This is a genomic window from Imperialibacter sp. (assembly GCF_048007035.1).
Lineage (GTDB): Bacteria > Bacteroidota > Bacteroidia > Cytophagales > Cyclobacteriaceae > Imperialibacter.
Genome location: NZ_CP180355.1, coordinates 2,277,401 through 2,392,743, shown reverse-complemented (window position 1 = coordinate 2,392,743; position 115,343 = coordinate 2,277,401). Strand labels below are relative to the sequence as shown.

Annotated in this window: 74 protein-coding genes (2 of these 74 running past the window's edge); 42 read left to right on the top strand and 32 right to left on the bottom strand. The window is 47.0% G+C overall.

Translation table 11 applies throughout. The annotated features are described in order from the left end of the window. The 6 genes from ACMVP2_RS10395 to ACMVP2_RS10370 form a co-directional block, all read left to right on the top strand. On the top strand, positions 1 to 777 hold the 3' end of the coding sequence (locus ACMVP2_RS10395; protein ID WP_416867651.1) for an ATP-binding protein. Its footprint begins 3,210 nt before the window's first position; 777 of the gene's 3,987 nt are visible here — the last part of the coding sequence; its start codon lies off the left edge, out of view; its stop codon occupies positions 775 to 777. A gap of 152 nt (positions 778 to 929) precedes the next feature. After that, positions 930 to 2,060 (top strand): right-handed parallel beta-helix repeat-containing protein, encoded by a 1,131-nt coding sequence (locus tag ACMVP2_RS10390; RefSeq protein WP_339785753.1) that lies wholly within the window; start codon positions 930 to 932, stop codon positions 2,058 to 2,060. A gap of 20 nt (positions 2,061 to 2,080) precedes the next feature. After that, on the top strand, positions 2,081 to 7,519 hold the full coding sequence (locus ACMVP2_RS10385; protein ID WP_416867650.1) for a T9SS type A sorting domain-containing protein: 5,439 nt from the start codon (positions 2,081 to 2,083) through the stop codon (positions 7,517 to 7,519). A 170-nt stretch (positions 7,520 to 7,689) separates the two neighbouring features. Continuing rightward, a complete protein-coding gene (locus ACMVP2_RS10380; RefSeq protein WP_416867649.1) occupies positions 7,690 to 12,477 on the top strand; it encodes a beta strand repeat-containing protein in 4,788 nt (1,595 codons plus the stop codon). 11 nt (positions 12,478 to 12,488) lie between these two features. Continuing rightward, on the top strand, positions 12,489 to 14,999 hold the full coding sequence (locus ACMVP2_RS10375) for a T9SS type A sorting domain-containing protein (RefSeq protein ID WP_416867648.1): 2,511 nt from the start codon (positions 12,489 to 12,491) through the stop codon (positions 14,997 to 14,999). 37 nt (positions 15,000 to 15,036) lie between these two features. Continuing rightward, complete coding sequence (locus ACMVP2_RS10370; RefSeq protein WP_416867647.1) at positions 15,037 to 15,621, top strand: nitroreductase; 585 nt, start codon at positions 15,037 to 15,039, stop codon at positions 15,619 to 15,621. Between the two features lie 5 nt (positions 15,622 to 15,626). Here the strand turns inward: ACMVP2_RS10370 and ACMVP2_RS10365 are convergent, their stop codons facing one another. From ACMVP2_RS10365 to ACMVP2_RS10355, 3 genes are read right to left on the bottom strand one after another with little or no spacing between them, the layout of a single operon-like run. Beyond that, positions 15,627 to 16,535 carry a cation diffusion facilitator family transporter gene (locus tag ACMVP2_RS10365; protein ID WP_416867646.1) on the bottom strand — a complete coding sequence of 303 codons (909 nt, stop codon included), beginning with the start codon at positions 16,533 to 16,535 and terminating at the stop codon, positions 15,627 to 15,629. Between the two features lie 9 nt (positions 16,536 to 16,544). Next, the gene (locus tag ACMVP2_RS10360) at positions 16,545 to 17,270 is read right to left on the bottom strand and encodes a methyltransferase domain-containing protein (RefSeq protein WP_416867645.1); all 726 of its coding nucleotides are present in this window, start codon (positions 17,268 to 17,270) and stop codon (positions 16,545 to 16,547) included. Next, positions 17,251 to 18,375 (bottom strand): type III polyketide synthase, encoded by a 1,125-nt coding sequence (locus ACMVP2_RS10355; protein WP_416867644.1) that lies wholly within the window; start codon positions 18,373 to 18,375, stop codon positions 17,251 to 17,253. The genes ACMVP2_RS10360 and ACMVP2_RS10355 overlap by 20 nt, the downstream gene beginning before the upstream one ends. Before the next feature lie 54 nt (positions 18,376 to 18,429). Between ACMVP2_RS10355 and ACMVP2_RS10350 the strand changes: the two genes are divergently transcribed. Next, positions 18,430 to 19,296, top strand: coding sequence for a UbiA family prenyltransferase (locus tag ACMVP2_RS10350; protein ID WP_416867643.1), 867 nt, complete (start codon positions 18,430 to 18,432; stop codon positions 19,294 to 19,296). On the opposite strand, the gene ACMVP2_RS10345 is transcribed toward ACMVP2_RS10350, so the two are convergent. Next, positions 19,293 to 20,408 carry an NAD(P)/FAD-dependent oxidoreductase gene (locus ACMVP2_RS10345; protein WP_416867642.1) on the bottom strand — a complete coding sequence of 372 codons (1,116 nt, stop codon included), beginning with the start codon at positions 20,406 to 20,408 and terminating at the stop codon, positions 19,293 to 19,295. The two genes, ACMVP2_RS10350 and ACMVP2_RS10345, sit on opposite strands and share 4 nt — an antisense overlap. A gap of 131 nt (positions 20,409 to 20,539) precedes the next feature. On the opposite strand from ACMVP2_RS10345, the gene ACMVP2_RS10340 reads away from it, so the two are divergent. The 3 genes from ACMVP2_RS10340 (at position 20,540) to ACMVP2_RS10330 (ending at position 25,137) form a co-directional block, all read left to right on the top strand. Continuing rightward, the gene (locus ACMVP2_RS10340) at positions 20,540 to 22,966 is read left to right on the top strand and encodes a heavy metal translocating P-type ATPase (RefSeq protein ID WP_416867641.1); all 2,427 of its coding nucleotides are present in this window, start codon (positions 20,540 to 20,542) and stop codon (positions 22,964 to 22,966) included. Positions 22,967 to 22,969: 3 nt separating this feature from the next. Then, positions 22,970 to 23,140, top strand: a complete 171-nt coding sequence (gene ccoS, locus ACMVP2_RS10335) for a cbb3-type cytochrome oxidase assembly protein CcoS (RefSeq protein WP_339785728.1) — start codon at positions 22,970 to 22,972, stop codon at positions 23,138 to 23,140. 77 nt (positions 23,141 to 23,217) lie between these two features. Then, complete coding sequence (locus ACMVP2_RS10330; RefSeq protein WP_416867640.1) at positions 23,218 to 25,137, top strand: LTA synthase family protein; 1,920 nt, start codon at positions 23,218 to 23,220, stop codon at positions 25,135 to 25,137. On the opposite strand, the gene ACMVP2_RS10325 is transcribed toward ACMVP2_RS10330, so the two are convergent. Then, complete coding sequence (locus tag ACMVP2_RS10325) at positions 25,134 to 26,285, bottom strand: aspartyl protease family protein (protein ID WP_416867639.1); 1,152 nt, start codon at positions 26,283 to 26,285, stop codon at positions 25,134 to 25,136. The two genes, ACMVP2_RS10330 and ACMVP2_RS10325, sit on opposite strands and share 4 nt — an antisense overlap. A gap of 293 nt (positions 26,286 to 26,578) precedes the next feature. On the opposite strand from ACMVP2_RS10325, the gene ccoN reads away from it, so the two are divergent. The 7 genes from ccoN to ACMVP2_RS10290 are packed head-to-tail and all read left to right on the top strand — an operon-like array spanning position 26,579 to position 33,076. Next, on the top strand, positions 26,579 to 28,729 hold the full coding sequence (gene ccoN, locus ACMVP2_RS10320; protein WP_416867638.1) for a cytochrome-c oxidase, cbb3-type subunit I: 2,151 nt from the start codon (positions 26,579 to 26,581) through the stop codon (positions 28,727 to 28,729). 2 nt (positions 28,730 to 28,731) lie between these two features. Further along, complete coding sequence (locus tag ACMVP2_RS10315) at positions 28,732 to 28,935, top strand: hypothetical protein (protein WP_152001526.1); 204 nt, start codon at positions 28,732 to 28,734, stop codon at positions 28,933 to 28,935. Then, on the top strand, positions 28,919 to 29,848 hold the full coding sequence (locus tag ACMVP2_RS10310) for a cbb3-type cytochrome c oxidase N-terminal domain-containing protein (RefSeq protein WP_416867637.1): 930 nt from the start codon (positions 28,919 to 28,921) through the stop codon (positions 29,846 to 29,848). Before ACMVP2_RS10315 ends, ACMVP2_RS10310 begins: the two co-directional genes overlap by 17 nt. Before the next feature lie 29 nt (positions 29,849 to 29,877). Then, positions 29,878 to 31,308, top strand: coding sequence for a cytochrome c oxidase accessory protein CcoG (gene ccoG, locus ACMVP2_RS10305; RefSeq protein ID WP_416867636.1), 1,431 nt, complete (start codon positions 29,878 to 29,880; stop codon positions 31,306 to 31,308). Further along, the gene (locus ACMVP2_RS10300; protein ID WP_416867635.1) at positions 31,305 to 31,739 is read left to right on the top strand and encodes a FixH family protein; all 435 of its coding nucleotides are present in this window, start codon (positions 31,305 to 31,307) and stop codon (positions 31,737 to 31,739) included. Before ccoG ends, ACMVP2_RS10300 begins: the two co-directional genes overlap by 4 nt. A gap of 1 nt (position 31,740) precedes the next feature. Then, positions 31,741 to 32,445, top strand: a complete 705-nt coding sequence (locus ACMVP2_RS10295) for a sulfite exporter TauE/SafE family protein (protein ID WP_416867634.1) — start codon at positions 31,741 to 31,743, stop codon at positions 32,443 to 32,445. A gap of 52 nt (positions 32,446 to 32,497) precedes the next feature. After that, on the top strand, positions 32,498 to 33,076 hold the full coding sequence (locus ACMVP2_RS10290) for a Uma2 family endonuclease (RefSeq protein WP_416867633.1): 579 nt from the start codon (positions 32,498 to 32,500) through the stop codon (positions 33,074 to 33,076). A 6-nt stretch (positions 33,077 to 33,082) separates the two neighbouring features. Here the strand turns inward: ACMVP2_RS10290 and ACMVP2_RS10285 are convergent, their stop codons facing one another. Then, positions 33,083 to 35,476 (bottom strand): ABC transporter permease, encoded by a 2,394-nt coding sequence (locus ACMVP2_RS10285; protein WP_416867632.1) that lies wholly within the window; start codon positions 35,474 to 35,476, stop codon positions 33,083 to 33,085. A gap of 237 nt (positions 35,477 to 35,713) precedes the next feature. On the opposite strand from ACMVP2_RS10285, the gene ACMVP2_RS10280 reads away from it, so the two are divergent. Continuing rightward, positions 35,714 to 44,773 carry an FG-GAP-like repeat-containing protein gene (locus tag ACMVP2_RS10280; protein WP_416867631.1) on the top strand — a complete coding sequence of 3,020 codons (9,060 nt, stop codon included), beginning with the start codon at positions 35,714 to 35,716 and terminating at the stop codon, positions 44,771 to 44,773. A 95-nt stretch (positions 44,774 to 44,868) separates the two neighbouring features. Here the strand turns inward: ACMVP2_RS10280 and ACMVP2_RS10275 are convergent, their stop codons facing one another. Then, a complete protein-coding gene (locus ACMVP2_RS10275) occupies positions 44,869 to 47,724 on the bottom strand; it encodes a PAS domain S-box protein (protein ID WP_416867630.1) in 2,856 nt (951 codons plus the stop codon). Positions 47,725 to 47,997: 273 nt separating this feature from the next. Here ACMVP2_RS10275 and ACMVP2_RS10270 point away from each other — a divergent pair, with 273 nt between their 5' ends. Further along, entirely contained in the window at positions 47,998 to 48,714 is a 717-nt protein-coding gene (locus ACMVP2_RS10270; RefSeq protein WP_416867629.1) for a hypothetical protein, read from the top strand. A 10-nt stretch (positions 48,715 to 48,724) separates the two neighbouring features. After that, a complete protein-coding gene (locus tag ACMVP2_RS10265; protein ID WP_339785699.1) occupies positions 48,725 to 49,651 on the top strand; it encodes a carbon-nitrogen hydrolase family protein in 927 nt (308 codons plus the stop codon). Between the two features lie 3 nt (positions 49,652 to 49,654). Here the strand turns inward: ACMVP2_RS10265 and ACMVP2_RS10260 are convergent, their stop codons facing one another. Then, positions 49,655 to 49,981, bottom strand: coding sequence for a DUF6249 domain-containing protein (locus tag ACMVP2_RS10260; RefSeq protein WP_317488822.1), 327 nt, complete (start codon positions 49,979 to 49,981; stop codon positions 49,655 to 49,657). A 115-nt stretch (positions 49,982 to 50,096) separates the two neighbouring features. On the opposite strand from ACMVP2_RS10260, the gene ACMVP2_RS10255 reads away from it, so the two are divergent. Further along, a complete protein-coding gene (locus ACMVP2_RS10255; RefSeq protein ID WP_339785694.1) occupies positions 50,097 to 50,672 on the top strand; it encodes an RNA polymerase sigma factor in 576 nt (191 codons plus the stop codon). 21 nt (positions 50,673 to 50,693) lie between these two features. After that, positions 50,694 to 51,197 carry a hypothetical protein gene (locus ACMVP2_RS10250; protein WP_416867628.1) on the top strand — a complete coding sequence of 168 codons (504 nt, stop codon included), beginning with the start codon at positions 50,694 to 50,696 and terminating at the stop codon, positions 51,195 to 51,197. A gap of 55 nt (positions 51,198 to 51,252) precedes the next feature. Here the strand turns inward: ACMVP2_RS10250 and ACMVP2_RS10245 are convergent, their stop codons facing one another. The 4 genes from ACMVP2_RS10245 to rbfA all read right to left on the bottom strand — a co-directional run bounded on the left by ACMVP2_RS10245 (position 51,253) and on the right by rbfA (position 56,201). Continuing rightward, positions 51,253 to 51,429 (bottom strand): hypothetical protein, encoded by a 177-nt coding sequence (locus tag ACMVP2_RS10245; RefSeq protein WP_193218038.1) that lies wholly within the window; start codon positions 51,427 to 51,429, stop codon positions 51,253 to 51,255. 12 nt (positions 51,430 to 51,441) lie between these two features. Then, positions 51,442 to 54,387 carry a DEAD/DEAH box helicase gene (locus ACMVP2_RS10240; protein WP_416867627.1) on the bottom strand — a complete coding sequence of 982 codons (2,946 nt, stop codon included), beginning with the start codon at positions 54,385 to 54,387 and terminating at the stop codon, positions 51,442 to 51,444. A gap of 197 nt (positions 54,388 to 54,584) precedes the next feature. Further along, complete coding sequence (locus tag ACMVP2_RS10235; protein WP_416867626.1) at positions 54,585 to 55,808, bottom strand: FtsX-like permease family protein; 1,224 nt, start codon at positions 55,806 to 55,808, stop codon at positions 54,585 to 54,587. Between the two features lie 12 nt (positions 55,809 to 55,820). Continuing rightward, on the bottom strand, positions 55,821 to 56,201 hold the full coding sequence (gene rbfA / locus ACMVP2_RS10230) for a 30S ribosome-binding factor RbfA (protein ID WP_339785684.1): 381 nt from the start codon (positions 56,199 to 56,201) through the stop codon (positions 55,821 to 55,823). Between the two features lie 85 nt (positions 56,202 to 56,286). Between rbfA and ACMVP2_RS10225 the strand changes: the two genes are divergently transcribed. After that, complete coding sequence (locus ACMVP2_RS10225) at positions 56,287 to 57,696, top strand: hypothetical protein (RefSeq protein ID WP_416867625.1); 1,410 nt, start codon at positions 56,287 to 56,289, stop codon at positions 57,694 to 57,696. Here the strand turns inward: ACMVP2_RS10225 and rpiB are convergent, their stop codons facing one another. Genes rpiB through glyA form a run of 3 tightly spaced genes read right to left on the bottom strand, consistent with a single transcriptional unit; the run spans position 57,697 to position 60,258 of the window. Beyond that, positions 57,697 to 58,131, bottom strand: a complete 435-nt coding sequence (rpiB, locus tag ACMVP2_RS10220; protein WP_339785680.1) for a ribose 5-phosphate isomerase B — start codon at positions 58,129 to 58,131, stop codon at positions 57,697 to 57,699. Further along, positions 58,128 to 58,946, bottom strand: coding sequence for a twin-arginine translocase subunit TatC (tatC, locus tag ACMVP2_RS10215; protein WP_152001782.1), 819 nt, complete (start codon positions 58,944 to 58,946; stop codon positions 58,128 to 58,130). Before tatC ends, rpiB begins: the two co-directional genes overlap by 4 nt. 40 nt (positions 58,947 to 58,986) lie before the next feature. Beyond that, positions 58,987 to 60,258 carry a serine hydroxymethyltransferase gene (gene glyA, locus ACMVP2_RS10210; protein WP_416867624.1) on the bottom strand — a complete coding sequence of 424 codons (1,272 nt, stop codon included), beginning with the start codon at positions 60,256 to 60,258 and terminating at the stop codon, positions 58,987 to 58,989. Between the two features lie 263 nt (positions 60,259 to 60,521). On the opposite strand from glyA, the gene pheA reads away from it, so the two are divergent. Both pheA and ACMVP2_RS10200 read left to right on the top strand, forming a co-directional pair. Continuing rightward, the gene (gene pheA / locus ACMVP2_RS10205; RefSeq protein ID WP_152001544.1) at positions 60,522 to 61,586 is read left to right on the top strand and encodes a prephenate dehydratase; all 1,065 of its coding nucleotides are present in this window, start codon (positions 60,522 to 60,524) and stop codon (positions 61,584 to 61,586) included. Positions 61,587 to 61,729: 143 nt separating this feature from the next. After that, the gene (locus ACMVP2_RS10200) at positions 61,730 to 62,245 is read left to right on the top strand and encodes a hypothetical protein (RefSeq protein ID WP_416867623.1); all 516 of its coding nucleotides are present in this window, start codon (positions 61,730 to 61,732) and stop codon (positions 62,243 to 62,245) included. A 48-nt stretch (positions 62,246 to 62,293) separates the two neighbouring features. Here ACMVP2_RS10200 and ACMVP2_RS10195 read toward each other — a convergent pair whose 3' ends face one another. The 6 genes from ACMVP2_RS10195 to ACMVP2_RS10170 form a co-directional block, all read right to left on the bottom strand. Beyond that, the gene (locus tag ACMVP2_RS10195) at positions 62,294 to 63,787 is read right to left on the bottom strand and encodes a GH3 auxin-responsive promoter family protein (protein WP_416867622.1); all 1,494 of its coding nucleotides are present in this window, start codon (positions 63,785 to 63,787) and stop codon (positions 62,294 to 62,296) included. A gap of 45 nt (positions 63,788 to 63,832) precedes the next feature. Further along, positions 63,833 to 64,564, bottom strand: coding sequence for an LPS export ABC transporter ATP-binding protein (gene lptB, locus ACMVP2_RS10190; RefSeq protein WP_416867621.1), 732 nt, complete (start codon positions 64,562 to 64,564; stop codon positions 63,833 to 63,835). A 15-nt stretch (positions 64,565 to 64,579) separates the two neighbouring features. After that, positions 64,580 to 66,280, bottom strand: coding sequence for a single-stranded-DNA-specific exonuclease RecJ (gene recJ, locus ACMVP2_RS10185; RefSeq protein WP_416867620.1), 1,701 nt, complete (start codon positions 66,278 to 66,280; stop codon positions 64,580 to 64,582). A 161-nt stretch (positions 66,281 to 66,441) separates the two neighbouring features. Continuing rightward, entirely contained in the window at positions 66,442 to 66,663 is a 222-nt protein-coding gene (locus ACMVP2_RS10180) for a hypothetical protein (RefSeq protein ID WP_152001549.1), read from the bottom strand. A gap of 142 nt (positions 66,664 to 66,805) precedes the next feature. Further along, entirely contained in the window at positions 66,806 to 67,921 is a 1,116-nt protein-coding gene (locus ACMVP2_RS10175) for an SO2930 family diheme c-type cytochrome (RefSeq protein WP_416867619.1), read from the bottom strand. After that, positions 67,918 to 69,201 carry a parallel beta-helix domain-containing protein gene (locus ACMVP2_RS10170; protein ID WP_416867618.1) on the bottom strand — a complete coding sequence of 428 codons (1,284 nt, stop codon included), beginning with the start codon at positions 69,199 to 69,201 and terminating at the stop codon, positions 67,918 to 67,920. Before ACMVP2_RS10170 ends, ACMVP2_RS10175 begins: the two co-directional genes overlap by 4 nt. 132 nt (positions 69,202 to 69,333) lie before the next feature. Between ACMVP2_RS10170 and ACMVP2_RS10165 the strand changes: the two genes are divergently transcribed. Continuing rightward, entirely contained in the window at positions 69,334 to 70,014 is a 681-nt protein-coding gene (locus ACMVP2_RS10165) for a hypothetical protein (protein WP_416867617.1), read from the top strand. Here the strand turns inward: ACMVP2_RS10165 and ACMVP2_RS10160 are convergent. After that, positions 69,966 to 70,454, bottom strand: a complete 489-nt coding sequence (locus ACMVP2_RS10160; protein ID WP_416867616.1) for an MOSC domain-containing protein — start codon at positions 70,452 to 70,454, stop codon at positions 69,966 to 69,968. The two genes, ACMVP2_RS10165 and ACMVP2_RS10160, sit on opposite strands and share 49 nt — an antisense overlap. Positions 70,455 to 70,639: 185 nt before the next feature. Between ACMVP2_RS10160 and ACMVP2_RS10155 the strand changes: the two genes are divergently transcribed. Both ACMVP2_RS10155 and ACMVP2_RS10150 read left to right on the top strand, forming a co-directional pair. Further along, positions 70,640 to 71,113: a hypothetical protein gene (locus tag ACMVP2_RS10155; protein WP_339785651.1), complete on the top strand. Its 474-nt coding sequence runs from the start codon at positions 70,640 to 70,642 to the stop codon at positions 71,111 to 71,113. Further along, on the top strand, positions 71,113 to 71,892 hold the full coding sequence (locus ACMVP2_RS10150) for an alpha/beta fold hydrolase (protein WP_416867615.1): 780 nt from the start codon (positions 71,113 to 71,115) through the stop codon (positions 71,890 to 71,892). Before ACMVP2_RS10155 ends, ACMVP2_RS10150 begins: the two co-directional genes overlap by 1 nt. Here the strand turns inward: ACMVP2_RS10150 and ACMVP2_RS10145 are convergent. Together ACMVP2_RS10145 and ACMVP2_RS10140 are read right to left on the bottom strand one after the other, a co-directional pair. Further along, positions 71,876 to 74,998, bottom strand: coding sequence for an ATP-binding protein (locus ACMVP2_RS10145; protein WP_416867614.1), 3,123 nt, complete (start codon positions 74,996 to 74,998; stop codon positions 71,876 to 71,878). The two genes, ACMVP2_RS10150 and ACMVP2_RS10145, sit on opposite strands and share 17 nt — an antisense overlap. Beyond that, complete coding sequence (locus tag ACMVP2_RS10140; RefSeq protein ID WP_339785644.1) at positions 74,991 to 76,199, bottom strand: hybrid sensor histidine kinase/response regulator; 1,209 nt, start codon at positions 76,197 to 76,199, stop codon at positions 74,991 to 74,993. Before ACMVP2_RS10140 ends, ACMVP2_RS10145 begins: the two co-directional genes overlap by 8 nt. Positions 76,200 to 76,409: 210 nt before the next feature. Between ACMVP2_RS10140 and ACMVP2_RS10135 the strand changes: the two genes are divergently transcribed. Then, complete coding sequence (locus tag ACMVP2_RS10135) at positions 76,410 to 76,973, top strand: YqaA family protein (RefSeq protein ID WP_339785641.1); 564 nt, start codon at positions 76,410 to 76,412, stop codon at positions 76,971 to 76,973. A gap of 169 nt (positions 76,974 to 77,142) precedes the next feature. Here ACMVP2_RS10135 and ACMVP2_RS10130 read toward each other — a convergent pair whose 3' ends face one another. Continuing rightward, complete coding sequence (locus ACMVP2_RS10130; protein ID WP_416867613.1) at positions 77,143 to 77,913, bottom strand: hypothetical protein; 771 nt, start codon at positions 77,911 to 77,913, stop codon at positions 77,143 to 77,145. Between the two features lie 82 nt (positions 77,914 to 77,995). On the opposite strand from ACMVP2_RS10130, the gene hemH reads away from it, so the two are divergent. Next, a complete protein-coding gene (hemH, locus tag ACMVP2_RS10125) occupies positions 77,996 to 79,027 on the top strand; it encodes a ferrochelatase (protein WP_339785635.1) in 1,032 nt (343 codons plus the stop codon). A 1-nt stretch (position 79,028) separates the two neighbouring features. Here hemH and ACMVP2_RS10120 read toward each other — a convergent pair whose 3' ends face one another. From ACMVP2_RS10120 to ACMVP2_RS10110, 3 genes are all read right to left on the bottom strand, one after another. Further along, entirely contained in the window at positions 79,029 to 80,171 is a 1,143-nt protein-coding gene (locus tag ACMVP2_RS10120) for a cysteine desulfurase family protein (RefSeq protein WP_416867612.1), read from the bottom strand. A 4-nt stretch (positions 80,172 to 80,175) separates the two neighbouring features. Beyond that, positions 80,176 to 81,567, bottom strand: coding sequence for a phosphoglucosamine mutase (gene glmM, locus ACMVP2_RS10115; protein WP_416867611.1), 1,392 nt, complete (start codon positions 81,565 to 81,567; stop codon positions 80,176 to 80,178). A 119-nt stretch (positions 81,568 to 81,686) separates the two neighbouring features. Continuing rightward, on the bottom strand, positions 81,687 to 81,929 hold the full coding sequence (locus tag ACMVP2_RS10110; RefSeq protein WP_152001563.1) for a hypothetical protein: 243 nt from the start codon (positions 81,927 to 81,929) through the stop codon (positions 81,687 to 81,689). A gap of 99 nt (positions 81,930 to 82,028) precedes the next feature. On the opposite strand from ACMVP2_RS10110, the gene mazG reads away from it, so the two are divergent. The 4 genes from mazG to ACMVP2_RS10090 all read left to right on the top strand — a co-directional run bounded on the left by mazG (position 82,029) and on the right by ACMVP2_RS10090 (position 84,558). Continuing rightward, the gene (mazG, locus tag ACMVP2_RS10105) at positions 82,029 to 82,841 is read left to right on the top strand and encodes a nucleoside triphosphate pyrophosphohydrolase (protein ID WP_416867610.1); all 813 of its coding nucleotides are present in this window, start codon (positions 82,029 to 82,031) and stop codon (positions 82,839 to 82,841) included. Between the two features lie 52 nt (positions 82,842 to 82,893). Continuing rightward, positions 82,894 to 83,307: a DUF1761 domain-containing protein gene (locus ACMVP2_RS10100; RefSeq protein WP_317488793.1), complete on the top strand. Its 414-nt coding sequence runs from the start codon at positions 82,894 to 82,896 to the stop codon at positions 83,305 to 83,307. A gap of 9 nt (positions 83,308 to 83,316) precedes the next feature. Further along, positions 83,317 to 84,084, top strand: a complete 768-nt coding sequence (locus ACMVP2_RS10095; protein WP_416867609.1) for an AraC family transcriptional regulator — start codon at positions 83,317 to 83,319, stop codon at positions 84,082 to 84,084. Between the two features lie 78 nt (positions 84,085 to 84,162). After that, positions 84,163 to 84,558, top strand: a complete 396-nt coding sequence (locus ACMVP2_RS10090) for a VOC family protein (protein ID WP_416867608.1) — start codon at positions 84,163 to 84,165, stop codon at positions 84,556 to 84,558. Positions 84,559 to 84,561: 3 nt separating this feature from the next. On the opposite strand, the gene ACMVP2_RS10085 is transcribed toward ACMVP2_RS10090, so the two are convergent. Continuing rightward, entirely contained in the window at positions 84,562 to 86,829 is a 2,268-nt protein-coding gene (locus tag ACMVP2_RS10085) for a molybdopterin cofactor-binding domain-containing protein (RefSeq protein ID WP_416867607.1), read from the bottom strand. A 344-nt stretch (positions 86,830 to 87,173) separates the two neighbouring features. Here ACMVP2_RS10085 and ACMVP2_RS10080 point away from each other — a divergent pair, with 344 nt between their 5' ends. The 7 genes from ACMVP2_RS10080 (at position 87,174) to ACMVP2_RS10050 (ending at position 101,063) form a co-directional block, all read left to right on the top strand. Then, entirely contained in the window at positions 87,174 to 87,758 is a 585-nt protein-coding gene (locus tag ACMVP2_RS10080; RefSeq protein ID WP_416867606.1) for an RNA polymerase sigma factor, read from the top strand. Between the two features lie 174 nt (positions 87,759 to 87,932). Next, a complete protein-coding gene (locus ACMVP2_RS10075) occupies positions 87,933 to 88,976 on the top strand; it encodes a FecR family protein (protein WP_416867605.1) in 1,044 nt (347 codons plus the stop codon). A 147-nt stretch (positions 88,977 to 89,123) separates the two neighbouring features. Continuing rightward, on the top strand, positions 89,124 to 92,678 hold the full coding sequence (locus ACMVP2_RS10070; protein ID WP_416867604.1) for a TonB-dependent receptor: 3,555 nt from the start codon (positions 89,124 to 89,126) through the stop codon (positions 92,676 to 92,678). Between the two features lie 12 nt (positions 92,679 to 92,690). Next, the gene (locus ACMVP2_RS10065; RefSeq protein ID WP_416868198.1) at positions 92,691 to 94,553 is read left to right on the top strand and encodes a RagB/SusD family nutrient uptake outer membrane protein; all 1,863 of its coding nucleotides are present in this window, start codon (positions 92,691 to 92,693) and stop codon (positions 94,551 to 94,553) included. Positions 94,554 to 94,640: 87 nt separating this feature from the next. Next, positions 94,641 to 97,997 carry a VCBS repeat-containing protein gene (locus ACMVP2_RS10060; RefSeq protein ID WP_416867603.1) on the top strand — a complete coding sequence of 1,119 codons (3,357 nt, stop codon included), beginning with the start codon at positions 94,641 to 94,643 and terminating at the stop codon, positions 97,995 to 97,997. A 16-nt stretch (positions 97,998 to 98,013) separates the two neighbouring features. Beyond that, positions 98,014 to 99,363, top strand: coding sequence for a vanadium-dependent haloperoxidase (locus ACMVP2_RS10055; protein WP_416867602.1), 1,350 nt, complete (start codon positions 98,014 to 98,016; stop codon positions 99,361 to 99,363). 20 nt (positions 99,364 to 99,383) lie between these two features. Further along, positions 99,384 to 101,063, top strand: a complete 1,680-nt coding sequence (locus tag ACMVP2_RS10050; protein WP_416867601.1) for a CRTAC1 family protein — start codon at positions 99,384 to 99,386, stop codon at positions 101,061 to 101,063. A 180-nt stretch (positions 101,064 to 101,243) separates the two neighbouring features. Here the strand turns inward: ACMVP2_RS10050 and ACMVP2_RS10045 are convergent, their stop codons facing one another. The 3 genes from ACMVP2_RS10045 to ACMVP2_RS10035 all read right to left on the bottom strand — a co-directional run bounded on the left by ACMVP2_RS10045 (position 101,244) and on the right by ACMVP2_RS10035 (position 114,912). Then, positions 101,244 to 105,752 (bottom strand): T9SS type A sorting domain-containing protein, encoded by a 4,509-nt coding sequence (locus ACMVP2_RS10045; RefSeq protein WP_416867600.1) that lies wholly within the window; start codon positions 105,750 to 105,752, stop codon positions 101,244 to 101,246. Further along, complete coding sequence (locus ACMVP2_RS10040) at positions 105,712 to 113,862, bottom strand: T9SS type A sorting domain-containing protein (RefSeq protein WP_416867599.1); 8,151 nt, start codon at positions 113,860 to 113,862, stop codon at positions 105,712 to 105,714. The genes ACMVP2_RS10045 and ACMVP2_RS10040 overlap by 41 nt, the downstream gene beginning before the upstream one ends. 771 nt (positions 113,863 to 114,633) lie before the next feature. Beyond that, positions 114,634 to 114,912 (bottom strand): T9SS type A sorting domain-containing protein, encoded by a 279-nt coding sequence (locus ACMVP2_RS10035; RefSeq protein ID WP_416867598.1) that lies wholly within the window; start codon positions 114,910 to 114,912, stop codon positions 114,634 to 114,636. Between the two features lie 191 nt (positions 114,913 to 115,103). Here ACMVP2_RS10035 and ACMVP2_RS10030 point away from each other — a divergent pair, with 191 nt between their 5' ends. After that, positions 115,104 to 115,343: the beginning of an aminopeptidase P N-terminal domain-containing protein gene (locus ACMVP2_RS10030; RefSeq protein WP_416867597.1), read on the top strand. 1,377 nt of this gene lie beyond the right edge of the window; 240 of the gene's 1,617 nt are visible here — the first part of the coding sequence; the start codon lies at positions 115,104 to 115,106; its stop codon lies beyond the right edge, outside the window.

The following is a 115,343-nucleotide window of genomic DNA, read 5'->3' as shown; positions in this document are numbered from 1 at the left end:
ATAGTGGCTGACGATGGCCGCCTTGTCGTGCTGGTAGTTGAAGACAATCCGGATGTGAGAGCCTATATCAAAAGCCAACTGGAGGGACAATTTAGAATTCTTGAAGCAGGCGATGGAGAAGAAGGGTTGGCTATGTCGAAAGAAAAGGTACCCGATTTGATCATCAGCGATGTAATGATGCCGGTCATGGATGGGTATACGTTGACGAAGAAATTGAAGGAACATGTTGGCACTTCCCATATTCCTGTTGTGCTTCTGACCGCCCGGGCCGACAGTGAAGATAAAATTGAAGGGCTTGTAACAGGAGCTGATGACTATTTAACCAAGCCATTTGACGGGAAGGAGCTGGCCGTGCGGATTGACAACCTGATTAATATCAGACAAAAGTTGAGGGAAAGAATCCGCCAGCAGGTCTTGTTGGAGCCGAGTTCAGTAGAAGCCATGTCAATGGACGAAACTTTTATCAGAAAAGCGGTGGCGCTAGTGGAGAAGCATCTGGCAGATTCGGAATTAAATGTAGAATGGCTGAGTGATGAAATGTCCATGAGTCGGATGCACCTCCACCGTAAGCTGAAGGCACTTACTGACCAATCACCCAGCGAGTTCATCAGATCCATCCGCTTGAAGCGAGCTCACCAGCTTATCCGGCAGAGGAGCGCCACCGTGACAGAAATTGCCTTTGAGGTGGGCTTCAATAACCTTTCTTATTTTTCGAAATGCTTCAAAGAAGAGTATGGTCTGCTGCCCTCGGAACTTGAGGAAAAATCAAGCCACTAGGAACTTCTGAGATTTTTTGGGCTATATGTTACATCTGTGTGAGTCCGTGTTACGTGGCTGTTAGCATGCAGGTATCTGAGGGCCGAACTTGTAGCTATGAAAAAGCCAAAAGGCTGATCATCAGCTCAAGTTTTTAACTAACTCTCAGGATCATGAAAACCTTTTTTAAGCAAAAAAATGGGCTTGCCTTTCTTTTGGGGATGCTCATGACTTACTTCGGAAGTGCTCAAAACATTTTGACGGCGGATAGAAACCCGGGGGCAGTAGCCGTGCCGGGTGCTGTTTTTGTTGGTTCAACAGCTCTGCAGGACGCCATTGCGGCGGCGGCGGATGATGACATTATTCACGTAATACGGAGCTCCAGCAGTTATGGAGCAATCACTATTGACAAGCGACTTAATATTTTTGGAATTGGGCTTTTTCCGGATACTGATGGCTCCAGCAGATCCTACGTAACTACGGTCGAGATAGCCGACCCGGCGGCAAGCGGTACCCGGATATCGGGAATGGTTATTTCCGCATCACTTACTCTCGGTGGTGTTGCCGGGACTCTAAGCAATTTGCTTCTTGAAAATAGTCAGATACTGAGAATTCAGCATGAAGGAAGCACAACCACACTCAACAACATCATAATTAGAAATAATTTGCTTGGGCATGGAATTGGCACTTCAACGGAGGAAACAATAGACTTATTGGCGGGGTATGTTTCCAACGTGGTTATTGCAAACAATGTTATTTATGGTTCAAGTGGTTCAGATTGTTGCAACGCACAGCAGGGGACACTGACAACAGACCTCAGCACCATCGAAAACAATTTGTTCATACACAACGATGGGATCAGTAGCGGCTGGTTCGCTTTCGAAGAGCTCAGAAACAGCATAGTGAAAAACAACATTTTTTACGGTATTGGGCCAAGGGGAAAAGTGGTACTTTCCAATAACACTTTTGAAAACAATTTGAGCTTTACCAGCAAGGCCACTCAAGGATTTCTCACTACTGGTGGCAACACAAGTGTTAATAATATTACTGGTCAAGACCCTCTTTTTGTCAATGTCTCATTTGGAACGGGAGTTCCCTCTCTCTCAACATTTGACCCAACCCTGGATACGGGCTCACCTGCTCTTGGCTCAGGCACCAATGGCACCGACATGGGTGTGTATGGAGGCCCAATCCCTTTTAATTTGGAGGGCACTTTAATACCCACCATTCAGGTGCTCGATGTTCCTTCTATGGTGATTGAAGGCAATGACCTGAATGTGCACATCCAGGCCAAAGGAAACTAGTACAGCTCATCCCGAAAAAGATGAAAAGGCTTCTTTCCATTCTGGGGTTGATATCCTGTGCGCAATTTGGGCTGGCACAAGCGCCGCAAATAGCGGCCATGGAATACTATGTAGATGCCGACCCAGGTTTTGGTGGTGGTACCAGCGTTTTTTTCACACCCGGCGCTCAGGTGGATTTTAACTTCACCGTGCCCACTGGCTCGCTTACACCAGGCATGCATACATTGTACGTTCGCTCAATGGATGAGAACAACGTATGGAGTCATTTTGAAAGAAGAGCTTTTTTTATCAGTCAATCCACAACCGAAACACGCAACAACATAGTAAGTATGGAGTATTACCTTGACTCTGATCCTGGTCAGGGTAATGGAACGCCGGTGGCGGTGACGCCGTCCGCTGATGTCGATGTTTTTGAGCTGATCCCCACGGCGTTCCTTAGCTCCGGTTTTCATAACATCTATTTCAGGGTGCAGGACGCATCCGGCCAGTGGAGTGCAGCAGAGCATCGGCCATTTTTCGTTAGCCAGTCGACCAGTGAGGTTCGAAACGACATTGATGCCGTAGAGTATTTCATAGATGTTGACCCGGGTCAGGGCAACGGTGTGGCCGTAGCAGTAACACCATCCACAGATGCAGACCTGATAGAGCAAATCCCAACAACTTCCCTAAGTGCCGGCTTTCACACGGTTTATTTCAGGGTGCGTGACGCCTCCGGTCAGTGGAGCGCTACGGAGCATCGGCCATTTTTCATTAGCCAGTCGACCAGTGAGGTTCGAAATGACATTGATGTCGTAGAGTATTTCATAGATGTTGACCCGGGTCAGGGCAACGGTGTGGCCGTAGCAGTAACACCGTCCACAGATGTAGACCTATTGGGGCAAATCCCAACAACTTCCCTAAGTGCCGGCTTTCACACGGTCTATTTCAGAGTGCGTGATGCCTCCGGTCAGTGGAGCGCTACGGAGCATCGGCCATTTTTCCTTAGCCAGTCGACCAGCGAAGTTCGAAATGACATTGATGCCGTAGAGTATTTCATAGATGTTGATCCGGGTCAGGGCAACGGAGTGGCCGTAGCGGTAACACCATCCACAGATGTAGACCTGATGGAGCAAATTCCCACGACTTCCTTAAGCACTGGCTTTCACACGGTCTACTTCAGAGTGCGTGATGCCTCCGGTCAGTGGAGTGCGACGGAGCGCAAGCCATTTTTCATCACCACCTCGAGTGTTGAGGGTCAAAATACCATTACCTCGTTGGAATACTTTTTTGATGTGGATCCGGGGCATGGAAACGGTTTGGCGCTGGCCATTTCTCCGGGAACCCAGGTTAATGCTGCTGTTCCCATACCTATTGGATCACTTTCTCCCGGGATGCATACGCTTCATATCAGGGCCCTGGATGATAGGGGGCAGTGGAGCCATATTGAATCAAGACCCTTTTTTAGAGACGGGACAAGGCTGATAACTACTGTTGAATACGCCATAGATACAGACCCCGGCGTGGGTCAGGCCACACAGGTGGTTGTAGCTTCTCCCCAAAATCCCATTGATGAAAATGTCAGCATACCTATTGCCGTCAATTCGTTAAGTAGTGGCAGCCACAATCTCTTAACGAGGGTAAAAGATGGAAATGGAGCCTGGAGCTTAACAAATACTACTGCCTTCGAACTGCTAAGTTTTTCTCTTATGATAGACAGTGTGGCCCTTGATTCTATTTACAGGAAAACGGCTGGAGCAAGTTGGGCAAATAGCGCCAATTGGTACAATGTTGACCTCAACACCTGGTACGGAATAGACACACTGGGAGGCAGGGTGCAAGCGGTGAGCTTGGGCAGTAATAATTTGGAGGGCGGTTTCCCCTATGAATTGGCCTACTTATCTGAAGCAGTCAGTATTGATCTGTCGGATAACTTTTTGGCAGACAGCGTCCCTGAGCAGATAGTGAATTTGCAGGCGCTGACCAGTTTTAATATCAGCAACAACGAACTTACCCACTTGCCCGACATGAGCTCACTCGGGCTGCTCTCCTCGCTTGATGTGAGCAACAATCGATTCACCTTTGAAGATTTAGAGCCAAATGTAAGCATTATAACCGTCAATGCAGGACAGAAGCCATTCGGTCTGAGCCAAACAATTGGACTAAATGCTGGAGATAATCAAACATTGGCCTTTGAAGTAGGTGGAATAAGCAACGAATATCAGTGGGAGAAGGACGGGGAGGCTATTGTTGGTGCCACATCTGACACGTACGAAATAGCAGACTTTGGCCCACTGGATCTCGGTGTATATAAATTGAGGGTAACCAACACTGTGGTTACGGAGCTGACCCTCATAAGTGAGCCAATCACCATTACATCTCCAGCCTCGATACTTTCTATCACGACGAATGATATCAACCCAAATAACTTTTCTTCAGTTAGCTGGACTGTCACCTTTGACCAGCCGGTGACCGGGGTTTCTGAAGCAAATTTCTCTCTCGTCGAATCCGGCGTAGCTAGTCCAATCTTAACAGCTGTATCCGATGTAGATGGGGCCAATTGGCTCGTTGCAGCAGAATTCGGCGCAGCCGGGGGCACCCTGGGCCTGGATTTCACCGATAACACTGGAGTTTTGCCAGGCGTTATCAGCATCCCCTTTACTGGGGAAATGTATAGCATCGACAACATCCCGGCCACTGCTGACACCGTGATTGTGCAAAGCGGGCCCGTGAATCTTGATTCACAGTTATTAGACTTCGACATACTAAATGGAGAGATAGGAGCAACGTTTGAGTATTTTATTAATAGCGAGACGGACAGCAGTGCCCTGACAATAAGTGGAAGTGACACTATTTCCTCTGATCCAGAGCGCCTTACCGAAATAGATTTGGCCAACTTGGCCGACGGTATTTTCAGTGTTAAAGTTGTTTTAACCGATAGTCTTGGCAATCGGGGCGATACAATCAGCACCGAAGGGCTCAAAGACATTGTACCCCCTACAGCCACTTTGACTTACAGCCTGCCTCAGCCGTCAATAACAGGCGTCATACCTGTTGACGTCCAATTTTCAGAAGCAGTCACCAATCTAACAAGCCAGGATTTTGACGTGCTCAATGGCGTCGTGGATACAATTGTCCAAACCAACGCCTCAAATTATCAGCTTATCTTGTTGGTCAACGCAGACATTACGTTGTTGCAGGTAAGCCTTCAGCCGACAGGTGTGACGGACTTGGCAGAAAATCTCGCAGAAAATAGCAGTGTGCTCAAAATCCGGAAAATCAAGGATGGCGTCATCGCATCTGACTCCCTGGCCCTTGTAAGCCTGTATAATGCTCTTGACGGAGCTAATTGGGTCAATAATACTAATTGGCTTGCACCTGGCCAGAAAGTTGAGAACTGGTTTGGAGTAACGGCGTCTCTTTCAAGGATAACGGGCATTGATTTGGCTGCAAACGGCCTTAGAGGGGTTTTGCCCAATGATATTCTTGTGCTTGACTCATTGAAAATCCTCGATGTCAGCAATAATCAGATTTCCAGACTACCCAACCTGACTTCAATGACGCTTTCTACCACCAACGTTGCCAGTAATGTTCTTGATTTTGCCTCACTGGAATTCAATATGGGACTTGCTTCTTTCACGTTTTCGCCGCAGTCTGCGCTCCTTACTTTTATGGATACCCTTCAGGAGAGGGGAGAAAGCCTGATCTTGGTCCGCCAGGTCGGAGGAAGCGCAAACAATTATCAGTGGTTTAAAAATGACCTGTCATTAGAAGGTGCTGCCGGGTTCAATCATACAATCGATTTTCCAACATTTGCGGACGAGGGCAATTATTATGTGGAAGTTACCAGTAGCATCGTTCCGGGTTTGACACTCACAACTAAGCCGGTAGCACTCAGGGTGAGCTCCCTTGAGCGTGACAGGTTATTGTTGGAGGAGTTGTATAGCTTAACCAGTGGCGACGCCTGGATCAATAATTCGGGATGGAACACGGCCGATTTATCATCTTGGTTTGGTATAACCGTTGCCAGCGACAGAGTAACCGGGATTGACTTGCCCGCAAACAATCTTTCTGGTGACTTGCCGAAGTTTCTGGGAGATATGAGGAGGCTAACAAGTATCAATTTATCGGGTAATGAAATCACCAGCCTGCCAGTTTTGACAAATATCATTCAACTCACGATGCTCAATGTCTCGAACAACAGGCTACAATTTGACGATCTTGAGCCAAATATCAACATTCCCAGCCTGATCTATAGCCCACAAAAACTGGCCGGAGTGATGTTGGAAGAACTGGTACCAGTGGGCGCTGACTACTTACTCAGCGTATCGATTGGTGGCAGTGCCAATAGTTATCAGTGGTTCAGGAATGGCGTGGAGGTGGAGGAAGGCAATGCGGCAGAGTATACTATTGCCGGGATAGATTTCGCTACGATGGGCGATTACCAACTGGAAGTCACCAATTCCAAGGTTGCTGGCCTGACTATCCAAAGTAACGTGCAACGAGTTTTAGCGACAGCCAGCCTTGCGGGTAGGATAACAGACAAAAGCGAGCTCCCTGTCAATGATGCCTTTGGGGCACTACTAATAGTTAAGGCGGGCGCCTACGATACCACAGGTCACTTCAGAAGCGGGCCAAACGGGACATTTGTCATCGAAGAAGTGGTACTGGACGATTATCTGCTTTTTGCCGAGCAGGATATAGAAGTCTTTTTACCAAGCTTTTACAAAAGCACCATCGATTGGGCCTTTGCCGATCTACTTCAGCTCCGTGGCAATGTTGGTGAACTGGTGCTTACCATGGAGGGTGTTCTGCCGGTGTTAACCCCTGCAGATGGAGACAATACCTTCAGTGGATTATTTGAATCTGATTTTGGCGACGATGGGGGACGGGTGTTTGATAGAAAACGGGTAAAGGGGGCGGGAGTAAGTTTGAGTCGCTCAAGGTTTAGGGCGAAGGATAACGATGAAGGCTACGAGCTGATCGCCTATGTTCAAACAGATGAAACGGGCCAGTTTGAGATGACCAACCTGCCTGATGGTGACTATCGTGTTAACATTCAGTATCCAGGCATTCCGATGGATCCTACTTCTTTTATCGAGTTTCAGCTTGGCGGTGGCAACGGTGTGGAGCAGAACAGCATCCGTATCAATGCCCTGGCTACACCAACTAAGATTGTGGTGACCAAGGTGGAGGAAACAGGGATCTATCTCGATTACTTCAAAGGGCTGGTGGTGTATCCGAATCCAGCGGACAAACTCTTAGCAATCCGTTATGAGAAACTGGTGAAAGGAGATGTAACTGCGGATTTGATGGACTTAACAGGCCAGACGGTAAGAAGTGCCAGCCTCAAGCAGGGCCTTAATAAAGAGATTCTTCTTGACGTAGAAGACGTGAGAGCCGGTATTTATATTTTGCGGTTTTATGATACAAATCAAAATGGGCGATACATTCTCTCCCTGAGAATAATTGTAACGAGGTAGTTAGCTACACGTGAGCAAGACTTCAATTTTACCAATTAAGTAGTTTAAGTGATATTATATATTGAAAAGTTCTTATCTTCGGGTTGCTGCCTATAGCCCAGTTTGCGGGCCTTTATTGTAACTATTGTATTTTCTTGAGCCGTGTATAGGCTCAACCGATCTAATCGAACATGAAATTTAAAATTTTGGTGTTCTCAATAGCACTGGTAGGTGCTATTCAGAACTTGTATGCCCAAAACTCAGTTGGCATTGGCACAGAAACGCCGAATCAAAATGCTGTCCTTGAGTTAATTGCTATCAATGGAAATCAAGGCTTTCTTGCTCCACGGCTAACCGCTGCCGAGCGAACAGCCTTCGCAGCCAATCTGGCGGCTACCGACAATGGCATGTTGGTTTTCGACAGCGATGATGGGACACTGTATGTTTGGTACAACTCTGCCTGGAACGCCATAGGATTGTCTCAACTTGTGGCTGGCGATGGCATTTCAATTACCGGTCAGGAGATCACTAACTCAGGAGATGTTGATGCCACAGATGATGTGACCATCACAACGGCATCTGCCGGTGATGTGTTGGGCCGCTTCGATTCTCTGGTAGTTTCGGGGCTCAAAGGACTGCCGCTAGACAGCATCGCACCATCAACAGGGTTTGGCCTCGTTTGGAATGGAAGCCTTTGGAAGTTTGCCCTGGATTCGGCGTCTAATCAGACAGTTATTCCCAATGCAGATCTATTGGCCACCAATACGCAGGCAGCACTAGAAGAACTGCAGGTGGAGATATTGTCTATCACCAGCGGCCCAAACAGCATTGGCAGCCCTGAGATAATAGATGGATCAATTGCTGACGCAGACATAAATGCGACGGCCGCTATAGCAGGAACAAAGGTTAACCCAAACTTTGGCACACAAAACATCATAACCACAGGCACAGTAACCGGTGCATCTTTTTCCGGCGACGGAAGTGGCTTAACCAATATACCAGCGACTCCAGGGCCAAATACGGTAGGTAGCCCTGAACTTATTGATGGATCGATTGCCGATGCGGATATTAACGCTGCCGCAGCAATCGCTGGTACTAAGGTTACTCCAAATTTTGGTGCTCAGAACATATCGACCACCGGATCAGTGACGGCAAGCTCCTTTTCGGGCGACGGGAGCGGATTAACCAACATTCCCGCCACCCCAGGCCCGAATACTGTCAGCAGCGCAGAAGTTGTAGATGGCTCAATCGCATTTTCCGATCTGAACACTGCCGTAGTGGATGGAGTTACACTGGCGTCGAACGGCTCGTCGTTTGAGGTGCGTGACAATGGAGTGACAACGGCAAAGCTGGTGAATGGGTCGGTGACAGACGCCAAGGTAAGCGACGTAGCGCCAGCAAAGATTACCCAATCGGGTGCAACCATTGGTCAGGTACTAAAATGGACCGGCAGTGCCTGGGCTCCTGCGACTGACGTTACCGGTTTGGCCTCGCTTACCAACGGTACGCTGCTGATTGGCGACGGCACCAATACTCCTCAGGAACATGCAATTTCCGGCCATATTAATATCGATAATACTGGAACGGCATTGATTCAAAACGGCGTCATTACGCATGATATGGTCAACGACCTGTCCTTTGTGGACGGCATTACATTGGTGTCGAATGGGTCAACGTTTGAAGTCCCGGTTGGCGGGATTTCCAGTCTGGAAATACTGGATGGAACCATCTCCGACGCCGACATCAGCGATGTTGATGCGGGAAAGGTAATAGGCCTGGGCACTGCAGCGACACTTAATGTTGGCACCGGGCCAAATCAAATAGTTCAACTGGATGGTGGTGGTGCTTTGCCTGCCGTGGACGGGTCTAATCTGACGGGAGTTACGGTTGGAGCTGGTTCTATTTCGACAGCCGAACTGGCAAATGATGCCGTCACAAGTGCTAAAATAACAAATGGTACCATCACAGATGTCGACATTTCAGATGTGTCTGCTGCAAAGGTTACAGGCCTTGGCTCAGCCGCCACGCTTGATGCAGGGGTCACTACAAACGACCTGGTTCAGCTACCCTCCGACGGCACCCTGCCTGCGCTTGACGGCTCAGCGCTGGTAAACATGTCTGCTGCCCAAATCTCGGGCCTGGGCACAGCGGCCGCTCTGAATGTAGGCACCGCTGCCAATAATGTTGTTCAGCTCGACGGTACAGCCGCTTTGCCTCCGGTGGATGGCAGTGCACTTAGCAACGTAACAGCGGTTAATTTTACAGGGGCACTGGCCGGCGACGTGGTGGGTGGACAGGGAACTACCATTATATCAAATGGTGCTGTGAGCGGGGGTGCAGGTGGAAAAATTGCCGACAATACAATCACAGATGATGATATAAACAGTATCAGCACAGCTGTTATTACAGGGCTAGGCACGGCGGCAGTACTCAATGTTGGGGTATCCAACGGCAATGTGGTGCAGCTTGACGCAACCGGCTTGCCAGTGGTTGACGGATCACAATTGACTAATGTCACTGCCACCGGATTTACCGGCTTACTTGCTGGCGATGTGACAGGAACGCAAGGTGCGACAGTTGTGGAGCAGGTAAATGGCGTAACGGCAGCCAATGTGGCTACAGGTGCCACCGCTGCCAATGCTGCCACAAGCCTCAATACATCAGGAACTATCGTTGCCAGGGACGGTTCAGGAGACTTTTCGGCAAATAATATTACCGCCACCTCCTTTGCAGGCGATGGTGCGGCCATTACAGGTTTAAATCCAAATGCAATTATGGATATGGAGATTAACCCAACGGACAATTTTGTTTCATTTGGGGCAGGTGGTGGTAAAACAGCGGCTTTGGGTGGAGCCGCTGGTACGGACAACACTTTTTTTGGCGCTAATGCCGGTCAGGCGACAACGGCTTCCGGCACGACAAATACGTTTGTCGGATCCAATGCGGGCCTTAGCAATACGACCGGGTCGGGGAATGTTTTTCTTGGGGGCGATGGCGGAACAAATACTAATGGAGATTTCAATACCTTGATTGGTTCAGGAGCCGACGTTGGACTCGACGGATTGACGAATGCAACTGCCATTGGGGCAAACGCAGTAGTGAGTCAGGATAACTCGCTGACCTTGGGAGCTGTTGGCACAAAGGTGGGTATTGGACAAAGCACACCGCTTAGCGACTTGCAAATCAATGACGATTTCCACCTTTTTCATTTTGATGATGGAGGAACCATCGAGGGGGAGTTTATAGGAGAAAATTTGTATGGTGAAGGAACGGCTATTAAATATACCAAGACGGGACCCGGTAGTTTGATCTTCCAGAACGCTGGCCAAATTCAGTTTATGGTGGGAACCAGCCAGACGGTTGGAACCGATGGCCTGTTGGCTGGTTCAATAGATAACGCTCTGGTAATTAATAACTCCCGTGACGCCGCATTTAGCGGAGCTGTTGAAGTGGGCGACGTATTTGGAACACCCACTTCAGGCATGATAAGGTACAATGGTGCTTTTGAGGGGTACGACGGAGCCACGTGGATAAACCTCGGCGCCACCGGGATTGACGGTCCAATTGGGCAGGACATTTTGTTTGATGGCGATGCCGACAGGCTTATTTCACTTAATCAGACCTCAAGCGGGGTGGGCAAGAACTTGTTTGTATATGCTGGTACAGCTGCTACATCCAGCGGAAGTGTTGGAGGTGATTTGAACCTGGCTGGCGGATATGGAGACGGAGCAGCGGCACAGGGAAATGTTTCGATTTCCGGTAGCCGTCTCTACACGCCCGAAACTGAAATCACCGGATCCGTTTCCGGCACATCAGCATCTATTTTTAGTATATGGAATAGTGATCTCAACGCTTTGGTGGATGTTTCTGCCAATGGCAACGTAGGAGTTGGGGCAACCGCCCCTTCAGCACAATTTGAAGTGGTAAACAATGGTTTAGGTACGCATCCGGACGGCATATTCACTGTCTTCAATAACGCAAAGACAATTAGCCATCTTACGGTTAACAATGCAGGAAATGTCGGAGTTGGTAACGAAACACCATCGTCGAGGTTGGAGGTGACCGGCACCGGCACGGCTTCAAAAATAGAAATAAGCGACACTGGCACGGGCGACGCCGGGATGAATTTCAATGTTTCGGGAGTCGATTTTTCTATGGGAATAGATTATTCAGATGCACAGGCGTTTAAGGTATCGTCATCAAACGCTCTGGGGACATTGGATCGGCTAAGAATCAGCAGAACCAGTGGAGAAACTACAATAACCTCTACAGCTGGCTCAGCACCCTTAACCCTATCGGTGCCCTCGACAGGTGGTCACTACCTAAACGTAAATAACGGCACGGTGGGAACGCAGTATGGCGTTGTAGGCACATCATTTAGTGCGATAGGAACAAACACAAGTCACGACATGGTAGTTTGGGCCAATAGTGCGGAACGCATTCGAGCCAAGGCTGTAGGCGGTGTAGATGTAACTGGAGTTTTGGATGCTGATGATTTTACTTTTGCAGCACCGGTGACAAAATATGCCAGCTACAGCTCGAATGTATTTGATATCCTGACCGTCGGAGGTTCAGATTCCAAGTTTGCCTCTCCAAATGCAATTACAGGATATCATTACTTTAATGGAGTGTCTGGTGCCCTGGGTTATGCGATGGCCTCGGTAAATTTGCCTGATGGTGCCGTGATAACCGAATTGGCAGCTTGGATTTGGGATGATGATGCAGCAACCCCAGTCAGAGTTGAGATTGTTCGACATCAGCATGGGACTAGTGCCTACAATTCGGTGGCACAAATTGAAAGCCTCACTGCAACGGCCCTGGCTTCGGTTCAAAACCTTACTACAACCTCCATTTTTTTCGGAACAATCGACAATTCTCAGTATTCCTATTTTTTGAGATTTACCGGGAAGGACGATAACTCCCAAAATACACGGTTATACAATGCCCGGATCGAATATGACATGTACAAGCCGTATTGAAAAAAGATCGCATGAAATGGTTTAATAAGTTCGTCAGTATTTTTTTGTTGGCCGCTGTTTGTGGAGGGGAAATTTTTGCCCAGCTCACCACTACTCCGGGAACCACTGTTGGTATTTCTGTAGCCACAAAAGTGGGCGTGCAAGCCAATGTGATCAACCAGGGCACCATTTCAAATACCGGCACTTTGTATCTCCACAACGACTGGAGCAACTCCGGCACTTATGGAGGCGTAGGTATCGTAAACTTGTTTGGGGCAGATCAATCGTTTGCCCACAATGGTCAGGCGCTGGCCTCTTTGTTTGTAAACGGGGGAGGGTCAAAGCAAATTTCGTCCAATGTTTTAATCACTGAAGGTCTTGTGCTTGCGAACGGGTTGATAGATGTAAATCCCGCAGCCAATTTTGTTGTGAAAAGCACCGCCAGTATTTCCGGCGCATCTCCGTCGAGCTACGTCCGGGGAAAAATGCAAATTTCAGGGCAGGGCAATCAATACTTTCCTATTGGCGTTGGCTCCACCTTCACGCCGGTAGAGTTGATAAAAGTAAAGGGCAACGCTCCGGTGGTTTCCATGGAGGTGAAGGAACCGCACCCGGCTGGCCAAAGTGGCCTCGGGGTTGTGCAAATCTCACAGGCAAGGTACTGGGAGAAAACTGTTATTTCTGGCGAAATGACGGAGGGACAAATTACCTTGCCTGCAATCAACGAAAGCTTCATTGGCACGATGAACAATGCTTCGATAGTGGCATCAGTTGAACTTGGTGGGACTTATGAAAGCCTGGGCCAGCAGTCTGCCAGCGGCACTGTCGACAATGGTACGGTGACCAGTTTTGAAGATGCACTTTTCAGCTTTTATGCACTAGCCAGCGAAATCAACAACAGCAGGGAGGCCGACTCCGTGGCTTTAGTGAAGCTTTACTCAAGAGCAAACGGCGACGACTGGATTAACAAAACAGATTGGTTAACTACCCCGATAGACACCTGGCACGGCGTCAGCGTTCAGGGAGGAAGGGTGGTAGGCATCAACCTGGCCGACAACAACCTTACAGGCCGCCTCACGGCTGACGTTAGAAAGTTGTCTTTGGCGGCCAGTCTGAACTTTTCAAATAACCAAATCGGGCAGGGTGTACCGGCTTCAGCAGCGCAGCTTACCAACCTTCAAACACTCAACCTGGCCGGCAACAGGTTGGAAAATCTTCCCGACCTTTCAACACTGCCTAATATTCAGCTGATAGATGTTTCGGGTAACCTTTTGCAATTTGATGACCTTGAACCGAACATCGGTCTCTCCAATTTTAACTATGCTAATCAGGGGAGGTTTGGAACAGCGCTGGACTCCCTTCAGCCGGTACATACAACTTTTGTGAATGATTTGCCCGTGGGGGGCTCAGCCAACGAGTACCAATGGTTTCGCAAAGGCGAGTCGGTTGCTCAAGCCAACTCATCCACCCTCATCATCGATGATTTGGTCTACGACAACATGGGAGAGTATGAGCTTCGTGCCACCAGTTCGCTGGTCCCTGATCTTATCCTGGCCAGTAACACCCAGCGGATAAGGGCAACAGCCAGCGTGCAAGGGCGAGTAACGAACGCAGATGGAGCCAATGTTGCCAATGCTACCGGTGCTGCACTGGGCATTAGACCCGGGCGTTACGACACCCTTGGCAACTATACCGGAGGAGCTAACGGTTTGTTTTTTATCCCTCAACTTGTGTTAGGAGACTATCTGCTCTATGCCAGCCAAAACAACAGTGTTTACATTCCAACTTATCATAAAAGGACGATAGACTGGGCATTTGCCGACGTGGTAAATGTAAGAGAAAACACCACCGGGGTCGATATAACGATGGAACATCTTCCAAGGGAGCTGACGCCCGATGATGGTGATAATGTTGTGCTAGGATTTTTGGATGAAGATTTTGGCAATGGCAAAGTGTTGGACAGGAAACGGGTGAAAGGGGCAGGAGTCAGTATCAGCCGTTCAAGGTTCAGGGCAAAAGACCATGAGGACGACTATGAATTGGTGGTGTACATCCAGACCGACGAGAACGGTGAGTTTGAAATTAGCAACCTGGCTGACGGCGATTACAGGATCAATATTCAGTACCCTGGTATTCCAATAGACCCAGCGTCATTTATCGATTTCCAGCTCGGAGGCGGAGCAGGCCTGGAGCAAAACAGGATTTCACTGGAAGCTCTGGTGACGGAAGAATCGCTCCTTATTACGAAGGTGAAAGAAACAGGCATCTATTTGAGCTATTTCAAAGACCTTGAAGTGTATCCTAACCCGGCTGACAAATTCGTTACCATCAAATATGAGCAGCTGGTTAAAGGAAACGTTGTGGCTGAGTTGATGGACCTGAACGGAAACAGCCTGAAAACTACAGCGCTGAAAAACGAAAAGAACCACACGCAATTGTTGGACGTTGCGGATGTCAATAATGGGATATACGTCCTTCGTTTTCATGATCAACTGGTTCCTGGCAGGCCAATAATTACCTACAGAATAATTATTTCCCGGTAATTTTTGTTGACTAGCTTTACGGAGAAAAAGCAGCAGAATGTTCAATACAGAGGAATTCAACAGACTCATTAAGCGCAGGAGATCAATTTACACAGGGCAATTTACCGGGGAGAAGGTGGACGAAGCAGTTATTCACCAAATGCTGGAAAATGCCAATTGGGCACCGACTCATGGGCTTACCGAGCCCTGGAGATTTACCGTTTTTACTGGTGATGGCATTAAAAAATTGGCCACCTTTCAGGCGGAGTTATTCAAGAAAGTAACCACTGCCCAGGGCAACTTTAACGAAGGAAAATACGAGGGGCTTAAAACCAAGCCACTATCGGCATCTCACATTATCGGAATAGGAATGAAAAGAGATGAAAGGGGAAAAGTCCCCGAAATCGAGGAAATTGAGGCGGTTTCATGCGCTGTGGAGAACATGTACCTGACGGCTGCTGCCTACGGCGTTGGCTGCTATTGGGGCTCTGGAGGGATCACTTACATGGATGAAGCAAAATCATTTTTTGGCATTGGCGAGAATGACAAATTTCTTGGCTTTCTCTTTATTGGAGTGCCCGGTTCAAAATGGCCCGAAGGGAAACGAGCACCCGTGAAAGAGAAAACAACCTGGGTGCGCTGACCTTTTTAACAATCTTCATATTCGCAAACGTCGTCCCTTGTCTCCACCTCAAAGGTCTGGTGGTTGATGCCAAAGGAAGCGGCTACTTTTCGGGCCTCCCTTTTAACAGCGGCAACAACCTGGGCTGAAGCATCATCTTCCACTACCAGGTGGCAGGAAAGCACATTGTATTGTCCGTCCATGGTCCACACATGAATATCATGAACATCACTCACGTGTTCGATGGTCATCAGCTGATCGTGGATTGCCTTTACGGATAGATCGTCTGGCACAGCCTGCAAAAATATAGTGATGGTTTCGCTCAATGTGCGGTATACACCAAACAAAATGAAAACTGCTATGCCTATCGACAGCAAAGGATCGATAAAATACCAGTCGGTAAAATGGATAACGATGGAGCCAATCAGCACCGCTACCCAGCCAAGCACGTCTTCAAGCAGGTGCCATTTTACCACTTTTTCGTTGGCGGTTTTCCCGCCCCACATTTTCCACACAGCAGCACCGTTGACCAGGATACCCAACACAGAAAAAATCAGCATGCCAAAAGTTTGTACCGGCTCTGGGTTCCAGAAACGGGGAACTGCTTCGATGATGATGATGACCGAACCGGCAAAAAGAATGAGGCCACTAATGGTGGCCGAAATAAGAGAGAAGCGTTTGTAACCGTAGCTAAAGTTTTTGTCTCTTTTTTTTCTGGAAATCCGCTCAAAAATCCAACTGAGCCCTATGGCCATGGAGTCGCCCAAATCGTGGAGGGCGTCCGATAAAATAGCCATCGAATTTGTCAGCAGCCCACCTATCAGCTCGAGAATGGCAAAGATCAGATTGATGAAAAAAACAGCCCTTAGCTTACCAGAGCTGTCGTGCTCGTGGTGGTGGTGATGCCCATGATGATGTCCGTGCTGATGCGCCATGCTCAAATATCAGGCATATATGACTAATTCCCAACGGAACGCCCATTTCCATTGAATATCGTAGGACTGAATGCTGGCTTTGCGAAGAATATGCTCAAGGTCTGTTTTGAGAAACGACCTGAGTACCGATAGCCGGGCGTCGTATTTCACCATGGGTGAGCGGGAAAACATTCTTGTTAGCCAATCGATGGAGTGGTACGCAAACCAGTGGCGGTGCAGGTCATTGTTGATAATGCCCATGTTCACCTGGCCAATCCACTGCGAGTAGAAGGCAACAAGCTCGGGCTCGGGAAAATGATGCGTGAACAGGCTGGTGTGGATGATGTCAAACCTTAGTTTGGAAAATGCCTTCGAGTAGATGTCAATCTGTTCAAACCTGATTTCAGGAAAATCTTTCGTGTTCTGCCGGGCATATTCCAGCACGTGAGGATTAGCGTCAATGCCAATCAACTCCAGTTGCAGATTGTTTTTTCTACCCCACCGGGCCAGCAGCTTCATGATATCGCCACCTCCGCAGCCAATGTCGGCGATCACTATTTTTTCTTTTCGTTTTTTGGGGTGCCGACTCAGTAGCTTTTTTAGGCCACTCAGGCTGATATTGTTGCCGCCAAGTAATATGTTGATGGTGTCGAGCTCTTTGAGCGTTTGGACAATAATGTCTCCCGAGGAGCTCAGGTCATCCATCCATTCTAATGCTGCTGAGCGTTGCGAAAAATTAGGCACGGCGTTCGACATTGATTTCAAGCAGCATACTTTCGAGCGTTAGGCCAGGGCCAAAGGCGAAACTCAACACTTTTTTCCTGTCATCTTTTTCCGATAGGCTTTCCATGATCCTTTTTAGAACGAATAACACGGTGGGTGACGACATATTGCCGAATTCACGGAGTATTTCGTAAGCCGCCCAATTTTGTGCCTTTTCTATGCCAATGGCCTCTTCGATGGATTCAAGTATTCGCTTGCCTCCCGGGTGGATGGCAAAGTAGTCCACAGCTGCTGCGGAGCCACCATGTTGTCTCAGGAGTTTTTCTGTTAGTTTTCCGATGCCACCCTTTACAATGTCGGGCACATAGGCTGAAAGTTTCATCTCAAAACCGAAGTCGCCAATTTGCCAGGCCATGTCATTTTCTCCCGTTTTGTCGACATCACAATGGAAGTTTGTCAGGGTGAGATTGACTCCGTTCTTCTTTTTTCCGGATATGAGCATGGCTGCCGCTCCATCAGCAAAAAGGGCATTGGCCAGTAGGTTGTCTTCGGTGGGCTGGTTCTGAAAGTGCAATGTGCACAGCTCCACACAAACGACAAGTACTTGTGCACCATTGTGCGAGCGACAAATGTTATCAGCCACTTTCATGGCATTGAACGCAGCGTAGCAACCCATAAAGTTGATGGCTGTGCGTTGCACATCATTTGCTAAACCGAGCTGTTTTAGCAACTCAAGGTCGAGCCCGGGAGCATACATGCCCGTGCAGCTAACGGTAACAAGGTGCGTTATCTCCTCTTGCCAGTTTGGCTTCAGCCCGACGACCTTCTCAAGATCGTTTACAGCTTTTTGGCAAAGAGGAAGTGCCTCCTGCCTGTACCGCTCCATTCTTGAGCTGATGGTGGGAAATGGCTCCAGGCGCTCATTTTTGGGGTAGAAAGTGAAGTCACTTACTGCCGCACCATAGTCGTCGAGCACCGAATGGCGGTATCGAATACCGGAAGCCCGATAAAGAGCCTCCAATCTTTTGGCATCTTTCCCGGTCAGCCCGTGCGCTTTAATCATAAACCCCAGAATATCACTTTGACTAAAGCGATGAGTGGGGGTAGCGGTGCCTATTCCGAGAATATTAGATTCCATAGATGGTATAATAAGCTAAATTTAGCCTTACTTGTTCAAACACTTGGCTATTATATGTTACAAAAGGCTACCTGGCTTCATCTTCGTATACCCTTTTCCTTCTACTTATTGCCGGTATTCGTGTTTGCCTGTGCGACAGTAAAGCCTGATAGCCTTTTATTGACCGGGCTTATTTTCTTAATACTTCACCTTTTCCTTTACCCTGCCAGCAATGGCTTTAACTCATATTTTGATAAAGATGAAGAAAGCATTGGTGGTTTGGAGCATCCACCAAAAGTATCCGAAGAACTTTACTGGACGTCGCTGATCTTCGATGCCGTAGCCCTTGTTGCTGGGTTCATGATTAATTGGGTATTTGCACTGATGCTTTTTGGCTATGGACTGGCGTCGAAAGCCTATAGCCATCCGCTTACCCGTTGGAAAAAGAAGCCATTGCTTGGCTGGCTTGTGGCTGGCTTTTTTCAAGGGTATTTCACGTTTATGCTGGTAGTGATAGGGCTTGAAGACTTTTCTCCTGAGGTATTTCTGAACGCCAAATATTTCGTGCCAGCTTTTTTATCCTCTGCCTTGCTTTGGGGCTCTTACCCCATGACCCAGGTATATCAACATGAGGAGGACGGAAGAAGAGGAGATGAGACGCTGAGCCGCAAACTTGGTGTTTTGGGCACTTTTCATTTTACAGCCGTCTGTTTCACTGCGGCAAGCGGCGGTTTTTTCTACTATTTTTTGACGAGCTACGGAATGACCACCGCATTGGCTTTTTTAATAGCTATGGCGCCGGTGCTCGCTTATTTTCTCTGGTGGTATGCCATGGTGCGAAACGATGGAAAGCAGGCAAACTTTAGAAATACCATGCGGCTGAACTTGTATTCTGCCATCTGTCTCAACCTGTTTTTTTCCTGGCTTTGGCTGTTTACCTAGAAAGGTCGGCCATGTGTTTGAGCGATAATGCGTTTGGCTAAAAATGGCAAGCCACCCACCAGCCCCACTCCAATATTGGAGGTAAAATGAGTGCCGAAAAGATTTTGTGACTGTCGGCCTACCCAGAGGCGGCGGGCAAATTGCTGCCTCCACTTCTGAGCATACTCTTTTTCAATGGCCGCCAGGTCAAAGGCATTATTCCGGCGGTGGGAAGTAATTATTTCTGCCAAAATTTTAGCGGAATGAATGGCCATAGCCATACCGTTGCCACACAAGGGAGTGATCAGTCCAGCCGAATCGCCCGACATGTGGATGCCATTGCTGGTAGTCTCCTTTTTCTCAAAAGAGATTTCGTTGATCACCTCGGGGGCATCGAACAGGAAGTCGGAATTTTCGAAAATGCTCTTTAACCTTGGGTTTTGGTGGAGTACTGCCTTTTCCATCTCTGCGATACTTCCAAAGGCTTTCAGGTTTTCGGTGCGGCTCAGGTAGCAAATATTGTAAGTATCGCTTTCAACCTTACTAATGCCGCAATATCCGCCCGGAAAATTGTGAAGGGCTATCAAATCATTTGGGAAATCGGTTTTCACGTGGTACTTCACACCAACAAAGGGCGACCTTTTTTCCATAAAAGGCCTGCTGAGCTGCTTGTCAATTTTGGATCTTTTGCCGTGCGCCCCAATCACCAACCTGCTGCTGGTTGATTGGCCGTTGCCATAACTTACCACAAAGCCCTGGCCCTCTCTCGATACGTCGTCAACAGATTGATTGAGTGCAAACTCTACACCGCTTTCAACGGCTTTCTCATAAAGGAACTGATCGAACTGGAACCGGCTGATGCCGAAGCCACCCATAGAAAGGGACACTGAGGCCTGCTTGCCAGAGATGGCCGACAGGCTGAATTGTTTGATGGAGGCTGGTTCGAAATCATCGGGATAGAGCCCGTTGCGTCGCAAAAAAGGCACCACCTCATTCGAAATGTATTCTCCACAGACCTTGTGAAAGGGGTAGCTTTTTTTCTCTATCAGGAGCACGTCAAGCCCTGTCTTGGCCAGCAAAATGCTGTTGACCAGTCCTGCTAACCCACCTCCGATAATTATTACGTCTCTCATGAATAAGAAATATAGGTTAAAATGAGCTGGCAGCACTTTTTGTTTTCGTCTTTGTTGCAGACTGACAAAAATCAGTGGATAATAAAGGCAATATCATAACCTTTCACTGTATTGTCCACGAATTTTGGAACATGCAGACAACCCTCCCAAAGAAGCCTGTTGCAGAGAAAACTTATTGCTATCACTGTGGTGATGAGTGCCTCTTTGAGCCTATTTTGGCCCACGAAAAGCACTTTTGCTGTGAGGGCTGCAAAACGGTTTACGAGCTGCTACAGGACAATGGCCTTTGCGACTACTACGAACTGGAGCAAACTCCCGGCATGAGCCTGAAGCAGCCAAAATCCAGTGAGGCCTACGAATTTCTTGACGAGGAGGCAATCAGTAAAAAACTGATCGACTTCACTGACGGCAAGACCACAAAAGTGACCTTTTATATTCCCGCTATTCACTGCAGCTCCTGCCTTTGGCTACTGGAAAACCTTCCAAGGTTAGAGAGTTCGGTGATCAGTTCCAGGGTCAACTTTGTGAAAAAGGAGCTTACGATAGCCTTTCAGCAGGATAATGTAAGCCTTAGAAAAATCGTAGAGTTACTGGCTTCTATTGGCTATGCGCCGCTCATTACACTCGAAGACGAAGCAAAAGAACAGAAGAAAACTTCCTCACCCAACCGGAAACTCTACGCCCAACTCGGTGTAGCGGGTTTCTGCTTTGGCAATACTATGTTGCTCAGCTTTCCTGAATACCTCGGCTTCGATGGCGACGAGGGTTATCTCAAGCAATTTGTTGGCTACCTGAACTTCCTATTGGCACTTCCTGTCGTGTTCTATTCTGCGCAGGACTATTTTGTGTCTGCTTTTAAGAGCCTGCGAAAGAAGTTTGTGAACATCGACGTACCAATTTCTCTTGGTATTGCTGCCCTTTTTCTGCGGAGCACCTATGAGGTGTTTTTAGGAGGAGAGGCTGGGTATTTCGATTCGCTTGCGGGCCTGCTGTTCTTCTTGCTTATTGGCAAGTGGTTCCAGAGCAAGAGCTACGACCACCTTTCATTTGAGCGGAATTACACCTCCTATTTCCCCCTGGCGGTGCTCAAGTGGGTTGACGGTGCAACCAGAAACATCCCCGTTTCTGACATTAAGAAAGGCGATATTTTGCTGATTAGAAACAAAGAGCTGATACCAGCTGATGGCATTCTCATCAGCCCTTCGGCCTCGGTAGACTACAGCTTCGTTACCGGCGAAAGTGATCCCGTAAACAGGATACAGAATGACTTGCTGTATGCTGGCGGCCGCCAGCAGGGCGCTTCTGTTAAGGTACTGATAGAAAAGGACGTGTCTCAGAGCTACCTTACCCAGCTTTGGAACCATAGCTCCTTTGTAAAGGAAAATGAGGAACAGTACCAGCAGCTGATCAATGTAATCGCCAGGTATTTTACTATGGCTGTCATGGTGCTGGCCACCGGAGCGTTTATTTTTTGGTGGCAGCAATCGCCCACGCTGGCGGTAAATGCTTTTACAGCGGTGCTTATTGTTGCCTGCCCCTGTGCACTGGCGCTGGCCACACCATTTACCCTGGGCAATGCTATGGTGATGATGGGCAAAGCTGGACTCTATTTAAAAAACACGCACATCATTGAGAAAATGGCGACCATCAATCGCCTGGTTTTTGACAAAACGGGCACGCTTACCTATGCAAAGGATGGGGATGTAACGTTGGGAGGTCGCTACTCGGACGACGAACTTCAAGCCATTTTTTCAGTGACCAGTCACTCCACCCACCCGTTAAGCCGTAAACTGCACGAGCACCTTTCGCAACGCTTTGCTCAAAAGCTGCCGGTTGATAAGTTTAAGGAAATTGAAAACAAGGGTATTGAAGCGGCCGTCAACGGAAAGGTGTATCGCATAGGGTCTCCATCATTTTGCTTTGAGGAGGCCCGGGTATCGATCACAGAAGGTAATGTTGTTTATTTGGCTATTGATGGAATTACCCGGGGTCACTTTTCCATTCGCACAAAAACGAGGGGAGGGCTGAAGCAAGTAATACAAAAGCTGGCAGCCAGTTTCAAAACTACGCTGCTTTCCGGCGACAGATCCACTGAACAGACGTTGATGAAGGAGGTTTTTCCCGAGGAAACGCCCATGTATTTCAATCAGACGCCGGAAATGAAGCTGGAATATGTGGCTACTTGTCAGGCCAGTGGTGAAAAAGTAATGATGCTGGGCGATGGCCTGAATGATGCCGGTGCCCTTCAGCAGGCCGATGTGGGCATGGCCATCAGCGAGGATGTGGCCAGCTTTTCTCCAGCCAGCGATGCTATTTTGGATGCCGGAAGCTTCGAAAAACTTCCGACGTTTCTGCTGTTTGCCAGGCGAGCCAGGCAAATTATTTTTATTTGCTTTGGGGTATCATTTGCCTACAATATTGTGGGTTTGAGTTTTGCCATGACAGGCATGCTCACCCCCCTGCTAGCGGCCATTCTCATGCCTGTTAGCAGCATCAGCATAGTGGCACTCAGCACTGTATTAGTTCGATTGGTAGCAGGTCGCCTTAAACTTACGTAACAGATGAAAATTATTATCCTTCTTATCAGCATCAGTGTAGTTGTGGCGATCGTTTTTCTTGTCGCATTTCTTTGGGCAATGAAAAGCGGCCAGTACGAAGACACCTACGGGCCATCTGTGAGAATGCTGTTCGACGACAACGTCAAAAAAGACGAGAACAAAACCGAAAAATAGCCGTAAGGTAATCGTTAACTAAAAGTTACCTTTGCGCAACCAAGAGGTTAACGATAGACACTTTAGCAGACGGATAAATGTTGTTTTCACCTGAGGGGAGTACCCCGGTTAAGAGTTTTCTGAACATTGGAGCCTTTGTTCTCAGAGTGCTGGGATTTTTCTTCATCCTCTTCTTTTTCGAGCGGTTGCTATTCGTTGTCTTCTATTTTCCGGAGCTGTTGGGCGAAGCTGGATTCCAGGAAACGCTCAGGGCCTTTTATATGCCCTTCAGGCTTGATCTTTCGGCGGCTGCTTATTTTACCGTTATCCCCTTTTTGCTAAGCCTGGGGTTTCTCTTTGTCGGGCATCAGCGGGTGAGAACCGTGCTGACCAAAGTCATCACCGTGTTAATTCTGGTATTTGCAGCCCTAACGATTCTTATTCATGTAGGTGAAACTGTTACCTACCAGGAGTGGAAGTCGAAGCTTTCTTCACGGGTCTTTGTGCACCTTGCCCACCCTACCGAGGTGGTTCGCACAGCGACTCCAGCTTACATGGTTGAGTTTGCTCTGATGGTGCTGGCATTGGGGTTTGTTGTCTGGCTGCTGTACTGCAAACTTTTGAAGAGAGCAACTCCCGTAGCTGTTCCGAGTTCCTGGTTCCGGCGTTTTGCCATTGGCCTTCCAGCGCTGCTTTTTTATGTCTTTCTGCTCATTGTGGCTATACGAGGAGGCCTGGGAAGATATCCGTTAGGCATATCCAATGGCTATTTTTCTAACTATCATATTGTCAACGATGCCTCGGTTAACACCATCTGGAACTTTGGAGATAAATGGTTGCGCTACCGCAAAGGCAATCTTGATCAGTTCTTTGGCAAATATCCGCAAGAGAAGGCGGAGGATATAACAAGAATGCTATTGAGTGACCACGATAGCCTGACTACAAAGGTGGTTCAAAAGGACACCTTCAATATTGTGTTTATAGTGCTCGAAAGCTGGTCGGCCCAAATGGTGGAGGCGCTCGGGGGAGTGGGCGCTCCCAGTGTCTCGAAAGTGGCCGGTGAAGGCATCCTTTTTGAGCGGGTATATGCTGCGTCATGGACTTCGCAAAAAGGGAACGCATCCATTTTTAGCGGTTACCCGGCCTTGCCTCGCAGCCCCATCAATCAGCAGGATGAGAAAATACGCAGCCTGCCTTCTTTGCCCCGGAGCCTCGGTGACTATAATTCGGAATACCACTACGGCGGCGACCTCGATTTTGGAAATATAGGCGGGTATTTGGTGAATGCCGGGTTTAAAAAGTTGTTCGACGAAGACTCACTTAGCAGTCTGCAGCCCCGGGGCCGACTGGGGGCACACGATGAAGCGACCCTGCCTTATTTTTACGATCAGTTGGAGCGAGCGGGCAAAGGAGACAAGCCTTTCTTCTATTCACTTTTTACACTAAGCAGTCATTCACCTTACGACATACCCGGACTGACCGACTGGCCAACCGGCGGGGAGTGGGCGGCCTATGCAGCCACAGTGGCCTATGCCGACGAGCATTTGGGTAGGTTTTTTGAAAAGGTGAGACACTCGGCCATTTACGACAACACCCTGTTTGTGATGATAGCAGACCATGGCCGCACCAATGAATACAATCCGTTTCCTTACAATGACAAGATGTACCACATTCCTATGATTTGGTGGGGAGGAGTGATCAAAGAGGAGTTTCGGGGAGCCAAAGTGGATAAAATAGGTGCTCAATACGACCTAGCCAAAACGCTATTAAGTCAAATGGGTCGGGAGGTTTCAGGTTATCGATTCAGTAAAGATTTGCTCAACAAAGGGTCGGAGGGCTTTGCCATGTATGAACACCACAATGGCTATGGGTGGGTTGACGCCAATGGCTATTTTGCCTTCGACTTCGACAGGAACAAAGTGGTAGAAAGTGAATTTACTGACGAGTCTGCTTTTGCTGATGCATACGAAAACAGCAGAGCCTTCATCACGGCGGTGTATAGGGACTTTCTTTTCTAGATCATTCGTTCCAGGCGGAAAGTGACCTTTACCTCTTCTGCGTTTCGTAGTAATCTTAGCGTAACTTTTTTCCCTTTTTTAAGCCGCATAAGGGTAGTAAGAAAGTTGAGGCTTGTGTTAGTTATGGTCAGGCCGTTCACCGTTTTGATAATATCCCCTTCCATCACACCTGCTCTTTTCGCTGGCGAGTTTTCCCTCACATTAACGACCCTGATGCGATTGAGCTCTGTGCCATGTGCCACCACTTCCAGCCCGCTCATATCGTACTCAAACTTCTTTTGGTACTCAACGCTTTTTGAGAGATAAAGTGTTTGGCTGAAGTAGTCGTAAATGTGATTGAACCTGCTGAGGATTTCACCTCCTACGGTGCCATTTCTTCGCTCAGCTTCCTCCGGAACAAGGCCATACGAACCTTCATTCGGGTAGGAAGCGATCACCTGATCAAAGCTGTATTTACCAATCTTCACCTTGTCGACCCTGGCCACTACGCCTTCAATATCACCGCCAAGGCCTTTCCCCAGGCTCGCCTCAAGTCTCTTTTCCGGGATATGAATCAGCTGACTGGTGCTTTGATCAAGCAAAATTGCATGACTGGCACCGCTATCTACCATCAGTGCCACGTTCATTTTGGTTCCGTTTTTTTGAGTGATTTCGGCAGCCATATACGGCTTGGTGCCTCGGACAATGAGTGGTACTTTCTCATAGTATTTTTTCGGGTTGAAAAAATTAGGCTCGTAGAATTTTACCACCTTTTTATCATAATTGACTTCGATGATAAAACGGCTGAACAGCTCATATCCTATGATACCGAACACCTCAGTGCCAAGCTGATTGCTTAGGTTGAGGTAGTCCTGATCAAGCACCAACATGGAGATGCCTTGTCCTTCAATGCCAGGAAGCTTGAGCTGCACATTTTTTGCCACGTGAGCCAAAATGCTATCCGCCTGCCCGGGTGCTGTAAAGGTGATGGTGCGGTCGTAAGTAAGGTTGAGGAGAGAGGCAACAAGAGGCTCTGTGAGGATACAGTTTTGAACACCGCTATCGAGGATGAACTTGACGGTAATCCTGCCATTGATAGTCACCGGGATGATAATCAGGTTATTATATCGCTCGAACGGGAATTCAATCACCTTGGCACCTGTGCTCATTCGAAAGCCCAAAAATTGAGCATGGGTCTGGGCCGAAAGAACAAGTAGTAAGCAAACACACAGGATACGAGAAAAAGCTTTTCTCTTTATCATTTTCAACCAGTTCGTCAAGTAGGGTAGTGGTTTAACGTAATGTAAACATTTCTGTTTTTCAATACACCTATTGGCCCAAGTCTTATTTACTCACGGGCAATTATGACAAATATCAGTTTTGCCGGGAAGAATAGTCATTCATCCCCCGGCGCATGGCAAATAGCTTTGTCTCTGTTTCCATTTGCTAACCCTCTATAAATATGGAATTAGAAAAATTTAGCTACGACAACAAGATAGTAAAGTACTTTGCTATTGCCACAGTTGTCTTTGGTATCGTGGGTATGCTGGTAGGTCTTACTGCAGCCATTCAGCTTTTTTACCCGGTATTCAATTTTGATTTGCAGTACACCACTTTTGGCAGAATCAGGCCGCTGCACACCAATGCGGTGATTTTTGCATTTGTGGGCAACGCTATGTTTGCCGGGGTGTACTATTCAATGCAGCGTTTATTGAAAACCAGGATGTTCAGCGATGCATTGAGCTGGATTCATTTCTGGGGCTGGCAGCTTATTATTGTTGCTGCCGCCATCACATTGCCGCTCGGTTTCACCTCTTCCAAGGAGTACGCTGAGTTGGAATGGCCTATTGATATTGCCATCGCACTTATCTGGGTTGTGTTTGGCATCAATATGATAGGTACTATCCTCAAGAGGAGGGAGCGGCACATGTATGTGGCCATCTGGTTTTACATTGCCACATTCGTCACCGTTGCTGTGCTTCACATTTTCAACTCGTTTGCATGGCCGGTAAGCCTGTTCAAAAGCTATTCAGCCTTTGCTGGTGTGCAGGATGCACTGGTTCAGTGGTGGTATGGCCACAACGCCGTGGCTTTCTTCCTTACCACCCCCTTCCTTGGCTTGATGTACTATTACCTTCCCAAGGCAGCTAACCGACCAGTTTACTCTTACAAGCTTTCTATTATCCACTTCTGGTCATTGATATTTATTTACATCTGGGCGGGCCCTCACCACCTGCTTTATACCTCCCTTCCTAACTGGGCGCAGTCTCTGGGCGTAGTTTTCTCCATCATGCTCCTGGCTCCTTCGTGGGGTGGTATGCTCAACGGCCTGCTGACGCTTCGTGGTGCCTGGGACAGGGTGCGTGAAGATGCAGTATTGAAATTTATGGTGGTAGCTGTGACTGCCTATGGTATGTCCACGTTCGAAGGACCTATGCTTTCACTGAAAAATGTGAATGCCATTGCTCACTTCACGGACTGGATCATCGCCCACGTGCACATTGGTGGTCTGGGATGGAATGGCTTCCTGACTTTCGGCATGCTCTACTGGATGATCCCACGGATTTATGGCACAAAACTTTTCTCAGCCAAGCTTGCCAATTTCCATTTCTGGATTGGCACCCTTGGTATCATTTTCTATGCTTTGCCGCTCTATTGGGCCGGTATCACCCAAAGTTTGATGTGGAAACAATTCACAGAAGATGGTTTCTTGCAATATCCTAACTTCCTTGAAACTGTCACTCAGATTGTGCCCATGTACATGTTGAGGGCTGTTGGTGGCTTGCTTTACATCATCGGAGTGCTGGTAATGGCTTATAACCTTGTGAAAACAGCCTATGCAGGTAAGTTGATTGCCAACGAACCAGCGGAAGCGCCAGCGCTTGAAAAGAGGGAAATTGTTGGAGGGCATTGGCACGCAGTGCTGGAGCGCAAGCCGATTATTTTCACCAGCCTGGCACTTGTTGCCATTTTAATCGGCGGGGTGATCGAGTTTGTACCAGCATTTCTCATCAAATCCAATGTGCCCACTATCACCAACGTGAAGCCTTACACACCACTGGAATTGCACGGCAGAGATATCTATATCCGGGAGGGCTGCAATACCTGTCATTCTCAAATGGTGCGCCCATTCAGGGATGAAACGGAGCGCTACGGAGAGTATTCTAAGGCGGGAGAGTTTGTCTACGACCATCCATTCCTGTGGGGTTCGAAACGTACCGGGCCCGATTTGCACCGGGTAGGCGCCAAGTACCCCGATTCATGGCATTTCAACCATATGCTTGACCCCACGTCTATGTCGCCTGGCTCGATAATGCCTCCCTATCCGTGGTTGTTTGAGCAACAGGTAGATGCCGACTTAACTCCGGCTATGATCAGTGCATTGCGCCATGTAGGGGTGCCTTACGAGGAAGGTTTTGAGGATCAGGCCAACGCCTTGATGAGTAAGCAAGCTGCATTGATAGCCACAAACCTGAAAAAGGATGGCATAGAAATCGCTCCGGAGGCAGAGATCATTGCACTCATCGCCTATTTGCAACGCCTGGGCACCGACATCAAAGTGAAGGGAGTTGCCAATCAAAATGTATCGTCAACCCAAGAAGGAGGAAACTAGCCATGTATAAGGAAGTATTAAGATCAATCACTGGCATAGAGATTTGGCCGCTTGTTTCACTGGCCATCTTTTTCGCCTTCTTTGTCGGGCTATTGCTTTGGGTCTGGTTGGCAGACAAAGACTATATCGATGAAATGAGCCACCTCCCTATGGATAGCGATCAAAGTTCCACACCTAACCAGTTGAATCATGACACACTTAAATAGACTTTTGGCCTTACTAAAGAAAAAGCCGAAAACGTGGTTAACGCTTTTTGGATTGCTGATGCCTGCGGTGGGCTTTGGCCAGGATGCAAGTGCTTCATCAGCCACCTCCGATAGCCCTGAATTGTTGCTCTACACTGCCATGGCGCTTGTGGTCATTGTGGCTGTCCTTGTACTGATTGTGGCGCTCTATACGCTCACCATTATCAAAGTGATGATAAGGAAAGAGAAAGTGAGCGAGTTAGCCGACCAGGGTTTAACGTATGAAGAGGGCCCCGGCTTCTGGGCAAGGTTCAATCAAACAATGACAGATGCAGTGCCACTGGAAAAAGAGGACGCCGTATTACTCGATCATAACTACGATGGCATCAGAGAGCTCGACAATCACCTGCCACCCTGGTGGAAGTACATGTTTTATTTGTCTATAGTTTTTGCAGTGGTTTATATGCTCGCCTACCATGTTTTCGATACACTTCCACTTCAGGAGGAGGAATATCAAAACGAATTAGCGGTGGCCAGTGAGGAGGCTGAGGCCAGAAAGCTACTTGCCGTAAACGAGCTGGATGAGAACAGCGTTGAAGCAACGGCTGTTGAAGCTGAACTTGCCAATGGAAAAGACATCTTCGACAAGAGTTGCGCCGTGTGCCACGCTGCTGACGGCGGCGGCGGTGTTGGGCCGAACCTGACCGATGTTTACTGGATTCATGGGGGATCAATTGGCGATGTATTCAAAACCATCAAATACGGTGTGCCGCAGAAGGGTATGATCGCCTGGCAGGCTACTTTGAAACCAACAGACATCAGAGATGTGGCGAGTTACATCCTGACTATGCAGGGCACCACGCCCGCAAGCCCCAAAGAACCCCAGGGAGATCCTTATGAGCCGGGAGCCGCAGGCCAGGAATCTGGAAACTAGAGCCAAGACGTAAGTACCCCAAAAAAGCGATGGAAGATTTATATGAATATGATGAACTGTACCGTGACACGATTGCCACTGTAGACGAACAGGGCAAGCGAGTGTGGATTAATCCCAAAAAGCCCAAAGGGAGGTATCACACTTACAGGATAGCAGTAACAGTGCTTTTGTTAGGTTTATTATTTGGTGCCCCCTTCCTTTCCTGGAAGGGGCACCCAATGTTCCTTTTTAATATTTTCGAGCGCAAGTTTATTCTATTCGGCACGGTATTCTGGCCTCAGGATTTCATCATTTTCGGAATAGGCATGATCGCCTTCTTTGTGTTTGTGATTCTTTTTACCGTAGTATTCGGCCGTATTTGGTGTGGCTGGATGTGCCCTCAGACTATCTTCATGGAGATGGTCTTTCGCAAAATTGAGTACTGGATTGAGGGAGATGCTAATCAGCAGCGTAAACTGGCCAGACAAGAATGGAATTTTGAGAAGATTTGGAAGAAGGGCCTCAAGCTTTCCATATTTTTGGGGATTTCGGCGCTTATCGCCCATACCCTTATGGCCTATCTGATTGGGATTGACGAGGTGGTTACCATTGTATCGCAGCCGCCCACAGCACACATGGCGGGTTTCATTGGGCTTATTGCTTTTACAGGGATCTTCTTTTGGGTTTTTGCCTATTTTAGAGAGCAGGCTTGTATCGCTGTTTGTCCTTATGGCCGTTTGCAGGGTGTGCTTCTCGACAAAGAGTCAATCGTTGTGGCCTACAACTGGTTGCGGGGCGAACCCAGAGGAAAAATAAAGAAAGAAGTAGCTGGAGCAAAAGCCGAACCACCTAAGGGTGATTGCATCGATTGTAAGCTTTGTGTACATGTGTGCCCAACCGGAATCGACATCAGAAACGGCACCCAGCTGGAGTGCGTCAACTGCACAGCCTGCATAGACGCATGCGATGAGGTAATGACGAAGGTTGATCGCCCAACAGGCCTCATTGGTTACTACAGTCACAGCATGGTCAGTGAGGGGAAGAAGTTTTCCTTCAACACCAGGATAGCTGCCTACACAGCAGTTCTTGTGGGAATTTTGGGGCTATTGGCCTTTCTGCTTACCACCCGAACAGACGTGGAAGCTACCATGCTGCGTGTTCCGGGAATGCTGTATCAGGAGAAGGAAAACGGAATGATCTCCAATCTTTACAATATTCAGTTTGTGAACAAAACCTATGAGGATATTCACATAGAAGTGAAGCTGAAAGACGCCAACGGAGGCACGATTGACCGGGTGGGGGGCGAAGGCCTGGTGATACCGGCAGCCAGCAACCTGGAGTCCGTTTACTTTATTGACCTGCCACGAGAGAACGTGACCGAAACCAGCAATAAATTGGTGGTGCAGCTTTATAGAGATGGGGAGTTGCTTGACGAAATAAAGACGAACTTTCTTGGACCCTTTAAACAGAAAAAACCATGAACTTCGGGAGCTGGATTACAGTAGCCTTTGTGCTATTTGCCGGACTTATTATCAGCCTTGTGGTGGTTTGTGTGCGGCAGGATTTGTCGCTGGTTTCAGCAGACTACTACCAGCAGGAAATCAAATACCAAACAAGGATCGACGATATTTCTAATGCGCAGGAATCATCAGCTAAAGTTGAGGTAAACCGAATTCCGGGGAAGAACCGTCTGGAGCTTTCGTTCGGCGAACAAGGAGCTGCGTTGACTGGCGAAGTCGTTATGTTTCGTCCATCTGATGCCAAACTCGATAAGAAGTTTTTGCTGAAGCTGGACGATACAGGAAGTTTTCAAATGGACACTTCTCAGCTAAAGAAGGGACTTTGGAAAATGAAAATTTCCTGGCAGCAGGGGGGGCAGACTTTCTTTGAAGAAAAAACCATAGTAATCTGATATGCCGCTCTGGTCAGCTTTTGTGCTTGGACTATTTGGCAGCCTACACTGTGCAGGCATGTGTGGCCCGCTTGTTTTTGCCCTTCACAAAGGAGGTAGCGGCTATGGAAAAATCACCTACCACACGGGTAGAATACTTACCTACGCTTCGTTGGGCCTTATCCTGGGTGGTCTTGGCTTTGCCGCTCAGCTTGCAGGTTTACAAAAGTGGTTTTCTCTCCTGCTAGGCGTTGGGCTGCTTGCGTCAGTGATATTTCCCCTGATTTCTTCCCGGTTTCACAGTCACTACCTTAGTACAAAAACCAGTGGATGGCTGTCAGGCGGTGTAAGAAAATGGATGGGTAGAGCTGTGGCCTCCCATAGCCCGTTTCGCCAACTTTGGCTCGGCGGATTGAACGGCCTTTTGCCTTGCGGCATGGTCTACATTGCCATAGCCGGTTCACTCTCCATGGCTGACTATTTTCAAAGTAGCCTATACATGATCTTCTTTGGTCTGGGCACCTGGCCCATGTTGTTGGCCATTTCTTATGGCAGCACGTTTGCCAATCACCTCAGCTGGCTGAACATAAAAAGGCTGGCTCCCATTTTTATAGCCTGTCTGGGCCTGTTGCTCATTTGGCGTGGGCTCAACCTTCGCATTGAATATATCCCAGGGGCACCTGGCAGCAGTCCTTTTGCTGGCATTACAATCTGTACGACTCCCTGATGCTTCTACAAGCATATCTGTAGATTTACTATCTTTGAGTAAAAGGCAAGAAATGGACTCTTTCGAACTCAAATTTCCGGATAAAGTACTTGACTCCTTTACTGAGGAGGAGTTTTATCTGTTTTGCCAGCAAAACAGAGACTTGAAGTTTGAGCGAACTTTTGATAAAAGAATTATCATTATTACACCAAGCGGGGGCTTAATTGGTAATAAGGGAATGCGCATTGGTGCGAGGCTTGATGCGTGGAATGAGCAAACCAACCTTGGATATACGTTTGACTCGTCTACCGGATTCACGCTGCCAAACGAAGCAATTCGATCCCCCGATGCATCATGGGTTGCAAAAGCCAGATGGGAGGCACTTTCACTTGCAGAGCAAGAAAGGTTTCCGCCAATTTGCCCCGATTTTATCATTGAACTGATGTCTCCTTCTGATCGGCTTTCCGAGCTACACAAGAAAATGGAAGAGTATCAAAGCAATGGTTGTCGCCTTGGCTGGTTGATCGACTCCGCAAAGAGGATGACATACATTTATCGCTCTGAAGGAATGATTGAAACTCCATTCAACAAGGCTCTTGATGGCGAAATGGTGCTGCCAGGCTTCAGCCTGAATCTGACAAAGATATTTTAATGAACCTCACTGGTCTTTCAAAGAGGCCACAGGATTCCCTGTAGCTGCAATCAAGCTATGATAACCCACAGTAAGTAGCGTGACTATCAGGATGAGGCCAGCCGAGGAAATAAAAGTGATTGGGCTGGGGCTGATCCTGAATTCAAACTCCTGCAGCCAATTGCTCATGGCATAGTAGGCGATAGGGAAGGCGATCAAAATTGAGACGCCAACGAGCTTCAAAAAGTCCTTCGAAATCAAGAGCATGATGCTCGAAACCGAGGCGCCGATCACTTTTCTCAGTCCTATTTCCTTTTTCCTTTGCTCTGCCGTGTACGACGCAAGGCCAAACAGACCCATGCAGGCAATAACAATGGTAAAAATGGAGAACGTGGCAAAAACCTGACCTTTCGACTCATCCGCCTGGTATTTCTCGTAGAAATCCTGCTCAAGAAAGGAATACTGCAGAGGTCTGTTGGTAATAATATCTTTCCATGTTTTGTCGATAAAGCTTAACACATCGCCAGTGTTGGCCGTGTTGATCCTCACCAGCAAAATACCGTTTTGGATGCTGTTGTGAATAATCATGGGCATGATAGGCTCCTGAAGGGCTCTCTGGTGAAAGTTCTTAATAACGCCTACCACTTTTACTTCCCGGGTTTGCAGGCCGTCACCAGTCATTACCTTGAACCGCTTGCCGATAGGCTCCGTCCAGCCCATTTCCCGGGCCAGCTCCTGGTTCACTATCACGGCGTTGGAAGTATCGCTCTTTGTACCTTCGGAAAAATTGCGCCCCTCTACCACCTCTATTTCAAGCGTTGGGAGGTAGCCAGCATCCACCTGACAGCTCATAAACCCCTTTTCCGTAAAACCTCCCTGTTCCATTTCCACAAATATGCCGTTCAGGTTGAAGTCGCCACCAGGAGTAGCCCATCCGGACCCCACACTGTAAATGTCTGGGTTGGTCAAAAGCGCCTGTTTTAGCACATCGAGTTTTTTGCGTGCTTCTTGCCCTTCCAGCGGAATACGGATGACCTGGTCTTTGTTGAAACCAAGGTTCTTTTCTTTCATAAAGTTGAGCTGGTCGTATACCACCCAGGTGCATATCACCATGATGATCGAAATGGAAAACTGGAAAACGACCAGGGCTTTCCTGAGTGCCGGATTACCCGATTTGGAGGAGGCCCTGCCCTTTAGTACCTGCGCCGACTGGAACCTGGACAAGTAGAAAGCCGGGTAGCTTCCCGACACCAAACCTAAAAACACCAAAACCCCACTCAAAGCAAGCAAAATGAAGGGATCCTTGTAGAAATCTCGGGTGATTGTCTTGTCAGCAAGATCATTAAAATAGGGAAGAAGGAAGAATGCTAAAACCACGCTTAACACGACAGAAAGAAGAGTTACCACTATGGCTTCTACAGTAAACTGGATCATGAGTTGCTTGCGATAAGAGCCAAGCACTTTTCTGATGCCCACTTCCTTGGCCCGCATGGTGCCCCGTGCAGTGGCCAGGTTCATATAGTTAATGGAGGCAATAAGCAGTATGAAAATTGCTACGATAGAGAAAACATAGATATAGGTAATGTCTCCGGCTGGCTCAATTTGCCCTTCATTTTTCGAATAAAGGTGAATGCTGGTGAGTGGCTCAAGGTAAAAGTCGGCCTTTGCATTGAACTGGCGGAAGAGCTCGCCTGTGTACTTTTCCATAAACGCCGGGGAGCGGCCTTCCAGCACTTTTGGATCAGTGCCCGGAGCAAGCTGAAGATATACCCAATCGTTGATATTGCCCCATGCAGAGGGGCCCTGAACGGGTAAGGTGCTGTAGGAAACAAGTGCTCTGGGTTGAAAGTGGGAGTTGGCTGGGGCATCTTTCATCACCCCCGTGACAATTCGTTGCCACTCTTCAGACCCTGTTTTGATCACTTTGCCTATGGGCTCGTCGTCTCCAAAATACTTTTTTGCTACGCTTTCGGTCAGCACAATGGAATTAGGCTCAACAAGTGCCTTTTTTGGATCACCCTTAAGCAGTTGAAAACTAAAAATGTTAAAGAAGGAAGAATCAGCGAAGTAGAACTTTTCCTCGTAGAATTGCTGGTCATCTTTTGTCACCAGCTCCCTGCCAGGGTAGTTGATCCGAACAAAATTTTCGACTTCTGGAAAATCGGCCTTCATCGTAGGTCCAATCGGCGACATGGCCTGGCAGATGTCCACCTTCGTATCCTGAATGGAGGCGTGCATGCCCACACGGTATATTTGATCGGCGTTTTTGTGGAAAGCATCAAAGCTCAGTTCATCCTTTATGTAGAGCAAAAGAAACAGACTGGAAAGCACGCCGGCTGTTAAACCAAAAATATTGATGAAGCTATAAAAGCCCTGGCGGCGCAAATTTCTGATGGCTACAACTATATAACTTCTTAGCATAAAGAGAAAATTTATATAAAACCAACAACAAGTTACGTACCTGTTTGCTCATCTTGTTGATTAACAGCACTTTATAAAAATACTCAATTAGGAGTATTGTTTAATTGTACGCTTATGAGTCAATTAGCTGTTCGACTGTGTACACAATTTGCCTCCTGGTCAAAGTTTAATGACTTTTTTGACAAATAGTTTATATTGTTACATGTTTTAAATTGTATTAGCGCTAGCCTGAGTATTATGCTGACCAAACCAAACACTCCCAAGACGAAGTATGCCTTTTCGGCGGTACTTGCCATCATTTTATTTTTTTTATTCGCTGGAAAGCCATCGGAGGTGAGAGCCCAGACGGATCCAACGCAACTTGCGGCACTTATTGATCTTTACAATGCCACAGATGGCGCAAACTGGGGAAATAATGCCAACTGGACAATTGGAACTGACGCCAGCACGTGGAACGGTGTTGTTACCAGCGGTGCGAATGTGATTGAGGTCAGCCTTCCGACGAACTTCATGTCCGGAACGATCCCAGCTTCTATTGGTGATTTGACGGCGCTTACCGTACTTGACCTTTCAGACAATGCCCTTACTGGATTTATTCCTGTTGAGATTGGAAACTTGACTAGCCTGACCACGCTAAACCTTGGAGGAAACCAGCTTACGGGTTCCCTCCCAGCCGAAATTGGCAACCTCACAGCTTTGGTGGACTTGCAGCTTTGGAATAATTTTTTGTCGGGATCACTGCCGCCTTCAATTGGCAACCTAACCAATTTAACGTATTTGGATTTGGCACCCAACCAGTTTTCGGGAACGATCCCTACTGAAATAGGGAATTTGGTAAATTTAGGAACTTTATGGCTCAATAATAACCAGTTTTCGGGAGATGTGCCGACGTCGTTGGTTAACCTTACTTCACTCACCGCTCTCTATCTGCAAGGCAATTCACTCACAAACTTACCCGATTTGTCAGGTATAGTTTCACTCGCTACTCTAGATGTTAGCGACAACAAATTCCAATTCCTCGAACTTGAGCCTCATACTTCCATAGCAAGTTTCACGTATGCCCCTCAAAAGGCATTCGGGACACTTAACCCGACAGAGTTGGTGTTGAGAACCGGGGAGCCGCTGACACTCTCTTTTCCTGCAGTTGCTGGTACAGGCGTAACCTATCAGTGGCAAAAAAATGCTGTTAATGTTGGTGGCGAAACAGCCACTACTCTTAACATTCCCTCCTTTTCGGCACCTGATGAAGGTGCCTATACTCTTTTGGCTGATCACCCCGTTTTGACACTTCTGACCCTGGTATCTCAGCCAAGGGAAGTGCTATCCGCTAACGAATCTTTGTTTCAAATTGATAATACCAATTCAACTTTTGGTGAAACCTTATCAGGAGTTGTTTATGGCCAAGCCTGGGCGGATATTGATCAGGATGGGGATGAGGACTTATTTATAGGCACTCTCGACATCGGTGGTCCGGGGGCTGTAAACAAGCTCTATCAAAATAATGGCGATGGTACCTTTACGTCGTTGGCAGTTGGTGCCCTAACAACCGACTTGGCGGATGTGAGAGGTGCGGCCTGGGGCGATATCAACAATGATGGATACCCCGATCTGTTTGTCCCTGACCTGGGTTACAGGACGGGCGCTCCTGTGCCAGCTGTTTCGGTTATTTATGTAAACAATACGGATAATACATTCACACCGGTGCCCCTGCCTGTGGTTACCAATCTTGATAACATTGAAAGTGGGGTTTTTGGAGACTATGATAATGATGGGTTTATTGACCTTGCAGTGTTTGGTAGCTCTAACGTGTCAAGTCCTGTGACACTATTTAAAAACAATGGGGATTTAACTTTTTCGGAGGTACCAGGTGCATTCAATTTGCAATTAGGATCCTTGGGAACAATTTCCTGGGTTGATATTGACAGCGACGGTTTTCTTGATTTGTTTCTATCAGAAACGGCCGGCAGATACTATTTCAGGAACAATGGAGACGGAACTTTCACGCAAAATACAACAAGCCCGCTAGTAACTGTGGCAATAACCAGCACCAGAGGCCATTCCTGGGGCGACATCAACAATGATGGATTTGTTGATTTAGTGCAGTTAAGTCAGAACCCAGGGTCGCAAACTACTTTTTTTATCAACGATGGTGCCGGGAGCTTTACGTCTTCAGACGACCTGACGAGAACCGGAGCAGAAATTATTGGGCGGACTTCGGCCCTTGAAGACATTGATAATGATGGCGACCTTGATCTAATGGTGATACAGTCAAGCAATGAACAACAAGTATACCTGAATAACGGCCTAGGTGATTTCACCCTGGTTACGCCATTGCAACAAAACTTTTACACTGCATATACATTCGGTAGCCTTTCCGTTGCCGACTTCAACAATGATGGATTTACTGATCTTGTGAATTTTTCAAGCATAGCAGATGCTGCATCCGTTCATATTGAAGACATACCAAGGGCATACACAAATGTGACTAATGCAAATAACTGGATGAAGTTAAAGCTGAATGGCGTGGCATCCAATCGGCAGGGAATCGGAGCAAAAATAACCCTTGTATCTGCGGCCGGTGCTCGTGTCACCACAGTGAAATCTGGATCCGGATTTGCTGTATCAAACTCGATGATTACCAAATTTGGCCTCGGATCCGAAACAGCAATTACCTCTGTCACCGTGAACTGGCCTTCAGGCAATACCGACGTAATTCTAAATCCGGGGATTAATCAAGTTTTGACCGTGACCGAAAATAGCACTGTACCAAAGGGGCTATTGGCAGGTACGAAGTCGGCAAATAGCATTGAGCTGAAATGGACACCTTACCAATTTGCCAATGGAGGTTCTCTCTATTTGGAACGTGCCACCAGCGATGCCGGCCCTTTTCTTACGGTTGGTATACTTAGTGATACGATATCGAGCTATTCAGATGTTGGGCTGTTTGCCAACACAATATATTATTACCGGCTCAAGCATGAAAACGGACTTACGGTATCTGCATATTCGCCGTCCGTCGTTACGGCCACATTCAGCACCGGCCTGCCCGACACCTGGAATATCCAACAGGAGTTCACAACCCCGGGTCGGCTAACCCTTCTTGATATGGCGGTCGACAGCCTGGGCAACACCTACCTGGCGGGAAATTTTGCAGGTACTCTGTTTTTGAATGGGGACAGTATTTATTCCAACGGCGCTAACGATGCCATTGTCATTAAAGTGAATAGTACCAAAACCATCGATTGGATAAAAACATTTGGAGGCCTGGCGGTAGACGTAGCGGTAGACGTGGAAATTGGCCCCGGGGGCCTGGTATATGTGGGGGGTTATTATAGTGATGCTTTTACTGTTGATAGTCAGTCGGTGACGGAAGTCAGCCCGGGCGTGCGGGATGGCTTCGTAATGAAATTGAGCGCTGATGGTACGACAAACTGGATTACCAACATCAACGCTCCTGAGGAAACTTCTGTCAACAAAATCGGGGTGGATGCTGCCGGTAACGCCTACCTGGCAGGATACTACAATGGAGACTTTACATTCGGAGCAACTACATTTAGCGGTGGTGGAGGAGGGCCCGCTCTTTACAAAGTAGGGCCCGATGGCAGCAAGATTTTTGCCAGGTTTGGTACATTTGTGGGCAACACCCGCTTTGTCAACAATTTTAACTCGGTCGCAGTTAGCGGCAGCAATGTCTACGTTTCGGGTGAAGTAGACGGCCAGTGGTCTTTCGAGGGTACACCTATCACCCCCAATGCGCTCAGAGATGCGGTATTGATCAACTACGGCACCGACGGATCCTTGAAATGGGTTAAAACCCTTGCAGGACCAGGGGAAGACTATAGTGCGGAGGTGACGGTCGACGGAGCCGGAAATGTATTTTGGACAGGGGATTTTAACGGTGCCACAGCCACGGTCGATGCTGTGAGTGTTACCAATTCAGGAACCGGATACGATGTTTTTCTCACAAAAGTCAATGGTGTTGACGGAACAGTGCTTTGGGGTAAAAGTGCAGGCACGGCCAATGAAAACGATTTTCCATATAGTTTGACTACGGACGGAAACAGCGCATTCATAGCAGGTACTATGGGGTACGGTGCTACCAACTTTGACGCTTCCACTCTCAGCAATGGAAAGCTTTTCATCGCTTCCTACGGAACCGATGGTGCCGTGCGGTGGGTAGACAAATCAGAAGGATCTTTAGGCCTTCCATGGGGGCTGGAATATTCGCCGGTTGATCAGGGGATTCTAATGACGGGTTCTTTCGAGTATACGCAGCGCTTTGGTGTCACTGATTTAACTGACAAGGGCAATAGAAATGGATTTTTGGTTTTTCATAACGATTCCGGTTTGCCGATTCCGGCAGCGCCTGGTGCTTTTCAGGCATTTGCCACCTTCAATGGGCCGGTGAGCGCAAAGTGGGCCGCCGTGCCGGGTATAGCAAGTTATAGTTTGGAAAGAGCAGATGATTTCATTGGTCCATACAGCCAGATAGCATCGTTACCAGATTCGGTGCTAACCTATTCCGATGCATCAGTAGCTTCGGGACAGACCTATTACTACCGATTGAGATCTCTGCAAGGCGTATATTCCGACTACACCTATACTGAAGAAGTATTTACGTTTTCCAATTCTTTGGCCGATTCCTGGGACAACACGAAATTTTTTAAGGGACGGGGCAGGGAAAACTTTCTTGATGTAGTCACCGACGCATCGGGTTCTTCCTATTTGGTTGGTTATGCCACAGACACTACCACATTTGGAGCCCTGCAAGTCACCAGCAAAGGTGCACATGACCTTTTGGCTGTCAAACTTGATTCGTTAGGTAGCCCAGTTTGGGCAAAAAGTTTTGGCAGCACGGGAACCGATATTTTAGAGGGGGTTCAGGTTGATGGCCAGGGAAATGTGTATGTGACGGGTTATTATAACGGTGCGATGGCTATTGGAGCGGATTCACTCCCTGCTCTGGGCCATACGGACATGATAACCATTAAGCTCAATGCGGCAAACGGCGACGTTATTTGGGCCAAGGCCGGCGGAACTGGCGATTCCGGGGGGCTGTCAGTCGCCGTCGATTCGGTTGGAAATGTTTTTGTGGCAGGCTATTTCAACGGTAGTCTTACTCACGGGGCCACAACCTTAAACGGAGGAGGTCATGCGCTATTGAAATATGACGCCAACGGGGCACCACTGCTGGCTTTGCAAGGGGCTTTGGTCTCCGCTCAAACATCCTTTGTTAACCAGTTCCAAAGAGTAAAAGTCAATAATGCCGGAGTATATGTTCTGGGGAAATACAACAACGACTGGACTTTTGGCGGACTTCCTGCCACGGGCATTGGTGGAACAGACCTTTTTGTAGCTCACTACGACCTCGCAGGAAACATACGATGGCTTCGATCTATGGGTGGTACAGGCGACGATGAAGCCAGGGACATTGCCCTTGATGCAAATGGAGATGTGTTGGTGTTGGCCTTCCCCAAAAGCAGCTCGATTTCGATAGACACGATAACTGTAAGCCAAAATGGGCAATTAAACTTGATTGCGAAGTTGAGCGGAAGCACAGGTGCGGGCATATGGGGGAAAACTTTTGGAACGCCACAAGGAAGTGACTACCCCTATAGAATAGCCGCTGACCCCACAGGCTTTTTTGTGGCAGGTGCAATGGATATTGAACCGACACAGTTTGGAGGCCCGGTTGTCAATGGAGGCCTTTTATACCTTGCTTCGTTTGATACCAACGGAGCCATTAAATGGGCAGATGCAGGTGAGGGTGAGCTATATTCCTGGGCAATGAATTACTCCGCTTATCACAATGCGGCTGTTGTGGCAGGCGGGGTGCATTTTAATGCGCAAATTGGGTCAGCAAAATTTGAAGGTGTTGAAGAAAGGGATCTTTTCTTCAGTATGCACGGACAATCAGCTACGCCACTAGCTCCTGCAATCAGCAGGGCTGTGGCCGCAAATACCACGTCTGCCTATATCGAGTGGACGCCAGTGGTTGATGCCTCTTCGTACCTTGTGCAGGCCAAACTTTCAGGCGCAACTGCTTTTTCAAATATCAAGGTGGTACCCTCCGATACATCACAGGTGCTCGTAAAAAACCTTTTGCCTGACAGTGTTTACAATGTGAGGGTGATTGCCTACGGTCAAAGTGTTAGCCAGTCTGCCGTGTCAGCTTCCGTGAATGTGACAATGTCCTGTGGGGCACTCCCTTTATCGGATGGAGATTATCTGGTGAAATATGGTGCAAGAAAAAGAGATGGGGTAATCATACCAAGTGAGGAGTCATATGCTGCCATTTATTCAACAGGGCCCGGCACCTACATCATTAATGGATTAACGGGCGGCTACTACAAGAAGTATTTCGGCTCGGCGACGGTTATTGACACGCTGAGCAGGGTATGCAACGTGGCATCAAAAGCCTCTCTGACAGACCCTACCGGAATTTTGGCATCTGTGTCCTCCGTTGTTTATGCGCCCGATACATTGTGGATGGAGTACAAAACCGCAAGTGGTGATTGGCTTAATTTGCGCTTTTTCAAGACAGCCAGCCAAATGGACTCATCGGATCGGGCGGCCATAGTTAAGTTGTATGACAACACCGGCGGCGATACCTGGACAAACAAAACTAACTGGAAATCAGCGTTACCTGTTGGTTTCTGGCATGGCATAAAGACCTCTAATGGCAGAGTGGTAGAAATCGATCTTCCCGGAAACAATTTGATAGGGGAGCTGCCCGCCGAGCTATTTGCCATGGATTCCCTGCGTATATTGAACCTTGGAGCCAACCAATTGACCGGAACAATTCCTTCAAGCATTACGGGGATGAAAAGGCTCGGAATGCTGTACCTGAATGACAACCGAATAGGCGGCGAGATTCCGGATGATATCGGTCTGCTTCAGTCACTCAGCGCACTTGATTTGGGGCGAAATCAGCTGATAGGTGGCCTGCCAGCATCAATTGGCAACCTCACCAAACTGGAATCTATTTTTGGAGTGATGGGCAACCAATTGGAAGGAATTATTCCACCTACAATTGGGAACCTCAATAAACTGAAGGTTCTTGCGCTTGATGCTAATCATTTTGATGGATCGATACCGGCAGAAATTGGTAATATGGCCGCCCTGGAGGCGCTGTATCTGCATCAGAACAAGCTCACAGGTCCATTGCCCGACTCGATTGCAAAGCTTAAGAGCTTGAAATCGCTCTACCTCTTCGACAATCAGCTTGAGGGTTCGGTGCCAGCTGGAGTGACCACCATGGACAGCTTGCAGATTCTTATTTTGCAGCAGAACCAATTCACGTTCGTGCCAAACCTCACTGGGTTGGCCAGCCTCGACACGCTAAATATTTCAAATAACAAGGTAGGCTTTGGATCCATAGAGCCAAACCTGGCAGTAAATGGCTTTGTGTACAGCCCGCAAGGAAGGTTTGGGCTTCCTCTCGATACGTTGCATAGTGCAGGTGATCCGTTCCTGTTTGAGTTAGAAATGGGAGGCTCCACGAACAGCTACCAGTGGTTCAAAGATGATGCGGAGATTGCTGGTGCTGTAGAACAAGACTATTTTATAGCAAGTACGACAGAGAACGATGAAGGCACCTACTTTGCCCGGGTAGCCAATGCATCGGTGCCCGACCTTGTGCTGGACACAGATGAGTACGTGTTGAAGATTTCATCACGAAAAAGGGATAGTCTGGCGCTTGTGGCAATTTATGAGGGGACCGACGGGCCTAACTGGATAAATAAGACCAATTGGCTCCAGGGCGACTTGTCTACCTGGGGCGGGGTAACGCTCAAGAATGGAAGAGTGAGCCAGCTTAATTTGCCAAATAACCGCATGGTTGGCCCTATGCCAGCTGCCATCAGAGACATTGGCGAGCTAGCCGTTATTAATCTTTCTAACTCAGCTCCTTCGTTCGATCCGGCAATTGACAACCAGATCAGGTTCCTTCCTGACCTTAAGCGACTGGATAGCCTAACCACTGTCAACCTTACAAGAAACAGACTCGGTTTTGTCAGCATCGAAACCAATCTGGCTGCCCTTGGCGAGAAGTTCTTATTCAGTCCGCAGCGGAGGTTTGGTGAAACCCGATACGACAGTGTCCCTGTCGGGCAGGCTCACAAGGTTGCGATTGAGGTCAGCGGTCTTACCAACAGCTATCAGTGGTACTTTAACGACCAGCCTATTGAAGGTGCAACAAAGCGATTCCACATTATCGACAATGTTAACTATGATAAAATGGGGTCATATTTCGTCGAGGTGAAGAGCCCGAAAGTGCCTGATTTCAGCATTAGAAACAGAAATCAGAACGTGCTGGCCACAACAACGATTTCTGGTTCGATCAACTCAGCTTTCGATCAAAGCCCATTGACCAGCGGTCTCGCTATCATATACAAGATCAAAGACGGCCCCTACGACTCCATCGCAGCAGCACAAGTGTCGCCTGAGGGGGCGTTTATAGCTGAAAAAATTGTGCTTGGTGATTACATCATTATCGCCAAGCCGGATTTAGAGTTGTTCCCCGACGCTCTACAAACCTATTATTCAAGCACCATAGACTGGATACAAGCGGACACATTGAGAGTAAGAAATCCGGTTGCTGGCTTAGCCATTTCTCTGTTAGGCACCCCACCACCCCTAAATGGTGATGGTGTGATTGGCGGGTCACTTGAATCGGACTTACCTGACAATACGATTCCGGATGAAGAAGCTCGAATTCTTGACAGAAAGCGTGTGGCCGGGGCTGGGGTAAGCTTGAGCCGCCAGCGGTTCAGGGCAAAGGGTAATGAGTTCGACTATGATTTTGTAGCGTATACTGTGACAGATGAAGAAGGGAATTTTAGTTTTGGCACACTGACTGACGATACATATTTGATCAATATTCAGTACCCGGGTGTTCCAATGGATCAGAGTTCTGATATTTTGCTAACACTAGGCACACAGACGGATTTCAACGAGATTTCGGTGGCTGCACTTGTGACCCCCGAAGGAATTGTAGTTGACAAGGTATCCGTAAAAGGGATTGCAGCTCCATTCCTTCGTGATCTCAACGTATATCCTAACCCAGGTGATGACATCATCAATCTCGACTATTTCGTAAGAAGAAAGGTCGAAAGTCTTAACATGAGGGTGACTGATGTGACCGGAAGAGAGTTGATGTTACAGGCCCTTCCATATAGCCAAGGGCCTCAAAGAACAGCAATGGATATATCTGGACTTACACCGGGAATGTATATTCTGGTTATTTCTGATGAAGCTGGAAGCTTCACTGAGACATGGAGGATTCAGAAAAAATAGGAAACTGACCGTCTTTACCAGTTTGCATACTGAACAGACAAAGGGTTCCGTGAGACATAATCATCAAGAAAGACCACACAGCGTGGTCTTTCTTGTTATGCCACGTGATGTAAAGTCCGGACCGGCATGGTGTAGTCCATCAGCAATTGATGCAAGTGACTGGGGTTGAAGGGCTTCATCATCACGTCATTCATGCCAGCAGCATATACATTTCCTTCGACTTCCTTTCTCGTAGAGGCGGTCAGGGCAATGATAGGTGTGTCGCTGTTGAAATTACTTGTTTCTCTGATTTCTCTACTTGCCTGATACCCATCGATAACAGGCATTTCAAGATCCATAAGAACAATGTCAAACTTCTCCTTGTTTGCCAGTTCAATGGCTTCTTTACCATTGCTGGCTTGTTTGAAGCTAACATTCCATTTTTTCAAAAAACGATCGAGTACTAATTGGTTGATCTGATTGTCATCAACTGTAAGTACACGGATTTCTTCCAGGGATTCAAGTAGATGTGTCATATGCTGGTCACTTTTAATTGCTTGATTTGTGGTTTTTAAAGGGATATCGAAGTAGAAAGTTGAGCCTTGATTGTTTTTGCTTTCAACCCATATTTTGCCGCCTTGCTGTTCTACTATCATTTTGCAAATGGCCAGGCCGAGGCCCGTTCCGCCATACTTTCTTGAAGTAGAGGCATCAGCCTGGCTGAACTTTTCGAAGATGATTTGAAGCTTGTCTTTGCTCAGCCCAATGCCATTGTCGGCCACTGAGAACCTGACCCAAAGCTTGTTGTTGTCTTGACGAAGCAGTTTTGTGGCTACTTTAATCTTTCCTTTTTCAGTAAACTTGGTGGCATTGCCTATAAGGTTATTGAGCACCTGAACAATCCTGTGAAGGTCACCCTCGAGCAGAGTCGGGAGCTTAGGATCCCCATCAAATTCAATGGTGTTGCCTCGTTCCTGCACTTTAAACTTCATCGAATGAACCGCCTTGTTTATTTCTTCATTGAACTTGAAGGGGATGTTTTCAAACTGAATGTTTTCCGAAGAGATTTTTGAAAAATCAAGTATGTCGTTGATCAGGGTAAGCAGGTTTTCGGCGGAGTAGTGGAGTGTCTGTAGTAGCTCAAGCTGATCTTTGCGTGGATCCTCATCCATAAGAATTTTACTCATGCCTATCACAGCGTTCAATGGAGTCCGTATTTCGTGGGTCATGGTAGACAAGAATCTTTCCTTGGCTACCGAACCTTCTTCTGCATTTTTCTTTGCCTCTATTAATTGGCTTTCTGCAGCTTTTCTTTCACTCACATTGTTTTCAATTGAGATGAATTTTATTAGCTCACCATTTTGGCTGAAAACAGGGTTTATTTGTGTTTCAACCCAGTAGGCCTCGCCCTGCTTGTTGTAACTGATTATTTCTCCTCTGAAGCTAGTGCCTGAGTCAAGTGCCTCACACATGGCCTTTCTAACCTGCACGTCCGAATCCGGCCCCTGAAGTACCGTGGCTGGCCTTTTTCCTTTCATTTCGTCGAGGTTGTAACCGGACATTTTGATGAAAGCATCATTGACCCATTCCACCAACCCGTTCTTGTCGCTTATGATGGTGCCTGAGCTTGAATATTGCGCCACCATGGCCAACTCGCTAAGAGCTTGTTCGTTTTTCTTCCTTTCCGTAATGTCGACAAGGCTGCCAATAACTTTGTGCAGTTGGCCGTTTTCAGTTTTTGGCTCAACTACAATCCTTACCCAGTTTGTATCGCTCCCGGGAACATCCAGCTCAGCCTCTATATCAAAGCCAACATTTGTTTCGAAAACCTGCGCATAAGCACTACCAATTTTTTCCGCAGAGGTTTTGCTAAACTTCTTCAGAATTTCGCCGAGGGCCGGAATTTCACCGCTTTTAAACCCTAGCAACTCAGCCAAACTATCTGTATATGTACTTCTTCCCGACAGTACGTCGGTCTCCCAGCCACCAATGTGCGCCAGGTGTGTCGTTTGCTTTAGTACTTCGTTCAGCCACTTTTGCTCGGTCACGTCTCTGAGAATGGCCTGAGTTTGAATGTGCTGTCCTTCTTCGTTGAATATTTTTTGTGCAGTAGCTTCCAGCCATACGAAGTTGCCAGCCTTCGTTCTCACAGAGAAGTCGGTATTTGTGCCATCTTGTGTTAGCCCCTTTGCATTTGGGTCGATAAACACTTTAATGTTTTCGCCAATTACTTCTGAGGGTTGGTAACCAAGAATGGTTTCTACGGCGGGGGAGATGTATGTAATGTCTCCTTGTCTTGAACAAAGGAGGATAATGTCTTTCGAATGGGTGGCAAGCAGCTTATAAACGCCTTCTTTCTCAGAGATGTCGTTTTTTATCAGCTCAAGATTGCTGGATGAAAGGCTGGAGAAAGAGTTCTTTTCTTTCGAAGAGGATTTAAGTAGGGCGTCTAATATGGTTTGCACCTGGCGAACCTTAATAATGGTAGAGCCAAGACCAAATGCGATGGCAAATATGCCCACGCAGATCAGGAGGATATTAAGGGAAAGGTGTGATTCGCTGATTTCGCCGGCAGTAACCGAGGAGAGCGAGGTGATGGTGAGGAATAGAAATGGGATAGAGAACCAGAGTACCAACGATTTTTTCTCTTTGTTTCCGAAAAGCAGCGCCGATATTCCAGTCAGTAGAATAGAGAACAGTATTTGAATGGGGAGCATGCTGTCAAAAGCAAATCCAAGGAGTACTGTAAACAAACTGGCGTTCGCCAATGTGCAGTACCTCTTCCAGATGCCTTTGTGACTATTGGTATATAACGTAAGCGAAAAGTGGGTGAGGCTGATCAGAGAAAAGGTAAAAGGAGCATCTATGTTATAGGTGCTGAAGAGTGAAAATGCAACGATAGCGTTAAGTGCTCCAAAAAAGTAATTGATAATATTGGTGGTTACAAAGGCCTTTGAATCCTTCGCAGCCATTGGGCCCTTTTTCTCGTAACCGTTTAAAATTTCAACTAACATAACCAGAGAGAGTAAAGTATGATTCAAAATTAAAGGGTAGGCATCTCTCAGTTTTCGGAAGCTGTCGCTGCCCCTTACATGTATGTTTTTTTCTGCAATTCAATCGAAAAGGAAGTCCTCTATGCGGTCAAATGGTCACAATTCGGGCTTTGTATTGGACTAATTCAATATTATATATGATTAAAGCAACAGCATGAAATGTTTGGTTTTTGCTACTTTTGACATATAACTATGAGAAAACTTCTTTTTGCGCATGAAAATCTTCCCAGGCCTGTTGCGGCGGGGTTTGTATTGACCTTGATTTTTCTTGTCCACACCACGCTGTTCGCACAAAATCAGGTAGTTGAAAAACATTTTGGCATGATCGGGGAGGCAAGTCTTCAGCAGCTTCGTACGGCTTGCATCAAGGGCCGCTACGTCCCGCTTACCATGCAGCCGGCCACCTTTGTGGCTTATCTCAAGTTTCCGGATAAGATAAAGATTGAGTGGACACAGGGCAGAGTGAAGTGGACGGACACCTATGCCAATGGAAGGGCCGTCAGCAGGCATGGTGGTGTTACTACGGAGTTGGAGGGAAAGGAATCATTCGACCTGCTTTGGATGCTAAGGTCAACGTCGCCTTTGCGGGAGGCAGGAAATGGTCAATTCAGTTTGTCCTCCGAAAAATGGAATAACAGGGAATTTTACAAGCTCGCAACTGGCACCGAAGAATCACAATTGGAGTTTTTAGTTGATAAAGGAACCTACGAAATAGTGCTGGAAAGAATTGTCAGTGTGTCAAAGTCGTCAAAAAAAGACGTGCAGGAAATCAAGTACCTCAGATACATGGACCTGGGAGGAGTGAAAGTACCGGCGGTGTTTGTGATGGACACTGAAGAAGGTAGTGCCGACCTGATCTACGACGAGGTGCTTTTGGGCTACCCCCTCAACGATAGCTTTTTTAACTGACAGTGGTCAAATGAAAGTAGCCATTATTCAACACGCCCCCGAGTATCTTAACAAGAAGCGGAGTTTGGAAAAAGCCCTTGTGCTGATAAAAGAGGCGGCCAGCGGTGGAAATGCGCTGGCCGTTTTTGGAGAAAGCTGGCTAAGTGGCTACCCAGCCTGGCTCGACTATTGCCCAGGTGCTGCGCTGTGGAACCACGAGCCAACAAAAGAGGTTTTCGCAAAAACCCATGAAAATGCGATAGTGATCGACGGGCCTGAAATGACCGCTTTGCAACAGGCTGCGTCCGACCTCGGTATAGCTGTATGTATCGGAATCAATGAGAAAACCGGTAGCGGAAGCGCCAATGGTACGTTGTATAATTCAATGGCTATTATTAGCCCGGCGGGTGAGCTGGTGGTGCACCACCGAAAGCTGATGCCAACTTTCACGGAAAAATTGATCTATGGTGTCGGTGATGGAAACGGATTGCGGTCAGCGGAAGTGGCTGGTGCAAGAGTAGGCGGGCTCATTTGCTGGGAGCATTGGATGCCGCTTGCCAGGCAAGCCATGCACGAAACAGGCGAGCAGGTTCACATTGCTTTGTGGCCCACGGTACACGAAATGCATCAGGTAGCAAGCCGTCAATACGCTTTTGAGGGCCGGTGTTTTGTGCTGGCGGTTGGGCAGATACTGAGAGCGAAAGATATCCCCCCAGCCTTTGAGCTTCCCGAAGAGTTAAAAGCCAACCCCGAAAGCTTGCTCCTGAAAGGTGGGAGTTGTGTGGTGGGGCCTGATGGATTTCACATCCGGGAGCCTATTTTCGATTTGGAAACTACGATTGAGGTAGAGTTGCCCCTGCGGGAGGCTATAAAGGAAAAAATGACCCTTGATGTAACGGGTCATTACAAACGAGAAGACGTTTTCGACTTCAAGGTAAACAAGAAAAGGAACCAATAGATACTATTGGTTCTCCTTCTGCTCCATTTTGTGTGAGATAAAAAGTCCGGCTCCTCCAAAGATAAAAATCATGGAAAAATAGGCTACCTCTTCGTCTCTGAAGAAGCCTTCAATAAGCCCCCCAAATAAGATTCCGCAGCCTACACCAATAAACAATAGGCCAAATTTAAGCGCAATGCTATTGGTTGACTTCCCTCTGAAAATATTGGGGTCGGCGCCTTTTTCAATGGCGGCTAGTCGCTCGTCGTTTAGAAACTTCCTCCAAAAGATGATGGTGATAGCAATGGAGGTAAACAACGCTAATGGGATTAATACTTCCGGTCCGTGCATATTATTTTAAGTTTTGATTTGTCCCTATGACGCCCCACTATTGGCAGCGGTTACAAATGAAAACTTATTATTTTTTTTCGGTAACTTCTGTGCTCAAAGATGCGTCATAGGGGCGGTGTCAGAAACTAGTTATACAGAAGAGGAGCTAATCACCTTTATCAAAAAGGGCGAGTCTGCTTACTTTCGCCATTTGGTAGACAGGCACAAAAGCTATGTTTACACGCTTGCTCTCAGGGTGGTGTGCTCACATGAAGATGCTCAGGAGGTGGCACAGGACTCTTTTATTAAAGCCTACAACAATATTTCATCGTTCAAAGGCGACGCTAAATTCAGCACATGGCTTTATAGAATTGTTTTTAACACCGCTATAAGTAAAAAGAGAAAAAAAAGACTACCTGAAACAGATATTGAGAAGGCTTCGGGCGTTTTGGATGCGGACGGCATGAACTCCAGTGAACTGTTGTCGCAAAAGGAAAGGAGGGCCTGGATCAATAGGGCGATTGAAAGGCTGCCTGAGGATGATGCGTTTTTGATTACACTATATTACTTTCAGGAACTGACGCTGGAGGAGATTGAAAAAATTACTGGGTTTGCTCCCAACAATGTTAAAGTAAAAATTTTCAGGGCACGAAAAAAGCTGGCCGAATGGTTGGGCAAGTGCTTGCAGGAGGAAATAACCTCATTGACCTAAAAAGAAAAGGCAATGGAAAACATGGAACAAAGATTATTCGACTATTTAGAAAATAAGCTTCCAGCCGCTGAGAGGAAAGAGCTGGAGAAGCAAATAAGCAAGGACAGCGTTTTGCAAAAGCAGTTGATAAGCATGCAAAATGCCGACAAGCTTATGGCCAGGCATAACATGATGGAGCTCGATGATGTGTTTTTCACCGATGGCATCATGAATAGGATAGCGGCTGGAAAGGCCAGGGCCAGTAAAAGCAATCGCCTTCTTTGGATGGCACTGGGGATTTTTGCAGCAATGTTTGCTGCTGTACTGAGCATACTGCCTTTATTCCAGGAAACGGTACAGAGCCCATCTGTAGAGCCCAATTATCTTCCTGAACTCCCAGCATTCGACTTTGCTCCCATGCTCGAAACAATCGACAATCCAGCGCTTATTCAGCTCGTGGTGATTGCCACGGCCATCGCTGTGTTGCTGGTGGCTGATAAATTTTTAGGTGGGAAGTTCAAACCTAACCTGCCGTCTCTCTTTTAGCTTCTGGCTAGCGGTTGCGGATGGGCAGGTCAGAAGAAATTACTGAAGGGCATCATTAGCTCCCACAGCCCACGCACTCAAACTCCGAGTTGCTCGGGCGGACTCCCTCAAGTGTCATTTTGAGGTTGTGGATTTTATCCCTGATCTCCATGTCTTGAAACATGTCGCCGGTAAGCTTGCCTTCCAGTGTTGCGATTTCGCCTTCAACGGTGGTTTTTTCCTGATCAGTCATTACTAGTGGTTTTTAGGTTAATAGATTCTGGATATCTTCTTTCGAAAGATTTTTTACAAAACTCTCTTCCGTGCTAATTAATTCCGTAGCCAGCTTCATTTTTGACTGCTGAAGTGCCAATATTTTCTCCTCTACAGTGTTCTTGGTGATGAATTTATAGGTAAAGACCTTGTTTTCCTGCCCAATTCTGTGCGCTCTGTCCACAGCCTGTGCCTCCACGGCCGGGTTCCACCAGGGGTCGAGGAGGAACACGTAGTCGGCCTTGGTTAAGTTGAGGCCTAAACCTCCTGCTTTCAGGGAAATTAGGAACACCTTAATAGACGGATCATTTTGAAACTTCTCTACCTGTGCCTGGCGGTCTTTGGTGGAGCCGTCGAGATAGCAATACGTAATTCGGTTTTCCTTCAGGTAATTTTCCAGCAAAGCCAAATGCTTCACAAACTGGCTAAAAACCAGTATTTTATGATCTTTGCCGACAGCTGTTGCCAGCATGTGGGTCACGTCCTCCATCTTTCCTGAGTCGCCACCATAGTCGGGATCAACTAGCTTGGGGTGGTTGGCTATCTGCCGGAGCTTTGTCAGGCCCTGTAGCAAAATCATGTGCGACTTGTTGACGCCATCCGTTTCTATCTGATCCATGATTTTGTTTCTGAACAGCGACTTGGCTGTTTCATACTCCTCTTCCTGCATGGCAGTCATGGTGCAATACTGAACGTTCTCAACTTTCTCAGGCAGCTCAGTAGCTACCTGGTTTTTCTTCCTCCGCAGAATAAACGGTTTTATAATGGCGTAAAGCTTCTGAACCTTCTTTTCGTCGTTCTTTTTTTCAATCGGGTTAAGGAACTCATTTTTGAAAAAAGCCTGATTTCCCAAAAGCCCAGGATTGATAAAGCTCATTTGCGACCACAAGTCCAGCGTAGTGTTTTCGACCGGCGTTCCTGTCAGAATAAGTTTGTGCTTCGATCGAAGTTTCTTTACCGACTTGGCAATGTTGGAAGAAGGGTTCTTAATGGCTTGAGACTCATCAAGTATAATGTAATTGAAGTAAAACTTTTCCAGCAAGTCGATGTCAAGCCGCACGATGCCGTAGCTGGTGAGCACCAGGTCGTAATCGGCAAATTTGGTCACATCTTTCTCTCTCTGTGTGCCTGTGTAGTTCAGCACTTTGAGGCCGGGAGTAAACTTTATTGCTTCTTTTTCCCAATTGTAGATAAGCGATGTGGGCATGACAAGCAAGCTGGTGCCGGTGTTGCCGTTTTGCTCTTCTTTCACAGCTTGAAGCATTGCGAGCGTCTGCACGGTTTTGCCCAGGCCCATGTCGTCTGCCAGGCAGCCACCAAAGTTGTAGCTGTTGAGGAACCTTAGCCAATTGAACCCAGCTTTCTGGTAGGGCCTTAGCGTGCCCTTAAAATGCAATGGGGCCGGGAAGTCTTCGATCTCCTCAAAGCCCCGCAACTTCTCCAGTTTTCTGCTGAGTGTAACGGTAGCCAGGTCGCTATTGCTCAACTCCTTAACCAGCGCCAGGTGATGTTTTTTGAGTGAAACGGCACTTCCGTCAGCTTTGCCATCTTCGGCAAAATTGAAAAGCTCTGAATATTCCGTAAACCAGGCTTCAGGGATGACGGCGATTTCCCCATTGGGGAGCGTGATTTCCCTTTGTTTCCGAATGATGTGCTTTCTGATGGTTTGAAACGGTATTTCAAACTCCCCGAACCGAACCGTGGCAAAAATGTCGAACCAGTCAATGTTTTCTCTTACCTCAATCGAGATTTGCGAAGTACCGATAAAGTACCGCTTGTCTCCCTTTTGGTTTTGCTGAAGCTTGACCCCAAGCTCTGCCAGCTTAGGGGCGGTAAAAGACATCCAACTGAATGCTTCCCCTTTGTTCAGGGTGGCCTTTGCATGCTTCAACTCCAGTCCCGACTCTTTCAATAGGGCAATAATTTCCCGTTCTCTCGTCAGGTCACGGTTGACCCTGTGAAATGTGTAGTCGTCTCCGTTTTGCTCTACCGACACACTCACTTCAGTCAGATTTTCAGCTTTGAATTTGTACGGGCCGTATTGAAAGACGAGCTCAAATAGCATTTTTTCATCGTTGGGGTCACCAGCCACAGCCACATTGCCCTCGTCGGAAAAGAGTGATAGCTCTTTTGTTGACGCAAGCTCAGAAAAAGTGATAACAGCCTTTGGGGGGAAGCTAACGGTGTTGATGGTAAAGCCTTTGGCGTATACGTCAAAAGCTGCAACGAGCGGAGCGACGAACTTCCTGTAGTAAGTATCCTCCACCGACTTGGGGATCACAATAAATTTCTTGTTCAAAAACGGCATTAGCTTATGGCCGTCTACTTCTTTTTTGAAGGTGAACAGCATATTGTCCATCACCATCCAGGCCGGCTTTTTGCTAACTATGTAGGCCCCCTTGTTGTTAAACTCAAGCTTTTCGCCGTTCAATTTTAAAGTTGGGAAATAGTGCGTGTTTTCTTCATTCCGCCTAAAGTGGAAGAGAACAGTTGCCGGTTCGTTCTGCCATTCCAGCTTTTTCCAGGCAGGGTCACCATCTCGCCCCATTTCGTACACCTCCTTGTTCACCATCAAGGGCAGTAGTTTTCCTCTCCTTCTTTCCAGGTACTGCTCAATTTCCTGCTGTAGTAGCTTGTTTCCTTTTTCGGTATCGTAGGTTTTCAAAAAGAACTCAGCCGGCTTGATCTTTTTTTTATGAAAGTGACTCACCACCGCATCCTGCTGCATCGAGTCCATCGTCTTTATGAGTTCGTAATCGACTTCGTCCAGCCCGGCAGCAAACTCCTGTGCGTTCTTGAAGGAAATATTTTGAGAAGCCAAAGAAAGCCTGCCTTTTTCATCTACTTGTACCACGAACGATTCCGCCAAATAGCCGAGGTACTCGTGCTGGAACAGAGAATAAATTAATTTGAATGGTTTTGCTGGTGAAACGTTCATTAATAGATTCAAAAAATTTTCAAACCTGAAAACTAACCATTATCGGTCAAATAAGCATCAAAATTCTGTAATCTGTTTGACTCTAAAATCAATGAAGTTTCTCCAATCAGTTGAAAACTAAAACATTGATAGCTTTATTGGTGAAGCAGCCGAGGGCGATTCATTTTATATACGGCAAAAATGAACCGCTGACGGGTTCACAAGTCAGCGATAAACTTTGATTTACTGGCCAGGTAGGCGGGTCTGTAGGAGGCAAGCAAGGTGACCAGGATAGAAAGCACAGCGGTAACGGCAACGTCCAGGGGATCGATGAGCACAGGATAGGCGTCTACAATGGAGCTTTGCATACCCAAAGAAACGACTCCAAACTGCTGCTGGAGATAACTTAAAGTAAGTCCGAGCACGAGGCCAACGGTGGCACCGATAAGCCCGATAAGTGCACCTTCCGACACGAAAATTCTCTTGATAAGTTTATCTGTGGCACCAAGCGCATAGAGGATAGCCACATCCCTTTTCTTTTCGAGGGCAAGCATGGAAAGCGAGAAGAAGATGTTAAATGAGGCAATAGCCACAATAAACGAGAAGGTCAGAAAAACGAAAAACTTCTCCCACTTCAGTATTTTAAACAGATCGGAGTGTTGCTCTTCTGAAGTTTGGATTTTGAATTGGTTGCCAAGTAGTTTTTGTAAGGCCGGCTTCACAGTTTCTGGCGTGAAACCCTCCTTCAGTTGTAGCTCCAGGCTTGTTCTTTTGTTGCCAAATTCTGTTAGGGTAACAGCAAAATCAAGTGGGACGAAGATGTAGGTCTCGTCGTACTGCTTCTCAATGGCAAAAAAGCCACCCGGCATAATGCTTTGCTTGTTGAAATAGCTGGATGGGCTCAACGAGCCCGGGTTTACATTTTTTGGATAATGAAGTTGTAATGCCAGGAAATCGTTGTTGGCTGAAATAGAAAGTGCGTACTGAATGCCACGGCCAATGATAGCCCTTGGAGCGTTGTCTTTTTTGAGCAGGAGTTCGCCCTGAACAAGGTGCTCATCAAAGCGGTGGTTACTGATGAAATTGTCGCTAACCCCCTTTATTTTGGCCACCATGTCGGTGTCGTTGTAGGAAATGAGCACAAAGTCTTCGATTACTTCCGACACTATCGACACTCCCGGAACGGCCGCTATTGAATCGATCAGGCTTTTGTTAGCTACAAAACTTTTCCCCTTTGAAGCCTCTACTTTTATCTGTGAGTCGAATGTGCCGTACAGGTTTCTGAGAATATCCTCCAACCCATTGAAAAATGACAGCCCGATGATCAATGCCATGGTGCCAACGGCCACCCCCACCATAGAAATAATGGAGATGATATTGATGAAATTCTTCTTTTTCTTGGAGACGAAATACTTCCTGGCGATGAATAGAGGTAGATTCAAAGTAGTAGTTCGTTAATCTTCTGTATCGTCAGTTTCGTCCGCCGGTGGAATATCAAGGCTGTTGATCAAACTATCCATTTTGTGTGCATGATCCTCAGTGTCATCAATAAAGAAAGCAATTTCAGGAATTATTCTTACCTGCTTGCCAATCCTTTGACCAAGCAGCTTCCGAACCTGGCTCTTGCGTTCGTTGATCTGTGCCAGCATTTCGTTTCGGTCCTCTGCCATGAATATGCTGAGGTACACTTTGGCAAAGCCGAGGTCTGGGCTCATTTTCACCAGCGTAATGGTGATAAAGGCCTTTCCAAACATGTGTTTTGTGTCACGCTGGAAAATTTCCCCTAATTCTTTCTGTATTAAGCGGGCGTATTTTTGTTGTCTGGTGCTCTCCATAAGATGGCAAATATCCGCATTATTTTGCACAATCGGCGTTATAACACGTATTTTCGTGGCAAGACAATAACCTTGAGAAAATCCGTTGCTATCTTTTTTTAGAATAAACGACCCTTACCGCCTCATTTTTGTGCTGCTACTTTTGGTGCTGGTAAGGCTACCATTTTACATTTGGGGAATTCCACTCACGTTGCCGGAGCTGCACTGGCGGCTTGTTGGGGAAGCAATGGCTCAGGGCGGTCACCTTTATCTCGATATTTGGGACGACATCGGACCGCTGTCAGGCGTCATGTATCAGGTGATCTTCTACCTGTTTGGCGACTCCCGCTGGCCTTATTACGTCATCTCTGCTTTGCTGGTGATTATTCAGGCGGGACTATTCAACCAGGTACTGCTGCGGAACAAAGCCTACAAGGAAAACACCTATGTGCCTGCCTTGTTTTACATGATGTACATGAACCTTTCGTTCGACTTCATCACGCTGTCGCCGATTCTGTTCAGCACCACCTTTATCTTGTTAGCGATCAACAATATTTTCCGGCGCATAGACAACAATACCCGGGACGAGCTTTTTCTGTACACAGGGCTTTATCTGGGAGTCGCTGTGCTATTCTATCTCCCACTTCTTCCCTTCCTTTTTACCACGGCCTTGTCGCTGGCCCTTTTTACGGGATCCATACCACGGCGGTACATCCTGCTCTTTTTTGGTTTTTCGGTGGTGATTTCTGTCAGCTATGCTTACTACTATTGGCTCGACGCTGTGGATGAGTTCCACACGCAGTTTATGAAAGGACTTTGGAGAACGAGGAAACATTACCTGATGTCTTCTTTTCAGCTTTTCGTCATCGGCGGATCCTCATTGTTGATTCTTGTAGTTTCTCTATTTCGGATTTATACCAAAGCGAGATTTGCCAACTACCAGGTAAAGTTTCAGCAGGTCATGTTCATCAACATTATTGCCGGGTTCATCACGCTGGCTATTTCAAACCAAATCGTTCCGCAGCTGCTCCTGATTTTTGTGCCCCCACTGGCCTTTTTTACCGCTCACTATATATTGGAAATGAGGCGAAGAATTTGGGCTGAAATATTTGCTACTTTGGTTTTTGTTTTGGTGCTCGGTTGGAGCTATGCAATGTTTAGGCTGCCTGCCAGGCTCAGTGAGACAATTACTTACGATGCATATTTCGCTCAAAAGGAGTTGTTGCCGGCCAGCTACTCAGGCAAGAAAATATGGGTAATTGGCGATAGGGAAAGCTACTACGAAAGCGCCGCATTGGGCAGTAAATACCTGAACTGGGATCTGAGCGAGGAGGAGGTAACACAACTCGATTTTTACACCAATGTTGAAAACGTATTCAACAATATCGATCAACTCAAGCCGGAAGTAATCGTAGACCTCGAAGGTCTGATGCCTAAGTTAATAAATCGGGCACCTGCTATAGGTGAAAGATATGAGAGCGTGGACGGGACGAACTTCTACATAAGAAGGGAGTAATCAACAGCTTATTTTGCCCACCCTTCGTTCGTGTCTGCCTCCCTCGAATTTAACTGAAAGAAAAGCCCTGACCATTTTTTCAGCTTCTTCATAGTCAACGAATCGCTCCGGCATGCACAGTACGTTGGCATTGTTGTGCTGTCTGGCGAGCGCAGCTAGTTCTTCTTTCCAGCAAAGGGCCGCTCGTATTTGCTGGTGTTTATTGGCTGTCATGGCCACACCATTGCCACTGCCACAAATAAGGATACCAAAATCAGATTCATGACTTTCGACGGATGTGGCTACAGGATGAGCGAAGTCCGCATAGTCTATCGAATCAGCACTGTGGGTGCCAAAGTCCTTTACTAGGTGACCTTCACGTTGCAAAAAGGCAAGTATCTTTTCTTTGTAACCGAAGCCAGCATGATCAGCTCCCAGGGCAATTTTTAAGCTCATGATTTCGGGTTTCGTTTCAGCGCTTCTTTTGCTTCTTCTCTCGCTTCTCTGCGTTTGATTCTCTTCGAAATATAGATACTCACTTCATAAAGCCCAACGATCGGCAGCGAAACAAGCATTTGGCTGAATGGGTCTGGTGGAGTAATCACAGCACCAACAATGAAGATAACGACGATAGCATGTCTTCTGTAAGTGATCAGGAATTCCGGGGTTACGATTCCGGCCTTCGTTAGGAAATACATCACAATCGGAAGCTGGAAAATCAGCCCGCTTGAAAGTACCAACGTCACTACTGTGGAAACATAAGAGATAATATCAAACTCGTTGAGAATGGATGGATCCAGCTGATAGTTGGCCAGGAAGTACACTGACACTGGCGTCACTATAAAGTAGCCAAAAAGCACACCAATCATGAAAAGGAAGCTCACGAAAAAGGTAGCCCCACGGGTCAAATTTCTTTCATGTGAGTAAAGTCCAGGTGCAACAAAACGCCAAATTTCCCAAAAGGCATAAGGGAAGGCACAAATAAGCCCCACCACCAGTGAGGAGGTGATGTGCATAGTGAACTGCCCGGTAAGCTGTCGGCTTTGGATAATGAAAGGAAGCTCGTTGATGCATAGCGCATCTATTCCAACGACTTCTGAGAGCTTGCAAAGCATTCTGTACGACCAGAAGTCTGTTTTGGATGGGCCAAGAATAAGGACTCCAAAGATGAAGCCCTTGGAAACAAAGGCGGCCACGGAAAAAACCAATACTGATGCTACTGAACGTACCAGATGCCACCTGAGCTCTTCCAGGTGGTCGATAAACGACATTTCTTTCTCTTCACTCTCCGCCACGGCCGGTATAGTTTAATTATTTGTAAAGTGGGAAGTTGCTCATCCAGCTATTTACCTCCTTCTTGATAGCGGAAAGTTTGGACTCATTTTCATGGTTCATCAATGCGTCGTCCACCAGTTCGGCGATTTTCAGCATGTCATTTTCTTTGAGTCCTCTTGTAGTCATGGCCGCAGTTCCGAGCCTCATACCCGAGGTTACAAACGGAGACTTGTCGTCGAAGGGAACCATATTTTTGTTGATGGTAATATCTGCTTTTATAAGGCCATTTTCAGCCTGCTTGCCGCTTAAGTTTTTAGGGCGCAGGTCGATCAGCATCATGTGGTTGTCGGTACCATCCGAAATCACTTTGTAGCCTTTGTCGACAAAGGACTGCGACATTACCTTCGCATTTTTTTGTACCTGCAGCACATAGCTCATGTAGTCGTCCGACAAAGCTTCCTGAAAGGCAATCGCTTTGGCTGCGATTACATGCTCCAGCGGGCCGCCTTGCGTGCCAGGGAAAACACCGCCGTCCAGCAGCGAAGTCATCATTCTCAAATCACCTTTAGGCGTTTTTAGCCCAAACGGATTTTCAAAATCTTCCCTCATCATGATCATGCCACCCCTTGGGCCCCGCAGTGTTTTGTGCGTGGTGGTGGTTACTATGTGGCAATAGTCAAGCGGATCGTTGAGCAAACCCCGGGCAATGAGCCCCGCAGGGTGAGATACATCTGCCAGCAATAGGGCTCCTACTTCATCGGCAATGGCCCTGAGCCTTTCGTAGTCCCAGTCTCTGCTGTAAGCTGAGGCACCACAAATCATCAACTTAGGTTTTTCCTTCTTTGCTGTAGCTTCTACCACGTCATAGTTGATGACGCCGGTTTCCTTTTCAACGCCATAAAAATTGGCCCGGTACAGCTTGCCTGAAAAGTTGACGGGGGATCCGTGAGTTAAATGCCCACCATGAGAGAGGTCAAATCCAAGGATAGCGTCACCGGCATTAAGCACTGCCAGCATCACGGCGGCATTTGCCTGAGCCCCTGAGTGGGGTTGCACGTTGGCCCAGGTGGCGCCAAACAATTCCTTTGCACGCTCAATCGCAAGAGTTTCTATTTCATCAACCACTTCACAACCACCATAGTATCTTTTACCAGGGAGGCCCTCGGCATATTTGTTGGTTAACACGGTACCCATCGCCTCGATTACCTGCGGAGAAGCAAAGTTCTCAGAGGCTATCAACTCAATGCCGTCTTCTTGTCTTTTCTTCTCTTTTTGGATGAGGTCAAAAATCAATGTATCTCTCTGCATTTCAGGAATTGTTTGCGGCCAAAGTTAGCGCAAGCAGTAGAATTTACCAATTGAAATACCAGACGTATTACAATGCCTTTTTTAGCATGCAACAACCAAAAGAAATATGCCTTGACGAAGCCCGCAGTTTCGGCCAACTGACACAGCTGCTATATGTTGTTTTACCCAAAAAAAACGTACATTTTTGTTCCCATTTCAAAATAAAGGCAACATCCGCACAGCGCATACCTGTTGGATCAGGAATTAATTATAAGGCAAAGGACATGGCACTAGAAGAATACCGGAAGCAGATAGATGACCTCGACAACAGGATTTTGGACTTATTAGCTCAGAGGATGGAAGTGGTGAAGCAGGTCGGCGATTTAAAAAGAAAGACCAACGCCACTATTTACCGCCCCGAAAGAGAAAAGGCGATCATCGACAGGCTTGACAAAATGAACAAAGGCTTGCTCAACAGGGCGGCCATTGAGGCCATCTTTCTTGAGATTTTCGCAGTAGCGAGGAATCTGGAGCTGCCCGAACGAGTGGCCTACCTGGGGCCGGAAGGAAGTTTTACCCACCAGGCGGCCGAAAGCCGGTATGGGGCAATGAGCACTTACACTTCACTTAACTCCATTGAAGCGGTGTTTGAAACCGTTAAGAGCGATAGGGCGAGGTTTGGCGTAGTGCCTATTGAAAATAACCAGGAGGGCGTGGTGCAGGAAACCATTGACCTGCTTGGCCGCTACGACCTTAACATCATTGCCGAGCTGCCTTTGGCCATCCACTTCGCTTTTGCCACTGAGGAAGAAAACCTGAAAAGCATTAAGAAAATTTATTCTAAAGACATTGCTTTCAGGCAGTGTAGTGCGTTCATCGAGGATCATTTCGACAAAGGAGTAGAACTGGTGCCGGTAAACTCTACCAGCACGGCTGTAAAAATAGCTAAGGAAGAGAAGGGTGCGGCGGCCATTTGCGCTCATATTGCTGCCAAGGAATACGACCTTCCGATACTGTTTGAGAACATTGAAGATTCCGGAGAGAACTCTACCCGGTTCATTATTCTTTGCAAGGGGCATTTTAACGAGCCAAGCAACAACGACAAGACATCCATTTTAGCACGGCTGGAAGATAAGCCGGGAGCTTTGGTTACGTTCCTGCAGGAATTCCACAAAGCCAAGATCAATCTTTGCAAAGTTGAGAGTCGGCCAGCCAAAGAGGGCTCTAATTTTAAGTATATTTTTTATATCGACTTTGATGGCCATTTCAATGATAGACGGGTTCAAAAGGTGGTGAAGAACTACTGGCACAACATTAAGTGGTTGGGCAGCTATGTGAAGCTGGTCTAGTCAAAAAAAATAGTACCGTTGGAAAGAACGAAACGTACTTTTGGATCGTTTTAAACTCATCTGGGAAATATTTGAGGCCTCAAATTCCAAAGCGTGACAAACAGCCACGCTTGCCTGGAAAAGAACACAAAAAAACCATCGAAATGAAAAAGTTATCAATGCTGGCCGCAGTGGCTATAGCTTTTGGAATTGTGGTTGAGGCCAGTGCCCAACAAATTGAAATAGGCAAGAACACAAAAATTGAGAGGAGCGAAGTGCCCATTCGAATCCTCAAAAGCCTGGAGAATGAATTTCCGGAAACGGGCAATTTCCAGGATCAAACGTGGTACCTGCACTACATGGAAGGCAAGGGCAGCTTGACGGCAAAAGTTTATAAGGTAGTCATCGAAAACAGTGACCTGGATTTCACAGCGTACTATAAACCCGATGGGGAGTTTGAAAAGGCTAATGAAATTAAGAAGCATGCTCAACTGCCCGAGGCAGTGGAAGCAACGATACACTCGCAGTATGGCAATTGGAAGGTGGTTGATCGAAATGAAATAATCTCTGTGGGCAGGTTCAACCGTGATAGGTTTGAGATACAGCTGGAAAAAGGCAACCTGGAGCGCCTGATTGTGATATCGCCCGATGGCAAGGTGATCCGGGACAGGCATTCATGATGAGCGAAGAAATCAGATCAATAAAAGGGGGCGAATGGCTCCCTTTTTTTATGCCGTAACGTTCATCATTTCCAGCAGGTCGTCAATATACTCCCGGGAATTGGAAAGCCGTGGCACTTTGTTTTGGCCGCCAAGCCTCCCTCTTTTTTTCATCCACTGATAGAAAGTGCCTTCTTCCACCACATAGAGCACCGGCGCTTCGAGGGCAAGGCTTTTATATCGTTTGGCGTCGTAATCTGAATTGATTTTTCGAAGTGTGCTGTCCAAAACCTCTATGAACCTGGTTCTGTCCTGTGGAGGCTTAATGAACTCCATCACCCATTCATGAGCTCCCTTTTGTCCACCCTCAAGGTAACGTGGGGCGGCTGTAAAATTGCTGATCACCGCCGAGGTTTCCCTGCATGCTTCAGTAATCGCCGTTTCTGCATTCTCTATGATCAGCTCTTCGCCGAAGGCGTTAATGAAGTGCTTTGTCCGGCCGCTGATTTTGACCCGGAAAGGACTGATAGAGGTAAACTTAACCGTGTCACCAATTCTGTACCTCCAGAGCCCAGCGTTGGTGGTAATAATCATCGCATAGTTGACGCCGATTTCTACCTGTTCCAGTGTTAGTGCTTTGGGGTTATCGTTGCCAATTTCCTCAAAAGGGACAAACTCATAAAAAATGCCGTAGTCGAGCATCAGCAGCATCTCGTCTGAGTTCCTTTGGTCTTGTATGCCAAAAAAGCCTTCGGACGCATTGTAGGTTTCCATGTAGCGCATGCCATCGGAGGGGATGAGCGCCTTAAAAAGGTCTTTGTACGGGGGGAAAGCTACTGCGCCGTGGAAGAAGACTTCCAGGTTTGGCCACACCTCCAGGATATTGGTTTTGCCTGTTAGTTCCAGTATTCGCTGTAGCAAGACGACCGTCCATGTGGGCACGCCACTAATACTGGTTACGTTTTCCTCCAGCGTGGTGGCGGCCATCATCTCAATTTTTTCTTCCCACTCGTCCATCAGCGCAATTTCCATGCTTGGTGTGCGCACAAACTGAACCCATAGAGGAAGGTTCTTGATGATGACAGCGGAAACGTCACCATAATAAGAATTGGCGTTTTTGTCGAACTGATTGATCTGCTGGCTGCCGCCAATGGTGAGGCCCTTGCCTGTAAAAAGCTTGGATTCGGGGTAGTTGTTAACGTAGATGGAAATAAGATCTTTTCCACCCTTAAAATGGCAGTCTTCAAGTGCCTCCGGAGAAACGGGGATGAATTTGCTGCGGGCATTGGTAGTGCCCGACGACTTGGCAAACCACTTTACCTCGCTTGGCCAGAGCACATTTTGCTCTCCCTTCATTAATCGGTCAATATAGGGCGCCAGTTCTTCATAGGAAACAATGGGCACCCGCTTTTGAAAGTCCTCGTGATTTCGAAAATCCACAAAGCCGTATTTGTTGCCGTATTCTGTATCCTTACCCCGCTGAATCAGCCTCTGGAAAAGCTCCTCCTGCACCTCAAAGGGATACTTCATGAAAAGCTCAATCTGGTGGATTCGCTTTTTCATGACCCAGGTCATTATAGAATTGAGAATTTCCATTGGTGTTGTTGACTAAACTTTTCTTTTTAACTCGAAGTGCTTGCCCAGGTACACCCTTCTTACCTGTTCGTCAGCAGCCAGCTCTTCAGCAGTCCCTGATTTTAGCAGTTTTCCTTCAAACATCAAATAGGCTCTGTCAGTTATCGACAGTGTTTCATTTACATTGTGGTCCGTGATAAGGATTCCAATATCCTTTTTCTTGAGCTGGGCCACAATAGTTTGGATCTCTTCGACAGCGATTGGGTCTACCCCTGCAAAAGGCTCATCTAATAATACAAAATTGGGATCAACTGCCAAAGCCCTGGCAATCTCCGTCCTTCTTCTCTCTCCTCCGGAAAGCACCATGCCGAGGTTTTTGCGAACATGCCCGAGGCTAAATTCCTCCAGCAGGCTCTCAAGCTTATCCTTTTGCTCAGCCTTCGGAATATTTCTCATTTCGAGAACAGCCATGATATTTTCTTCCACACTTAATTTTCTGAATACGGAGGCCTCTTGTGCCAAATAACCAATGCCAAGCTTGGCCCTCCGGTACATCGGCAGGTCGGTAATGTTCTGGTCATCCAGAAAAATTTCCCCGTCGTTGGGCTTTATCAGGCCTACTATCATGTAAAAGGAAGTCGTTTTTCCGGCACCATTGGGACCAAGCAAGCCGACAATTTCTCCTTGCGAAACCTCAACCGACACATTGTTGACAACGCTTCTTCCTTTATACTTTTTTATCAGGTTGTGTGCACTTAGTTTCATTGATCCTTCCAGGTATTAATCAAGCTTCAAATCTTTGATGTGTAATTGCATGGTTTTGTTTCCCATAAAGTCATTCTCTTCGATGGTATACGCCACATTGAAAGGTGCGCCATCAGCAATAGCATCGTAGTACTCGCCAAATCCAAAAGCAATCGCTTCAAGCGAAGCCTTGGAGCCTTCCTGGCTCAAAAACATTTTCAGGTGTATGTCTTTCAGCTGCTTTACCGATTTGGCAACTACGTTGGTGGACACGAACACCGGTTGCATGTTGCCTGGCCCAAAAGGAGCCATTTGCCTTAATATATTGAAAAACTTGTGGTTGATACCCTCAATTGGAATCGCCAGGTCGATGTCAATGATTGGCTCCAGCATTTCTGGCGTAATTCTTCTGGCCACCACCTCTTCAAACCGTTCCTTAAAGGCCTCAACCTTGTCCAAATTCATTGTTAGCCCGGCGGCGTACTTATGACCACCGTACTGATCGAGTAAGTCAGCACACTCTGCTATGGCTTCGTACACATCGAAGCCCACCACTGACCGGGCGCTACCCGTTGCTTTGCTATTTGATTCAGTCAGGATAATGGTTGGCCTGTAAAACTTTTCTATGCAACGGGACGCTACAATCCCTATAACGCCCTTGTGCCAGTTTTCTCTATAAAGCACAGTCGAAAAAGATTTTTTGAGCTGATCTTCTTCTTCAATTATTGCAAGTGCCTCTTTTGTAATGTTTTCGTCAAAGCCCTTTCTAAGGTCATTTTTGATGTCAAGCTGAGCTGCCAACTCTTCAGCTTCTTCTTCCGTTCTGGCGAGCAATAGTTCCACTGCCGCACCGGCATGATCGATTCGACCGGCGGCGTTGATGCGAGGCCCAATGCCAAAGACTACCCGGGTCACTGTAACATCTCCCCGGATACCCGAAAGGTTTTTCAAAGCTTTCAGGCCAGGCAAAGGCGATTTATTGAGCTTCTGCAAGCCAAAGTAGGCCAGCACCCTGTTTTCGCCTACAACAGGTACAATGTCGGAAGCAATGCTGACAGCCACCAGGTCGAGGTAGAGATAAAGCTCCTGGATGTCGACAGTGTTCTGAATGGCAAAGGCCTGCATGAGCTTGAAACCCACTCCACAGCCGCTGAGCCCATCAAACGGGTAATCGCAATCGAGGCGTTTTGGGTCAAGGACGGCAAATGCCTTGGGCAGCTCAGGACCCGGAAGGTGATGGTCGCAAATGATGAAATCGACCCCCAGGGAGTTGGCCAGCTCTACTTTCGAAACTGCTTTTATGCCACAGTCCAGCGCAATGACAAGCGTAAAACCCTGCTCGGCCGCCCAGCGGACACCAGTTTCTGAGATGCCATAGCCCTCATCGTAACGGTCGGGGATGTAGTAGTCAATATTGGAATGATACTTACGGAGAAAGCCATAAGCCAGTGCCACAGAAGTGGTGCCATCCACATCATAGTCGCCATAGATAAGGATTTTTTCTTTTTTGAAAATCGCCTCGCTCAACCTGTTCACGGCCTTTTCCATGTCCTTCATCAGAAATGGATCATGCAGCTGGCCGAGGTGTGGCCTGAAAAAGGCACGGGTCTCTTCGAATGTGGAATAGCCTCTTTGCACCAGCAATGCTGCCAGGGTATCGCTCACCTTAATGCCAGAAGCCAGCGAATGCACTGTTTCGGGATCAGGTAGGTCTCTGTATACCCATCTTTTGCTCATTTATTGCGGCGATTGAAGTACTTGGGAAATATGAAAAACAGGTTATTTCCAAAAATACAAATTCAATCGATTGATGAGCGATAGTCTGTAAAGAAATGAGGAGAATAAGGTCACATGCCCGACGGACGTGTCGGGAGGGAGTATCTTAATTCGAAAAAATATCAAAAGTCCAGTTCGAACTCTCTTTTCTTGAAGTAAGTATCGAACCAGTATTCATAGTTGGAATAGTCGATACAGTCTTCAAGCTCAACGCCGTCGTTGATCAGGCGCATGATACTTTTACCCGGCAGCCACGACAACAAAGCGTTGGCCTGGCGCATTGGCAACTGAGAAAGTTGAATGAACTTTTTACCGTTAAGATAGATGGGTTTTAACTTAAACATGACCCTTTGAATTTATTATGCAAGCATACTATTTTATTTTTCCTAGGACGTTAAAATCATGTTAAAGGTTCGTTAATTTTAACGTGTACTCTCCTGAAAGACAAGAAATTATTGGTAAGCCCCTAAGGCCTGCAAAAACAAACTATTGTGAGGGAGCGTTTGCCTCCAATTCGGCTATCCACTGACGGATAAGCGCCACCCCTTCTTTATGAGGCAAAGACCTGCCAAGTTCTGGCATCATTATACCAGGATTAGTAGACTCCATTCTGAAAACCAGGATGGACTCTTCTGGTTTGCCTGGTACTATACCGAAAAGCCGCCCGCCTGATCCCTTGCCTGCTGCAACGGGTTTTTTCATAATGCCATACTTGCTTCTGTCGTTGACGTCAAAGGTGAGGAATAGCCCCGACGTGTTGGCTGAACCTTCCGGGTGATGGCAGGAACCACAGTTGGCATCGAGATAGGCCCTGGCGGCCAAACCGACATTGGTGTGTGCGGAACTCCATTCAGGAAATTTTCCGATTGTGGAAGGCTCTTCGTTGAGGTCAAGGATGCCCTTGCTTTTCCAGTAGCGCAATTGATTTTGCGTTCCACCTTCCGAGTAGGTGTAGTCTCTGTTCAGCTGTGAGAGTTTTGGTCCCAGGGGAATCACAGCGTTGGATCTGCCGTGGCAAGTTTTGCACTGATTAATATCTGGCACAGAGTAGCTTACCTTTTGCAGCACGCCATCTTGCTCTAGTTCAACATCGATATTACCGCCAGCTACTTCAAGAAACGCCTCCGTTTGCTCATCGTTCCAAATATAGGTCAGAGCCTTCCACTCTTTATTGGTCTTTTCTATCACCCTTGTCTCCATCAGCTTTTTGTCTGCCTCGTTTTTGGCAGGGTAGTGGAAGGTTTTAATGAGCCTTGTGCCGACAGGGAAATCAAGAGAGCCATCTTCCGACACGGTGATCACTTTCTCAGGAGGCACGGCCACAAACCTGCTTTTGTCGGCATAGTCGGAGAACAATGGCATGTTCAGATCGTAGGGGATAATACCTTTGCCAGGCATTAAGTCCGATAGTTTTCCTTCGAAGAACCCGAACTCCGACAGCTTGTCGGGGCCAAGTGAAAGAGGTTGCCTGTTTTGCCGGATATTGTCGTTGTTGGTTCTTAACGTAACAGGAGCTGCTTTTTGGCTGGCTTCTTTTTTCTGACCTGAGTCACAGGCCGTAAAAAAAGCTAACAGGAAAAGGACGGGAACAAAAAACCTCATAGCGACGCAACTGCTTTTTCTAAAACGACCGGGGGAAGCACATTTCCTGAACATGTGTGTGCATCAATATCCCGGTTGCTGTCTTCAAAATCGTTGGCAGCGTCCATATTGGCAAACGATGCGTCACCATTGCCTTGCACACATATTACCTTGTCACCCGGATTAGCCGTGATGCCGTCCCACATAATGTCAGGAATGGAGAGCCCGAATTGCCATACAAGCAGATAGCCAATATCACTTTCGAGAGAGGGTAGTGCAAAGCTGTTGCTAATAGTGTTGTCGTGGATAAAGATGTTGGAGGGGATAGATTTGTATTTTTTGTCTGCTTTATAGGCGACTTCATTCTGCGATGTTTGGGCATCGCCATCATTCGAATCGTCCATGGCTGCTGCCGCCATCACAAAGTCATAGCTGATGACAGACACTCCTGCCGTTCGGTTTTCAGATACCTTGTTGTTAAAAATTTCTACTGATGTCATCGCCAGCACCATCACGCCTGTGCCTGGTGGCACCGAGGCCACTATGTTTCCTTTAGGAGCGAAGTTTCGGAAATTATTGCTACTTACCTTGTTGTCAAACACCCTGACGCTTCCACCTAATTGGGAAAGACCCGGCAGGTCGAAAACAAGGATGCCTCCGGTATTGTCATAAGCTTCATTATTGAAAACATCTGCACTTGTGGTATTTTCTATTTCGATGCCTGCCACATTATTGTAGGCCGTAGAGTTGCTCACGATGACGTTGTGCGACTGGCCCACATAAATGCCAGCATCTGAGGCGCCAATAGCGACACACCGGTCGATCAAAACATTTTTGCACATCACAGGGTAGATCGCATAGGCGCCGTTGGTTTCTTCAGGCTCACCTGTCCATTCCGATTTCACGTTGATCAGCTCCAGCCCGTTGATGTCTTGTATCTTGATATTGTCGCCAACTGCATCTCTGATCGTCAAATCTTTGAGCACTATCTGGTTTCCGTTTTGGATCCTCAGTCCCTCAGCTCCCTCTGTTTGTTCGTGAAAGGAGAGAATGGTTTTGTCCATTCCGGCACCCATAATGGTGATGCTGTCTTTTCCTTCCAGCGTAAGGCTTCTTTTAAACACATAGTGGCCGGGTGCGATAACAATGGTATCCCCAGCTTCGGCCATAATGAGCCGGGTTTGCAGGTCCTGAGAAATATCTTTGTAGTCGGTATCTTCAAAGGGAATAGTCCTGGTAACAGGTTCGCCGCAGGAGGCTACCACCAAAGCAAGTATGGCCAAAGGGAGAAAGTGCTTCATGAGTCAGAGTTGTTCAAAATGTTTGTGTCACAAAGTAAAAATAAAAAACATCAGGACAATTGGCAGGGCTGTAGTCATGAACGAAACTCAACTTTTTTCTTTTTGCTTACCTTCCTATCTTTCCAAATGCCTATGAAACTTGATTTCGGTGAGATATGGCCTTTTCTGAAAATAATTGGGGAGGAGGCTTCAGAATGGTCTTTCAATCTGGTAGCGGGAAATTTTGTGAGTGAAAAGGTTTCTCTAGCGCTCATTCACCAGCTTGAGAGTGACCCTTATTATGATGCAGAGATGCTCCCGAATTTATTTACGTTCAGAGAAATATTTTGGCAGCCCAATGTGTACCCGACCTTGAATGCCTGCCTGACTGGACTAAAACTGGTGGCTAATTACAGCAATGAGCTGACCGAAGAGTACGCAAACTCCACTCAGGAAACGCAGCAATTGTATGTTCATTTGGTGAAACACATCGGCGAACTCGCCCGGCAGGCGAATGAGCAACTGGCGGGCAGCGAGCAGGCGAATGACCAGATTCCTTCGGTTTTGGGAGAGTTTAGAAAGCAGTCTTTTCCGGTTATCATGCTGTTTATTCACCATCCGATGAATAGGGTCGACTACAAGGAAGACGCCTTAAGAAGGATCAATTTTATGGTGAAAACGCTGATAGAGCAATATCAGCTCAGGTTCAACGACTTGCTGCTGCCTCATTGGGAACTGGATAGGCTTTCTGGCTCGAAAAAGACAGACAGCAAACAGACTGGCGATCAGTCAACCGAACCTTCTTCTGAAACAAGCACCGAATCGCCCACCTGAATCACCCCTTCCTGTATTACTTTTGCTGTGATGCCGCCATGGCCCCTCATGGCGTTGTAGCCACCAAAGCCCAATGCCTTCTCCATTTTTGAGCATGGTTGGCACAAGCCGGTCATCTCCAGAACAGCGGTGCCGATGGCAAAGGTTTTGTCCTTTAGCGCCAGCAGATTGATGCCCTGCACCACAATATTTCTCCTTAACAACCCCGGGTCAACATTTTCTTTGCTCATCATCGAAGCCACAGTTGCCAGATGCTCAGCCTGAATAAGCGTTACCTGCCTGGGGCTGTTGGCCGATCCTTTGAACCGATCACCCTCCAGCCCCTTTCCGGGTGTTGCTTTCACATTTTTGACCGATAAAACGGCTTCATTCCTTGCCGGACGAACACCAATCCATGCGACAGTGCCTTTTTGGTTAAAGTGCCTCATAAGCTCTGCCATTGGTGTATTTTGATTTAGCTCTTTCACGGGCGATGGGTAAGGTGAACCGAAGTGCTTCAAACTATTCCAGCTAAATTCAATGAAAGACTTTGAATGATAGTGGAATACGGCTTCTGATAGGTAAATTTATGCAATAGAGTTCTATTTTTGTAGTGAGGAAAACATTGAAAAACTTGTTGAATAAGATGAAGAGAGTGATTCTGGTTGTAGTTCTATCAATGGCGTTATCCTGTTTTACCAACGCACAAACGGCCCCGCCCATCCCCCCATTCCAGCATGTGAGTGTCGAAACAATTGATTACTCGGGCATCAAGGATATGTTTCAGGTGAGTTTGTACGCCAGAAGATGGCTTACCATAGAGCAGTTTCACCTGATTGGAGACACCCGGGAGAATTGGGATGCCGAGATCAGGCAGGACTCCTGCAGTGTAATGACATTCAAACTTGAGACACACGAACGGATAAGTGGAAAATACCATACGTCGCTGTACCTGGTAGACTGCAAAAGTGACACTGTTTATCAGAGCGATGGCAAGGCGATGGGTTCCTCACCGGCACAAGGCTTCCAGTATGCGGCGGAAGCTGCTCTGAAAGACTTTAAGAAGGATTGGGAAAAAGGTCAGGAGCCGGCAAAAAAGTCGAAGAAAAGGAAGAATTAATGCCCGTTATTCATTTTGCTCATTCCAATGGGTTTACAGCGCTCACTTACCGCTATTTCCTTGAGCAACTAGCGCCGCACGATGTGCAATATTTGGAAAAGTTCGGGCACGACAAGAGGTTCGAACCCAGGTTTTCCTGGGTGCCACTAACCAATCAGCTCATTGAATCAATTGAAAAGCAACGGAAGCCAGTCATTGGCCTTGGTCACTCTCTTGGGGCTGTGGTTACACTGAACGCCTACTATAAGCGACCAGACTTGTTCAAAGGGTTAATCATGATGGATCCACCATTTTTTGGTCAAAAAATGCGCCTCCTGTTATTAGGTGCAAGGATAGTTGGCGTTTCAGGCAAACTTGTGCCACCCGCTGTAAAAGCAAAAAAGAGAAAGTGGGAATGGGAGAGTAAGGCGGTGGTAGCCGAAAGCTTCAGAAATAAGCCACTGTTCAAAGATTTTCACCCGGAGGCTTTTAAAGACTATATTGAGCACGGTCTTGTAGAGACGGAGGAGGGCAGGGCGAAACTAGATTTTTCAACGAAGGAAGAGTACAGGATTTTTAAGCACACACCATTTTCATTGGGAAGCGGGAAGATTGATGTACCAAGTTTTTATCTCTACTCCAACCGCTTTGAGATCGGATCTGCAGCTTCCATTGAGGAACACAAAAGGAGGTTTAAACAAACTGAGTTCATCGCTGTGGATGCTGGTCATATGTTTCCCATGGAGCAGCCAGAAAAAACGGCGCAGCTGGTAAAAGACCTTATCAAACGGGCAATGTAATCGTGAACCGACTGCCGCTGCCAGGTGTGCTCACCACTTCGATGCTTCCACCATGCCGCTCAATAATGCCGAAGGTGATGGACAAGCCCAGCCCTGTGCCTTTTCCATAGCCTTTGGTGGTGAAGAAGGGTTCAAATATCTTGTTCTGAATGTCGTCCGACATCCCGCAGCCGTCGTCTTCCACATAAATCTTTACCTTATCGGCAAAACCCTCAGTTCTGATGGTTACGACGCCTTTTTCCGCCACTGCGTCCAGTGCATTTGAAATAAGGTTCATAAACACCTGATTGATTTGGCCTGGAAAGCACTCAACTGGCCTCATCGAATCTCCGTATTCCTTCTTTATCCGAACCCTCTTTTCTTTGATCTTTGGCGAAAGTAGAACCAATGAATTGTCGATGCCTATTTGAAGGTTAGTCAGCTGCTTATCGCCCTTATCGTTCATGGAGAAGGTTCGCAGCCCATGGACAATCTGAGACGTTCTAACAGCCCCCTCACGAATAGCCTCCACCACCTGGAACATGCCCTCTTTGGTTTCATTGAAATACAGCTGCTCTTTAAGGGCGGTTATTTCCTGCAAAAAGGCAGGCGAAATATTTGACTCGTCTGACTCCTCCAGCTCGGCGTATTTGTTTAGCACCGTAATAAGATCTTGCAGGGAATTCTTGAGCCCGTCCACACCTGCATAAACAAAGTTGACGGGGTTGTTGATCTCGTGCGCAATGCCGGCAGTAAGCTCACCCAGAGAAGCCATTTTTTCAGCTTGAATAAGCTTCGCCTGCGCAGCCTTCAACTCCATCAGGGCTTTTTCAAGGTTGTGGGTCTTTTCAGCAATTTGTTGGTAAGCAGAAGCATTCTCAAGAGCAATGGCTACATGCAACGCCAGGCTTCTCAGTATATTGACCTGATAGGTTTGGTATTGCTCGGCTTCCAGGTGCTGCACTGTTAACACACCTATGCGCTTATTCTTCACCACAAGCGGGAGATAAATCACCGATCTGTAAACCGAATGATTGGTAGAAAATCCTACAAAATCTGGCTGCAAGGTCGTATCAAAGAAAATTTCTTCTCTTGAATTTTCAAGACAGGCAATGGCTGGATGATCAGCCTTTTTATGCGATACATTTATCTTTTCTATTGAGGCAGAGCCTTTGCTTATAACCTGAAACTTTAGCTTGTGGCTGTCTTCTTCAAAGAGACCCACGCCGACAATTGAGTAGTCCATCAGGCCATGTATATACCTGAACACAATTTGGACGATATCGCTTACCGAAAGGTGAGAGTTGATTTCTTTAGCCACCTCACTTAGGCGCTTAATGTCGTTGTAAGATTCTTCCAGCTTGTCCTTCTGGTTTTCAATTTCCTCCTTTTGGTAGTTGATCTCTTCGTTCTGGCCTTGCAGCAGTTTTTTGGCTCGTGCATTGATGCGGTAGCTCCTCAGAATAAGGAATAAAATGACCAGTACAAGGGAAGTGACGCCGATGAAGAAGTTTCTCAAGCTTTTAATTTTGGTCAGCTCAAGATCCTGAATGGCCTGCTCTTGGAGGAGGATTTCGATCTCTTTCTGGTTCTCTTTTTCTTCCAGCTCCTTTTTCTTGAGGGCAAGGTCCTGGATAAACTTGTTTTTTTGCAGCAACTCTATGTCGTTGTCTTTGTTTTGTGCCTCTAGCCTTGCCTGCTCCAGCTTAAGTTTCTGTTCTTCCTGGATTTTCTCCGCCAACTGTTTTCCCAGAATAATCCGCTGGATTTCATTGTCACGTTGCAGCAGCTCAATGTCCCTTTGCTTTTCCTGAGATTCGAGCTGAAGCTCTTTCAACGCCAGGTCTTTGATTTCCTTTTCTACCATCAGCAGCCTGATCTCATTCTCTTTTTTGTCCAGTGTAAGCAGCTGATTGAGCTGAGACTTGGCATGCAGTTGTCGGTCAGTGGAAATTGAGTCGGACAACCAGGCAAATTTTTTGAAGTAGCTCAGAGACTGTTTGTAATCGCCAAGATGTTCATGAATGTCGGAAAGGCGCTTATAGGTGACAATAAGGTCTTCGGACTTTTGCGGGAGCTTCTCCCCAATTTGAATGGCAGTTTCGGCAAATGTTCTCGCTTTTTCCCACTGATCCATTTTCATATAGGTGGCCACTACCTCGTTGTATAGCGGAAGTGTCTTTGAAGGAGTCTTTCGTGCTTCGTTCGATTTGATGGCTTCGAAGAAGTAGTTCAGCGCCCTGGAATTGTCGCCCATATCGTGGTAAATGCTTCCGATATTTGCGAGTAGCACCATGTCTCCCACATAGAAAGGATCATTGTTATGATGCTTTAGGTCAAGTTCGAGCGACTCCTTGAAGTATTCCAGCGCCAGCATTTTTTCATCGAGGTACTGATAGAGGTAACCGATATTGTTGAGAGAGGCGATGATGCCGGGAGTATCTTTTAAAGCCTGGTAAATCGACAATACCTGCAGGTCGTAAGCCAGGGCGAGTGTGTGTTTCTTTTCGTCAATATGCAGAAGGGCAAGCCTTCGCAGTAGGGTCAGCTCAGCTTGTTTGTCGTCGTCTTTAATGAGTTGAAGCATGAGCTGATAATTCTCAATGGCTTTCTGATTGTTTCCGGCCAGCTCAAACGCCGTGGCGGCCTTTCCCAGGCTGTATTTCATCCCCAGCGTGTCGCTGATCCCTTTTTTCTCTTCGTAGGCCTTCATGAAATACACCCAGGCTTTCTGTGGCACTTTCCATTCGTCGTATAGCTCACCGATAAGGTCATTGCTTTGCGATGCTTCCATTTGTTTACCCAGGAGTTCAAACTCACGCAGGGCAACGAGATAGTGATTAAGTGAGGAAGCGAATTGCTCTTTCTGCTTGTAGCTGTCGCCGATCACTATATTGCTTCTGGCAATGAGGCATCGGATGGCCCTCGATTCCGCCATGGCGAGTGCATTGTTGCCATAAAAAATCGCTGAGTCCAGTCTCTTTTCCGAAAGGGCTATTTCCGCTTTTAGCAAGAAAGAAGTAGCCTTCAGGCTATCTTCTGTGTAGGGGTAGGGGGTTTCCTGAGAGAAAGCCGTTCCCCACACTAATGGCGCTAACAAGAGCAGTATGTAGGCTTTTCTAAGCAATTTCCTTTTGGGTTACAACCTCATAGAGAGGAAGGTATACTTTTACTTTAGTCCCCTTGTTCACGCTGCTGTCGATAATAAGCTGCCCGTGCATTTTTTCTATGAACTCCTTGCCCAGCCTGAGTCCCAGGCCAGCCCCTTTTTCATTCATCGTGCCCCTTCTTGGCTCACTCCAGGTATTTCCCTGCAGCTTTTCGATCAGCTCCTGCGGGATTCCCACGCCAGCATCGACAATCGAAATGACAACGGTGTCTTTCTCCCTCTTGAATGACAGATGAATTTCTCCTTTTTCGTGGGAGTATTTGATAGCGTTGCTGATCAGGTTTCGCAGCACCAGGCTTACCATATTTTCGTCCACCATTGACCACAACGGACTTCCGTCAGTTTCCATGATGATACGGATGTCTTTCTGCGAGGCCAGAAAATCGAATAAGTCCACCTGACCTTTGGCCACCTTCACGAGGTCCGTCTTTTTATTACTGATTTTGATATCGCCAGTTTGCGACAATGACCAGTGAAGCAGATTGTCGAGCAGTTGAGTAACGTGTTGGAGGTACTCCTTTGCTTTTTCACCCAGGTCATGCACTTTTTGCTCATCAAGTTGGTGCTTAAAGCTGAGCATAATTTCAAGCAGGATGTTGAGTGAAGCGATGGGCAGCTTCAGGTCATGGGAAATGATCGAGAAGAATTTGTCCTTGACTTCATTGAGGGTGGAAAGCTCTTTGTTTTTTGTAGCCAGCTCCTGGGTGCGCTCAATCACTTTTTGTTCCAGATTGGCCTTGGCCTTGCCCAGGTCGTCAATCAGGGCTTTGTTTTGAGTGCTGAGTTCGTATTTCTGTATGGCGTTATTCAGGGTGAGCAGCAAGTGATTGGAATCCCACGGCTTGAGAATGAACTGGTAAATACCGACCTCATTGACAGCTTTGAGTATCACATCAATATCGCTGTAGGCTGTGAGTATCATCTTGATGGAATCGGGCGATATCTGGTTCGCTTTCGACAGAAAATCGATGCCAGTCATGCCAGGCATTCTTTGGTCAGAAATGATCACCTGAACCACCTCAGTCTTCAAAATATCAAGGGCTTCCTCTGCTGAATTGGACGTGATTACCTTGAAATTCCTGAAAAAGGCATTGCGAAATACGATGAGGTTGTTCGACTCATCGTCTACATATAAAATAGAATACTTTTTTTCTTGCAAGGTGGTTTGATTAGGTAGTTGCTAAGTCTTAAACATTCAGACGGAAAACAACCCCCATATTGTTACAAAACTTTAGCTTCACTACCTTCTTTTTAGCAATTAGTTACCCTGTGCAGCGACATTTTTCATTCTATACATACTTTTTTTGGGCAATGGTGATAATAATGGGCAAACTAACTTTTATGTTTGCCCGGGAAGAATTGACCAGGTATGAACAGACAAGGTTTTCTGCTGCAGAATCTTTTAAAGGGCTTGGCTTGGTTTGCCATTTTGGTAGTCGTTTACCTCGTGGCGAAGAGATATGTGGATGTTGACTACCTGAATTGGCTGTCTCCCATATACGAAAAACCCCTTTACGTATTTTCTATTTTCACAGTCTCCGAGGTTGTAGTGGGCATCATTCCTCCTGAGGTATTTATGATCTGGTCGCTCAGAGAGGGAGTGGCAGCCATTTACATCTCCAACGTTTTGATTTTGGCGACGTTGTCCTACGCAGCGGGGGTGATTGGATACTTTATTGGCTCGTATCTCAATCAGACCCAGTTCTACAAAACCCTCGAGAAAAACTTTTTTGGTAAGTACACCACCTACCTGGACGAATATGGCGGTTTTTTGATCATTGTCGCTGCGCTCACGCCACTCCCTTTTTCAGGGATTTGTATGTTGGTGGGAGCAGTAAAATATTCTTTCAAAAAGATGCTGCTGTTTTCGCTCACCCGATTTATACGCTTTAGCGTGTATGCCTATATTATATGGGCCGCCCACTACTTTTAATGGATCAATCTGTATTTCTGGGGATTGAATGTTTCGTTTGTGGTTAAATAAAAAAGCAAAACTGGTTCAATGCGTCTCGCTTGGACCTTTTGCTTTTTTATGACCACTCGGGGCATTGGGTTTAAAGGGTAATCCCCAGATTTTCCGCTTGCTCCCTTTTAATTTGGGTCTAGTTCAAAGAGTTTATTTTGTTGATAATCGCCACATAACCTTCAACATCCTTAGGCTTGATCTTGTTGGCCTTGGCATACGCTTTTAATTCATTTTCTTTTCCCGGCAAAAGTGAAAACACATTTGAGTTCCTGCCTTTGGTTAGCTCAATAGCTTTGCCATCTACAATGGAGAGGTAAACAGGCTTTTTCAGAATTTGATCGTTTTTGTTGCCGACATTCAAAGCTACGTTGTAGTCTGCCTTCTTGATTGTGATTTTTTCGTAAGAATAAAGCGGCACAGCTCCGTCAAGGATCACCTCCAGAAAAATATTTGTCGGCATATCGTCACCACTGCCTTTCAGCTGATTCACATTGACATACCTTTTGTACTTGTTGGTAGAAGTTTTCAGGTCAAAATATTTGACCTTATTCCCGTCCAACCCCCGTACGCCATCGTCATAGTTGATTTCAATAAGGTTGCTCCTAAGGTCGTATCTGATCACCATATCATCATACACTTTGGGGGACACGGTCAATTCGAAGCTTCCTTCTTTGAACTCTGAATCGAGATAAAAATCGCCTTCAAGTGACGCAGGAGGCAGGGGTATTCCGAAAGTTGCCGTGTTGGGGTTAACTACTGCGAGACGGTCAACGGCATTTTGTTTTTGCAGGTATTCGTTGCCCGCTGTGGAGGCGGTATTTCCAACATTTGAGCCCTGAGCGAAAGAGGGAGAAATTGCTGCAGATAGTAAGAGTGATAGGGTTATTTGAGCTACGTGTTTTCTCATGATTGCATTTTGTTTAACTAAATTAATTAAAAGAATTCGACAACCATCCTTAAAAAATCCTGTTAGTCTATAAATTTGAAATATGAATAACAAGAAAGGGAAAAAGGGAGTGTTGTTGGTCAATTTAGGAACACCAGATCAGCCAGATACCCCTAATGTAAGGAAATACCTGAGAGAATTTTTAATGGACGGCAGGGTGATTGATATTCCTTTTGTACAGAGGTGGATGCTCATTAACTTTATCATAGCCCCCTTTCGTGCGCCCAAGTCAGCGGCGGAATATCAAAAACTGTGGGATGAGAGAGGCTCTCCGCTCAAGTATTATGGGGAGGACGTTAGAGACTTGCTTCAGAAAGAACTGACCGGCGATTACGTGGTGGCACTGGCCATGCGGTATCAAAATCCGAGTATTGCATCGGGGCTGGACGAGTTGAAAAAAGCGCATGTTAGTGAAATAATTGTGGTGCCTCTTTTTCCACAATATGCCTCCGCCAGCACCGGCTCAGTGGCTGATAAAGTAATGGAGCTTGTTCGGAAATGGCAGATTATACCCAACATTCGTTTCATCAACCAGTTTGCGGACGACCCAATGTTCATAGAAGTGATAGCTCAGCGGGCAAAGAAATGGATGGAGCAGTACGACTACGATCACTACTTATTTAGCTATCATGGGTTGCCCGAAAGGCAGATTCTGAAGGGATCGGTTGGTTCGCAGTGCCAGCTGGGCAAGTGTTGCAATAGCTACCACGACAAGAACCGGTATTGCTACCGGGCGCAATGTTTTCTTACCTCACGGTTGATAGCTGAAAGCTTGGGTATTCCTGAAGACAAATATACTGTTGCTTTTCAAAGCCGGCTGGGGAAAACTCCCTGGATACAGCCCTACACCGACGAGAAGCTGGTAGAGTTTGCTGAAAAGGGTCACAAAAAAGTGCTCGCCTTTTCTCCGGCTTTTGTGTCGGATTGCCTCGAAACGACTGTTGAAGTGGGAGAAACCTACCATGAGCAATTTTTAGAGGCCGGCGGGGACCGCTGGGACCTGGTGGAAAGCCTCAATGATCACCCGCTCTGGATAGAATGCCTTAAAAACCTGGTGTTGGAAAAAGCTTCTTAGGTCAGGCTCTAACAGCCACAAGCTCAGTCAGTTTTTGAACGGTGAAGTCTATGTCTTGTTGGGTGGTGAAGCGGGAGAAAGAAAAACGGATATTTCCCCGCATGGGATCTACTCCCAAAGCACCCAACACATGTGAGCCAACGTTCGAACCGCTGGAGCAAGCGCTGCCACCAGAAGCAGAAACTCCTTCTATATCAAGGCTGAAGAGCAGCATGTCGTTGTCTTCGTTGGGAGGAAGGCTGACACTGAGCACAGTGTAAAGGCTGTTATTGAGATTGGCCGAGTCGCCGTTAAAGGTGATGCTCTCGATGTTGGCGGATAACTGGCGGATCATGCTTTCTTTCAAGGCTTCCATGTGCTTTCGGTGCTCGTCCATGTGCTCATAAGCAAGCTCCAGTGCTTTGGCCAGGCCAATGATGCCCGGAACGTTTTCAGTGCCTCCCCGCATATTTCTCTCTTGTGCTCCGCCATGGATGAAGGGATGAATCTTGCAGTTATGGTTGATGTGCAGGAAGCCAACGCCTTTTGGCCCGTGAAATTTGTGAGCCGCACCCACCATCATGTTCAGGTTGAGCGCCTGCAGGTCGTGCCTGTAGTGCCCTACTGCCTGCACGGTATCAGTATGAAAAACGGCTTGGTACTCCTTAGCCAGTCGGCCTATTTTCTCAATATCATTCAGGTTGCCAATTTCATTGTTGGCATGCATCAGGCTGATCAAAGCCTTGCCGGGATGGTCTTTCAGAAACGCCTCCAGGTGATCCAAGTTTGCATGGCCTTTTTCGTCAAGCTCCACGTAGGTCAGGTCAATTTTGCCCTGCTCGTGCAGGTACTCAAGTGTGTGAAGCACAGCGTGGTGCTCGATTTTTGACGTGATAGCATGCGTGAGGCCATAGGCTTCAATCGATTTGGTCAGCGCAGTATTGTCAGCCTCCGTGCCGCCGGAAGTGAAAAATATTTCGGAGGGCGAGGTATTCAGTAACTCCGCTACTTTTTTCCTTGATCTTTCTATCGCCGACCGCACCAGTCTGCCATGCCCATGTATGGAACTTGGGTTGCCGAAGTGCTCGGTCAGGTAGGGTAGCATGGCCTCCAGCACTTCTTTGTCGAGGGGTGTGGTGGCAGCGTTGTCAAGGTATACTCGCATGGCTTCAGATTTTTTCTGAAATAATCTCTTTGATATCCATCATGATTTTATGGGCCAGGTGCTCGGCTGTGGCCTGGCTTTCTGACTCAGAATAAATCCGGATGATGGGCTCGGTGTTCGATTTACGAAGATGCACCCATTCTTTGTCAAATTCAATCTTGACACCGTCCACAGTATTGATCGGCTGACGTTGGTATTTGTCTTTTATCTCGTGCAATACAAGATCAACATCCATCTCAGGGGAAAGCTCAATCTTGTTTTTCGAAATATGGTAGTTCGGATATTTTGACCGAAGCATCGACACGCTTTTCCCAAACTTGGCCAGGTGGGTAAGAAAAAGGGCGATGCCTACGAGTGCATCCCGACCATAGTGAAGCTCAGGAAGGATCACTCCGCCATTGCCTTCACCACCGATCACAGCGCCGATTGCTTTCATTTTTTCGACCACATTCACTTCACCGACTGCCGCCGCCTCGTATTTCTGTCCGTATTTTTCGGTCACATCTCGCAGCGCCCTGGTCGAAGAAAGGTTGGAGACGGTTGAGCCGGGCTTTTGCGACAGCACATAGTCGGCGATGGCCACCAGTGTGTATTCTTCGCCGAAAGTATTGCCGTCCTCGCAAATCAGTGCCAGACGATCCACGTCAGGATCGACCACAATACCCAGATCAAACTGCCCATTTTCTATTTCACCACAAATGTGGGTGAGGTTCTCAGGCAATGGTTCGGGGTTGTGAGGGAAATGGCCATTGGGTTCGCCGTAGAAAACTTCGACACGGTCTACTCCCAATTTCTTCAGCAGCATGGGTACTGCTATGCCTCCTGTGGAGTTCACTGCATCCACAGCAACAGAGAAGTTGCGCAGCCTGATGGCTTCAACATCTACCATGGGCAGTGCAAGAATTTTTTCGATGTGCTTTTCTATGGTGCCTTCTCTGAAGGTGTAGCTGCCGAGTTTTTTAACGTCAACGAAGTCGAAAGCCTCTTCATCCGCTATAGATAAGATGTTTTCGCCATCACTTCCAGAGAGAAACTCTCCCTTACTGTTAAGCAGCTTAAGCGCATTCCATTGTATCGGATTGTGGCTGGCAGTGATAATAATTCCCCCACCGGCTCCTTCTTCCACTACCATCATTTCTACAGTGGGAGTAGTTGAAAGACCGAGGTCAATTACATCGATGCCAAGCGACTGTAGTGTAGACGCCACGAGGCTGGAGACGATTTCGCCGGAAATCCGTGCATCTCGTCCGATCACCACCAATGGATGAGCCTTTTGTGTCAATAGCCACTGGCCATAGGCTGCTGCAAACTTAACAGTATCCAGAGGAGTCAAGCCGTCACCAACTTTGCCACCTATTGTTCCTCTGATTCCAGATATTGATTTAATTAAAGTCACTTTTCCAGGTTTAGTTACTTGCGGGCGCAAATTTACTGAAAAAATACCGTGATAAAATGGTAGAATTCAAAGATAGTGTCTTTCTCAATGTGGATAGGCCCGTTAACCCATTGAAAGCCTTAAAATTTCGATAAAACTTTGTTGACTTCAGAGTCTGGATTTCCCCCCGCTGGGTCAGCGCAGGCGTCTCCGGGCTGTAGGTTTTTACCACAATAACCGCAGGTCACACCCTCCTTATTTAGAAAAGGGCTCTGTGAGGCACATGTGCCTTTGAACTCCCCATTTTTTAAAAATATCAGCCGTACTGACATCAAAATGAAGAACAGTGCTATAAATCCAATTCCCAATAAAACTGTTACCATGGCATTCTATATCTTTATGCAAAGAAAAAAGAGCGGCTTTACAATACCTAATCAGCCGCCTGTTTGTTGAACAAGTCGCTGCAAAGGAAAATTCATTTGATGGAAAAAATACCCGCCCCAGATTTACGAAGAGAAGAAAAATTGCAAGCCTTTGACAGGTTGCTTACCATTATGGATGAGCTGCGGGAAAACTGCCCGTGGGACAAAAAGCAGACCTTTGAAACCCTCCGCCACCTGACAATAGAAGAAACCTATGAACTGTCGGACGCCATTCTGGAGGGAGATAAAGATGAGATCAAAAAAGAGGTGGGTGATTTGATGCTTCACCTGGTTTTTTACTCAAGAATCGGGTCGGAAACTGGCAGCTTTGATGTGGCTGATGTCATTGATGCGCTGTGTGAAAAGCTAATCAACCGGCATCCTCATATTTATGGCGATGTGAAGGCCGAAAACGAAGAAGTAGTCAAGCAAAACTGGGAGAAGATCAAGCTAAAAGAGAAGGGCAATAAGTCTGTGCTAGGTGGCGTGCCAAAAACCCTACCTGCGCTGGTAAAAGCCATCAGGATCCAGGACAAAGCCAGAGGTGTTGGTTTTGACTGGGAAGAGAAGCAGCAGGTGTGGGAAAAGGTTGAAGAAGAAATGCAGGAGTTCAAAGAAGAATTCAATGTGAGCGGGGAAAAGGAAATTGACAGGGAGAAAGCACAGGCTGAATTTGGTGATTTACTTTTTTCACTCGTCAATTATGCAAGATTTATTGATATCGATCCTGAAGAGGCCCTTGAGCGAACCAATAAGAAATTCATTAAGAGATTTCAGTACCTCGAGCAGGAGTCGGCCAAAGAAGGGAAGAGTCTTGGGGAAATGACGCTGGCTGAAATGGACGAATACTGGAACCGGGCGAAGAAATTGTGATTCGGGTAAAAATGGTTAATTTGATATAGCTTATCACACTAACCTACTTACTATGAAAACACTTAAAATCAATCACTGGGCCATTTTGGTCATTGTTGTGCTTGGTCAGGTTATTCCTGCCCTGTGGTATGGGATGTTTGCAGAAACCTGGATGCGGCTTAATAACCTTACCGAAGCTGATGTGATGTCGGGTGGATCCACGCCCTACATTTCGAGTGTAGTTACAGCCGTTGTTTTTGCCTATGTGTTGGCATGGCTTTTCAAAAGAATGAATGTCGGGTCGGCTGCCGATGGCGCAAAAACAGCCTTTATCATGGCTGTTTCGTTTTCGCTGCTCATGCACATGACAGTAAATTTCTTTTCGATGAGGCCTTACGGCTTAGCCTGGGTCGACGGGGGAGCGGATCTTGTCGTTTGGACGCTAGCCGGCACTATTCTGGGTGGCTGGAGAAAGTACGAAAACTAGCCTTCAGCAATGTTGTTGCAGCCTGATATGCCCTATACCGAATTTCGTCCGGACCTCAGGCTGCAGCAGTTTGTAGAGTGCTATTGGTGTGTCAAAAGTGCCACGCAGCTCAATAGCTTCAGGCCCGTGTTTCCCGACGCCTGTTCCGACATTATTTTCAACTTCTCTGCCCCACTTCTCTACGATGAGCATGGCACAATTTCCTATAACACGTTTCAGTCCTTTTATGTAGGCATCCAAACCGCACCTATTTTCACAAAAGCAGGCGGTGCAACAGATTTATTGGGTGTCAGGTTTAAAAACCAGGGAGCGTGGAGGTTTCTGAGGCGTCCCCTGGCGGAATTTAGCAACAAGACCGCCTCACTTAGGGAACTGGGTGAGGGTGATTTGCATAACCTGACAGAGCAGCTGGCATTTTTATCGGTTTCAGAAAGGATCAACCTGGTTGAGCTTCGTTTGCTTGAACGATTGGGAAATCAGAGCCAGTATGATTTGGTGGATCAGTTCTTCAACAGGCCATCAGAGTCGATCCATGCATTTTGCAAAGCAAATAACCTGAGTGAGCGAACTTTAGAAAGAAAGTCCCGGGAAAGGGTAGGTGTGTCTCCAAAAATGTACCAACGCATCGTTCGCTTCAGAAAGGCCTCCGGAAAGCTTTCAGGCTTCGATGGGTCGTTGATGGAATTTGCCTGGGACATGGGCTACTACGATCATGCTCACCTTGCCAAAGATTTCCGGGAATTTGGACACTTTTTGCCATCCAGTCTTATGCATTAATTCGTCAATTGTCGGGTTTTTACAAAAGTTGATGAGCTGGCTAGCCCTAACTTGTGGCCACAAACAAACCATTAGAAGATGCAAAAATTTCAACAGCTTTCACCAAACATGATGGTCGCAAGTGTGGAGGAGTCCATGGCCTACTACTCGACAATTTTTGGCTTTACTGAAGGGCCGAGCGTGCCTGCTCCGAGCGGTGGTCTTCAATGGGGAATGGTGATGCATGGAGCGGTGCAGCTCATGTTTCAGACCGCTGCAAGTATTGGCGAAGATCTTCCAGGCTTCAATACTGAAAAAACAGGTGGTAGTCTCTCGTTATTCATCGAGGTGGACGATGCCGCTGCGCTGTTTCAACAGGTGAAGTCAAAAGTGGAGGTTTTTATGCCCTTAAAAGACACCTTCTATGGCAAGCGAGAATTTGGTATCCGTGACCTCAACGGATACCTGTTGGTGTTTGCAAGCGACATCAAGTAACTGCTAGCTCATCTTGATGGGCAGTTCTTTGCTTCTCTTTCCCGTAGCCGCAAACACTGCATTGGCCAGAGCAGGCGCAAAAGGTGGGACTGGCGGTTCGCCGACACCTGTTGGTTTTTCGTCACTTTCTACCAGGTGAACAAATATCTCTTTGGCGGTGTCCTGCATGCGGGCCACTTCAAATTGGTCGAAGTTTTTAGCGATCGTTTGGCCATTTTTGAAAGCAATACCCCCTTTCAGGGCAAGGCTGGAGGCGAATGTTCCACCTCCTTCAAACTGGTTTTTGACCGAGTTTTGGTTTACAACAATGCCACAGTCAACAGCGAAGTGAACTTCCGGAATGGTGAGCTTGCCGGCATCGTCAACCGCCACATGCACCACACAGGCCACATAGGTAAGGAAGCTGCGATGTGCACAAATGCCCATGCCGTGCCCTTTAGGCAGTTCTTTGCCCCACCCCGACTTTTCGGCAGCGAGCTTAACCACATTTTTGAGGCGTGCTGTTTTCATCGGAAACTTCTCAACAGGCTCGCCATAGTTGCCAAAGCCTTCCATCAGCTTGTCAAAGGGTATTTCCCTGTCTGCCCCGATCAAATCCAGCAGGTTTTCTACCGGATCCATTTGTCTGGCCACAGCAATTTCATCCACCATGCTGCCAATGGCAAAAGCATGCTGGATATTGCTGACCGACCGTAGCCAGCCAATACGGGTCATGGCCTTTGCCTCGTGCGATTGACAGGAGATGTTGGGGATATCAAATGGCATGTCCACCATGCCCAGCTGGAGCTCATCAAAACTTGGGCCCGTGGCATCTGGTGAGAAAGTACCGCCAATGGGTGGGAAAACACTGTGGTGCTCCCAGCCCGTCACCTTTTTGTTGTTGTCCAGCGCCACCTTGATCCGCTGCACACTGCAGGCGTGGAAGAAGTCGTGCTGAATATCATCTTCTCTTGTCCAAATGATTTTGACTGGAAAGCCACTCATTTGGGAGGCTAGTGCAGCTTCCACGATAAAGTCAGGCTTTGATTTCCGCCCGAAGCCGCCGCCAAGTAAGGTGACATTTACTGTGACATTGGCTTTGTCTATTTTCAACGCCTCAGCCAGGGCATCGTTGGCCCCCTGGGGGTTTTGGGTGGGAGCCCACACTTCGCACTCTCCATCTTTAAAATGCGCTACGGCACACGGCGGCTCCATGGGCGCATGAGAAAGATGGGGTATCAGGTAGGTGGAGTCAATGGTTTTCGCCGCATTTTTAAAGGAGGTCTCTACCGACCCTTCCTCTCTGTGCACCTGGCCTTTGCTTTTCACCCTGCCCAGCATATCTTTAAAATAGTCAGCAGTGCTGTATTTGGCATTGGGGCCAAAGTCCCATTCTACTTCCAGCGCATCTCGCCCTTTGATGGCCGCCCAGGTGTTGTCCGCCACCACGAGGAGGCCACCCAACGGGGCGTTTATGCCGCCAGGGAAAGCTGTGAACGGCATTTCAAATACTTTTTGTACGCCAGCTACCTGCATAGCTTTGTCTGCATTGAAGGTTTTTACCTTTCCTCCCGCCACCGGGCAACGGAGGACCGTGGCGTATTTCATGCCAGCTACCTTTTTATCCAGGCCAAACCCGCCCTTGCCACTAATAATGTCTTCAATGTCAACGATGGGCGTGGACTTGCCAATGAATTTCCACTCTGACTTTTTCTTCAGGGTGATTTTTTCTTCCGCTGGCATTTCCAGTTTTGACGCCGCTTCAGTTAACTCGCCAAAGCCTAGCTTTTTGCCACTGCCCTGGTGTGCCACTTCGCCGTTTTTTGCTTTGCACTCGCCAACAGGAACACCCCACTCGTTGGCCGCAGCTTGCTCCAGCATCATTCGGGCTGTGGCACCTGCTTTGCGCATAGGCTCAAAAAACATGCGCACCGAAAACGACCCATCTGTATTTTGATTTCCGTACCGGGCTTCGTCTCCTATGGCCTGCACCACCTTCACTTTGCTCCAGTCGGCCTCCAGTTCGTCGGCCACAATGAGCGGCAATCCCGTACGAATACCGGTTCCCATCTCCGACCTGTGGGCCACTATGGTCACCGTGCCGTCGCTGTTCACCGTCAGGTAGACATTGGGGGAGAAAGGAATGCCGCTATCTTTCTTTTTTGAAGGAGAGCACCCTATCTGCATACCGATGATAATACCTGTGGCGCTGATGCCGCTAATTTTCAGAAATGAACGGCGATCAACTTTTTTGAGAATGGATGGTTCCAGGGGGTTGTGCAGAGGCTTCATAAACAAAGTTTTGTGGAATAATAAAGCTAATTAAAATATGCTGAAAAGTTGGCGGGGTTGCGGATATTTCCAGGGACTTCCCTTTGGCCGATTCAGCCCAATCGATGGCACCCTTCTAAATGTGCCTAACACAGGAGCATTAAAAAAAGGAAATCTAATAGAACTTTTTAAATGACGAAGGGAGATTTACTTTCCTCAATTTTCACCATCCCACTCTAAATATTTATGCACCATAGCGCTTACATTTCACCGCCATATTTGTTATATTTAATCTAGTCTCCGACTGTCTAAACTTGGATTTATATCGAGTTTTACTAACATTGCAGAGTTCTACCTACTTGAAAATGAAAGTGCTTTCGTCCAGCTATGCCAATGACAACGAACTCCTGGAAGCTTTCCAGAGGGGAGAAAAAGACGCATTCATCGTCATATACGAACGGTTTTGGAATAGGATTTTTTTGATAGCCTACAAAAGCACTCGAAACAAGGAGGTGTCTGAAGACCTTGTTCAAAACCTATTTCTTAAGCTTTGGGACAAAAGAGATTTGCTGCATATAAAGCAGATCGAAGCGTATTTGCATTCTTCCATCAGAAACAGTGTGATCGACTACATACACAGCCAGGTAGTAAGAAATAAATACCTCGATTACCTTAAAGTTTCGCCTCCGACCGGCGAGAATAATACAGACCGCATGATGGCAGTAAGTGATCTTTCTAAGCTGATAGAAGAGGGACTTACTCAGCTGCCTGAAAAGTCAAGGAGTATTTTTAGAATGAACCGGCTTGATCATTCACCAGTGGAAGAAATTGCACAAAAGCTGAAAATTTCGGAAAAGGCAGTTCAGTACCACCTGACAAAATCTCTGAAGGTCATGCGGCTCTATTTGAAGAGCATTATTTTTAGTCTCCTGTTTATTTTTCTGGGCTAGGTTTTTCCACAGAACTTAATCCATTATTACGACCTCATCCAGCGAACACAATAAATCTGATTTATTTTCACCTTCCTTTTAGGAAAAACAGTGAGTTGCCCGTCTAGTTGGTAGGCGTGGACAATATTTAAACAATTAGTATATCCTTTTTGATGCCGGGCGTGCGCCATGAAAATGAAACAAAAAGAACTTGAACAATTGCTAAAACGCTATTTGAAGGACAGTAGCTCTGAGTTTGAAAAGCTTGAAGTAGAAAGATGGTTTGAAGATATAAGCAATAACGACATTGATTTGAGCGAATCTGAAAAAATTGAAATAAAGGACAGAATGCTTGCGAGAATTCTGGAGGCCCGGGAACAGGGCGGGAGCGAGCCTGCCGTTCGGGGTCGGCAGTTGATTTTCAGAGTGGCTGCTTCACTTCTGTTGATGATCGCTTCTTTCGTGGCATACCAGCAGCTGTCTCAGGGCGAACCTGAAACTATTGCCGTCACCACGCCGGCGCTTTCCGATGAGGTTGTAGTTGAGAATAACTCGAAAGGTACCAGGGAGATTTGGCTTCCGGATGGTACCCAGGTGATACTAAAAGGAGAAAGCAAGATCAGCTACGCCAGGCATTTTTCCGGAAAGAAGAGGGAGGTAAACCTGGTAGGCGAGGCTTTTTTTGATGTGATCAGAAACCCCGACAGGCCGTTCTTTGTATACAGCGGCAATATCGTCACCAGGGTGCTGGGCACAAGCTTCAGCATGGTAGCACCTGAAAACGCTTCTACAATCGAAGTAAATGTGGTGTCAGGAAGAGTGTCGGTTTACGAATCGGAAGAAGGTGAATCTGACGAAACCGAGCAGAAGAAGGTGAAGAAAGGTGTTATCCTCACCAGAAATCAAAAGGCGACCTTCTTTGTCAAAGAAACCCACCTGGTTACCTCGCTGGTTGAGCAACCCAGGCCTGTAAAGGTGCCAACGAGGGAAAACAAGTTATTGGTATTTGAAGACAATACCCTGAGCGAGATTGCTTCCAAACTTGAAGAGAACTACTCGATAGAGTTTGTGATGGAAAATGCATCAATCAGCAACTGTACTTTCACCGGAGACCTGTCCGACATGTCTCTTTTCGACTTATTGTCTGTGATTGGGAAGTCGGTTGGGGTTGAGTACGAAGTGATGGGCACTAAAATCCTGCTAAACGGACAAGGTTGCCAGAAACAAATTGTGAACTAAAAAAAGAGGAATGATATGAAACAAAAATCTACTTAGAAAATGACCCTTGGTACCACGAGTACCTTTGGAGGCAGCCCTTTTTATGAAACCGTAAGGTTAAAAAAAGGCCTGATCGAAAAATTCACTACCCTACAAACTTACATACTTATGAAACTACTAAACCTACTTCATGCAAGGAGAAAGTACTTTTCTCAGGGCATGAAGATATTTGTTACCCAAATGGTTGTTGTTGCTTTGTCAACATCCATTTTGTCAGCCAATGAGCTCATTGGCCAGGCACTTCTGGACAAGGAGGTATCGCTCAAAGCTGAGGATGTCGAACTTAAAAGTGCCATTTCAGAAATTGAAAGAATCGCCAACGTGAAATTCGCTTACAGCCCCAAGCGAATCAAAGACAGGCAAAAGGTGTCCGTGGATGTAGAGAACAAGAAGTTGAGCGAAGTGCTTGACGGAATGCTTCAGCCGCTCGACATTTCCTATGAAGTTATTTCAGACAGAATCTCTCTCTACAAGCCTGAAACAAACAGAGGCCCAGAAAAGGCATCTGCTGAAAACGAAATTTTGGCTCCTGAATTCACGGTGTCGGGATCTGTCAGGGATGAAAATGGACAATCGCTTCCCGGTGTGAACGTTGTCGAGAAAGGCACCACCAACGGTACCATTACCGACGCTGACGGTGGATACAGGTTGAGTGTTACAGACGAAAATTCAGTGCTCGTCTTCTCATTCATTGGCTTTGCTACACAAGAAGTAATTGTTGGTGGCAGGTCGTCTATCGAAGTAACCCTGGCTACCGATACTAAAACACTTGGCGAAGTGGTGGTTGTGGGCTATGGTGAACAAAAGAAGGTAACAGTTACCGGATCTGTGGTGTCGGCTAAAGGCGTTGACCTGGTGAAGTCGCCTGCCGTTGATCTTTCGAATTCACTTTCTGGCCGTTTGCCTGGTTTGGTGGTGATTCAAACAAGCGGCGAGCCTGGTAACGATGGTGCTCAGATCAATATCAGAGGTATCAACACCTTAGGAAACAGCTCCCCACTAATAGTTATTGACGGGATTCCTGACAGGGACGGTGGACTTGGTCGTCTGTCACCTCAGGATGTGGAATCCATCACTGTGTTGAAGGATGCTGCCGCCGCAATTTATGGTGCAAGAGCTGCCAATGGTGCCATTATCGTAACTACCAAAAGAGGCACAACCGGAAAACCAACAGTCTCTTATGACTTTAACCAGGGCTGGGCACAGCCTACAGTAATTCCCGACATGGCGAATGCTCCGGAATACGCCGAAATCATGAACCAACTTCCCATCTACAAGTCGATTCCGCCAAGTGAGTGGGAGGCTGCTTGGCAGGGAATTCAGCAGAGTGGGACTTTTACCTCCCCTTCAACTGGAACGTCACTAAGTGCTCAATTCAGCCCTTCTGATGTGCAAAAGTACAAGGACGGTTCTGACCCCTGGGGTCACCCCGACACCGACTGGTTCGGCGATGCGTTTAGAACGTGGACTCCTCAGAACAGACACAACCTACAGGTGAGCGGCGGTACTGAGAATGTGAAGTATCTGTCGTCTATTGGTGTAGTGAATCAGGATGCCTATTATAAAAACTCCGCTACCAACTATCAGCAGTACAACCTCAGGCTGAACCTTGATGCGAAGATCAATAAGTATATCAGCACGCAAACAGGCATCATGTTCAGAGAGGAAGTGAGAAACTTCCCTACAGAGTCGGCCGGATCAATTTTTAGAATGTTGATGAGGGGTCGCCCGACCGAGCCTGAAGTATGGCCCAACGGCCTTCCGGGTCCGGATATTGAAAATGGCCAAAACCCGTACGTGGTCACGACCAATGCCACTGGTTATGTAAAGAACCCAACCGATTATATACAGACCAACTCAAGGGTTGATATCACTAATCCATGGGTAGAGGGACTGACCTTTACTCTACAAGGGTCTGTGGACAAGACAATGGAGCGTAACAAGAGATGGCAAACGCCCTGGTACCTGTATACCTGGGACGGAACAGGCACCGGGCCTAATGCGAACAACCTCAATAGGTCTTTAAGATCAACATTTTCGGATCCCCGCTTGGAACAGTCACAGGAGTCAATCTTGAACACCAATATTACAGGGATGTTGAACTACGAGAAGACATTTGCAGATGATCACACGATCAATTTGATGGCAGGTATCACCAAGGAAACCTTCCAGGGTGAGTTCTTTTCAGCATACAGAAGGAATTATATTTCTCCGGCCATTGACCAGTTGTTTGCCGGTGGATCAGAGGCTCAGAACACCAACGGCGGTGGCTACCAAAGAGCTCGTTTGGGGAATTACGGAAGAGCAGCTTACAACTACAAAGAGAAGTATCTGGCGGAGTTTATCTGGAGGTATGACGGCTCTTACATTTTCCCTGAGTCTGACAGGTTTGGTTTTTTCCCCGGCGTATTGGCGGGCTGGAATATTTCGAATGAAGACTTCTTCCAGAACAATATCAGCTTTATCAACTTCCTGAAGATTCGTGGTTCGTACGGTCAAATGGGTAACGACCAGGTTTATTTCAATAACCAACTGCAGGAGTATGCTTACCTGGCCACTTATGGTTTTGGCGAATACCCGATCAATAGCCAGGTGGTAAAAACGCTTGTGGAAAGGCAGCTTTCGAACCCCAGCTTTACCTGGGAGAGGGCCAACAACCTGAATATCGGACTTGATGGAACCATGTTGAATGGAGCGCTGACTTTTGCATTCGAGTATTTCTATAATAAAAGAGATCAGATTTTGATTCAGAAAACCGGATCAACCCCGGCCTCTTCTGGCATTAGCTCACTACTGCCCCCGGTAAATGCCGGAAAAATAGATAACAAAGGGTTTGAGTACACGGTTGGGTACAACAATGTGGCAGGTGGCTTGACTTATGCGTTTGGCATCAATGGTGGGTACTCTAGAAACAAAGTAATCTTTATGGATGAGATTCCTGGAGCGCCTGATTATCAGCGGCAGGAAGGAAAGCCGTATGACAACCCATATGACAACCAATCATCTTTGGTTTACGAATCTGACGGAGTGTTCAGAGACATGAGTGAAATAAACGACAACACGCTTGATTACAGTGCAGTAACACCTCAACTGATACCCGGCGATATGAAGTTTAAGGATATCAATGGAGACGGCAAAATTGATGGTGATGACCAGGTTAGGATGGATAAGACCAATACGCCAACTTTCAACTTTGGTGCAACAATGAATTTCCAGTACCGGAATTTCGACTTGTCTGTCCTGTTCCAGGGGGCTATGGGAGCTGTATTAAGGTTGTCTACAGAATCAGGAGATATTGGTAACTACCTTAAGTATAGCTATGACAACCGCTGGTCAATCGACAATCCAAGTAGCACCGATCCGAGATTGGCAAGCAGGGGTGACACGTACTTTACCGGCGGAAACTATGGTAACAATACTTACTTCCTGCTCAACAAGAACTACCTGAGATTGAAGAATATCGAACTCGGGTATAATTTCCCATCAAGCATAGGGGAGCGAATCGGCATCAGCAACTTCCGTCTGTATGTGAACGGTCTTAACCTGATCACCTTTGGGTATTTGAGCAAAAACGGGATTTATGACCCAGAGTCCACCAACAATGCAGGTACCTACTATCCACAGGCAAGGGTTATCAACACCGGACTTCGTTTAACCTTTTAAATGACAATGATGATGAAAAGAATAACGATAACAATATGGGTGTTTGCTGTGGGCATGATGCTTCCCATGGCTTGCAACACGGACTTCTTGAATACAGAACCACTGGATAAAATTTCCAGCGACTTGACATGGAGCGACGGGCCATTGGCTGAGGCGTTTGTTTACAATGTATATGCCTCCCTGGGGTATGGCGGTTTCGAAGAACAGATGCTGGCAGCCTATACCGATGAAGCTATGTTTACACATGCAGGAAGAAACATCAACCCCTTCACCGAAGGTGCGGAAAGTCCCGCTAACCTGGCATGGATGAGTCCAACGTATGAGTGGAATAATATGTACCTGGCCATCAGAAAGGCCAATGTGGCCATTGAGAATCTCCCAATTGCAACTTTTGACAATGAAGATTTAAAAGACAGACTTCTGGGAGAGTCGTATTTTCTGAGGGCCTATTACTACCATCAGCTGCTGAGGTTCTATGGCGGGGTTCCTATTATTGACAGACCTTATGGTCTGGATGAAGACTATACCATCGTAAGAAGCTCATTTGCAGAATGTGTAGATTTTATTATTTCTGATTTGGATCAGGCCGCTACATTGCTTGACGGAAAACCTATCACGCCTGGTCGCACATCCAAGATCGCAGCTATGGCGCTTAAGGCAAGGGTGTTGATCTATGCTGCCAGCGATTTGCATGATATTCCAACAGCTTCTGCTTCGGTATCGGGGCTTACGGATCTTCATGGGTATACCAGCGGAGATCAAACTGCCAGATGGACAGCGGCGAGAGCTGCCGCCAAGGCTGTGATGGATGCAGGCAGTGGTTATAAGCTGGATCTTACAGCGCCAGTTTCTCCGGAAGAGGGAAGGGCTAATTACGTAGCGCTGTCTTATGGGGGAGGAAGTGCTGTGGCAGATGCGTCTGCAGCCGTAGAGTTGATTTTCCAGAGAACGCAGACTCCATTATACACTGTAGAGAACAACTGGCCGCTGGGTGGTATCCATTTTGGCATTAACAATGGGCCTAACGGCTATCACAACTGGGCGGGCAACACACCAATCCAGCAGCTGGTAGACGACTATGAAATGATGGACGGCTCTAAGTTTGACTGGAATAATGCAACCCATGCGAGCGCTCCCTACGATGACCGTGACCCTCGTTTGTATGCTACTGTACTTTATGATGGCGCAGGCTGGAAGCCAAGACCGTCTGATGTGGCGGGCATTGATCCAGTGGATCAAATTCAAACAGGTTACTATGATGATGGCGCAGGTGGAGTTATCAATGGTGTGGACACCAGAGAGTCTCCCATCGAGAACTGGAATGGTAGCCGTACGCATTACTATGTGAGGAAGTTTATCGATTCTGATCCGGCAGTAATCGACAATCAGTCGGGAGCGCAGGTGGTCCCCTGGCCATTTATTCGCTATACGGAGATGGTGCTGAATTATATCGAGGCATCTATTGAATTGGGCGATGAGGCTGAGGCCAGAAACTGGCTGAACAAAATACGTTTCAGAGTGGGTATGCCAGCCGTGACCGATGCCGGCGACGCCCTGAGAGATCGATACAGAAATGAACGCAGGGTTGAGCTTGCTTATGAAGAGCACAGGTATCATGACGCCAGAAGATGGTTGATTGCACCTACCACATTGGGCAGGGGCATCAAGGATATTCAGGTGGAGGCGAAGCTGAAGCCGGGAGCCACACCGCATGTGCCTTACCGCTATGATCCAGATGTATATGACTATTCTTACACTCCTCAGGATAATACAGAAAACGAAACCCGTACCTGGGTCGACAAAATGTATTTCCGCCCTATAAGCCGGGGGGAGATGAATAGGAACGATAAACTAGTTCAGAATCCGGGATACTAAAGTTTCAGTAAGTTGTATCTAAGTTTAAAAACCTATGCCGGAGTATTTCGGTGTAGGTTTTTATATTTTTGTTTAAGACCGATCCAAATGCTAAACAACCCTGCACGAATTCTTCTGGCCATTTTTATAGTGATTTTTTGCGGATGCAAAAACGAAACCAAAGAGGAACGAACCGAACCTGTTGTTCCGGATACTCCGCCTCTTTTCAGGCTGCTTCCCCAGCAGGAGACGGGCGTAGATTTTATTATCCAGCTTGAGGAAGGATTGAATACCAACATCCTCATGTACGAATACTTCTACAATGGAGGTGGCGTGGCGGCGGGCGATATCAATGGTGACGAACTGATCGACCTCTACTTCACGTCCAATATGGGAGAAAGCAAGCTCTACCTGAATGAGGGAGGTATGCGTTTTAAAGACATTACTAGTGAGGCGGGCGTTGGCGGAAGGTCCGGGCCCTGGAAGACTGGCGTAGCCATGGCTGATGTGAATGGCGATGGTAAGCTGGATATTCATGTTTCTTACTCAGGCCAAATGAAAGAAGAAAGCCGGCAAAACCAATTGTTCATCAATATGGGCAATGATGCCAATGGAATGCCTGTTTTCGAGGACCAGGCGAGAGAACTGGGACTGGCTAGTGCTGGCTACAGCAACCAAATTTACTTTTTTGACTACGACAGGGACGGCGACCTCGATGCATTGTTGCTCAACCACAACCCGAATTCTATGCCCGTCCTCAATGAAGTGAAGACGGCGGAAATCTTAAAGGTAGATGATGAGCTAAGGGGAGTAAGGCTTTTCAGGCAAACCAACGGGCATTTTGATGATGTCACTATGAAGGCTGGCATCAGCAGCTCTGCACTCACCTACGGGCTGGGTGTTGGCATTTCTGACATCAACAACGATGGTTGGCCGGACATCTATATTTCCAACGACTATGCAGTTCCCGACTTCCTTTACATAAACAATGGAAACGGGACGTTTACTGACAAGTTGAAGGAAAGTGTGGGCCACAATAGTCAATTTTCAATGGGCAACGATGTGGCCGATATTAATAACGACGGCTGGAATGATATAGTGACGCTCGACATGCTGCCTGAGGATAATTTCAGGCAAAAGCTATTACTCGCCCCTGATAACTACTCCAAGTTTGAATTGAACATCAGGTCGGGTTTCCACTATCAGTACATGCGCAACATGCTGCAAATGAACAATGGAAATGACCTCACCGGGAACCCCACTTTCAGTGAGGTGGGACAAATTGCGGGTATTTCTAATACCGACTGGAGCTGGGCAGCCCTCCTGGCCGATTTTGACAACAACGGCTGGAAAGATCTTCATGTGACCAACGGGTATTTCAGGGACTATACCAACCTGGATTTCATCAAATACATGGACGATTTTGTGAAGAGCAAGGGCAGGCTGCAGCGGGAGGACGTGCTGGAAATCATCAGTCACATGCCGGCCTCCAATGTGGTCAACTATATTTTCTCAAATGTCGATGGGCTGAATTTCACCAACCAAACCCAAGCATGGGGATTAAGTCGGCCGTCCAACAGCAACGGTGCTGCCTATGCCGATCTTGACAACGACGGCGACCTCGACATCATCGTTAACAATATCAACCAGCCTGCATTTATTTATCGAAATGAAGCTGACAAAGACCCGGACAACCATTACCTCGACATCAAGCTCCTGGGCGAGACGCCCAACACCCAGGGGTTAGGCGCAAAAGTGACCATTTCCATCAAGGGCAAAAAGCAGTCGGTGGAGCAAATAACTGCCAGAGGCTATCTGTCGTCTGTGACGCCCGTTCTTCATTTTGGCCTGGGGGAAGCTGCAAATGTGGACACGCTGATTGTAACATGGCCCAGAGGAAAGACACAGATTCTTACAAATGTAACAGGCGATCAGGTGTTGGCTTTGTCGGAGGCCGACGCATCGGAGGTTTCGATGCCAGCCAAAGCCATAAAACCACTTTTTGTGGAGACTCCCTCTCCGATCAATCACCAGGACAAGCCCCTTTATGCCAACGATTTTAAAAGGCAAACCCTCCTGATCAACCAACTCTCGTTTGGCGGGCCCGCCATGGCCAAGGGCGATGTAAATAGAGATGGTCTTCAAGACGTATATGTAGGAGGAGGGGTGGGTCAACCAGGGGAATTGTGGTTGCAAGGCGCAGGGGGCACTTTTCGCAAAAAGGCAATGGCAACTTTTGACCTTGACAGTGCCAGTATGGATGCGGATGCCGCTATGTTCGATGCCAACAACGACGGCCACATGGATATTTATGTGGCCAGTGGAGGCTATCACACCTTCACATCAAATAATGTAGCGCTCCTGGATCGGCTATATATCAACGATGGAAAGGGTAATTTCAGAAAAGACAAAGATGCCCTGCCCCAGGTAGGCGGCAGCAATGCGACAGTGGCAGTGGCTGACGTGAACGGAGACGGCTCCAATGACATTTTCGTCGGGGGGCGTGTGGTGCCGGGAAGGTATCCGGAGGCTCCACAAAGCTACCTGCTGATCAATAACGGATCAGGTAAATTTTCGGATCAGGCAACGTTGCTGGCACCGGGCGTGAAAAGATTGGGTATGGTCACCGATGCCGCCTGGGTCGACGTCAACAAGGACGGCAGGCAGGACCTGATCGTCGTGGGTGAATGGATGCCAATCACAGTATTCGAAAATACTGACAAGGGCTTTTTACCCGCTACCGAAAAGTACTTCGACAGATCTTACGAGGGGTGGTGGAATACCCTCACTGTTGCAGACGTCAACGGGGACGAGGTTGCCGATTTGCTGGTGGGCAACCTCGGAATAAATACACAGTTTGGCGTCTCCGAAGCCACGCCGGCAGAAATTTACTTCGACGACTTCGACAATAACGGATCAGTCGACCCCATCTTTTGCTACTTCGTGCAAGGCAAAAGTTATCCAAGTGCCACCAGAGATGAGTTGCTCGATCAGCTCAGCTCATTTCGGCGAAAATTCAATAGTTATAAAAGCTATGCCGGGGTTACTCTGGCCGACATTTTCTCGCCGGAAGAGCTTGAAAACGCCGGACACATGCAAGCCAATTTTATGAAGACGTCAGTCTTTCTGGGGCAGGTCAATGGCAAGTTTACTGAGAAGCCGCTGCCGGTGGAGGCGCAATACTCACCCGTTCATTCTATCACGGTTCTGGACTATGACGCCGATGGCAAGGACGATATTTTACTTTGTGGCAACAACAGCTACAGCAAGCTGCGAGTGGGGAAATTTGACGCTAATTACGGTGCGCTGTTCAAAGGCAAGGGCAATGGGGAATTTGCCTATGTGAGTCAGCCGGGTTCTGGTTTTAATCTGAAGGGCGATGTGCGCAGCGTAGTGCAAGTTGACAAGTTCCTGTTGTTTGGGGTTTGCCAGGGAAAAATGAAAGCTTATATTTTTAATGACTAAAAACCATTGAAGACTTATGGAACGCTTCAATAACCATTTCTTCCGCCTTTGTTCAATAGTGGCCATTGGCCTTGTTTGCGGCTGTTCCGCTCGCAAGGAGAAAATTTTTACGCCGCAGGAAATGGCAACCGGATGGGCTGAGCTCTCAATTTATATCACCAAAAACACCCCAGCCAATTCGCCGACTTATGCCTCACGGTGCTTTGGGTATATAGGTTTGACGATGTACGAGTCTATTGTGCACGGCTACCCTTCGTACCATAGCATGGCCGGGCAACTAAATGAACTGGAAGCCTTGCCTCTGCCTGAGACTGGGGCCGACTATGACTGGCTTGCGGCACTCAACGCAGGTCAGGCTTTGATCATCAAGCGCATTTACAACCAAACTTCTGATGAGAACAAGTTGAAGGTAGATTCACTGGAGGCCTTGTTTTTTGATCAGATTTCTAAGGATATTGATGCTGAAGTTGCGGAGCGGTCTGTGGCCTATGGCAGGGAAATAGCTGAAGCCATTTTTGAATGGTCAAAGACCGACGGTGGTCACAGGGGCTATCTGAAAAACTTCGATAAAAACCTGAAGCTCCCTACTGGCGAAGGGCGTTGGGAGCCGCCGCTGTATGCGCAATCTATCAGCCACTATCCGTTGCACCCCCATTGGGGAGACAACCGAACTTTTTTAGAGAAAAACAGCCGTATTCCTACGCCGGAGTTGATCCCACACGATACAACACCAGGCTCCCCCTATTACACGCAGTTCATGGAGGTGTACGAAAAGGACAAAGAGCTAACGCAGGAGGAAAAGGAAGCAGCGCTTTGGTGGGGAGACGACCCGTCGGAGACTTTTACACCGCCGGGCCACTCTTATTACATAGCTACTGCGGTTTTAAAAGCAAAGAACCCGGAGTTGATCAAATGCGCCGAGACCTATGCCAAAATGGGTATCGCCGTGGCCGATGCATTCATAGAATGCTGGAAGTGGAAATACGAGCATGTATCGGAGCGGCCGTCAAGTTTTATCAACCACCATGTGGAGCCCGGCTGGGTGTCATTTTGGCCCGACCCGCCCTTTCCCGCATTTCCTTCAGGGCACGCCACCAATGCCGGAACCGCTGCCACTATCCTTATTTATCAGTTCGGTGAGCGATTTTCGTTTACCGATAGTTCTCATGTGGGGCGCAAAAGAGATGAGCTCAGAGACGTAGACTTTAAGCCAAGGCAATACGACTCCTTTTGGCAGATAGCTGAGGAAACTGCCAACTCCCGGTTTTATGGCGGTATCCATTCTCACTACGACAATGAAATAGGGCTCACTGAGGGAGCCAGAATTGCGGAGAACGTGAATACATTAATTTGGAAAAACGAATAAGTTAGCTCGTGCGCACTATTATGAATAAACTGAAGGTCATCTGGTTGGTTTGCCTTGCCCTTGCAACTTGCACAGCTCAAGCTCAGTTGAGCTTCAAGGATGTAACCGAAGAGGCCGGCATTGGCTATCACCAGTTTGTGGTTTATGAGGGGATGTTTGGCGGAGGTATTTGTGTGTTTGATTTCAATAATGACGGATGGGACGATTTTTTTCTCACCAGCGGAATGGAGACTGATCGCCTTTACCTGAACAACGGAGACGGCACTTTCAAAGATATTTATGCCTCATCCGGCCTGGTTGTTACGGGTGCTTACGTGACCCAGGGAGCCGCAAGCGCCGACGTCAACAGAGACGGCTGGACGGATTTGCTCGTTACGACCATTACTTTAAAAGACAGCTCTCAACAAATTCCCCGGGCGGAGAACCTTTTGTTTATTAACAATGGCAATTCAACTTTTCGGGATGCCACTGAGGAATACGGGCTAAAGAACCTGCAGTCATTTAGCACCGGGGCCAGCTTTGGAGACTTCAATCTCGATGGTTATCCTGACATTTATATCGGCAACTACTTTCTGGCCTATGAGGGAAAATTGAGTGCCATCAACGATGCCACCATCGTTAATGCCAGCTCAACAGCCGAGGGGTATCTGATGGTCAACCATCAAGGCGAATACTTCACCAATGAATATGAGGATTATGGATTGAAATTCCGTGGTTTCGGTTTTGGTGGAGTGTTTACCGACTACGACAACGATCATGATCCGGATATATTTGTCAGCCACGACTTTGGGTACAAAGCCACCCCCAATGTGCTGTTGAATAACCGCTACCCCGACGACAGGTTTGTTGATGTGGCAAAAGAGGCTGGCATGGATCTTCAGATTAATTCGATGGGCATCGCCGTGGGAGACTACGACAACAACGGGCTCCTCGACTACTATGTCACCAATATTCGCTTCAACAGATTCATGGTGAATCAAGGGGCTGGCAAGCCATTTATAGATAAAGCCCGGGACTTGGGGATGGGCTTTGTGAGCATCAGCTGGGGGGCCAACTTTGCCGATTTTGATCATGACATGGATGTTGATTTGTTCGTGACCAACGGCGATCTCAATCCCAACGACGTGCCCATGGCCAACTTCTTTTTTGAGAATGACAAAGGGGCGTTCACCGACAAGGCCCATTTACTCGGCCTCAACGATTACGGCGTGGGCAGGGGGTCGGTGGTGTTCGACATGGACAACGATGGCGACCTCGATATTTTATATGTAAGCCAAAAGCCAGTGCTTGATTTCCCGGTGGAGTCCCGCACAAGGCTGTTTCGAAACGATAGCAAGGGAGGCAACTGGCTCAAGGTTGCTTTGAAAGGAACAGACTCCGAATTAAATGGGCTGGGCTCCAGAGTGGAGGTAGTAGCAGGCGGTGTAAAGATGATGCGGGAAATAGATGGAGGTTCCAGCCATTTGTCACAAAACTCGCTGCAAGCCCACTTCGGATTGGGAGCCTCGACAGTGGCTGACTCGGTCATCGTTACCTGGCTGGGGGGTAAGAGGCAGGTGTTGGTCAACCAAGCGGCCAACCAATTGCTCACAGTGACCGAGGAAGAAAGCAAAGGTCTTGGCTGGCCAGTAATGGTTGGGCTGGGTTTTGTCACAGCGGCACTGGCGGCTTTTATTATGGGGAAAATAGGTCGAAAGTAGCTCCGCCAGAAAAGATAGCTATCTTTCGCCCTAAACATAGTTAACTTTCTTCCTAAACATAGCCATGTTTGGGGTGAATTATAGCTATAAATGAAGTTGATCATAGCTATGATTTTGAAACGATGGGCTGAGAGCAATAAAACACTCTTTTCCAGGCCGGTATGCCGGGCTGTGTAGCACCTAGTTTTTAAGGATGCGCCAGGTGCTGGATAATTCGCCATGTGTAAGAGTGAGCAGGTAGGTTCCGGCTGACATACTATCAAGCGGAACTTCAACTTTCCCGTTCTGACTTATCAAGCGCCCCTCTTTGACTTGCTGACCTGTCGTAATCGTCAGTACATAGGACACCTGAGCAATACTTTCAGGCAGCTCTATCGCAATAAAGCTTTCCGTTGGGTTGGGATACACTTTGATTAGCGCCGCCAGTCCATTCTTCAACCCCGTCACCTCTTCCACCACCAACGTCCTCACAACCTCCCCTGCTGCCAGGTAGTTTTCATCGCCTTCCTGGGTGGCTGTTATGGAAGTTGTACCACTTCCGGTGATGGTCAAAGTTGGCCCTTCAATAGTGGCAATTGTCACATCTTCAGATTGGAAGGTGACAGGCAAGCCTGATGAAGCCTCGGCTACCAGCTCAATAGGTGCATCGTCGGATTGCAATGTTGGTAGCTCATCAAAAGTGATGGTTTGTGACGCTTTGGCAATAGTTAATGTTTGGTCAGCAGAAGCGGCGTTATAGTTGTCATTCCCGGCTTGAGACGCTGTGATGGTTACTGCTCCGGCTTTTACTATCGACGCCGAATTCCCTTCAACGCTAACCACAGCAGGGTCTGACGATGAGAAAGCAACCGGCAAACCAATAGAGGAAGAAGCTGAAAGTTCGAAAGCAGGGTCGCCAAACGTTTTGGCGGCCAGTGGTTCAAAAGTAATGGTTTGACCGGCCTTGTTGACCGCAAGCGACTGTTCCACGGAAGCGGCAGCCAGGTAGTTTTCATATCCTGATTGGGAAGCGGTGATGGTGGCTGAACCTGGTTTGAGTAGGGTAACGGTTGTTCCATCCACTTTAGCCACAGTGGCGTCATTTGAGGCGTAGGCCACCGAAAGGCCTGAAGTACTTGAAGCGGAAAGCACAAAAGGTTCGTCACCAAATGTCTTTGCCGGGAGCGTTGCAAACGTAATGGTTTGGGCTGCTTTGTTAATGGTCAAACTTTGTGTGGCAGTGGCGCTGGAATAGTTATCGTTGCCAGCCTGCGAGGCGGTGATGGTGACAGCACCCGCTTTTAAGATGGAGACTGTGACCCCCTCAACAGAAGCTACAGATGCATCACTTGAGGAAAAGGTTACATCGAGCGCAGAGCTTGCTGTGGCATGTAATTCAAAGGGAGCATCACCATAGGTTTTTTCGGGGAGGGCATCGAAGGTGATGGTTTGTTCAACTCCATTGATCGTTAGCGACTGTTGCTTTGAGGCGGCCAAGTAGAGGTCATTTTCCAGTACTGAGGCATTGATCGTAACGGATCCTGCTTTGTGTATTGTTACCGTCTTTCCTTCGATGCTGGCTATTTCGGGGTTTGAAGAAGAAAACGAGATTTCCTGGTCTGTGTCTACCAAAGCAGTGAGATCGAAGGGCTCATCCAGGATGGATTTTGTCGGCAGCTCGGCGAAGGAAATTGTTGGATCAGCTTTTGTGCCAGTGCCAGTCAATGAAATTTCAATCAATGGATTCTCCTCGTCATTGGTCAAAATGAGCAATGTTGCTGAACGTGGGCCGATGCCTTTCGGGGTAAATGTTATTCCTATCTCCCCAGACTTGTTTGGATTGATTTTATTGGAAATGCCTGATAAATCCAGTTCAAAATCTTCATGATTAGGTCCGGCAAGGTCAAAGGTAACCGAGCCAGTAAATTTGAGTGGGATGTAACCGTTATTGTTTATCGTCACGACTTCCCTTTCAGTTGACATTGCAAAAGACTCATTTCCAAAGGCTACTTCAAAACTGGCGGTTTGGTTAGTGCCAGCATATTCAATCGCTGCTGACGCAAATAAGATTGGAAGTTCCCAGGGGGTGGTCGTGCCGTCTTTAACCCCATTAAAATAGAGCTTCGTACCGATGACAATTAAGTCGCTAACGCCCGCAATATTTCTTTCGTCATCAGGAAAGACATAAATAAGATCAAACGAACCGGTCGTGCCATCAGTTCGATACAAATAAGCCCCCCCAAGTACTAAGTAAGCCAGGTCATCGATTACAAAAGAATCGTTCAAACTATAGTAGCCTGTTTCTATTCGTTCTGAGTTTCCGTGTGCATCGAACACATCGTAATAATTTGCAAGGCCATCACTGCTGACAAAGAGCACCTTGTTTCCGAAGCCGACAAATGGGCTTATACCATTATTATAATAGGTGCCTGACTGGGCTACTTCTTCCAGGAGATTCAGGTCAGCTGTGGTTTTATACAGCGTACAAATGTTGTTTTCAAAGGTGACCGCTATGAAAAGTATTTCGCCAATATTGTGATACTGAACTAATTTCACGCCAGTATCAAATTCGGCTAATTGTTGCGTGCCAGATGGTGTTCCATCGGAGTACCATAAAGCGTGTTTGCTGCCTGAATTTTTTGCCAGGAAGACAAATTTGGAAGCAAAAATATTAAAACTACGTGGAAGGGAGCCTTCGGAACCTGGGTTGATATCCTTCACTAGTTCGGCACCTTCAGTGGTAAGATCACTTGACCAGAGTTCAAACCCAGTTGTTTGATCATTCGCAGCGAAAAAGATCTTTGCGCCAAATTCGAAGGCCACAAATCCTTCGTTTCCTCCGACTTCACCGTAGTCGAAAGCATCAGTCATTCCCGGAGCAATGTCGGTTACCTCATAAGTTCCGCCAGTTGTTCCGTCTGATACCCACATTTCACGGCTGTTGGTGCCCTGAGGGTCGGACGTAAATAGAATTTTGTCGCCAATTACCTGCAGGTTACTCCCCGAATAGACCTCCTTAATAAGCACAATCTCATCATTGGCTATTTTTACTAACCCGGTGAACTCAACACTGCCATTATTCCATTCTGAGGTCAATGTAAATGCTTCGTTATTGTAGGTAACCAAATGGTCGAAATGGGAAAATGTTGGATTTCCACTGGGATTGCTCAAAGGTTCAAGTCGATCGTTGCCATTTTTCCTAAATATGTTCGGTGAAGCTTGATATTTGTTGTCTTCTAGAAGAACAAACTGGTTGTCTGTTTTGGCGATTGATCCGAGCTCAAGATCTTTTAGCCTTTCATTAAAGTCTCCCAGCATCGTTGTACCTTCTGTAGTTCCGTCACTTACCCATAGCTCCTGGCCGTGTAGCCCATCGGTTGCTACAAAATATAAATGAGTCGCATCAACGCCAACAAACTGCCTGCTTGATAAGATGGGACTTGGATCGATATCTTTGACAATATCTGTCCCTGCATCCGATCCATCTGTCTTCCATAGTTCGTACCCAGCTGCGGTACTCTCTCCAAAAAAAAGCAAGTTTCCGTCAATTTCATCGACCATATTGAACCCATTTTGTAGACCTGGAATTTCCTTGACCAACGTGACATCGATTCCATCTGTTTTCCAGAGCTTTCCATCTGTATTAAAAAAAACATTTCCTGAGTACGGGCGAGACACTCTGTAAATCGCTTTTCCTATCGGACCGACTGTGGCAATCAATTCCAATGTGTTAGTTGACGTATTCAACTTATAAACCTCAGGGTAATTGAGATAGCCAAATAGGATGAGTTCACCCGCAATATTTCTGGCTCGGATGTTATTAAAGTTTTCGGAAATAGAAGGTAATGTTCCCTCATCGGTTCCGTCTGTTTCCCAGAGATGGTATCGGAAATTGCTGGTAGAGTAGAACAAAAAGTATAGTTTGCCGTCAAGCACAACCAAATCACGTTCGTCGTCAAAAGCAATGAAACCAGCTTCTGAGCTTAGGTCACTTATCAAAATAGTATTGTTGGAGGTGCCATCAGTTTCCCAGATTTGGTTGCCATTGATAAATAGCAGCAACTTTTCTCCAAATTCAACATACTCTACATTCGTCAACCCGTCAGACCCGTCGACAATATCTTTCAATAATATTGTACCGTCTGATGTACCGTCTGTAATCCACAGTTCCTGGCCATGAACACCGTCATTGGCAAGAAAAAGTAGCTTATCGCCAAACTGCTTGGGTTTCAAGGCTGCGGAACTGCCGTAATTGGTTTCGTTGATATCTTTAAGTAGTTGGATGGACCCGTCAGCTGGATCGAAAAAACCTGGCTCAAGACCGACCGCATAATCTCCCTCCACGAAGAAGTTAATATTAAAAACTAAAAGCTTGTCTTGAAACACTACAATGTCGTATACGTTGCCTGTAATTGCGGCATGTGTTTGGCTGGCACTCAGCACAACGGTACCTTCGGATGTGCCATCCGTTTCAAGTAGTCTACTCCCAAAGTATCCTGATTGAATAAAATAGGACTTATCATTTAGTTCAGTGAAGTTTCCCTGCCAATAAAACGTATCACCGGTAGGGTGATTCTCCAACATAAGCTGCACAGGCAGAGGCTGCCCTAATACCCTTTGGCCGAATACCATGAGTATCCCGAAAAAAGCAGCTATTAAAATAAAAAGCTTAATTCCCTTTAATAATTCTATAGGTGATTTTAGTGCCATCGTTTGAAATAGTTAGTAGGTAAATGCCGTCTTTTAAATTGCTGGTGCGAATTGCTGTTGACCCAGCCTTGTCTAAGTAACCGTTGGAAATTACTTCTCCACTAATCGAGGTGAGAGCAAATTCACCCTTCAAATCAGCGTTGTGTTTGATAAAAAGCAACTCTTGCACCGGGTTTGGGAACACCTCAAGTAGCCCAGCCAGGCCATTCTTCAACCCCGTCACCTCTTCCACCACCAGGGCTCTGGTGATCTCCGCCGCCGCCAGGTAGTTTTCATCGCCTCCCTGGGTGGCGGTTATGGAGGTTGTACCACTTCCAGTTATGGTCAAAGTTGCCCCATCAATAGCGGCAATTGTCTCATCTTCAGATTGAAAGGCTACAGGCAAGCCCGAAGAAGCCTCGGCCACCAACTCAATTGGGTCATCGTCTGATCTCAATGTTGGCAGCTCATCAAAAGTGATGGTTTGTGACGCTTTGGCAATAGTTAATGTTTGCTCAGCAGAAGCGGCGTTATAATTATCATTCCCGGCTTGAGAGGCTGTGATGGTTACTGCCCCGGCTTTTACTATCGATGCAGAATTGCCTTCAACGCTAACCACAGCAGGGTCGGACGATGAGAAAACAACGGGCAAACCAATAGAGGAAGTAGCTGAAAACTCGAAAACAGGGTCGCCAAACGTTTTGGCGGCCAGTGGTTCGAAAGTAATGGTTTGGCCAGCCTTGTTCACCACAAGCGACTGCTCCGCAGAAGCGGCGGCCAGGTAGTTTTCATTTCCTGATTGGGAAGCGGTGATGGTGGCTGAACCTGGTTTGAGCAGGGCAACGGTTGTTCCCTCCACTTTAGCCACAGTGGCGTCATTTGAGGCGTAGGCTACCGTAAGGCCTGAAGTAGTTGAAGCCGAAAGCTCGAAAGAAGCATCACCAAATGTCTTTGCCGGGAGCGTTGCAAACGCAATGGCTTGGGCTGCTTTGTTGATGGTCAACGTTTGTGTGGCAGTGGCGCTGGAATAGTTATCGTTGCCAGCCTGCGAGGCAGTTATGGTGACAGCACCCGCTTTTAAGATGGTGACTGTGGTGCCCTCAACAGAAGCTACAGCTGCATCACTTGAGGAAAAGGTTACATCGAGCCCAGAGCTTGTCGTGGCGGATAATTCAAAGGGAGCATCACCATAGGTTTTTTCGGGGAGTGGGTTGAAAGTGATGGTTTGAGTGGCTTGGTTGATGACTAGGGTTTGCTGAACTGGCGTTGCGGCCTCGTAATTGATATTCCCAGGTTGGCTGGCCGTGATGGTAGTTTCTCCTATCCCGGTTATGGTAACAGTATTGCCGCTGATGGTCGCCACTGCCTGGTTAGAACTTGTGTAGGCTACGGCAAGGCCTGATGAGGCCGTTGCGGTAAGGGTGAAAGCCTCCTCCCCCAATGTTTTCGAAGGGAGTGGGTTGAAAGTAATGGATTGGAGTACCGACACACTCACTACCCAATCCTTTGTTGTAACGCCATCCTCGGCCACTACATGATAGTTAACCGGGAGACTGAAGTTATTGGTTGTACTCCCACTTACTTGAACAGTGTTGTTCACATAGGCAGTGGCTCCTTCCCCAAGGGTAAAATTGGCGACAAGACTCGACAGTTCAGTTCCCTCCTCTACAAGGATATCAATGGTGCCTAAGGTTTCATTGAGTGCAAGTTCACTTTGCCTTTGCAAAGAGAAGGTTAACAAGCCTTCAGTATTGCACAGGATGCCATTTCCGTAGATATTTCTTCCTTCTTTCCAGTCAAGCCACTGCAGTGTTTGGGGCTCACAAAGATCGGTGCCCTCATAACTGAAAGAGTTAGAGTTAATTGCCAGGTTATCTAAATTGGTTAGAGACATGGGTAGTGGCCCTGAAATTGAGTTGAAACCTACATTCAGATAGCCCAGGTTGCTTAGATTTCCAAACTCAGAAGGGAAGCTGCCGAAGAGACTATTGTCATTTAGCCACAAAGTCGTCAAATTAGTAAGATTGCCGATTTCTGGCGGAATAGTTCCTGATAATTGATTTCCTTCAAAATCCAGCGACTGCAAGGAACTTAGATTACCAATTTCTTTTGGGATGTTACCCGATAGCTGATTAGAATAAAGAGAAAGCTCCTGCAAATCGCTTATGTTTCCAATCTCCCGGGGAATGCTTCCGGAAAGTTGATTGGAAGAGAGATACAAAGATCGTAAATCACTCAGGCTGCCAATTTCTTTTGGTATTTCCCCGGCCAATTGATTACTGTTGACCCACAAGGCCGTTAAGGAGCTTAGCTGTCCTATTTCTACTGGGATAGCTCCCGACAATTGATTGAAGGAAAGATTTAAGATCAGCAGATCGCTTAGGTCTCCGATCTCCTTTGGAATTTCGCCGGATAATTGATTACTGTAAAGCCAAAGCCCTATTAATGAGGCTAGGTTACCAATTTCAACAGGAATGGAGCCCGATAGTTGATTTGAACTAAGTTGGAGGTGAACTAAGTTGTTTAGTTCCCCGATTTCAGTTGGGATATCGCCCGATAATTGATTTCTGGAAAGATAGAGGATTTGAAGCTTGTCTAAGCCGCTGATTTCTGTAGGAATGTTGCCCGTCAGACTATTATTTTGAAGATCAAGAGTATGCATAGCAGTTAAGCTCCCAATTAGCGCAGGAATATCACCAGAAAGTCCGTTGTCCGGTAAGGCTATTTCCCTCACCCTTTCCAAACCTGCAGTTACTCCGAACCAATCCTTTACGTCAACCCCTTCTTCCAGCCACCCGCTATTGTTTGTCCAATTCGGACCATCAGTACTATTGTACAACGCTACCAGCGCATTGTAATCCTGTTCAAAAATACCTGCTACGATAGACTGGTTGCTGATTGTTACCAACCAGTCCACACTTTGCTGCCCATCCTCTGAAGTGATAATGTAGGTTAGTGGTTGATTGAAATCATTGATCGTAACACTGCTTGTTTGGGGTATTCCGCCTATGCTAACAGATGCTCCGGGAAAAACTTCAAACTCTGCAATAAGGCTGCCAATATCCACACCTGGAAGATTGAGAGTGATGGTGGAATTGGTTTTGCTGATGTTGGCATCTACCCCTGCCAGACGAAAGAAGTAGAGCTCAGTAGAATTGCATGTAACTCCACTTCCTGTAATATTTCTGCTTGCTTTCCAATCTAACCAAGCCTGGTCTTGAGGGTCACACAAGTCTGTGCTACTATAGTTAAAGTTTGCTAGTTGCACTAAGTTGACAAATGACAGCGGTATAGTCCCTATAAGAGGGTTATTGGAAATACTTATAGTATTTAAATTTGGCAGTGTCGATAACTCCACCGGAAGACCTCCGGTAAGCTGATTAACGTAAAGCAGAAGTTGGGTTAGGCTGCTAAGGTTGCCAATTTCTGATGGAATGGACCCGGACAAAAAATTAAACGACAGATTTAGGATTTGTAAAGCACCTAAGTTGCCTATTTCAACTGGGATGTCTCCTGACAACTCATTGACCTCAAAATTCAGGTCCTGTAATTCATTTAGATTTCCGATTTCCTTGGGTATAGATCCAGAAATGCGATTATAGTGAAGCCATAAGCTCTGCAAATGTATCAGAGCCCCGATTTCTGTTGGAATAGGGCCCGAAAATTGATTGTTATTGAGTAATAAGCTAAATAATCTGCTAAGGTTTCCAATTTCGGCTGGAATAGCACCCGAAAGTTGATTGCGCTGGAGCAACAATACCCTTAGACTTGTAAGTCTGCCGATTTCCAATGGAAGACTCCCGGTAAGTTGATTATTATTTAACATTAACTGACTCAAACCGGTTAGGTCCCCAACAGCAGCGGGAACCTCCCCAGATAGATTATTACCATAAAGTGAAATTGATCGAACACGATTGTCACCGGCGGAAATCCCGTACCAATACTTAGCATCAACTCCATCTTCAAACCACCCTGTATTATTTGTCCAATTGGGGCCATTTGTTGCGTTATACAAAGCCACCAAAGCATCGTAATCCTGCTGAAAAATCCCAGCTACGATAGCTTGGTTGGTAACAGTCACAGTCCAATCCACACTTTCCTCACCACTTTGGGACGTAATAGTATATGTTAGTGATTCGCTGAAGTCGTTGGAAGTGGTGCCACTGATTTGAGTCGCTTCATTGACAGTGACCGAAGCTCCGTCTGCCACTTGAAAAGCTGCTGCAAGTGCACTGAGGTCCGCTCCCGGGAGGTTGAGAGTAATTGTAAAATCGGTAGCGTAAATCGTGGCTTCCAGCCCGTCAATGCTGAAAGAGTAAAGATCAACTGGAGAGCAGGTCATTCCGTTCCCGGTGATGTTTCGTCCGGCCTTCCAGTCCAGCCACTCCTGATCTTGAGGCTCGCAGAGCGAAGTGCCAGTAAAACTAAACGAGTTATATTCAGCAACTCCTAGATTGTCCAGATTGGTAAGAGAGAGAGGGATCGAGCCGTAAAGGGCATTGTTGCTGAGGTTTAGCGTTTGCAGGTTCGGCAGGTTTCCAAATTGGGCAGGTATGTTGCCAGTAAATTTGTTCCCATCAAGCAGTAATTCGGTCAAGTTGGTCAGTTCACCAATTTCTGTCGGGATTGCACCAGACAATTGATTCCCGGTAAGCCATAAATTTTGCAAATCTATTAGATTTCCAATGTCCGAAGGAATGGGGCCTGTTAACTGATTGCCACTAATTGTGAGAAGCTGCAAAGAAGTGAGGTTACCTATTTCGGTTGGAATAGTCCCAGACAGCTTGTTGAAGGCGAGGCTAAGACTGATCAAAGAACTCAAATCGCCTATTTCTACTGAAATTTCACCTGTCAATTGATTGCCCGATAGCGTGAGGGACTGCAATTTGCTTAAGCTGCTTATTCCAGTAGGGATAACACCTGATAGCTGATTACCATTAATGTAAAGATTGATAATGCCAGTCAGGTTCCAAAGCTCTACCGGGATGGTTCCGGTCAAATGATTATTGCTGAAGTCCAGGGTCTGAATGCCGGTGAGGTTCCCGATTTCCTCAGGGATAAACCCAGTCAGGTTGTTATTGGCAGCATATATGTAAGTTACCCTGTTTTCATTCACGGTAATGCCCCACCAGTCTCTTACATCCACTCCCTCCTGGAGCCATCCCGTATTGTTTGTCCAGTTGGGGCCGTTGGTAGCATTATAGAAAGCAACAAGCGCATTGTAGTCTTGCTCAAAAACACCCGCCACAATAGATTGACTGGTAATAGTCACCGTCCAGTCCACACTTTGTTGGCCATCTTCTGCGGTAATGGTGTAGGTGAGAGGCTGGATGAAGTCATTAACAGTAGCGCCACTTACTTGAGGCACTCCATCTATACTAACCGAAGCACCTGCCGCCGCCACGAATTCGACTGTGGTCGCACTGATATCCACCCCAGGGAGGTTGAGGGAGATGGTCAAGTTGTCAAGGTCAATATTGGCATCTATCCCTTCGACACGAAAGACATAAAGGTCGGTGGGGGAGCAAACAAGGTTATTTCCGGTGATGTTTCTCCCAACTTTCCAGTCCAGCCACTCCTGGTCTTGAGGCTCGCAAAGGTATGTGCCGCTGTAATTAATAGAACCAAAGATTCCACCCAATTCGACCAAATTAGTCAGTGATTGTGGGAGGAGTCCGGTAAGCGGATTGCTGTAGACATTTAAGATGCGCAAATTTTGCAGATCCCCTAATTCCATAGGCAAGCTCCCTGAAAAGCTATTGTTGCCAAGTTGCAATTCGGTTATGCTGGTGAGATTCCCGATTTCAACCGGAATAGCGCCGGTCAATTGGTTATTGGAAAGGCTAAGGACCTGTAAATTATTTAGATCCCATATTTCAGCAGGAATAGGGCCTTCCAAATGATTATTTTCGATAAGCATGGTATGTAGATCACTCATATTGCCGATTTCCGCAGGGATGACGCCAGACAACTGATTGCCCATAAGCATTAGAGATTGTAGTGCACTTAAATTTCCTATTTCTGGCGGTATAGGTCCGGACAATTGACAGTAGGATATTTGCAACGTTTCCAATGCCCTCAGGTTTCCAATTTCCGATGGCAGCCCCCCCGAGAATTGATTGAAAGATAAATTCAGGTATTCTAAATCACTGAGATTCCCGATTTCAGATGGAATTATACCGGACAATTGGTTGCTAGAAAGATATAATGCATAGAGACTAGTGAGTCCTCCAATCTCCTTTGGGACAGCACCAGACAACTGGTTTGAAGATAAGTTTAGTGTTCGAAGAATTCTTAAGTTTTTGATTTCAGGTGGGATGACGCCAGACAGTTGATTGTAAAAGAGATCTAGTATTTGTAATTCTCCTAGGCTCCATATTTCTTCGGGAATCGGTCCAGTCAATTGATTGCCAGATAGATTAAGGTACCCCAAAGCATTTAGGTTGCTGATTTCTTCGGGAATTGCACCAGTTAAGTTATTGTTAGACAGTGAAAGGCTTGTTACCCTACTTTCAGTAACATAGATCCCAAACCAATCCTTTGCATCAACCCCTTCCTCCAGCCACCCAGTTTTATTCGTCCAATTGGCACCATCGGTGGCATTGTAAAAAGCTACCAGCGCATTATAGTCCTGCTCAAAAACACCGGCCACAATGGATTGGTTGGTAATGGTCACTACCCAGTCCACGCTTTGCTGCCCATCTTCTGAAGTGATGGTGTAGATAAGAGGCTGGGTGAAGTCATTGGTGGTGGTACCACTAATCTGTGGGACTCCCCCTATGCTGACCGAAGCCCCTGCCGCCACCACGAATTCCACTGCGGTCGCACTGATACCTATCCCGGGGAGGTTGAGAGAAATAGTAGAGTTCGCTTGATCAATAATTGCATCCTCTTCCTCAACCCTAAAGACGTAAAGGTCGGTCGGCGTGCACTCGAGGTTATTTTCTATGATGTTTCTTCCTGTTTTCCAATCCAACCACTCCTGATTTTGAGGCTCGCATAAGTAGGTGGAGTTAAATCTAAATGAGTTATACCCAGTCGCCAGGTTATCTAAATTAGTGAGAGATTGAGGCAAAGGGCCAGTAAGTGGATTAGAGCCAACCCATAATTCGCCCAGACTTTCCAGGTTCCCTAGTTGAGACGGAAGACTACCTGTGAATTTGTTGGTGTGAAGCAGTAACCTGTTTAAGTTTGTTAGGTTCGCTAGTTCGGCTGGAATAGTGCCTGAAAATTGGTTGGCGGATATATCTAACGCCTGCAATAAGTCCAGGTTTGCGATTTCAGGTGGAATTGTTCCCGAAAATTGATTGTAAGAGAGATATAGGTATTGCAACCCACTAAAGGTCCATATTTCTTCTGGAATAAGGCCCGAAAGTTGATTTCCACTTAGGTTCAGCGACACCAGATTAACAAGGGTTTCTATTTCTTGAGGAATAGCGCCAGTCAAACTATTACTTTGGAGGTTTAGATTGGACAATATGCTCAAATTGCCTATTTCACCCGGAATCGAGCCTGACATCTGATTGTATTGCAGCCACAAAGTTTGCAGATTCGTAAGGTTCCCGATTTCAATTGGTAGGTTCCCAGAGAACTGATTGTTGTTAAGAAGTAATGAAGTTATAGCAACTAGGTTCCCAATCTCATTAGGAAGGGAACCCGATAATTGATTACTAGCGAGGTGCAGGTTTTGTAACGCACTGAGGCTGCCAATTTCGGTTGGGATGCTTCCGGATAAATCATTGTTATCGAGAAATAAAGATTGTAATTCGCTCAGGTTACCGATTGCACTTGGGATAGCTCCAGATAAGTTATTACCAGCTAATAAAACTGCTGTAACCCGGCTATCGTTGACATAAACCCCAAACCAATCCTTCGCATCAACCCCCTCTTCCTGCCACCCGGTATTATTTGTCCAATTGGCTCCGTCGGTAGCATTGTACAATGCCACCAAAGCATTGTGGTCTTGCTCAACAATGCCTGCTACTAAAGATTCGTCAGCAGCAACCGTTCGGTGCTCTTCCCTGACCGGGATGATTTTGGAGATATGGCGCTTAGAAAGTGCCTTGCTGAAATAATTTTCATCCCCCCCAGCGTGGCATGGTTGCAAAACCAAAAAGTATGCAAGCCACATTGCAATACCACTCAACAATTGCGTCCTCGGGTTTTGATGATTACTGTTGCTTTTCCAAATTAAGGTGCCTTTTAAACCTTTAAATTGACTCATTTGGATTTCGGTCGGTCTCCTGGCCATATTTCTTCTATAATTTAGCTCAATTTGCCGTGTCTCTATTTAGACCGATTAGCTCTTCTTGATAACAGTAAGCATAGTGTGATCCGCACTATCAATGAAGGTAAATTCCGCTCTTCGGCTGCCCCGGCATGGAGTAGGTCAACGGCTTTACCCTGCTGGACAAAACATGGAAATGGTTGAAAAATAAGTGTTTCCCTCCACCTCGTTAGGGTGGGTCCTGGGAGCGTTTCAACTTTGCTCACCAATATCATTAACACCTATTTCGAATAAAGCTTACACTTTTTTGCCATCGCCAGGGTGAATTGCCGAAGGAATTCTCATCAACTCAAATAGCTCAGCGCAAAAATGAATCAATAACTAAACGCCAAAATTAGCCATCATGCCTTAATTAGTGCAAAAATAAGAGGTGTTAGCTCAGAATACTCATTTCATTAGCTACGCATGATAAATATTTGTTTTCACCTCAACAAGAAATGGTTTGGAAATAATACTCTTCTTTAGTCACACAACTAGTTAATGATGGGCCGGAATTGAAAGGGGAACTGATGCATTGGTTGGGATGATTGATAGATATTCGAATGAAGAGGTTTTCCGGATAAAAATAGGCCAGTTCCCTAGCCCTTTTTTATTCAATCATGTTGTTGTGTGGTTTTAGTTTTTAATTACTCTGAAGACTTCAGCGTAGCGCTCGCTGCTGATGTTGAGCAGGTATACGCCGGGGCCAATGTCTTCGACGATGATCTTCGTTTTGGCCGGGTTCAGTTGCAAGTCGCCATATTTCACTACTTGGCCACTTATTTGCGTAAGGCGATAGCTAGCCTTGGTGATATTGTCAGGCAGCTCAACCTCAATATAGCTCTGCGCTGGATTCGGGTACACCTGTACTTTATCAGCTAAGTCGTCACCAACACCTGTTACAGCTGGCGTCACTACCAGCGTATGGCTTACATCCTCTGCGGCCAGGTAATTGGAATTTCCCGCTTGTCTGGCAGTAATTTCTACTTCGCCGGCTGCTAAAAGAATAGCAATAATTCCCCGGCCATTTCCTACTCTTCCTCAAATATTCATTTCACCGCATCAATCGGCTGCTTACTTTGTGATTTCTCATATAATTTGACTCCATGAAAAAACTTTCGATGTACCTGTTTTTCTTTCTGGCCATTTTCTCAGTCCAGCTGCTGGCCCAATACCCCACCGACTACCTCGGCAAGGATTTTCACAAAGAACGCCGGCAGGCGCTGCGTGAAAAGATGCCACCGAATTCAGTGGCCGTTATGTTTGCCAATCCCGTTCGAAATCGGGCCAATGATGTGGAGTATGTTTACCATCAGGATCCTGATTTTTATTATTTAACTGGCTAC

What these genes read in the sequence shown, in the direction of transcription:
- ACMVP2_RS10390 (WP_339785753.1), top strand. Translation starts at nt 930, where the DNA reads ATGAAAACCTTTTTTAAGCAAAAAAATGGGCTTGCCTTTCTTTTGGGG.
- ACMVP2_RS10385 (WP_416867650.1), top strand. Translation starts at nt 2,081, where the DNA reads ATGAAAAGGCTTCTTTCCATTCTGGGGTTGATATCCTGTGCGCAATTT.
- ACMVP2_RS10380 (WP_416867649.1), top strand. Translation starts at nt 7,690, where the DNA reads ATGAAATTTAAAATTTTGGTGTTCTCAATAGCACTGGTAGGTGCTATT.
- ACMVP2_RS10375 (WP_416867648.1), top strand. Translation starts at nt 12,489, where the DNA reads ATGAAATGGTTTAATAAGTTCGTCAGTATTTTTTTGTTGGCCGCTGTT.
- ACMVP2_RS10370 (WP_416867647.1), top strand. Translation starts at nt 15,037, where the DNA reads ATGTTCAATACAGAGGAATTCAACAGACTCATTAAGCGCAGGAGATCA.
- ACMVP2_RS10365 (WP_416867646.1), bottom strand. Translation starts at nt 16,535, where the DNA reads ATGGCGCATCAGCACGGACATCATCATGGGCATCACCACCACCACGAG.
- ACMVP2_RS10360 (WP_416867645.1), bottom strand. Translation starts at nt 17,270, where the DNA reads ATGTCGAACGCCGTGCCTAATTTTTCGCAACGCTCAGCAGCATTAGAA.
- ACMVP2_RS10355 (WP_416867644.1), bottom strand. Translation starts at nt 18,375, where the DNA reads ATGGAATCTAATATTCTCGGAATAGGCACCGCTACCCCCACTCATCGC.
- ACMVP2_RS10350 (WP_416867643.1), top strand. Translation starts at nt 18,430, where the DNA reads ATGTTACAAAAGGCTACCTGGCTTCATCTTCGTATACCCTTTTCCTTC.
- ACMVP2_RS10345 (WP_416867642.1), bottom strand. Translation starts at nt 20,408, where the DNA reads ATGAGAGACGTAATAATTATCGGAGGTGGGTTAGCAGGACTGGTCAAC.
- ACMVP2_RS10340 (WP_416867641.1), top strand. Translation starts at nt 20,540, where the DNA reads ATGCAGACAACCCTCCCAAAGAAGCCTGTTGCAGAGAAAACTTATTGC.
- ccoS (WP_339785728.1), top strand. Translation starts at nt 22,970, where the DNA reads ATGAAAATTATTATCCTTCTTATCAGCATCAGTGTAGTTGTGGCGATC.
- ACMVP2_RS10330 (WP_416867640.1), top strand. Translation starts at nt 23,218, where the DNA reads ATGTTGTTTTCACCTGAGGGGAGTACCCCGGTTAAGAGTTTTCTGAAC.
- ACMVP2_RS10325 (WP_416867639.1), bottom strand. Translation starts at nt 26,285, where the DNA reads ATGAGCACAGGTGCCAAGGTGATTGAATTCCCGTTCGAGCGATATAAT.
- ccoN (WP_416867638.1), top strand. Translation starts at nt 26,579, where the DNA reads ATGGAATTAGAAAAATTTAGCTACGACAACAAGATAGTAAAGTACTTT.
- ACMVP2_RS10315 (WP_152001526.1), top strand. Translation starts at nt 28,732, where the DNA reads ATGTATAAGGAAGTATTAAGATCAATCACTGGCATAGAGATTTGGCCG.
- ACMVP2_RS10310 (WP_416867637.1), top strand. Translation starts at nt 28,919, where the DNA reads ATGACACACTTAAATAGACTTTTGGCCTTACTAAAGAAAAAGCCGAAA.
- ccoG (WP_416867636.1), top strand. Translation starts at nt 29,878, where the DNA reads ATGGAAGATTTATATGAATATGATGAACTGTACCGTGACACGATTGCC.
- ACMVP2_RS10300 (WP_416867635.1), top strand. Translation starts at nt 31,305, where the DNA reads ATGAACTTCGGGAGCTGGATTACAGTAGCCTTTGTGCTATTTGCCGGA.
- ACMVP2_RS10295 (WP_416867634.1), top strand. Translation starts at nt 31,741, where the DNA reads ATGCCGCTCTGGTCAGCTTTTGTGCTTGGACTATTTGGCAGCCTACAC.
- ACMVP2_RS10290 (WP_416867633.1), top strand. Translation starts at nt 32,498, where the DNA reads ATGGACTCTTTCGAACTCAAATTTCCGGATAAAGTACTTGACTCCTTT.
- ACMVP2_RS10285 (WP_416867632.1), bottom strand. Translation starts at nt 35,476, where the DNA reads ATGCTAAGAAGTTATATAGTTGTAGCCATCAGAAATTTGCGCCGCCAG.
- ACMVP2_RS10280 (WP_416867631.1), top strand. Translation starts at nt 35,714, where the DNA reads ATGCTGACCAAACCAAACACTCCCAAGACGAAGTATGCCTTTTCGGCG.
- ACMVP2_RS10275 (WP_416867630.1), bottom strand. Translation starts at nt 47,724, where the DNA reads ATGGCTGCGAAGGATTCAAAGGCCTTTGTAACCACCAATATTATCAAT.
- ACMVP2_RS10270 (WP_416867629.1), top strand. Translation starts at nt 47,998, where the DNA reads ATGAGAAAACTTCTTTTTGCGCATGAAAATCTTCCCAGGCCTGTTGCG.
- ACMVP2_RS10265 (WP_339785699.1), top strand. Translation starts at nt 48,725, where the DNA reads ATGAAAGTAGCCATTATTCAACACGCCCCCGAGTATCTTAACAAGAAG.
- ACMVP2_RS10260 (WP_317488822.1), bottom strand. Translation starts at nt 49,981, where the DNA reads ATGCACGGACCGGAAGTATTAATCCCATTAGCGTTGTTTACCTCCATT.
- ACMVP2_RS10250 (WP_416867628.1), top strand. Translation starts at nt 50,694, where the DNA reads ATGGAACAAAGATTATTCGACTATTTAGAAAATAAGCTTCCAGCCGCT.
- ACMVP2_RS10245 (WP_193218038.1), bottom strand. Translation starts at nt 51,429, where the DNA reads ATGACTGATCAGGAAAAAACCACCGTTGAAGGCGAAATCGCAACACTG.
- ACMVP2_RS10240 (WP_416867627.1), bottom strand. Translation starts at nt 54,387, where the DNA reads ATGAACGTTTCACCAGCAAAACCATTCAAATTAATTTATTCTCTGTTC.
- rbfA (WP_339785684.1), bottom strand. Translation starts at nt 56,201, where the DNA reads ATGGAGAGCACCAGACAACAAAAATACGCCCGCTTAATACAGAAAGAA.
- rpiB (WP_339785680.1), bottom strand. Translation starts at nt 58,131, where the DNA reads ATGAGCTTAAAAATTGCCCTGGGAGCTGATCATGCTGGCTTCGGTTAC.
- tatC (WP_152001782.1), bottom strand. Translation starts at nt 58,946, where the DNA reads ATGTCGTTTATCGACCACCTGGAAGAGCTCAGGTGGCATCTGGTACGT.
- glyA (WP_416867624.1), bottom strand. Translation starts at nt 60,258, where the DNA reads ATGCAGAGAGATACATTGATTTTTGACCTCATCCAAAAAGAGAAGAAA.
- pheA (WP_152001544.1), top strand. Translation starts at nt 60,522, where the DNA reads ATGGCACTAGAAGAATACCGGAAGCAGATAGATGACCTCGACAACAGG.
- ACMVP2_RS10200 (WP_416867623.1), top strand. Translation starts at nt 61,730, where the DNA reads ATGAAAAAGTTATCAATGCTGGCCGCAGTGGCTATAGCTTTTGGAATT.
- ACMVP2_RS10195 (WP_416867622.1), bottom strand. Translation starts at nt 63,787, where the DNA reads ATGAAAAAGCGAATCCACCAGATTGAGCTTTTCATGAAGTATCCCTTT.
- lptB (WP_416867621.1), bottom strand. Translation starts at nt 64,564, where the DNA reads ATGAAACTAAGTGCACACAACCTGATAAAAAAGTATAAAGGAAGAAGC.
- recJ (WP_416867620.1), bottom strand. Translation starts at nt 66,280, where the DNA reads ATGAGCAAAAGATGGGTATACAGAGACCTACCTGATCCCGAAACAGTG.
- ACMVP2_RS10180 (WP_152001549.1), bottom strand. Translation starts at nt 66,663, where the DNA reads ATGTTTAAGTTAAAACCCATCTATCTTAACGGTAAAAAGTTCATTCAA.
- ACMVP2_RS10175 (WP_416867619.1), bottom strand. Translation starts at nt 67,921, where the DNA reads ATGAGGTTTTTTGTTCCCGTCCTTTTCCTGTTAGCTTTTTTTACGGCC.
- ACMVP2_RS10170 (WP_416867618.1), bottom strand. Translation starts at nt 69,201, where the DNA reads ATGAAGCACTTTCTCCCTTTGGCCATACTTGCTTTGGTGGTAGCCTCC.
- ACMVP2_RS10165 (WP_416867617.1), top strand. Translation starts at nt 69,334, where the DNA reads ATGAAACTTGATTTCGGTGAGATATGGCCTTTTCTGAAAATAATTGGG.
- ACMVP2_RS10160 (WP_416867616.1), bottom strand. Translation starts at nt 70,454, where the DNA reads ATGGCAGAGCTTATGAGGCACTTTAACCAAAAAGGCACTGTCGCATGG.
- ACMVP2_RS10155 (WP_339785651.1), top strand. Translation starts at nt 70,640, where the DNA reads ATGAAGAGAGTGATTCTGGTTGTAGTTCTATCAATGGCGTTATCCTGT.
- ACMVP2_RS10150 (WP_416867615.1), top strand. Translation starts at nt 71,113, where the DNA reads ATGCCCGTTATTCATTTTGCTCATTCCAATGGGTTTACAGCGCTCACT.
- ACMVP2_RS10135 (WP_339785641.1), top strand. Translation starts at nt 76,410, where the DNA reads ATGAACAGACAAGGTTTTCTGCTGCAGAATCTTTTAAAGGGCTTGGCT.
- ACMVP2_RS10130 (WP_416867613.1), bottom strand. Translation starts at nt 77,913, where the DNA reads ATGAGAAAACACGTAGCTCAAATAACCCTATCACTCTTACTATCTGCA.
- hemH (WP_339785635.1), top strand. Translation starts at nt 77,996, where the DNA reads ATGAATAACAAGAAAGGGAAAAAGGGAGTGTTGTTGGTCAATTTAGGA.
- ACMVP2_RS10120 (WP_416867612.1), bottom strand. Translation starts at nt 80,171, where the DNA reads ATGCGAGTATACCTTGACAACGCTGCCACCACACCCCTCGACAAAGAA.
- ACMVP2_RS10110 (WP_152001563.1), bottom strand. Translation starts at nt 81,929, where the DNA reads ATGGTAACAGTTTTATTGGGAATTGGATTTATAGCACTGTTCTTCATT.
- mazG (WP_416867610.1), top strand. Translation starts at nt 82,029, where the DNA reads ATGGAAAAAATACCCGCCCCAGATTTACGAAGAGAAGAAAAATTGCAA.
- ACMVP2_RS10100 (WP_317488793.1), top strand. Translation starts at nt 82,894, where the DNA reads ATGAAAACACTTAAAATCAATCACTGGGCCATTTTGGTCATTGTTGTG.
- ACMVP2_RS10095 (WP_416867609.1), top strand. Translation starts at nt 83,317, where the DNA reads ATGTTGTTGCAGCCTGATATGCCCTATACCGAATTTCGTCCGGACCTC.
- ACMVP2_RS10090 (WP_416867608.1), top strand. Translation starts at nt 84,163, where the DNA reads ATGCAAAAATTTCAACAGCTTTCACCAAACATGATGGTCGCAAGTGTG.
- ACMVP2_RS10085 (WP_416867607.1), bottom strand. Translation starts at nt 86,829, where the DNA reads ATGAAGCCTCTGCACAACCCCCTGGAACCATCCATTCTCAAAAAAGTT.
- ACMVP2_RS10080 (WP_416867606.1), top strand. Translation starts at nt 87,174, where the DNA reads ATGAAAGTGCTTTCGTCCAGCTATGCCAATGACAACGAACTCCTGGAA.
- ACMVP2_RS10075 (WP_416867605.1), top strand. Translation starts at nt 87,933, where the DNA reads ATGAAACAAAAAGAACTTGAACAATTGCTAAAACGCTATTTGAAGGAC.
- ACMVP2_RS10070 (WP_416867604.1), top strand. Translation starts at nt 89,124, where the DNA reads ATGAAACTACTAAACCTACTTCATGCAAGGAGAAAGTACTTTTCTCAG.
- ACMVP2_RS10065 (WP_416868198.1), top strand. Translation starts at nt 92,691, where the DNA reads ATGAAAAGAATAACGATAACAATATGGGTGTTTGCTGTGGGCATGATG.
- ACMVP2_RS10060 (WP_416867603.1), top strand. Translation starts at nt 94,641, where the DNA reads ATGCTAAACAACCCTGCACGAATTCTTCTGGCCATTTTTATAGTGATT.
- ACMVP2_RS10055 (WP_416867602.1), top strand. Translation starts at nt 98,014, where the DNA reads ATGGAACGCTTCAATAACCATTTCTTCCGCCTTTGTTCAATAGTGGCC.
- ACMVP2_RS10050 (WP_416867601.1), top strand. Translation starts at nt 99,384, where the DNA reads ATGAATAAACTGAAGGTCATCTGGTTGGTTTGCCTTGCCCTTGCAACT.
- ACMVP2_RS10045 (WP_416867600.1), bottom strand. Translation starts at nt 105,752, where the DNA reads ATGGCACTAAAATCACCTATAGAATTATTAAAGGGAATTAAGCTTTTT.
- ACMVP2_RS10040 (WP_416867599.1), bottom strand. Translation starts at nt 113,862, where the DNA reads ATGTGGCTTGCATACTTTTTGGTTTTGCAACCATGCCACGCTGGGGGG.